The sequence below is a fragment of the Bacillus sp. mrc49 genome, assembly GCF_002803435.1.
Map to the genome: position 1 here is coordinate 1 of NZ_PHNG01000710.1, position 115,343 is coordinate 115,343.

The 115,343-nt window shown below is 40.7% G+C and carries 104 protein-coding genes, 2 pseudogenes and 1 riboswitch (1 of these 107 running past the window's edge); of the genes and pseudogenes, 21 read left to right on the forward strand and 85 right to left on the reverse strand.

The features are described 5' to 3' along the window. Positions 1-52 precede the first annotated feature (52 nt). The 21 genes from CVN76_RS19225 to CVN76_RS19325 all read right to left on the reverse strand — a co-directional run bounded on the left by CVN76_RS19225 (position 53) and on the right by CVN76_RS19325 (position 25,426). Positions 53-940, reverse strand: coding sequence for an NAD(P)-dependent oxidoreductase (locus CVN76_RS19225; protein ID WP_100532642.1), 888 nt, complete (start codon positions 938-940; stop codon positions 53-55). Positions 941-955: 15 nt separating this feature from the next. Continuing rightward, entirely contained in the window at positions 956-2,662 is a 1,707-nt protein-coding gene (locus CVN76_RS19230; RefSeq protein WP_100532643.1) for an acyl-CoA dehydrogenase family protein, read from the reverse strand. Between the two features lie 254 nt (positions 2,663-2,916). Further along, a riboswitch (cobalamin riboswitch) is annotated at positions 2,917-3,112 on the reverse strand. Between the two features lie 91 nt (positions 3,113-3,203). Continuing rightward, positions 3,204-5,066, reverse strand: coding sequence for a glycoside hydrolase family 2 protein (locus CVN76_RS19235; protein WP_100532644.1), 1,863 nt, complete (start codon positions 5,064-5,066; stop codon positions 3,204-3,206). A gap of 28 nt (positions 5,067-5,094) precedes the next feature. After that, positions 5,095-6,588, reverse strand: a complete 1,494-nt coding sequence (locus CVN76_RS19240; protein ID WP_157805714.1) for an MFS transporter — start codon at positions 6,586-6,588, stop codon at positions 5,095-5,097. Positions 6,589-6,947: 359 nt separating this feature from the next. Further along, on the reverse strand, positions 6,948-7,865 hold the full coding sequence (locus CVN76_RS19245; protein ID WP_100532646.1) for an ArsR/SmtB family transcription factor: 918 nt from the start codon (positions 7,863-7,865) through the stop codon (positions 6,948-6,950). 81 nt (positions 7,866-7,946) lie between these two features. Beyond that, entirely contained in the window at positions 7,947-8,129 is a 183-nt protein-coding gene (locus tag CVN76_RS19250) for a hypothetical protein (RefSeq protein WP_157805715.1), read from the reverse strand. A gap of 96 nt (positions 8,130-8,225) precedes the next feature. Beyond that, the gene (locus CVN76_RS19255) at positions 8,226-9,515 is read right to left on the reverse strand and encodes a histidine--tRNA ligase (RefSeq protein ID WP_100532648.1); all 1,290 of its coding nucleotides are present in this window, start codon (positions 9,513-9,515) and stop codon (positions 8,226-8,228) included. 635 nt (positions 9,516-10,150) lie between these two features. Further along, the gene (locus tag CVN76_RS19260; RefSeq protein ID WP_100532649.1) at positions 10,151-11,263 is read right to left on the reverse strand and encodes a D-alanyl-D-alanine carboxypeptidase family protein; all 1,113 of its coding nucleotides are present in this window, start codon (positions 11,261-11,263) and stop codon (positions 10,151-10,153) included. Between the two features lie 609 nt (positions 11,264-11,872). Then, positions 11,873-12,751 (reverse strand): aldose 1-epimerase family protein, encoded by an 879-nt coding sequence (locus tag CVN76_RS19265; protein WP_100532650.1) that lies wholly within the window; start codon positions 12,749-12,751, stop codon positions 11,873-11,875. Between the two features lie 249 nt (positions 12,752-13,000). Then, positions 13,001-13,723, reverse strand: coding sequence for a glucosamine-6-phosphate deaminase (locus CVN76_RS19270; RefSeq protein WP_100532651.1), 723 nt, complete (start codon positions 13,721-13,723; stop codon positions 13,001-13,003). Positions 13,724-13,776: 53 nt separating this feature from the next. Beyond that, the gene (locus tag CVN76_RS19275) at positions 13,777-15,117 is read right to left on the reverse strand and encodes a 6-phospho-beta-glucosidase (protein ID WP_100532652.1); all 1,341 of its coding nucleotides are present in this window, start codon (positions 15,115-15,117) and stop codon (positions 13,777-13,779) included. Continuing rightward, complete coding sequence (gene celB, locus CVN76_RS19280) at positions 15,114-16,463, reverse strand: PTS cellobiose transporter subunit IIC (RefSeq protein ID WP_100532653.1); 1,350 nt, start codon at positions 16,461-16,463, stop codon at positions 15,114-15,116. The genes CVN76_RS19275 and celB overlap by 4 nt, the downstream gene beginning before the upstream one ends. Before the next feature lie 27 nt (positions 16,464-16,490). Then, entirely contained in the window at positions 16,491-16,796 is a 306-nt protein-coding gene (locus CVN76_RS19285) for a PTS sugar transporter subunit IIB (protein WP_100532654.1), read from the reverse strand. Between the two features lie 25 nt (positions 16,797-16,821). After that, positions 16,822-17,115, reverse strand: a complete 294-nt coding sequence (locus tag CVN76_RS19290; protein ID WP_100532756.1) for a PTS lactose/cellobiose transporter subunit IIA — start codon at positions 17,113-17,115, stop codon at positions 16,822-16,824. A 359-nt stretch (positions 17,116-17,474) separates the two neighbouring features. After that, the gene (locus CVN76_RS19295) at positions 17,475-19,448 is read right to left on the reverse strand and encodes a BglG family transcription antiterminator (RefSeq protein WP_100532655.1); all 1,974 of its coding nucleotides are present in this window, start codon (positions 19,446-19,448) and stop codon (positions 17,475-17,477) included. Positions 19,449-19,646: 198 nt separating this feature from the next. Beyond that, positions 19,647-21,140: an aldehyde dehydrogenase family protein gene (locus CVN76_RS19300; RefSeq protein ID WP_100532656.1), complete on the reverse strand. Its 1,494-nt coding sequence runs from the start codon at positions 21,138-21,140 to the stop codon at positions 19,647-19,649. 41 nt (positions 21,141-21,181) lie between these two features. After that, positions 21,182-22,147 carry a PDR/VanB family oxidoreductase gene (locus tag CVN76_RS19305; protein WP_232732353.1) on the reverse strand — a complete coding sequence of 322 codons (966 nt, stop codon included), beginning with the start codon at positions 22,145-22,147 and terminating at the stop codon, positions 21,182-21,184. Positions 22,148-22,152: 5 nt separating this feature from the next. Beyond that, positions 22,153-22,674 carry a hypothetical protein gene (locus CVN76_RS19310; RefSeq protein ID WP_157805716.1) on the reverse strand — a complete coding sequence of 174 codons (522 nt, stop codon included), beginning with the start codon at positions 22,672-22,674 and terminating at the stop codon, positions 22,153-22,155. 31 nt (positions 22,675-22,705) lie between these two features. Next, the gene (locus CVN76_RS19315; protein ID WP_061144516.1) at positions 22,706-23,674 is read right to left on the reverse strand and encodes a heme-dependent oxidative N-demethylase family protein; all 969 of its coding nucleotides are present in this window, start codon (positions 23,672-23,674) and stop codon (positions 22,706-22,708) included. Between the two features lie 30 nt (positions 23,675-23,704). Next, positions 23,705-25,135, reverse strand: coding sequence for a purine-cytosine permease family protein (locus CVN76_RS19320; RefSeq protein WP_100532658.1), 1,431 nt, complete (start codon positions 25,133-25,135; stop codon positions 23,705-23,707). 87 nt (positions 25,136-25,222) lie between these two features. Then, positions 25,223-25,426, reverse strand: a complete 204-nt coding sequence (locus tag CVN76_RS19325; protein WP_100530075.1) for a hypothetical protein — start codon at positions 25,424-25,426, stop codon at positions 25,223-25,225. 193 nt (positions 25,427-25,619) lie between these two features. Between CVN76_RS19325 and CVN76_RS19330 the strand changes: the two genes are divergently transcribed. After that, the gene (locus CVN76_RS19330) at positions 25,620-27,452 is read left to right on the forward strand and encodes a sigma 54-interacting transcriptional regulator (protein ID WP_100532659.1); all 1,833 of its coding nucleotides are present in this window, start codon (positions 25,620-25,622) and stop codon (positions 27,450-27,452) included. 301 nt (positions 27,453-27,753) lie between these two features. On the opposite strand, the gene CVN76_RS19335 is transcribed toward CVN76_RS19330, so the two are convergent. Continuing rightward, the gene (locus CVN76_RS19335) at positions 27,754-28,203 is read right to left on the reverse strand and encodes a hypothetical protein (RefSeq protein ID WP_100532660.1); all 450 of its coding nucleotides are present in this window, start codon (positions 28,201-28,203) and stop codon (positions 27,754-27,756) included. 236 nt (positions 28,204-28,439) lie between these two features. On the opposite strand from CVN76_RS19335, the gene licT reads away from it, so the two are divergent. From licT to CVN76_RS19350, 3 genes are all read left to right on the forward strand, one after another. Further along, positions 28,440-29,282 carry a BglG family transcription antiterminator LicT gene (licT, locus tag CVN76_RS19340; protein WP_100532661.1) on the forward strand — a complete coding sequence of 281 codons (843 nt, stop codon included), beginning with the start codon at positions 28,440-28,442 and terminating at the stop codon, positions 29,280-29,282. A gap of 116 nt (positions 29,283-29,398) precedes the next feature. Further along, positions 29,399-31,264: a beta-glucoside-specific PTS transporter subunit IIABC gene (locus tag CVN76_RS19345; protein ID WP_100532662.1), complete on the forward strand. Its 1,866-nt coding sequence runs from the start codon at positions 29,399-29,401 to the stop codon at positions 31,262-31,264. 23 nt (positions 31,265-31,287) lie between these two features. Next, entirely contained in the window at positions 31,288-32,745 is a 1,458-nt protein-coding gene (locus CVN76_RS19350; RefSeq protein ID WP_100532663.1) for a glycoside hydrolase family 1 protein, read from the forward strand. A gap of 361 nt (positions 32,746-33,106) precedes the next feature. Here CVN76_RS19350 and CVN76_RS19355 read toward each other — a convergent pair whose 3' ends face one another. From CVN76_RS19355 to CVN76_RS19365, 3 genes are read right to left on the reverse strand one after another with little or no spacing between them, the layout of a single operon-like run. After that, positions 33,107-34,186, reverse strand: a complete 1,080-nt coding sequence (locus CVN76_RS19355; protein ID WP_100532664.1) for a Ger(x)C family spore germination protein — start codon at positions 34,184-34,186, stop codon at positions 33,107-33,109. Continuing rightward, positions 34,183-35,277 (reverse strand): GerAB/ArcD/ProY family transporter, encoded by a 1,095-nt coding sequence (locus tag CVN76_RS19360; RefSeq protein ID WP_100532665.1) that lies wholly within the window; start codon positions 35,275-35,277, stop codon positions 34,183-34,185. Before CVN76_RS19360 ends, CVN76_RS19355 begins: the two co-directional genes overlap by 4 nt. A 20-nt stretch (positions 35,278-35,297) precedes the next feature. Then, the gene (locus tag CVN76_RS19365; RefSeq protein ID WP_100532666.1) at positions 35,298-36,776 is read right to left on the reverse strand and encodes a spore germination protein; all 1,479 of its coding nucleotides are present in this window, start codon (positions 36,774-36,776) and stop codon (positions 35,298-35,300) included. A gap of 545 nt (positions 36,777-37,321) precedes the next feature. On the opposite strand from CVN76_RS19365, the gene CVN76_RS19370 reads away from it, so the two are divergent. Further along, positions 37,322-37,957 carry a DUF3885 domain-containing protein gene (locus tag CVN76_RS19370; RefSeq protein WP_232732354.1) on the forward strand — a complete coding sequence of 212 codons (636 nt, stop codon included), beginning with the start codon at positions 37,322-37,324 and terminating at the stop codon, positions 37,955-37,957. A gap of 40 nt (positions 37,958-37,997) precedes the next feature. Here CVN76_RS19370 and CVN76_RS19375 read toward each other — a convergent pair whose 3' ends face one another. From CVN76_RS19375 to CVN76_RS19415, 10 genes are all read right to left on the reverse strand, one after another. Further along, entirely contained in the window at positions 37,998-38,639 is a 642-nt protein-coding gene (locus CVN76_RS19375) for a DUF4272 domain-containing protein (RefSeq protein ID WP_100532667.1), read from the reverse strand. A 258-nt stretch (positions 38,640-38,897) separates the two neighbouring features. Next, positions 38,898-39,695 (reverse strand): fumarylacetoacetate hydrolase family protein, encoded by a 798-nt coding sequence (locus tag CVN76_RS19380; RefSeq protein WP_061142530.1) that lies wholly within the window; start codon positions 39,693-39,695, stop codon positions 38,898-38,900. Positions 39,696-39,848: 153 nt separating this feature from the next. Further along, the gene (locus CVN76_RS19385; protein WP_100532668.1) at positions 39,849-40,274 is read right to left on the reverse strand and encodes a cytidine deaminase; all 426 of its coding nucleotides are present in this window, start codon (positions 40,272-40,274) and stop codon (positions 39,849-39,851) included. Between the two features lie 81 nt (positions 40,275-40,355). Then, entirely contained in the window at positions 40,356-41,612 is a 1,257-nt protein-coding gene (locus CVN76_RS19390; RefSeq protein WP_100532669.1) for a glutathionylspermidine synthase family protein, read from the reverse strand. Positions 41,613-41,648: 36 nt separating this feature from the next. Beyond that, positions 41,649-41,957, reverse strand: coding sequence for a hypothetical protein (locus CVN76_RS19395; RefSeq protein ID WP_100532670.1), 309 nt, complete (start codon positions 41,955-41,957; stop codon positions 41,649-41,651). Positions 41,958-42,484: 527 nt separating this feature from the next. Continuing rightward, positions 42,485-43,537 (reverse strand): sensor histidine kinase, encoded by a 1,053-nt coding sequence (locus CVN76_RS19400; protein WP_100532671.1) that lies wholly within the window; start codon positions 43,535-43,537, stop codon positions 42,485-42,487. Next, positions 43,534-44,247, reverse strand: a complete 714-nt coding sequence (locus CVN76_RS19405) for a response regulator transcription factor (protein ID WP_100532672.1) — start codon at positions 44,245-44,247, stop codon at positions 43,534-43,536. The genes CVN76_RS19400 and CVN76_RS19405 overlap by 4 nt, the downstream gene beginning before the upstream one ends. A 197-nt stretch (positions 44,248-44,444) precedes the next feature. After that, positions 44,445-44,858 (reverse strand): hydroxyisourate hydrolase, encoded by a 414-nt coding sequence (gene uraH / locus CVN76_RS19410; protein ID WP_100532673.1) that lies wholly within the window; start codon positions 44,856-44,858, stop codon positions 44,445-44,447. Then, positions 44,767-44,973 carry a hypothetical protein gene (locus CVN76_RS31475; protein ID WP_198512600.1) on the reverse strand — a complete coding sequence of 69 codons (207 nt, stop codon included), beginning with the start codon at positions 44,971-44,973 and terminating at the stop codon, positions 44,767-44,769. The genes uraH and CVN76_RS31475 overlap by 92 nt, the downstream gene beginning before the upstream one ends. Positions 44,974-45,173: 200 nt before the next feature. Further along, positions 45,174-45,851, reverse strand: a complete 678-nt coding sequence (locus CVN76_RS19415) for a TetR/AcrR family transcriptional regulator (RefSeq protein ID WP_157805717.1) — start codon at positions 45,849-45,851, stop codon at positions 45,174-45,176. Between the two features lie 157 nt (positions 45,852-46,008). On the opposite strand from CVN76_RS19415, the gene CVN76_RS19420 reads away from it, so the two are divergent. The 3 genes from CVN76_RS19420 to CVN76_RS19430 all read left to right on the forward strand — a co-directional run bounded on the left by CVN76_RS19420 (position 46,009) and on the right by CVN76_RS19430 (position 48,631). Continuing rightward, a complete protein-coding gene (locus CVN76_RS19420; RefSeq protein WP_100532675.1) occupies positions 46,009-46,974 on the forward strand; it encodes an aldo/keto reductase in 966 nt (321 codons plus the stop codon). 60 nt (positions 46,975-47,034) lie between these two features. Then, entirely contained in the window at positions 47,035-47,484 is a 450-nt protein-coding gene (locus CVN76_RS19425; RefSeq protein WP_100532676.1) for a nuclear transport factor 2 family protein, read from the forward strand. Between the two features lie 694 nt (positions 47,485-48,178). Continuing rightward, complete coding sequence (locus CVN76_RS19430; protein WP_100532758.1) at positions 48,179-48,631, forward strand: helix-turn-helix domain-containing protein; 453 nt, start codon at positions 48,179-48,181, stop codon at positions 48,629-48,631. 154 nt (positions 48,632-48,785) lie between these two features. Here the strand turns inward: CVN76_RS19430 and CVN76_RS19435 are convergent, their stop codons facing one another. From CVN76_RS19435 to CVN76_RS19500, 14 genes and pseudogenes are all read right to left on the reverse strand, one after another. Beyond that, positions 48,786-49,838: a Ger(x)C family spore germination protein gene (locus CVN76_RS19435; RefSeq protein WP_157805718.1), complete on the reverse strand. Its 1,053-nt coding sequence runs from the start codon at positions 49,836-49,838 to the stop codon at positions 48,786-48,788. Next, positions 49,825-50,898 (reverse strand): GerAB/ArcD/ProY family transporter, encoded by a 1,074-nt coding sequence (locus CVN76_RS19440; RefSeq protein ID WP_100532678.1) that lies wholly within the window; start codon positions 50,896-50,898, stop codon positions 49,825-49,827. Before CVN76_RS19440 ends, CVN76_RS19435 begins: the two co-directional genes overlap by 14 nt. Continuing rightward, positions 50,895-52,214, reverse strand: coding sequence for a spore germination protein (locus CVN76_RS19445; protein ID WP_100532679.1), 1,320 nt, complete (start codon positions 52,212-52,214; stop codon positions 50,895-50,897). Before CVN76_RS19445 ends, CVN76_RS19440 begins: the two co-directional genes overlap by 4 nt. A 658-nt stretch (positions 52,215-52,872) precedes the next feature. Then, positions 52,873-53,055: a DUF4083 family protein gene (locus tag CVN76_RS19450; protein WP_232732356.1), complete on the reverse strand. Its 183-nt coding sequence runs from the start codon at positions 53,053-53,055 to the stop codon at positions 52,873-52,875. A gap of 125 nt (positions 53,056-53,180) precedes the next feature. Further along, positions 53,181-54,110 (reverse strand): nucleoside hydrolase, encoded by a 930-nt coding sequence (locus CVN76_RS19455; protein ID WP_100532680.1) that lies wholly within the window; start codon positions 54,108-54,110, stop codon positions 53,181-53,183. Positions 54,111-54,132: 22 nt separating this feature from the next. After that, positions 54,133-55,314 carry a NupC/NupG family nucleoside CNT transporter gene (locus CVN76_RS19460; protein WP_100532681.1) on the reverse strand — a complete coding sequence of 394 codons (1,182 nt, stop codon included), beginning with the start codon at positions 55,312-55,314 and terminating at the stop codon, positions 54,133-54,135. A gap of 113 nt (positions 55,315-55,427) precedes the next feature. Beyond that, the gene (locus CVN76_RS19465; protein WP_100532682.1) at positions 55,428-56,363 is read right to left on the reverse strand and encodes a pseudouridine-5'-phosphate glycosidase; all 936 of its coding nucleotides are present in this window, start codon (positions 56,361-56,363) and stop codon (positions 55,428-55,430) included. Beyond that, positions 56,347-57,348 carry a carbohydrate kinase family protein gene (locus CVN76_RS19470; protein ID WP_100532683.1) on the reverse strand — a complete coding sequence of 334 codons (1,002 nt, stop codon included), beginning with the start codon at positions 57,346-57,348 and terminating at the stop codon, positions 56,347-56,349. The genes CVN76_RS19465 and CVN76_RS19470 overlap by 17 nt, the downstream gene beginning before the upstream one ends. Before the next feature lie 67 nt (positions 57,349-57,415). Then, entirely contained in the window at positions 57,416-58,315 is a 900-nt protein-coding gene (locus tag CVN76_RS19475) for an EamA family transporter (RefSeq protein ID WP_100532760.1), read from the reverse strand. A gap of 251 nt (positions 58,316-58,566) precedes the next feature. After that, positions 58,567-59,670, reverse strand: coding sequence for a carbohydrate kinase (locus CVN76_RS19480; RefSeq protein WP_100532684.1), 1,104 nt, complete (start codon positions 59,668-59,670; stop codon positions 58,567-58,569). A gap of 394 nt (positions 59,671-60,064) precedes the next feature. Continuing rightward, on the reverse strand, positions 60,065-60,274 hold the full coding sequence (locus CVN76_RS19485) for a hypothetical protein (protein WP_061140222.1): 210 nt from the start codon (positions 60,272-60,274) through the stop codon (positions 60,065-60,067). Between the two features lie 416 nt (positions 60,275-60,690). After that, positions 60,691-61,245, reverse strand: coding sequence for a cysteine hydrolase family protein (locus CVN76_RS19490; protein WP_157805719.1), 555 nt, complete (start codon positions 61,243-61,245; stop codon positions 60,691-60,693). Between the two features lie 300 nt (positions 61,246-61,545). Then, positions 61,546-62,018: pseudogene (locus CVN76_RS32475) on the reverse strand (spore germination protein). Between the two features lie 118 nt (positions 62,019-62,136). After that, a complete protein-coding gene (locus CVN76_RS19500; protein WP_157805721.1) occupies positions 62,137-62,622 on the reverse strand; it encodes a peptidoglycan-binding domain-containing protein in 486 nt (161 codons plus the stop codon). A 236-nt stretch (positions 62,623-62,858) separates the two neighbouring features. Between CVN76_RS19500 and CVN76_RS19505 the strand changes: the two genes are divergently transcribed. Both CVN76_RS19505 and poxB read left to right on the forward strand, forming a co-directional pair. Further along, a complete protein-coding gene (locus CVN76_RS19505; RefSeq protein ID WP_232732358.1) occupies positions 62,859-64,070 on the forward strand; it encodes an L-lactate MFS transporter in 1,212 nt (403 codons plus the stop codon). A 59-nt stretch (positions 64,071-64,129) separates the two neighbouring features. Continuing rightward, positions 64,130-65,854, forward strand: coding sequence for a ubiquinone-dependent pyruvate dehydrogenase (gene poxB, locus CVN76_RS19510; protein ID WP_100532688.1), 1,725 nt, complete (start codon positions 64,130-64,132; stop codon positions 65,852-65,854). Positions 65,855-66,170: 316 nt separating this feature from the next. On the opposite strand, the gene CVN76_RS19515 is transcribed toward poxB, so the two are convergent. Then, entirely contained in the window at positions 66,171-66,716 is a 546-nt protein-coding gene (locus tag CVN76_RS19515; RefSeq protein WP_100532689.1) for a TetR/AcrR family transcriptional regulator, read from the reverse strand. Positions 66,717-67,049: 333 nt separating this feature from the next. On the opposite strand from CVN76_RS19515, the gene CVN76_RS31150 reads away from it, so the two are divergent. Further along, the gene (locus CVN76_RS31150; RefSeq protein ID WP_157805722.1) at positions 67,050-67,220 is read left to right on the forward strand and encodes a hypothetical protein; all 171 of its coding nucleotides are present in this window, start codon (positions 67,050-67,052) and stop codon (positions 67,218-67,220) included. On the opposite strand, the gene CVN76_RS19520 is transcribed toward CVN76_RS31150, so the two are convergent. Continuing rightward, a complete protein-coding gene (locus CVN76_RS19520; protein WP_100532690.1) occupies positions 67,191-67,583 on the reverse strand; it encodes a hypothetical protein in 393 nt (130 codons plus the stop codon). The genes CVN76_RS31150 and CVN76_RS19520 overlap by 30 nt on opposite strands. 497 nt (positions 67,584-68,080) lie before the next feature. Beyond that, positions 68,081-69,208 carry a 2-methylaconitate cis-trans isomerase PrpF family protein gene (locus CVN76_RS19525; protein ID WP_100532691.1) on the reverse strand — a complete coding sequence of 376 codons (1,128 nt, stop codon included), beginning with the start codon at positions 69,206-69,208 and terminating at the stop codon, positions 68,081-68,083. Between the two features lie 142 nt (positions 69,209-69,350). Between CVN76_RS19525 and CVN76_RS19530 the strand changes: the two genes are divergently transcribed. Further along, on the forward strand, positions 69,351-70,214 hold the full coding sequence (locus CVN76_RS19530; protein ID WP_100532692.1) for a LysR family transcriptional regulator: 864 nt from the start codon (positions 69,351-69,353) through the stop codon (positions 70,212-70,214). A 224-nt stretch (positions 70,215-70,438) separates the two neighbouring features. Beyond that, on the forward strand, positions 70,439-71,749 hold the full coding sequence (locus CVN76_RS19535) for a CitMHS family transporter (RefSeq protein ID WP_100532693.1): 1,311 nt from the start codon (positions 70,439-70,441) through the stop codon (positions 71,747-71,749). Positions 71,750-71,833: 84 nt separating this feature from the next. On the opposite strand, the gene yyaC is transcribed toward CVN76_RS19535, so the two are convergent. Both yyaC and CVN76_RS19545 read right to left on the reverse strand, forming a co-directional pair. Beyond that, complete coding sequence (yyaC, locus tag CVN76_RS19540; RefSeq protein WP_232732360.1) at positions 71,834-72,349, reverse strand: spore protease YyaC; 516 nt, start codon at positions 72,347-72,349, stop codon at positions 71,834-71,836. 69 nt (positions 72,350-72,418) lie between these two features. Beyond that, a complete protein-coding gene (locus CVN76_RS19545; RefSeq protein WP_100532694.1) occupies positions 72,419-73,546 on the reverse strand; it encodes an AbrB family transcriptional regulator in 1,128 nt (375 codons plus the stop codon). A gap of 152 nt (positions 73,547-73,698) precedes the next feature. Here CVN76_RS19545 and CVN76_RS19550 point away from each other — a divergent pair, with 152 nt between their 5' ends. After that, positions 73,699-74,571 (forward strand): LysR family transcriptional regulator, encoded by an 873-nt coding sequence (locus tag CVN76_RS19550; protein WP_100532695.1) that lies wholly within the window; start codon positions 73,699-73,701, stop codon positions 74,569-74,571. A 756-nt stretch (positions 74,572-75,327) separates the two neighbouring features. Next, positions 75,328-76,242: an iron-hydroxamate ABC transporter substrate-binding protein gene (locus CVN76_RS19555; RefSeq protein ID WP_100532696.1), complete on the forward strand. Its 915-nt coding sequence runs from the start codon at positions 75,328-75,330 to the stop codon at positions 76,240-76,242. Positions 76,243-76,295: 53 nt separating this feature from the next. Here CVN76_RS19555 and abc-f read toward each other — a convergent pair whose 3' ends face one another. The 6 genes from abc-f to CVN76_RS19590 form a co-directional block, all read right to left on the reverse strand. Next, positions 76,296-77,927, reverse strand: coding sequence for a ribosomal protection-like ABC-F family protein (gene abc-f / locus CVN76_RS19560; RefSeq protein WP_100532697.1), 1,632 nt, complete (start codon positions 77,925-77,927; stop codon positions 76,296-76,298). Between the two features lie 350 nt (positions 77,928-78,277). Beyond that, positions 78,278-79,543, reverse strand: a complete 1,266-nt coding sequence (locus tag CVN76_RS19565) for an MFS transporter (RefSeq protein WP_100532698.1) — start codon at positions 79,541-79,543, stop codon at positions 78,278-78,280. 3 nt (positions 79,544-79,546) lie between these two features. Continuing rightward, positions 79,547-80,149 carry a PadR family transcriptional regulator gene (locus tag CVN76_RS19570; protein ID WP_100532699.1) on the reverse strand — a complete coding sequence of 201 codons (603 nt, stop codon included), beginning with the start codon at positions 80,147-80,149 and terminating at the stop codon, positions 79,547-79,549. 249 nt (positions 80,150-80,398) lie between these two features. After that, on the reverse strand, positions 80,399-81,904 hold the full coding sequence (locus tag CVN76_RS19575; protein WP_061140203.1) for a malate:quinone oxidoreductase: 1,506 nt from the start codon (positions 81,902-81,904) through the stop codon (positions 80,399-80,401). A gap of 1,106 nt (positions 81,905-83,010) precedes the next feature. After that, positions 83,011-83,628, reverse strand: a complete 618-nt coding sequence (locus tag CVN76_RS19585) for an NUDIX hydrolase (protein WP_100532701.1) — start codon at positions 83,626-83,628, stop codon at positions 83,011-83,013. A gap of 64 nt (positions 83,629-83,692) precedes the next feature. Further along, positions 83,693-84,211, reverse strand: coding sequence for a histidine phosphatase family protein (locus CVN76_RS19590; protein ID WP_100532702.1), 519 nt, complete (start codon positions 84,209-84,211; stop codon positions 83,693-83,695). Positions 84,212-84,370: 159 nt separating this feature from the next. Here CVN76_RS19590 and CVN76_RS31480 point away from each other — a divergent pair, with 159 nt between their 5' ends. Next, on the forward strand, positions 84,371-84,595 hold the full coding sequence (locus CVN76_RS31480) for a hypothetical protein (protein WP_442857589.1): 225 nt from the start codon (positions 84,371-84,373) through the stop codon (positions 84,593-84,595). A 170-nt stretch (positions 84,596-84,765) separates the two neighbouring features. On the opposite strand, the gene CVN76_RS19600 is transcribed toward CVN76_RS31480, so the two are convergent. The 6 genes and pseudogenes from CVN76_RS19600 to CVN76_RS19625 all read right to left on the reverse strand — a co-directional run. Then, positions 84,766-85,194, reverse strand: a complete 429-nt coding sequence (locus CVN76_RS19600; protein WP_100532703.1) for a DoxX family protein — start codon at positions 85,192-85,194, stop codon at positions 84,766-84,768. Between the two features lie 73 nt (positions 85,195-85,267). Next, positions 85,268-86,122, reverse strand: coding sequence for a M56 family metallopeptidase (locus CVN76_RS19605; protein ID WP_100532704.1), 855 nt, complete (start codon positions 86,120-86,122; stop codon positions 85,268-85,270). Beyond that, positions 86,119-86,535 (reverse strand): BlaI/MecI/CopY family transcriptional regulator, encoded by a 417-nt coding sequence (locus CVN76_RS19610; RefSeq protein ID WP_100532705.1) that lies wholly within the window; start codon positions 86,533-86,535, stop codon positions 86,119-86,121. The genes CVN76_RS19605 and CVN76_RS19610 overlap by 4 nt, the downstream gene beginning before the upstream one ends. Positions 86,536-86,734: 199 nt before the next feature. Further along, positions 86,735-87,040 carry an NIPSNAP family protein gene (locus CVN76_RS19615; protein ID WP_100532706.1) on the reverse strand — a complete coding sequence of 102 codons (306 nt, stop codon included), beginning with the start codon at positions 87,038-87,040 and terminating at the stop codon, positions 86,735-86,737. 33 nt (positions 87,041-87,073) lie between these two features. Then, positions 87,074-87,604 carry a topology modulation protein gene (locus tag CVN76_RS19620; RefSeq protein ID WP_100532707.1) on the reverse strand — a complete coding sequence of 177 codons (531 nt, stop codon included), beginning with the start codon at positions 87,602-87,604 and terminating at the stop codon, positions 87,074-87,076. Between the two features lie 150 nt (positions 87,605-87,754). Next, positions 87,755-88,798: pseudogene (locus CVN76_RS19625) on the reverse strand (alkene reductase); the annotation flags it as partial. 257 nt (positions 88,799-89,055) lie between these two features. Between CVN76_RS19625 and CVN76_RS19630 the strand changes: the two are divergent. Next, a complete protein-coding gene (locus CVN76_RS19630; RefSeq protein ID WP_100532709.1) occupies positions 89,056-89,898 on the forward strand; it encodes an alpha/beta fold hydrolase in 843 nt (280 codons plus the stop codon). Positions 89,899-90,103: 205 nt separating this feature from the next. Here the strand turns inward: CVN76_RS19630 and CVN76_RS19635 are convergent, their stop codons facing one another. From CVN76_RS19635 to speB, 6 genes are all read right to left on the reverse strand, one after another. Next, entirely contained in the window at positions 90,104-91,549 is a 1,446-nt protein-coding gene (locus tag CVN76_RS19635) for an MDR family MFS transporter (RefSeq protein WP_100532710.1), read from the reverse strand. A gap of 58 nt (positions 91,550-91,607) precedes the next feature. Beyond that, the gene (locus CVN76_RS19640; RefSeq protein ID WP_100532711.1) at positions 91,608-92,180 is read right to left on the reverse strand and encodes a TetR/AcrR family transcriptional regulator; all 573 of its coding nucleotides are present in this window, start codon (positions 92,178-92,180) and stop codon (positions 91,608-91,610) included. 205 nt (positions 92,181-92,385) lie between these two features. Next, a complete protein-coding gene (locus CVN76_RS31865) occupies positions 92,386-92,478 on the reverse strand; it encodes a putative holin-like toxin (protein WP_220126990.1) in 93 nt (30 codons plus the stop codon). A 290-nt stretch (positions 92,479-92,768) separates the two neighbouring features. After that, positions 92,769-93,530, reverse strand: a complete 762-nt coding sequence (locus CVN76_RS19645) for a class II aldolase/adducin family protein (protein ID WP_100532712.1) — start codon at positions 93,528-93,530, stop codon at positions 92,769-92,771. Positions 93,531-93,566: 36 nt separating this feature from the next. Further along, on the reverse strand, positions 93,567-94,988 hold the full coding sequence (locus tag CVN76_RS19650) for a sodium:solute symporter (RefSeq protein WP_100532713.1): 1,422 nt from the start codon (positions 94,986-94,988) through the stop codon (positions 93,567-93,569). A gap of 58 nt (positions 94,989-95,046) precedes the next feature. After that, complete coding sequence (gene speB, locus CVN76_RS19655; protein ID WP_100532714.1) at positions 95,047-96,045, reverse strand: agmatinase; 999 nt, start codon at positions 96,043-96,045, stop codon at positions 95,047-95,049. Between the two features lie 227 nt (positions 96,046-96,272). On the opposite strand from speB, the gene CVN76_RS19660 reads away from it, so the two are divergent. Next, positions 96,273-97,676, forward strand: a complete 1,404-nt coding sequence (locus CVN76_RS19660; RefSeq protein WP_232732361.1) for a sigma-54 interaction domain-containing protein — start codon at positions 96,273-96,275, stop codon at positions 97,674-97,676. Positions 97,677-97,903: 227 nt separating this feature from the next. On the opposite strand, the gene CVN76_RS19665 is transcribed toward CVN76_RS19660, so the two are convergent. The 6 genes from CVN76_RS19665 to garR form a co-directional block, all read right to left on the reverse strand. Next, positions 97,904-98,224, reverse strand: coding sequence for an antibiotic biosynthesis monooxygenase family protein (locus CVN76_RS19665; RefSeq protein WP_100532715.1), 321 nt, complete (start codon positions 98,222-98,224; stop codon positions 97,904-97,906). A gap of 132 nt (positions 98,225-98,356) precedes the next feature. Next, positions 98,357-98,485 carry a hypothetical protein gene (locus CVN76_RS32145; RefSeq protein WP_257390695.1) on the reverse strand — a complete coding sequence of 43 codons (129 nt, stop codon included), beginning with the start codon at positions 98,483-98,485 and terminating at the stop codon, positions 98,357-98,359. A gap of 324 nt (positions 98,486-98,809) precedes the next feature. Continuing rightward, entirely contained in the window at positions 98,810-98,989 is a 180-nt protein-coding gene (locus CVN76_RS19670; protein ID WP_100532716.1) for an IDEAL domain-containing protein, read from the reverse strand. A 488-nt stretch (positions 98,990-99,477) separates the two neighbouring features. Beyond that, the gene (locus CVN76_RS19675; protein WP_100532717.1) at positions 99,478-100,797 is read right to left on the reverse strand and encodes a gluconate:H+ symporter; all 1,320 of its coding nucleotides are present in this window, start codon (positions 100,795-100,797) and stop codon (positions 99,478-99,480) included. A 119-nt stretch (positions 100,798-100,916) separates the two neighbouring features. Then, positions 100,917-102,356: a four-carbon acid sugar kinase family protein gene (locus CVN76_RS19680; protein WP_442857591.1), complete on the reverse strand. Its 1,440-nt coding sequence runs from the start codon at positions 102,354-102,356 to the stop codon at positions 100,917-100,919. Positions 102,357-102,363: 7 nt separating this feature from the next. Beyond that, positions 102,364-103,254 carry a 2-hydroxy-3-oxopropionate reductase gene (garR, locus tag CVN76_RS19685; protein ID WP_100532719.1) on the reverse strand — a complete coding sequence of 297 codons (891 nt, stop codon included), beginning with the start codon at positions 103,252-103,254 and terminating at the stop codon, positions 102,364-102,366. 268 nt (positions 103,255-103,522) lie between these two features. Here garR and CVN76_RS19690 point away from each other — a divergent pair, with 268 nt between their 5' ends. Continuing rightward, positions 103,523-104,146, forward strand: a complete 624-nt coding sequence (locus CVN76_RS19690) for a GntR family transcriptional regulator (protein WP_442857590.1) — start codon at positions 103,523-103,525, stop codon at positions 104,144-104,146. 298 nt (positions 104,147-104,444) lie between these two features. On the opposite strand, the gene CVN76_RS19695 is transcribed toward CVN76_RS19690, so the two are convergent. From CVN76_RS19695 to CVN76_RS19725, 7 genes are all read right to left on the reverse strand, one after another. Then, positions 104,445-105,551 (reverse strand): GerAB/ArcD/ProY family transporter, encoded by a 1,107-nt coding sequence (locus tag CVN76_RS19695; protein WP_100532721.1) that lies wholly within the window; start codon positions 105,549-105,551, stop codon positions 104,445-104,447. Positions 105,552-105,597: 46 nt separating this feature from the next. Further along, positions 105,598-105,819 carry a hypothetical protein gene (locus CVN76_RS19700; RefSeq protein WP_232732362.1) on the reverse strand — a complete coding sequence of 74 codons (222 nt, stop codon included), beginning with the start codon at positions 105,817-105,819 and terminating at the stop codon, positions 105,598-105,600. After that, the gene (locus tag CVN76_RS19705; protein ID WP_100532722.1) at positions 105,816-107,051 is read right to left on the reverse strand and encodes a Ger(x)C family spore germination protein; all 1,236 of its coding nucleotides are present in this window, start codon (positions 107,049-107,051) and stop codon (positions 105,816-105,818) included. The genes CVN76_RS19700 and CVN76_RS19705 overlap by 4 nt, the downstream gene beginning before the upstream one ends. Continuing rightward, a complete protein-coding gene (locus CVN76_RS19710; protein WP_100532723.1) occupies positions 107,048-108,640 on the reverse strand; it encodes a spore germination protein in 1,593 nt (530 codons plus the stop codon). Before CVN76_RS19710 ends, CVN76_RS19705 begins: the two co-directional genes overlap by 4 nt. A gap of 301 nt (positions 108,641-108,941) precedes the next feature. Beyond that, entirely contained in the window at positions 108,942-110,057 is a 1,116-nt protein-coding gene (locus tag CVN76_RS19715) for a Zn-dependent alcohol dehydrogenase (protein ID WP_100532724.1), read from the reverse strand. 27 nt (positions 110,058-110,084) lie between these two features. Next, complete coding sequence (locus tag CVN76_RS19720; RefSeq protein WP_100532725.1) at positions 110,085-111,605, reverse strand: aldehyde dehydrogenase family protein; 1,521 nt, start codon at positions 111,603-111,605, stop codon at positions 110,085-110,087. Between the two features lie 17 nt (positions 111,606-111,622). Then, complete coding sequence (locus CVN76_RS19725; RefSeq protein ID WP_232732364.1) at positions 111,623-112,984, reverse strand: lyase family protein; 1,362 nt, start codon at positions 112,982-112,984, stop codon at positions 111,623-111,625. Between the two features lie 202 nt (positions 112,985-113,186). Here CVN76_RS19725 and CVN76_RS19730 point away from each other — a divergent pair, with 202 nt between their 5' ends. Beyond that, positions 113,187-113,981 (forward strand): IclR family transcriptional regulator, encoded by a 795-nt coding sequence (locus CVN76_RS19730; protein WP_100532727.1) that lies wholly within the window; start codon positions 113,187-113,189, stop codon positions 113,979-113,981. A 435-nt stretch (positions 113,982-114,416) separates the two neighbouring features. Then, positions 114,417-115,343: the 5' portion of an MFS transporter gene (locus tag CVN76_RS19735; RefSeq protein ID WP_100532728.1), read on the forward strand. 429 nt of this gene lie beyond the right edge of the window; 927 of the gene's 1,356 nt are visible here — the first part of the coding sequence; it begins with the start codon at positions 114,417-114,419; its stop codon lies off the right edge, out of view.

The window sequence follows — 115,343 nt, forward strand, 5'->3', positions numbered from 1 at the left end:
TGTTCTTCATTCTTTTTATATTCGTTGTAATCATCTGCTCCCTCACCTCTCCTTAAAGAATCTTTGTCGTCTGCTCACTTATTTTTTTATAGAAGATGGACATGTCTTTATCACCATACCCGTTCTCCACTGCTTCTTCATACAGATCAAAAAGAATTTTGCTTAGCGGCAGTTCCACATCATTCTTTGCAGCAAGCCCAAGTGCGAACCCGAGATCTTTTCTTAGCAGCTCTAAAGCAAAACCGGGTTCGTAATTATCGTTTGCGATGAAGCTTTTGTAGTTCCGCTCGTAGATTCGGCTCTGGCCATAGCTTACGTTCAGCATCTCGAACAACCTTTCAAGATCAAGATTGCTATTCTTTGCAAGGTGAAGAGCTTCACTTACCCCTGCCGTATAAAATCCGATCAAGAGATTATTGATCAGCTTTGTATTCGTACCGCTGTCGATTCGATCATTCACATGAAAAATATTCTCGCCCATTACGTCAAATAAAGGCATGGCCCTATCGAAGACAGTCTTTGAACCGCCTACCATGAAGGTGAGCGTCCGGTTTACCGCCCCTATCACGCCGCCACTGACGGGTGCCGCGAGAAAATCAACATCCTTTTTCTTGGCAGCCTCTTCGATGCGGATATTCAATTCAGGGTCTACCGTACTTGTATCGATCAGCATAACAGCGGAATCGACGAGATAAACGAGTCCTTTTTCTCCTAGGAAAACTTCTTCCACTGCCTTAGAGGATGGAAGACTTGTAAAGATCACATCACATTGTTTCACCATAGTTTCAACCGATACGCCAATCGTTCCTCCTGATTGATGAAAGGACATTTCAGCTTCTTTGTTCAAATCCATTCCATACACAGTAAAATTAGAAAGTAGTAAACTTTGCGACATAGGCAGACCCATATTGCCCAATCCGATAAACCCGATTTTTTTCATTAGGCTTCACTCCGTTCACACATTATATTTTTCTTGATCAGCCATTCTTTCTGCAATTTCACGTTTTTGTATAAATAGATTCCTAAAGAGGGGAACAGCAAGGCTGCGAACTTCTTCCAACAATACTTTTCTGCCTGCTTCGCCCGACTCCGTTCCCGTTAAAATCAACACAGCCATCTCTTCAACTCTGCGATATCCTTCTTCACAGATAACGTTCGTCATATTATTTTTCAGCCGCTCTTTTTCCATCCCGTTCTTTTGTATCGCTTTTTCAGTGCGAATGACCGCAGATTCCATCACATGAATTTCCTTCACCATGTCTGCAAGCAAACGGGAATATTCTTGTTCCTGTTGAATGTTGATATTGGCATGTATCAATGCTTTCAAAGATTTGTGAAGAAGCATGTTAGAAATCTGGATGTATTGCCGGTTTCGGTTCGCCTCCTCATCAAATAGAGGGTTTAACCATGTGCCGCCGTTTTGAAATCCTTTTTTCATCAATAGTTTGGCAATGGTCAGACGGTTTATTTCATTCGTTCCTTCAAAAATCCGGCTAATCCGGGCATCCCGATATAATCGTTCCACTTCATACTCTTGCATGTAGCCATAACCGCCATGAATTTGTAAAGCCTCATCCACGATTCGATCAAGGATCTCGGAGCAATGAACCTTATTGATCGCACATTCGGCTGCATAGTTTGCCAGTTTTCCCAATTGTTCATCGAGAGGTTCGTCCGTTTCGAATACGTTGTCCAAGCTATCAGCCGTTCTGTAGGCCGCACTTTCCGCTCCATAAATCGCAATCGCCATATTCGCAATCTTTTCTTGTATCATCGAAAAACCTATGATCGTCCGGTTAAATTGTTTACGCTGTTTCGCGTAGTTAATGGCAAGCTCCAATGCTTGCTTGGATGCTCCGATGTTAGAAAAGGAAAGCTTCAATCGCGCCATGTTTAGAATATTCAATGCTACACGATGCCCTTGCCCGACTTTTCCCAAAACATTCTGCGCCGGTACACTGACATCTTCCAAAATTAAAGTCGCTGTCGAAGACCCTTTTATCCCCATTTTCTTCTCTTCTGGACCGACGGAAACCCCTTTGAACGTTCTGTCTACAATGAATGCAGTCATGCTGTTATTTGTTTTGGCGAAGACAACATATACATCGGCCACTTGTGCGTTCGTGATCCACTGTTTTTCACCATTTAATAGCCAGGCTGTCCCCTGCTCATTCAAGACCGCCGTCGTTTTAGCGTTAAGCGCGTCTGATCCCGCGTTATTTTCCGTTAAGGCATAAGCACCAATCCATTCTCCTGATGCAAGTTTTGGCAAGTATTTTTGCTTTTGCTCTTCTGTTCCGTAATAAACGTACGGGAGGGTCCCTACACCTGCATGTATATTAAAGGAGACGCTGAAAGAACCGCCAAATCCCATTTTCTCGGCCACAAGCCCTGAAAGCTTTTTATTCAGGGACAATCCGCCATACGACTCTGGAACCTCTACGCTGAGTAAGCCGAGCTCTCCCGCTTCTTGAAACAATTTTTTCACCTTGCCGTTATCATGCCGATCAATCGAATCCAGCAGGGGCATTACTTCGTTTTTGACAAAGAGCTCTGTAGTCTTTGATATGAGATGATCTTCCTCATTAAAATCCTCTGGTGTAAATCCTGCCGTGTCCAGTCCATGAGGAAATAAAGGTTCGTTACATTGAAGTTCACCCATTTCTTTCCTCCTCATTTCAACTCATCGCCCTCTTCTCTCGGGCAGGCTCCTAGTTTATTGTAAGCCCTTTCAATATTGCTCACATACACTACTTTTTCTGTACAGCTCCTGATAATGATCAAAATAAAAAAACAACTTCCAATAAAGAAGTTGTTAAGTTCGAATTGATACGTAAATAAACATGTTTTCCCATGACAAAATAAAAACATGCAGATCAATCGCTCGCACTTAACACCCCCTATCCTCGTAGGTATAGATGTGTGCTGAAACAGGCAGGTCTCCTGGCTTATGATCATCACTCCCCGAACCTTCCCATCTTCATGTTTCTGAAGACAGTGGTTTATCCGGATCGCTCCCAAATACAGTTGCGGGACAGCGTCGGGCTCTAACCGACTTCCCTATTATGTAGATGAAAAAATATCAATCTACACCTGTTTCTACACGTATGAAGTTTTCCAATCAAACATATCAAAAATTTAGTCAATTTACAAATAATTTCATTAATAGATTTATTTACCTTTTAATAACCAAAGCTTATAACCTAGTTGAAATCAACTGCAATTTTCTCCTCGGAACAGCTCCCTGCTTTGTTACTCCCTGCATTTTGAACAATTTGACTATGATACTGGTTGTTGATTTCTTTTATCTTGTTTAAGTCACACTTAGGCTGACGATCATAAGTCAGCAGTCCGTTGATTTCTTGCTCTACATCCGTAAGCTGTGTGTAGCAATATCCATGAATTGACCTTGATTGTTGGACAGCCGCCATAACCCTCGCATAATCGTTAATAAACTCATCTTCAGTCGAAGAGCTCGTATAGCCCCACCCCTCACTTTCACCAACCTTGTAGGCAATTCCGCCGAATTCCGTTAATAAAATGGGTTCACCTTGATGTTGATAACCTTTTGCATAAATAGACCACTTCGTCGACATCGAATCTAATAAATTGTCTTTTGTAGATAAGTCATCTACAAAACTTCGATACTTTTCAAACTCTATACTAGTCCCATGTTGATAATGGTGAACGGCACAAATATCAGTCTTAGTCATTTCCCATCCATCGTTAGAAATGACCAATCTCGTAGTATCTAACGAGTGAATCAAATAATACAATGCTAAGGAATGAGCTTGTTGTTGTTTATTTAAATGAATATGTGGCACTCCCCAGCTTTCGTTTATCGGAACCCAAGTAACAATTGAAGGGTGATTATAATCTCGTTCAACGATCTCGATCCATTCCTTTGTTATGCGGCTAGCTGCTTTTTCACTATACATTGGAGCGGCAGCACATTCCCCCCACACTAAATAGCCCATTTGATCAGCCCAATATAGAAACCGGGGGTCTTCAATTTTTTGATGCTTTCGACAGCCATTGAATCCCATCTCTTTTGCTAAGCGTATATCCTCTTTATAAGCTTCGTCGCTCGGCGCGGTCAACAATCCATCAGGCCAATATCCTTGGTCCAAAACAAGCTTTTGATAATACGGTTTATTATTTAAATAAACCATTCCACGTTCTGTATGAATTTTTCGCATCCCAAAATAACTCTCTACCCTATCTAGAGTTTCATTACTTTGCTCCAATTCCAACACGACATCGAATAAATTAGGAGATTCAGGCGACCAGGCCCACGTTTCATCATGAAAATGAAAGGAAGTTCTGAATATATGCTGCTGATACAGCTCAACAGCCCTTTGTGTATGTGATTCGACCAATTGGACAGAATCATTTGCAATCAATTCATCTTTGAAGTAAATCTTATACCGCAAAAATTGTCCTACCTTAAATTCCGAAACTTCCGCATTGATGATCACTGTTCCATTATCTAAGTCGGTTGTAAATCGTACCGTTTCGATATGTGATGGATTTACAGACTCAACCCAGACAGTTTGCCAGATGCCAGTGGAGTTTGTATACCATATTACTTCTGATTGTTGTTTCCAATACTGTTTACCTCTTGGTATGGTTTCGTCTGTTTGCGGGTCAAACACTCTAATGGTGATCATTTGCGCTTTTCCCTTATTAAGATAGGGAGTAATATCAAATGAAAAACTCGTATGCCCGCCTTCATGCCTTCCGACAAGCTTTCCATTGATAAAAACCGATGCTTCGTAATCCACTGCACCAAAGTGCAAAATATTTTTTTTGTTCCTCATTTCTTCCGGTAAAGAAAATTCCTTTTGGTACCAAACATATGGGTGGAAGCCAGTTTCTTCAATGCCACTTAATTTAGATTGGTAGACGAATGGTACTTGTATCGTTTTATTGGTTTCCAGATTTTTATTAAACCAATTTTCCATCAGCCCTTTGTTCTCATCATCAAATGCGAAAGCCCATTCACCATTTAAATTCACCCATGAGCTTCTTACAAACTGTGGTCTAGGATATTCATGACGTTTCATTTTACCTCTCCTTTTTAACCTATTGAATTTAGATTCCCTTTTTCTCTAATTGTGCTTGTATTTCCTCCATTTTTTTAATGTGATATAGCGCTTCTGATTGGTTATTTTCAGTTAGGGCATTCAAACGGGAATTTTTATGTTTTATGAATTTCACAACTTCCTTGAACTCATCTTCAGAAAATTTGATATAAAAGCTTACGAATAGTTTCAGGATATTACCAATTGCAGGTACAAGGATGCAAATAACAAATATCCAGTGGAGAGTACTATTTGACTGGCTCGTTACTGATGGTGTATATCCGATAACTGTTAATAAAAAGCCCGATAAGCCTAGTGCAAATGCGGTTTTTAACTTACCGGTAAATGTTTGGAAACTAAACACAAGTGCCTCTGTCCTGTTTCCTGTTTTATACTCACAATATTCGACACTTTCACCAATCATATTTGGAATAACGGAAGATGCCATTGTTCTAATAAAGCTTAATGCTACGAGTAAAATGATAACAAAGGTATGATTTTCGTATCCTAGGATAAATAAACTACAGCGTAAAATAGTGTCAAGAATTAATTGTGTTTGAAGTATCCATTTCTTTTTAAACCTTTTTGTTAGCATAGGATAAAATACCAAGAAGATAAATCCGAACATTGACCAAAATGCTACAGTTGCCTGGTTTTGTGCATCTCCTAGGTTCCAGACGAAGAAATAGGTTATTAACGCCGTTTGCAGATCCCAGAAAATATCAAGGAAGAAGATGATGCAAATCACAAATAAAGGCTTTGCACTTCTAACCGTTTGCACCATTTCTTTAAACGAAACTTTTTCAATATGCTTGCTTCGTCTCTCTTTCGTAAAGGAATAGCCAAAGATCATCATTGGAATAGTAGTGACAGACAAAAAAAGCATAGCCCATGGCAGTCCTTGCATAAACGCAGTATTATTGGCAACATCATACCCCAAAATATGATGGCCGATATATTTAGCCGAAATGGGTACGAGCAAGCCAGGTAATAAAAACCCTAAATTCACGCCTGCGTTTGCAACTGTTACAGCTTTGGACCTTTCTTGACCGTCATTACTCATTGCCGTAGATAAGGACCAGAATGGAACGTCACTTAAGGTATATAGAACTCCCCATAAAATATAGGTAATCGAGATTATTGCCAACAAAACTTGGCCATCAAGCGACCATGGAATGAATAGAATCATTGTGGATGCAACAACAGCAAGGGAGCCCCATTTCATCCAAAGACGAAACTTACCTTTAGGAGAATTCGTTTTATCAATTAAAGCTCCCATAAAAGGATCAATAACAGCATCCAATATCCTCGATACCAAAAATAATCCGCCAATGAATGAAGCGCTAACAAAAAGATAATCTGTATAAAAAATTGCAATGAATGTACCCACCATTGCATAATTTAATACTTGTCCGAACCCATAGAAAAAATAGGCAATATATTCTAATAAAGCGATCTTCTCAACGGACTCAACTTCTGTTTTTTTTTCTAACGCCATTTCCATGATTATTCCTCCTAGCCCAAAATATCCAGCTGGTCTATCCGTTACTTGATTAATCCAAAATCTCATTCCTATAAACCTAATGCATTACCTTATAGAAATCCCCCCTCCCAAAATACCCTATTAAAAACCAACGCCTTTCTGCTCAATTCCTCCAGATAAGTAAAGCGCTTCCACAATTAATTCATATTATTACATTTTATTTGTAACATAACAAGATATTTGTAATAAAAATATGCAAATAAAGTAAATTATTGTTGCTGGTGAAGGGGAATAAAAAAAACCATCACACTATAAAAACAGTGTGATGGTTTTTTTATATGTAGGTACGCATGCCGTTATGTAGTTTCACTCACCTATGATTAAAAGGATTTATGGCAAATTTTCATGATTATACCTTGATCATGGTTTCCGAATTTTTCTCCAAATAGATTAATTCCCCCTTTATTTTTTGCATCTTTTTTCACTCCCAATTTCAGTGAAATGTATGGTTGTTCATGAAGTCCCAACTCGTCGATCGTTATTGATGATATTTTTTCACCATCAATGAAACAACCTTCCCCATTGATTTTCCATATTTTCAAAACACCATATTGAGTATCTTGTTGTGGCCACCAACTGGGTGTCAATAGTCCCCTTTCTCCTCCAAAATCTCCAGGTGACGTCCAAAATCCGATTTCTACACCGTTTACCCAACAAGTGATATCTGAAGGCCAATCTGATTGATGACTGGGCGCCTCAGAGCATAATTCAACAGAAAAGCTCAACTCTCCTACTTTTGCGCTGTTAGGGATTCTATTTGGAAAATGATACTCAACGAATCCGGATCGAAACCATATTAGCTGGGCATTTCTTCGGTCTGGTTCGTAAAATGAGCGGGGATCATCATTTACATGAATCGTCCCCGTTTCACTTAATAACCCGCATGTGGGCTCAACTTCACAATGGACATACTCACCGACCCCAAGTTTGAAGATAATATGAGAATCATCTGTATCAGGCGTTTTTTCAACTAAATCTATGATAATTCGATCATACCGTTTATAACTTACTTTTTGGCTGCCTCTTCCTGGAATAATCTGAGTCGTGATGACTCCGGAATTTTCTAACTTTTTAACATTTACAGCTGTAGTTGAAAAAGGAATGTTCAACATATCGGATAAATCATTTATATTCTTAGGCCCTTCCGATAAGATGCGTATAATGGTCATACGGTGCTCATTCGATAATGCTTTACAAATATCCAATGCTTCTTCAAAAGTTACATGCAGAGTCCTCATACTTACCTCCAATTTCTACAAATAATGTTGTACTACTGATTCCTTTATCCCTCTAACATTATTGGAATGAAAGGGATATTTTCATGTAAAATCGTTAAATGCCATGTTTGTTGCTTCTCTATACTCAATGTTTAAGGTACGTATATCTATTCTATCTTGATTCATAGCTTGCTGTAAAAATTCATTTGCTAAATCTTTCACAACTTTTCTTTTCTTTAAACAATTCAATTTATCCTTAACAGCTTTATGTCCCGAACCTTCCATGCGCTTAATCAAACCTTTTTATAAAAAAAGCTGCCTAAAGACAGCTTCCTTCCCAATCTAACGTCCTCGTTTCTTTAATTAATGCCTCGTCCCTCATCAGCCTTCACTGAACGAAAAAGGCTCCATTCTTTCTTCACCAGAGAACATATCTTTAATTTTAATTTGATTATTTTTCACCTCGTTCTCTCCTATGATGATGACATTACGAAATTTCTCTTTATTTGCTTTATCTAAGGCTTTGCCGAGCCTTTTCTTTCCCATTTCATATTCCACCTTATAGCCTTTATCCCTTAGGTGCCTTGCGACTAATAATGCTTGCTTTTCGGTATTTATCGGGATCACATAAAAATCCACATCAGGATTTTCCACGATATTTTCCTTCGAAGATAGTAAGGCCGTATAAATAACATCCAGACCCAATGAAATCCCCACCGTTGAATAGCTTTCATTCGTGCCGATCAGTCCACCAATGGCATTGTCATACCTTCCGCCGCTGCCAATACTTGATTTAATGCTATTATCAGATAAAAATATCTCATAAATCGTACCAGTATATATCTCCAGCCCTCTTGCTAAAAATGGATTGAATGTACATTGCTCATCGACACCAAGGAATTCGAGATAAGATTCCAGCTCTTTTAATTCTGCTACTCCCTGCTTAATTTGTCCATTCCGTTCACTGAAAGGGTTGAAATAGCCCGAACTGGCATTATCCTCGGCGGTTATAAACCGAGTAATCGAATTGATGGTTGAAGGCAGCAGCGCTTGTTCCCTTAGCTCCACCGTAACTGCCTCCAATCCAACTTTTTCAAGTTTATCAAGTATCAATATCACTTTATTGATCTTTTCATCTGTTGTTCCAAAAACCTCAAGCATTCCAGCTAATAATTTTCGATTATTATATTGGATGCTTACCTTTAAACCAAGCTTGCGGAATGCATCCATTGCCATCATCATTAATTCCGCTTCAGCAACTTGAGATTCTATACCCACAATATCGACGTCACATTGTGTAAATTCACGAAGCCTTCCCGTTTTTATCGGTCCATCCCTGAAGACTTTACCTATCTCATATCTTTTAAAAGGTCTCCTTATGCTTGGATTCATTGCAACTACTTTTGCAAAAGGAATAGTGAGGTCGTATCGCAGTGCCAAATCTCTTTCTCCCCTGTCTGTTAAGGTATACATTTCCTCTAATATTTCGGCACCCCCGCCATACTTGGAAGCTAGCAATTCCGTGTAATTTAATATCGGTGTTTCCAATGGCTTACATCCGTATTGGATAAAAACGTCTTCTATTGTCCTTCTGATGCCTCTTCGTATCACTTCTGTATCCGGTAAATAATCTTGAGTGCCCTTTACGTTTTGATAATCCATTTTTCTCATCATTCATTCCTCCAATTTTTATTAAAATAAAAAAACCGCACTAGATTTAAGTTTTATAACTTAATCCATGCGGTTTAATGATAAATAGCCTTCCTATATGCCGATTTTTAAAAATCGAATAGCAAGACTACTTTATATAATGATGTAATTGTGACAAGGAAATGCTCTTCTTAACGGACTGCATATGGTTTCACCTCAAATTTCCATATAATGTATCATACTGTAAGGGATATATCAATTCTTTTTTACCTCGTTAGCATCGTTGCCGCTGTCGGATGTCATTATTGCAAATCCTATATCAATTTAAAGACTCGTCACATCAAGCCATATCCCACTATCCAGATGGAGCACTGGATGCTTATCTGGACTACAGGAGCACCTTGGATATGATTTTTCATTGTTTTTTCCCCTCATATAAATACTAAAATGAATTCCATGAAGAAAACCACCAATCTGACGAGTAAACCCTCAAATACTGGTGGAGTATGCCGAAACTCGTAACGGATAGCAAAAATTCGAACATATATGGATTGTTTTAGGTTGTGCTATATACAAAATAGCCTCATCAAGGTTTTGATGAGGCTATCTGGATAGATGTTTGTGCACTAGAAACATATGACTTTAAGACGTTCTTTTTAGTTTTGGACGGCTTTCGTAGAATAATATTCTTCAAGGGTAATTTCGCGGCTCATGATGGTTTGAGCAATTGGTTTGCCTACATAACGAAGGTGCCATGGTTCATATTTATAACCAGTAACCGATTCTTTGCCTTTAGGGTATCGGATTATGAAGCCATGATCCGCGGCATGCGCCTGCAGCCATTTTGCTTCTTTAGTACCGCCAAAGCAATCCTCCGCCGCGCATTTACCATTTCCTCCTGTCACATCAATGGCAAGGCCCGTTTCATGCTCACTTGTTCCAGGTAATGCACTGTACGTAATTGCTTTGGCATACCCATCCCTTTTTACATAATAATCAAACAGGGCAACTTGTGTAGCATGTGATCTGTAAGCAGATACACCGAGAAGACTTACCCCCTGCTTCTTGGATTCCGCAAATAATTCACTAATGGCAGCAGCTGCTTCACTGCGCATTTTTCTCTTTTCTGTCTTTTCTTTGAAAGTGAACGGTATCGTCGTATACACTAAGTCTTTAGGAACATAGTTTTCTGGTAACTTATTTTTTTTATTGACTAGCACTGGTATGCTTTCAGGCTTTGCAACAACCTGAATGGCGTCAGATGAAGGGTTTGATACCTTCACATATTTGCTGTTAACATAACCTGTTTGGTCTTTTATGCTAACCTTTAGCCATCCGTTTGCCTCTTTCCCCAAAACTTTTAGCTTTGTGCCCTGACTAACGGTGGTTATGATCTTATTGGAAGTAGATGGACCTGTTCGGACATTCAGGTTTGCACTTGCTGTATAAATTTTAGTTGCTGAAGAGTTTGATATTTTCACATATTGGCTGCTGACATAGCCTGTTTGACCTTTTAAGCTTACTTTTAGCCATCCGTTTGCCTCTTTTCCAATTACCGTTAGCTTTGTGCCTTGTTTTACGGTCGTTATGATTTTATTGGCAGTGGAAGGACCCGTTCGGACATTCAGGTTTGCACTTGCTGTATAGGTTACAGTGGCTGCTTTGGCTACACTTGGGGCTAACTCCTTAATAGTTGCCTGGTTAAAGCCGATTAAACCAACAAATAAAACAATGAAAGTAAGACATATTACTTTATTTAGTTTTGTCATATAGAACACCTCAACTTCAGGTTATATTTTTAAGCGAAAAATGTCACTGGTATATTGTACTATTTAATTTTGTTGGTTAATAAATACATTTTCCCGCATCATAGTCTGCCAACTAGATCATCAACCCTAAATATCATTCTATATAAGCGCTCTATCCTGCCCATCATTTCTGCCTTGTTATTTACACCCATTTTGGTATGTAATATTTATGGTTATGGTCCATCCGTTACTTTGATATTCTTCGAGATATCATGAAAAGTCATGGGATGGGATGCAGTTTATATGGTATAGAGTTCTGTCTACATTGTTCTTTACCACATCTTTGTTACAAGCCGCTTTCTATATGGTAGCCCAAGTGTGAGTCCACTCAGTTATATGCCAATATGGATTCTTGTTCCCTAACCTTTCTTTTTATGCCATAAGAAAAGGAGCTGATGATCAGCTCCCGAGATTGATATGGATCACTCTTTAGTTGAGAAGGTTATCCTTCTACCTTCTGATTTTCGCGCACGCCACCTTAGCATCCATTTGGATGTAGTGGAAATTGTTCCAATCCTAGCTTAATCCGCAATGAGCTAATGAATGAAATGATCATTTCATTCATTCGCTCTATTTAAACTTTATACCATACTCAGACTGGAAACTTTCTCCTGATCCAAGCCTATTCACGCCAAACTTCTCCTTCAAGTTCCCCGATGTATTATGCATGTCCGCAATGCCATACCACGGCTCAATGCAAACAAATGGTGCCATAGTACCATCTGACTCGACATGTTTTGACCAAATCCCAACAAAAGGAAAGTCATTGTGACTTACTTCCACGCCATGTCCCGATTTATTGGATGTGAGTGTCGTGAGATCAATATTGCTGTATACGAGCGCATCATTTGCAAATAGGGACCTTGTGAGCGGTATCGTTTCAGTATTGTTAACAGCAGCTTTTTCATGGATAAGAGAATCTTTTAACTCGTATTCAAGCGGATTCTTGTTCTTAGCTGAGGTCAACTTAAGACTGTAGTCATTAATCGTTTCATTTTCTAAGAGCGGAATCTTAAATGCCGGATGCGCTCCAATGGAAAAATACATTTCTTCCTTATTTTTATTCTCTATCTTCCAACGAACGCTAAGTGAATCCTCTTTAAGTGAATACTGAATAGTGGATTTGAATTCGTAAGGATAAACATCGATGAAACGTCCAGCAGACTCAAACACAAAAGACGCGCTATCTGATGTCAGCTTTTCGACCATGAACTCAACGTCTCGCAGAAAGCCATGCTGTGATATCTTGTAGGTCAGACCATCAAGTTGATACTGATCTTCCTTTAAACGTCCTACTATCGGAAATAGAACCGGAGACACGCGTCCCCAGTATGAGCTATCCCCTGTCCACATATAGTTCAGTTCATTTTTCTTATGCTTCACTTCACGTACTTCTGCACCGCTGCTTACTATTCCTACCTCTAACCAAGCATTTTCAATTACAATCATGTCTAATCCCTCTCATCTTTCTGGATTTCGTTCTATGTAATCCAATTTGACTGGAAAACGCCATCCTAATTATGACGGCGTTTCCTCTAACTATGGTGCATACATTCACAGAAAATGATGCACTTTTTAAATCCGCTGCTGTCGAAAGTTGGAGAAGTACTTCATTATCTACTATTATTGTATAAATTTATTCTTCCATATACAATTCTTCACCCCTTATTTTAGGCTTTGGCAGTATAACAGGGGGCATTAGAGGATTTCAGCAGCTTCTTCGTCAAGTAATAAAAAAGAATTTTCGTGTTTTTTTAGTATAGTTCCAGGTAATTCTGTTGTAACTGACTTTTCAATTAGCTTTTTTACTATCTCTCTCTTTTTACTGCCATTTACTTGGAGCATCACTAATTTAGCATCTAAAAATTGCCGGCAGCCTAATGTAATCCCTTTTGAGAGTTCTTTGGCTTCAGTGAAATACTTTTGACCTACTGCCTTCGTAGTATTATCAAGGTCTACAACATGGCTCGACAATTCGAACGATATGCCTGGCTCGTTCAAGGCAAGGTGTCCGTTCATGCCTAAGCCTAAAATACATACATTGATCGGACCATGCTCTTCTATATACTTATCTGTTTTTTTGCATTCTCCTTCTAAGTCTTCTGCTTTAGCATCGAAAAAGTGAATATTTTCCCGATTGATATTTAGAACATCAAAAAATTCTGAATATAGGTAATGCTGGCAACTTCCTTCGTCATGGCGATCCATACCTACCCATTCATCGAGCCCGACAAATTTGCAATTAGAAAAATCAACTCTTTTATGTTTTGCTTCCTGAACTAAATAGCGCAATGTTCCAGTTGGCGTACTTCCAGCGGCAATACACAATAATGCATCCGGTTTTTCGTTCACTGCTTTAATGATCATCTCTGCAGATTGCTTTGACATTTCACTATAATCTTTATATACACAAACTTCCATTATTAATTTCCTCCTAAAGAATAATCATAGTTTCTGAACGGTCATATGCTCACTTACGCTTTAGTTATTGATTCCCTTTGAAAGAATTGGGGTAGGAATTGTTTATGTGCTTCCAACATCTCATCCAATATTTGTTTGGCAACTGTATCCGATGGCACAAGTGGATTGATCGTCATTGCCAGAAGAGCTGTTTGATAGTTTCCGGTAATGGCCGCTTCACACGCTATTCTTTCGAATGATTTAATTTGTTGAACAAGTCCTCTTACTTGTATTGGTAGGTCACCTACTGTTAGTGGAACAGGGCCATGCTTCGTAATAACACAGTTTATCTCAACAGCAGAATCATCGGGAATGCTGGATAAGGCACCATTATTTCGGACATTTACCGTTTGGATGTCACGCTTATCCGTGTGAATGGAGTGAATCAGTTGGACAGCTGCCTCACTATAGTATGCACCTCCACGGCCCTCCAATTGTTTCGGTTTAACAGCTAAGCTCTCATCTTTATATAACTCGAAAAGCTCGCTTTCAAGTTTTCGGACCACTTCTGCGCGTGTCCCCTCATTTTTAGCATCGTCCAAAAGTTGTTGAAGCATTTTATCTGTTTGATAATAATATCGATGGTATCCACTTGGGACGACACCCAGTCTTTCGATGAAATCAGGTTCCCATGAAAGCGCAGCTATATTTTTCGGGGTTATCCCATCCTTTTCCCTCCCCCCCAGCATACTCATCACTTCTTTGGTTACTTCTTTACCATCGACATAAACATGAAGACCAAATACCATATGGTTCAGGCCTGCATATTCGACATAGACTCTTTCAGAATCAACCGCTAACATTTTGGCAAGACCTTTAGTTGTACCGATCGGTCCGTTACAAAGTCCGACTACCTTCTTGATGTTGCTGTATCGAAGAACGGCTTCCGTTACCATACCTGCAGGATTCGTGAAATTAATTAACCAGGCATCCGGACATAAACACTCCATTTCTTTACATATTTCTAAAATTACTGGAATTGTACGCATTCCTTTGAATAAGCCACCAGGACCATTTGTTTCTTGCCCGATCACACCATACTTTAATGGAATAGCCTCATCTTTCATGCGTGCGTCCAGCATCCCTACTCTCATTTGTGTCGTAACGAAATCCGCATCCTTTAACGCTTCTTTTCGATCTAATGTCAAATGGATTTCAATGGCTACACCCGCCTTTTCAACCATCCGTTTTGCCAAATTTCCGACAATTTCAAGCTTGGCTTTGCCTTCTTCTATATCTGCAAGCCAGATTTCGGTTACAGGCAATTCGTTATGTCGCTTAATAAATCCTTCAATTAATTCGGGCGTGTAGCTAGAACCTCCACCGATTGTTGCAATTTTGATTCCTTGTTTCATAAAGTCATCTCCACATCACGATTGATTTTTTCGTTCATATCGCTCTCTTCTCTATATTTTTGCTTATCCCAAATTCTAAAAAAAGGATAATATATGACTAAAGCTATTAAAATATTTACAATCTGCATAACGGCTCCTGAAATTTTACCACCTGTAGCTAAGTACCCGCTGATGATAGGAGGAGTGGTCCAAGGTAACGCAATGCCTACAGGTCGTGCAACCAACCCTGTCTTCATGGCAAAATACGTAACAATAACCAATATGATCGGTGTCATGAAAAATGGAATGAATAGATACGGGTTTAACACGATTGGTACACCAAAAATTACAGGCTCGCTTATATTGAATACACTTGCTGGTGCGGCAACCCTGCCCAATTCCTTCATTTGTTGACTTTTGCTTCTCCAAAGCATCAGCATGACAATAGAAAACAGTGCGCCGGTACCTCCTATACAAATAAATAACTCATAAAATTGCTGAGTGAAAATATTCGGAATTTCTTTACCTACCTGAAATGCAGCTCGGTTCTCATCCATATTCTTAAGCCATATCGGAGTAGTGAAAGCACTTAAAATCGCATCGCCATGCAGTCCAACAGACCATAAAACACCAATTACCGATACGATTACAAGCATCCCAAGCAAAGTTCCCCCGACATACTGCATAGGGATACCTATTATGATAGAAACGATATTATTCATGCTTTCAAAAGGAGTAACTTCAATTAATAATCTAAGTCCCCAGATTACTAAAATCGTTATCGTTCCAGGAATTAGTGCCGAAAATGACTTCCATACAGCAGGAGGAACACTATCAGGCATCTTGATAACAAAATCTTTTTCATAGAAGAAACGATAAATTTCTGTAGAAAGAATACTAATAACTATAGCAACAAATAATCCTTGGCTGCCCAACTGGGCTGTAGGAAGAACTCCTCCAACTTCCAAAGCCTTTTGTGACCCTTCTGGCGTAAACATAACATGCTGCGGTACAGTTAACGCAAAGCAGACCATCGAAAAGACTCCGGTCATTACTGCATCGATGGTTCCGTACTTTTCAGCCAAACGGTATGCTATGCCAAACGAGACCAATAATGCCATGATGTCGTAGGTAACGCTTACAGGATAGGTTAATTTTGTCTGCCAGTTGCTTCCAAACATGTTCTCCATAAATTCTGGATAACCCGAAATGGGCAAGTATGCGAGAATCAAGAAAAAAGATCCAATGATTAATAGTGGCATAGCCATAATCAGACCGTCTCTTACTGAAGAAAGATGACGTTGATTGGATATTTTGGAAGCGACAGGAGTGATTTTTTCATCCATGAAATTGTAAACATTCCTCATATAAAGAACTCCCCTCAATCTTTTTTATTAGGTTACTACTAACCTTTCAGCTTGTTTCAACACTTCTTCTCCGTTACACATGGCGTAATGCATTTGATTAATCAACTCTACTGGAATACCAACTTTTTCTCCTTTTGCTTTGAATTTGGTTAACATATAGCGGATTTGGGGACCAACTAAAACAACATCATATTTCTCGAATTCCTTCTCCGCCTTTTCTATATCCAAAGCTATGATTTCATAGTTCTTTCCCTGAGCTGCAGCAGCATTTTGCATTTTTTTTACGATGATACTGGTTGACATTCCAGCCGCACAAGATAATAAAATTTTCATTTCAAGTCACTCCAATTTTTAATTTTTATCTTTCTTTCATTTCTTTCAATTCCTTGTAAAGATAAATAAATTCTTCCGCTAAGTCTTTTACTGTGATGGCATTCATTAAATGATCTTGAGCATGAATCAGAATTAGAGAAATTACAGTATTATCCCCCCCTGCTTCGTTTTGTATGAGATTCGTTTGTATTCGATGAGCAAGGGTTAACTCTTCTTTCGCTTTTTGAAGACTGGCTTTTGCTTCTTCGATATCACCAGACTTTGCAAATTGGAGCGCTTCCATCGAATGACTTCGTGAGTTGCCACCATGCAGGATCATCTGAAAACTAATCGGTAAACTTTCTTCCACATTGACTCAACCTTTCTCTTTAACGGAACATTTCTTGTTCCAAACTTGTTCTTCCATGTATCTACCCTACCAAGAAAACGTTTTCATCCATACACAAAAAACTTCCGTTTTAATACGGAAGTTTCAGTTTGTAGACAAAAAGGGGACGTCTACATTTAAGAGATTAGAACTTTACGAGCCCACTATGTTGTACCTGGTTTTGGACCTTGCCATGTCCAATTGTCCATCTTCTTTACAATCAAGGCAACGAATATTTTAAGTGCGGTCCACCGCATACCATGCTTTTCTTTTGTATCTTTCGAACACACGCTCAATCATTTCTTTGCATTCTATTTTATGGTATGGATTTTGTTACTTTTGTCCTGACTGTATAAAAGTGTCGAAAATTCAGGCACAGTCCGGCAATTTGTTAATTTTCCAACAATATTTTTATCGTTGATCATGGTATAGAGAAACTCATATAAATCTTGTAAATCCATTTCATTATTTTTCTTTATATTAAAAAAACAGATTAACTGAACCATTTCATTTCCCCATTTGATCGGTTTTTTCAGTGTGCAAAAAGCTAAAAAGGTTTCATAACTAATATGTTTTAATGGGTGGGGGATCGCAATTAAATTACCATACGAAGTTGGTGAAGCCATCTCCCTTTCGATAACTAATTTCGTAATATCCGGGGACGCGAGTTGTTTAGTAATAATTGTTTGACACATGGACTCAATTACTTCTTCTGGGCTGCTGAGCTCCATCTGTAGAAAAATTAAATCTTCTTTAATAAACTGCGCTACTTCACAATGATTTTTCGTATGGATTGCTTTCAATTTATTTTTAATGGAAATTATATCTTGTTCAGATAATATTGGACTTACCTTTATAAATGGGATCGAAAGCGCAGCATCAATTTGGATAGTGCTAACTATTAGATCGATCTTTTTCAAATCCATTTGTGATAGGGCATAATAACTTTGAACGCCAATAATCGTTAATCGGTCCCCTAAATGTTTGTTTAGTCCATATTTCAATAACTGGGCGCTTCCAGTACCTGTAGAGCAAACCACTAAACATCGTATACGTGTGAAACTGGCGTTCATACGCTGGACGGCACCCTCTAAATGGATAGCAAGAAACCCTATTTCTTCGTCATTTATTTCAATTTTTAAACTATTATTAAGGGATTGGGCTGCTATTAGTGCCATCTCAAATGAGAAAGGGTATTTTTCTTTAATCTCTTTCAGTATCGGGTTTCGTATATTCAATCCATACTCTAAGCGGTTTAACATCACTTTTAAATGATTAAATAAACTAGTCCTTAATTCTGGATCTTGCCGAAAATCAAAATTCATTTCCAAAAAAATTGCATAAAGCATATCGTCTATCACTTTGTTTATTTCCCTAATAGAGGACGTATCATTTTTTAACTCATTAGGAATGATCTTCTTTCCTAGTAAAAGAAGACATAGATATATACGTTCCGGCTCAGGTATTGTCACATTGAAAATCGATTCTATTTCTTTTAATAAATCAATCACGATGGTACTTGCAAGGGCCAGGGGAATTTCCCTGCTCTTCAGTTCATCTTTTCTAATATAAAGACCCTTGTTAATCCGCTTAATAGCAACTAGAAAATGAATCAGTACATCTTCAAAATCTCTGTCTGAAATATGTATGTTTCTATTAGGAGCGGCATTTAACATTAGATTTTTTAAGTCCTTAATTTGTTTCTCCGTAAAAGATTCTTTAAGTAATGTCTGCTTTGCCATTAAAGAATGGTTTATGTCTCTAATGAAACAATATTCAGAAATACAGGAACGATAATTAAACTCATCTCCCTCAATCTTAAGTCCAAAATTTGACTTGCTTGGCAGGGTCAACTTGTACACAGCCAGCTTTTCCCTTACATCCTTCATTAGTTTTTGAATGGTTGATTTACTGACATACATTTCCTCAGCTAAATCCTCCTGCTTTACATAACCTTCGGCAAGAAGTAATCTCCTTAATAAAAAAAGAACTCTTTCTTCGGTATCACCCGGGACTTCCGTTTCCACTCCTTGCCTCTTTTGCTCTTCTTTGATAAACAGGTAGAACGTTTCAGGATCATTAATCTCCAACTTGTAACCGACGCTCCGAATAGAATGGATACATGCTCCATACTGTTTTACTATATCATTGAGCATCTTTATATCTTTCTGAATCGTTCTTGCTGAGACATTTGTTAACTTGGCAAGATAGTGACCAATGATTACATCGTCGTCCCGTTGCATTATGGATCTCAATATTTTGTATAACCTTGAATGCAAGTACATTACCTCCCTATCAATAAATTCCTGACTAAAATCTATTATAGTGATAAATAATCTTATATGACCTTAGAGGCCTAGTTTAACTTTTTTATATCTATATTGCGTAAAATGGAAAATAAAGCAATCTTCTGCTGGACAATCCAAAAAACCTAATCCGTAATTGGATTAGGTTTTTTACATGTTGTTTGCACCTTCTCTAGCTTAATTGGGGAACCAGCCAATCGGTTTTACATCGAGATTAATGTTGATTTGTTTAATTTCTTGGTATTCGTCTAAGCCGTATTTTCCTAAACTACGTCCAATCCCGCTCTGTTTGTAACCGCCCCATGGGGCCTCGACAAATGTTGGATGATAATCATTTACCCATGTAATGCCCGCTCGTATTTTCTTGATTACACGCAGTGCTTTTGCCCCGTCGTTAGAGAAGACGCCGCCTGCTAGCCCGTAGTCTGTATCATTTGCCAGTTTAATAGCTTCTTCTTCATCTTTAAACTTTTGGATGACAACAACTGGACCAAAGATTTCCTCTTGAACGATGCGCATGTCAGTTGTTACATTGGTGAAGACAGTCGGTGCAAGGAAGAATCCTTTGTCAAGACCGTCATCAACGAGCCGGTAACCTCCTGTTGCAAGTGTCGCACCTTCCTGTTTGCCTATTTCAATATAATTTAAAATACTCTTCATTTGTGCTTCGCTTACTATGGCCCCCATATGGCTTCCTTGTGCAAGACCAGGTCCAACTTTAATTTTACTTGCGCGTTCCACAAAACATTTTACATATTCAGCATACATGCTTTCTTCAACAAGAATGCGGCTACCTGACGAACATACTTGTCCTGCACCGAAGAAGATACCGAACAATCCGTAATCGACCGCTGTTTCTAAATCCGCATCCGCAAAAACGATGTTAGGTGATTTACCGCCAAGCTCAAGTGAAATTTTCTTTAAATTGCCTGCTGCCGCTTTCATGATCGAGCGGCCAACGTCTGTACTTCCTGTAAATGAAACCATGTCAACATCCTTGCTTTCGGCAATTGTTTGCCCTACGACAGTCCCGCGGCCCATCACCATATTGGCGACTCCTTTAGGGATGCCCGCTTCCTCTAAGATTTCAAACAGCTTCGTTGCTGTAACAGGTGTCACTTCTGCCGGTTTATACACTATCGTATTACCTGCCGCAAGGGCAGGTGCGATTTTCCATACACTCATTAGAAGAGGGAAGTTCCAAGGTACAATCAAACCAGCTACACCTACAGGCTCGCGAACGACCATCGCTTGTACGGGAGCGGGAACTTGGTATGTTTCCCCTTCTGGATGTTGAACCAAGCCGGCGTAGTAACGAAAACACGAAGCTGCATCGGCAATATCGAAAGCCGCCTCTGCTTTAAGTTTCCCGTTATCCATTGTTTCAAGAATCGTTAACTCTTCCGCACGTTCATCAATTTTATCTGCGATTTTATATAAATAGGAAGCACGCTCTTGTGCTGTAAGTCCTGACCAGACTCCGCTTTTGAATGTGTCTTTCGCAGCTGAGATGGCTAGTTCCGTTTCTTCCTTGGTCGCTCGCGGTGCCCTAGCGATGATTTCCTGTGTCGCAGGATTAATGACCGGAATTACTTCATTTGAAGATGAAGACTGCCACTCACCATTAATGTAATTTTTCAGTTCTAAAACTGCCGTTTCTATAATTGTCATGTTTTAGCCTCCGATTCATTTTTTTACCTTGTATTGATGTATTAAAGTTTTAAAGCAAGTCTGTCTCCCTTCGCCCGTGAGCAGCATGTCAGGATTGAGTTGCGTGATTGGCGGTTTTCTTCGCTAAGGAAGAAATCACGGTGGTCCACTTCTCCATCATCGACAGCTACCTCACAGCTTCCGCACCCGCCGACTTTACATGAATACGGTGCATCAATTCCTTCCCTTAAAAGGGCTTCAAGCAGTGTTTCTCCTTCATGAACCGAGATGGACCGATCGCTATCTGTAAGGTCAACAAAGAAAGGATCTTTGGGCCCATCATTTTTTGCGGCGAATAATTCGAGGTGAATCGCATGTTCGGGATACCCATATGAACTGGCTGCCTCACGATACTGTTGCACCATCTCGAGCGGTCCGCAAAAATAAACATGTGTGCCAATACGATGATCCATCATCGTCGCAGGTGTCATTCTGCTTTTCGCTTCTGCCTGCGAAAAATAAAAAGTGCATTGATCCGGATATTTAGCTTTCAACAGATCATAAAAAGCACATAATTCCGGTGTGCGTGCTGCATAATGGAGTTCAAAGGTTTGGCCTTCAGCAGCCATGTCTTCCATCATCGCCAAAAATGGGGTGATGCCTATTCCAGCTGCATAAAAAGCATGATGCTTCGCTCGAAAGCTGAGAGGAAAGTTGTTTTTAGGAAAGCTGACTTCCAGCCTAGTATCTTCCTTTACATAATCATGCCAGTATGCAGAGCCTCCGCGAGACGCCTCGTCACGACGGATCGAAATGGCATATTTTTTACGGTCTCTCGGATGGCTGATAATGGAGTATTCCCTCTCGAAAATCGTTTCTCCGGCCGGCATGAATGTAGTTACATGCGAACCTCCAGTAAAAGCAGGCAATGGGTTTCCATCAACCGGAATCAACTCGAACTGTTTCACGAGTGGAGTTTCTTGAATGATCCTATTTACTTTCATTTGAATATTTCCCACTAATCGCATGATGATCAACTCCCTGCTACTTTTTCTTTTTCGACTGGGATGAATGGGTAACCAATATAACCTTCCCGTACGATTGAATAAAAAGGACCGATTTCAAGACTGGCTTTACAATGGTTACATTCTGCAATCGCTGCTTCTTCTGAGACTTCCGACACTTCGAAGCATTTCATGCAATATACGTAGCGGCGTTTGGGCCCGATAATCATTGTCTGGATCTCATCTTCAGATAGACCCGCTTCTACCCCAAGCGAGAAGACCATAACAGCATTGTTCCACTCAGCCGCAATATAACATTGCGTCCCCATCTTCTGTGACAAGAAGAATCTCTTAACCTCCTCTTTATCTTCCACACTATTAATAGTAAGGTACTCGAAAGGCACTGTACCTAATATTTCAGAAGTGAAATTCTTCGCCTTTTCGTATCCGGCTTGATCCGTTATGACGACAAATTTTCTTCGTTCTTTCCGAGGAGTGAATTGATTTACGATCGTAACAGATTTATCAAATAATACTGGATTATTGTACAAGGCACTATCCTCCTTATTTTCTTTGTTCGCTTTACCGTTTTTCATCAATGCGTCTCAAATATTCGACCGATTGTGGAAGAAATGGAGCTATCCCTTTGTATTCAGCCATAGGTTCCGGAATATCCTGGAGCACGCTATATGTCAGATCAAACCACTCCTGGCGCAATGTTAAATCTTCAAGTGGCAGGAACTGGGTGTTCAATACGAATAGAATCGCGTTGCTTCGTGGCATGCGATAAAATTTTTGTTCTTCAACTCGTAAACGAACCAGCTTTCCTGCACTTTCGGGCGTTATCTCAGAACGCTGCGGTTCCCACACATCCATCGTTTCATAATTGACATCCCAACGGTCCGCCATCAGGTTCCAGTTAATCCGAGTCCATGGCTTTCCTGGCTCAATGGATAATAAAAACTTACGAACGCGCTCTGCTAGCTCATCGCCCTTTCGCGATACAAATGGGACAGGTGCATGAATCTCATCGAAAGACATCCCTTTATTCCAGTTGGCTGAAAAAAGGGCTGCATAAGAGACCTGCCCCACTTCCAAATAGAAGTTACTATCGCGATGAACCATTAAGACAAAATCATTGTGGAAATGACGGCCAATATAATCAAGCGGCTCATTTGGAAGCGTACTGGCATCACCAAACACGAATGATTCTGACTCTCCTAAGATGTGGTTCTTGAACGTCCAGCTGCCTTCATCTTTAATGACCTCGAAATGCTCCGGGTAGCGATCAGTTGCCATGTCGATAAGCATTTCAAGTACTTCCCATTGCATCTCTAATGTGTGGGGAAACGATTGAAACCTTATATGCGGCTGCTCTTGAAGAAGACGCCGCTTCGCTTCCACTTGGAGTCTGTATTCTGGTGTAACTTCAATACAGTTAATGTTTGAGAGTGTTTTCAAATCGTTTGAATAGCGATAGTTACCAGAAGTGAATGGAAACGGAAATGTATCTAAATCAGTGGTTTTGAAATCCAATCTTTGTGTGAACATTGAACAATCTCCTCTCGTTATCAAAATTCTTTATAGTACGTTTTTTTCTATTTGGTTTCCTTTTAATTCAACAGATGAGCGACCTCTATCAACTTCATAACGGAAAATGTATTTAGCTGAAACATAGTAAGTGCCTAACGCGACAAAGTATGTTGGAATGCCGGCTGCTGTATAAAGGAAAAAGTTACTTGATTCAAAAGTCAATGGATTATAAAGTGCCCAGTAAACAATCGTCCCAATAACCACCGTAAAAACGGAAGAGGGGTTAACTCCTTTCCAATAGGTGTAACAGCCTTGTGTGTCATACAGATCTCTTAAAGAAATGCGTTGGCGCTTAACGAAGAAGTAATCTGAAACGACAATGCCGCCAAGAACAGCCATAATAAAGGAAATGACAGCAATGAATGAACCAAATGCATCGTAAAACGTAGAGCTTAAAAGCAAGAAAATAGCTGGTACCGTTGTTCCCATTGCAATCATCCATGACTTTTTTGGGAATACCGTTTTAAAGCTGACAGCTTGTGAGTACATAAGGAAAATGGCTGCACCAACATTCCCTACCGAAAGCAGAATCAAGCCAACGAAACCTCCCCAGCTACCTGCAATTGAAAACATCCAGTCGGAAGAATTAAGCGACCCGGCAACTAATGCAGCAAGTGCCCCAACTAAAGCAGCGATACAGACGATAATTCCATAGCTATAGAAGCCCGCTTTGAATGCCCCCCCTTCCGTTTTGGATAAACGGCTGTATTGGCCAAGGTATGGAAGCCATGAGAAGCCGAGTCCGATGTTTAATTCCAGGGCGGTCGCGAACGAACGTGAAGTCGTTTCAAACGGTTCGGAAGGAAGTATAGTAGCAACATTCGTGAATCCCTGTCCGAACAAGACTATTGCGAGAAGGCCAAACATGAGAACCAAAAAAGCAGGAACGGCTACTGTCGTATATTTCTGAATAGCTATCGGTCCCCTCACTGTTACCAGAAATGCACAGATAAAGAGTACTATCGCGAAAAACGGCGCTCCCGTTGTTTGGCTTGAGAAAAAGCCAGGCATCCTTATCCAATTAGCAGCCTCTGCCAAAGCCTGGCCAGACATAAAAAGCGCAATCGAAATATAGCCGAGAGTTAAAATAAGAAAAACAAAGAAAAAAATATTGGATCCTAGATAGCCTAGTGAACTTCGAAACCCGACAAAGGTGTCTATGCCGTAACGCGCAAAATACAAGGTAATGGGAACGATCAACAACATTGGGAAGGCATTACCGAATAAAATCGCTGCCAGTGAGTGCTTTAAATCAAGCATTGTACCTGTATATCCCCCAGTTAACAGCCCAAAAGATGAGAGACCAATAACAACCTGAACTAAAATTAAATCCCTAAGGTTAAAAATCCGGTCACTTTTACTTGCCGGTAAAAAGCCAAAGGCCACATCCTTCGAAATGGAGGAATTCTCTTTACTCACACGCTTCTCTCCCAACTATAGATATATTGATTGAATGGAATGGAATTACGGCTGTTAATGTAATAGACAATGTAAAAGTACACTACCTTAAACAAGTACATAGACTAAATAGACAATGATTAATAGCATGAAAAAAATAGAACCGGTCGCATCCCTCCATTTCATTTTGTCGACTTTCACAGCATCTTCCTGCTCATACGCATCGATCCGTTCATTCAAATCTGAATATAGACTTTTGATGAAGGGATCTTCTGACTGGATATTCTGTTGAAACTGATTCACTTTATTCAAAATTGCTTCTCCCCCCTTTGCCTTCTCTTGTTTATTCCCTCACTTTTCTTAAATGCAATAACCATGCCAACTAGAAAGTGCCATTATTAAAGCGTTTTCAATAGGAATAATATTCATTTTTGAAACTATTGAACAGTTGTGAAATTTCTGTCATATTGAATCTAGGAGTTTAATGAAAGGCAGGTAGACATTAATGGATTACTTCACCTCTGCACTCTTGTCTATTTATGATCAGCTTATCGTGACAGATAAAAAAGGCATCATACTGAAATCGAACGGAACGAGAAATTCCTTATTCCATACAATTAAATCTGCTAGTGCAGGCGGTTCTATCAAGGATGTCGAACAAGATCTATTTTCTACGAGCTTGGCAGAAGAGGTTATGGCCAAACATGAAAAAAAAACGTTCATGCAATCCTCATGGCAAGGGCTTGAGATGCTGGTGACGGCATACCCGATTGAATCAGGAGAATGGGTTTGGGCCTACAAAGAAATTAACGACTCTTATCCAGATAATTCAGGAAATCAATCCGGGCCATTCGCAGAATCGAAAAAACCATCTTTTCCATTTGTGATCCGAAGTAATTCCATGCTTGATGTTCTTCATAAAATGCAAATGGTTTGTGATGTTAGCGCAACAGTCCTTTTATTAGGCGAATCCGGTGTAGGAAAGGAAATGGCTGCCAGGGCCATACATAACATGGGTAAAAGAAGCGAAGGACAGTTCATACCAGTCAATTGCGGCGCTATCCCGGAAAACTTGATTGAAAGCGAACTGTTTGGCTACGTAGAAGGGGCTTTTACCAGTGCAAGAAAAGGCGGAGCCATGGGGAAATTTACACTTGCTCATAAGGGGATCTTATTCTTGGATGAAGTGGGAGAATTACCGCTTAACGTACAGGTCAAACTGCTTCGGGTTCTTCAAGAACGCATTGTCACACCAATTGGCAGTTCCACCTCCCACCCTGTTGACATTCAAGTGATTGCAGCGACCAATAAATCACTTGAAAAAATGGTGAAGAAAGGGGAATTCAGAGAAGACTTATATTATCGCCTTCATGTCGTGCCGATCCACCTTCCGCCGCTTAGAGATCGTGTAGATGAGATCCCCTATCTGGTTCAATTTTTCTTACAAAAGTACAATACACTGTACAATCGAATGATAGCTTTCACCCCGGATGCAATCGACATGCTATGTATCCATCAATGGCCAGGTAACGTACGTGAACTTGAAAATATCGTAGAAAGGCTTACAATTACGAGCAGAACTCCTGAAGTGGATGTTGCGATGATTAAAGAGGTCCTTCCTATTAAAGAGCCCAAACGGACTTCAACACCTGTTATCGATTTTCTAATGCCATTGCAAGAAGCAGTAGACCTTGTGGAGGAACAACTGATTAACATGGCAATGGAACAATACAAATCATTGAAATTAGCAGCGAAGGTATTGGAAGTTAGCCAGCCCACTATGAGTAGAAAATATAAAAAAATCCGTGATAAAATCGAAGAGGCACGACTATCACCAGTAAATAAACGGACCATCTTAGAAGAGCAAATAAATAAACGGCTCCGCTCCATTGCCGTTGTGACTGCAGCAATCATTCCCGCTGAGGAGGTTATTCGCCTACAACAAAACAACAACCTCTCAAATTCCTACTCTCAAAAATTGAAACAAAAGCTTACCTTGATCCAAGAAAAAGAAGGCGTAATTGAATGGGTTTTTATATTTAGCATGACGGATGATGGACGTCTGATTCACCTCGTTGCAGACAAAGGCTTTGTAATTGAGCCGATGGAAGAATATATCGGTCCGCCAGAAATGATGAACATTGCTTACCAGGCGTTTAATGGTAAAGCAGGTGTTACCCCCATATACGAAGACATGTACGGTGAGTGGAAAACAAGCCTAGCACCCATTATTGATGATGACGGCAATATCGTTGCCATTGTCGGATGTGATTATAGCAAATCTTATATTAATTCGGAAATGCAACGTCTCAGTAAGCAACTCAAAATCCTAATTTAAGTTTACATTGCAGGAACTGACCGGGATTGTTCAAACTGGCTGGATGCTATCTGATTAAATGAAAAAAGCTATTACAGGAGCGCCTTAAGAATAAGCTTTTGTAATTAGCTTTTGTATTAATCGCACATATACGTTATGCCTACAATAAAGAAAGAAAAAACCATATGGCGATATACATTCGTTATCTAAATTCCATGAGCAAAGCACCAATCTCTAGTAAATAAAACGCGAATTTCACGAGTATAAGCACGAAAATCACGTAGTCATGCACCTTTTTGTGTTGTAGTATTCATAACACAGCCTAGTTTTTTAAATAGATGACACTGTCACTTCTTTCCACTAGGAAATTCAAATCATCCTTAATATCAAGCATATTCTTAGTCTCAAAAGATATCCCATATCCATTATTTTCAGAATAGCCGTATAAATAGCAGACTACTTTTCCATCTTTCAGAAATACAATTTGATTCATGCCTTCATTTACAGTTTCGCTGATGTTCTCCCATTTATAACCGACCGTTTCATATATCTCTGTTTTCCGGGTATATGGAGTGAAGTCATATACGGCATCCCATTCGAATGGTGTAACATCCGGCAAATGTATTGTTTCAACGGCATGTCCAATTGCTAACACTTCTTCTCTTAGCAACTTTTCGTTTACTTCCCATTTATCCTTCTTTAATAGATTTATTAAGATAGCCATGCATATTATACCGAAAGCAACGATCACTACATTCTTATTAATTTTCATATTTATACCTCACCTTGATCAGTAACATTCCATATATCTGGATTGGCAATTTAGCAACATTCTATTGCAAAAGTAACCGCTATCATATATAATAAAATTATAATATTCTCAGAGGATTGTTACTGTTCGGCAGGCAAAACCTGGATCAATTCAAGTTATGGCAGGGAAAGCTGTCTGTAATTTGTATTGATCCAGGTTTTTTCATTTCAAAATTATTGAAGGAAATGTGATAATTTATGAAAATTAAAAAAATATTTAATAATAATGTCGCTTTAACAGAAGATTCAAATCAAACTGAGATGGTTGTCATGGGGAGAGGTCTCGCCTTCCAGAAAAAAAATGGCGACGAAATCGATCCAGTAAATATCGAGAAAACCTTTATTACCCCTTCTAAAGCCTTCGCTGACAAATTATCTGATTTGCTCGATGAAATTCCATATGAAATGATGGAGCTCTCAAAAGATATTATCGAGATGGCAAATGGGGACCTGCAGACAGAGTTGAATGACTCACTTTATTTAACCTTATCCGATCATATTCACTTTGCTGTCACAAGAACAAAGAACGGGTTTCCTATAAAGAATGCGATTATGTGGGAAGTGCAAAAGTTCTATAAAGCCGAGTACCGTGCTGCCCTTAAAGCATTGAATATGATAAAAGCGGAAACAGGAGTAAGCATGCCTGAGGATGAAGCAGCATCCATTGCCTTGCATCTTTTCAATGCACGGCAAGATGGCTCTGGTATGGAAGAGACAATGGCGATGACGAATATCGTCAATGATGTGACCAATATCGTTAAATATCATTATGGTTTTAATTTTAATGAAGAATCGATGAATTACAGCCGGTTCATCACCCATCTCCGTTATTTCGCATATAGGATTCTGCGCGGTGAGTTAAATGACGACAATAATGATGGTTTATATCAGCAAGTGAAGCTGCAATACCCTCAAGCCGACCAATGTACGAAGAAAGTGCAGGCTTATTTGAAAAAGCAATATGAAATGGAAATGACCACCGATGAGTTAGCCTATTTTATCATTCATATCCAGCGGGTTTCAAATCGGGAAAAAAAATAATGAATTCCTATAGGATTGTTACTGTTCGGCAGGCAAAACCTGGGAAGAATACGAAGTAGATTTCAATCTATTTGTATTCTTTTCAGGTTTTTTATTTTATCAAAGGAGAGGAAACAATGGATAATAAACAGTTAGGCAATCGAATCGTCCAGTTGGTGGGCGGCGAAGAAAATATCAATTCCCTCGTACATTGTGCCACACGATTAAGGTTCAAGCTGAATGATCGCAAAAAAGCTGACAAAGAAGCATTGAGCACAATCCCTGATGTTCTAACCGTAGTCGAAAAAGGCGGTCAATTTCAGGTGGTTATTGGCAATAAAGTAGGGAAAGTGTATACAGAGATCATGAATAACCATCCTATTCATAATCAAGATTCTTCCAATGAAAATGAAAGCAATGAAAAAGTGGGCATCATGTCAAAAATCTTTGAATATATTTCCGGGACATTTTCTCCATTGGTGCCCGCACTGGTAGGAGCGGGCATGATCAAAGCGCTGCTTGCAATCCTGGATATTTTGAATCTAATTGATATAAATGGAACAACCTATTCCGTATTGAATGCTGCATCAAGCGGTCTCTTTTATTTCTTGCCAATCTTCGTAGCCATTTCCGCCGCTAAGAAATTGAATGCAAACCCGTTCGTTGGCGGCGCCATCGGGGCAGGCTTACTCGATCCCAATTTCACGGCCATGCTAAAAGCCGACGGGCAAGTAAGTTTCATGAATATTCCGCTGATCGTGACGGATTATTCATCAACCGTTTTTCCTTTGTTAATTGCGATGGCTGTTTATGCTCCTTTAGAACGCTTCGTTAAAAAACGCACACCGGATACGATTCAATTGTTCTTTGTTCCAATGGTGGGTATTTTGGTCATGGTTCCATTAACGGCCTTAGTGTTCGGACCGTTTGCACAATACATTAGCTTGGCGATCGGGGCTGCCGTTACTTACTTGGTAGCTAAATCAGCAATCTTGACCGGTATCATCATTGCCTGCATTTGGCCAATACTGGTCATCCTAGGTGTGCATTGGGGCGTCGTACCGATCATGATCGATAATTTCTCACGTGGCGGAGATATAATTGGACCCATTACAGCTGCCTCTACATTTGCGCAGATGGGGATCGCCTTTGGTATCTTTTTACGCGCTAGGAAAAATAAAGAATTACGTTCCCTTTCAATTGCGGGTACGTTATCTGGATTGTTCGCAGGGGTAACGGAACCGATTCTTTACGGGATAGTATTAAGATATAAAAAGTTAATACCATTATTATTGATAGCCGGTTCGATTGGCGGCGCCATCGTCGCAACATTCAATGTAAGGTTATTTGGATTTGCTTTCAATAGTCTTCTGACCATCCCGGCCTATTCACCTACAATCGGCTATATTAGTGGAATCGGCGCCGCATTCCTATCTGCAGCCGTTCTAGCGTTCCTTTTTGGTACAGAAGGAAAGAAAAAGAATGCTGACGTTAAAGCTGGAAAAGCGCCAAAAGACACTGCCTCTCAATCAGAAGCTGGCTCGAACAAAACCTATGAATTATCTGCACCATTAAAAGGTGAGATGATACCTTTGGAAAACGTGGATGATGCCGTATTTTCAAGCGGGGCAATGGGTAATGGTGTGGCAATAGAACCAGCTGAGGGGATGGTTTCAGCACCATTCGATGGAAAGGTAGTGACGCTATTCCCAACAAAACATGCAATTGGCTTAATCAGTGATGATGGGGTTGAAGTATTGATCCATATCGGACTTGATACAGTTCAATTGGGCGGCAAACACTTTGACGCACATGTTGAAGCTGGTTCAGTCGTTAATAAAGGAGACAAACTGGTAACCTTCGATATTAAAGGTATTAAAGAGGCTGGCTATCAAGCTACAACACCCGTGATCATCACTAACACGGCAGAGTATTTAGATGTTGTACCAACAAAATCAGGACCCGTTACTTTAGAAGATACAATATTAACTATTGTAAAATAATCAAACTAAAAGGAGATTTCACTATGACACAATTCGAAGCAAAATTCCCAAAAAACTTTTATTGGGGCGGCGCAACTGCCGCCAACCAAATTGAAGGCGGATTTGATGAAGGTGGTAAAGGATTATCCGCGGCCGACTTTGTTGAGTATATTCCTAAAGATCAAAGAACGAAGGATAATGCAATGGAAATCACCTCTGAACAAATTCGAAAAGCACTAAGTGGTGAATCGACGGCACGTTATCCAAAACGTGAGGGCATTGATTTCTATCACCGCTATAAAGAAGATATCGCTTTACTTGCTGAGATGGGCTTTACGGCATTCCGGCTTTCCATTCATTGGGCAAGGATTTTCCCTAATGGCTACGATGAAGTGCCAAATGAAGCAGGCTTACAATTTTATGACAACGTATTTGCGGAATTAAAGAAATATAATATTGAGCCAATCGTTACATTATCACATTATGAAACACCTTATGGTTTGACGGATAAATATAATGGCTGGGTTGGTCGTGAGGTAATCAATCATTTTGTACATTATGCAGAAACGGTTTTCACACGTTATAAAGATATGGTGAAATATTGGATTTCATTTAACGAAATCAATATGATCACCATCAGCCCTTTTACCGGCGGAGGCGTCATATCAGATAAGGAAGCAAACTCCATGCAGGCAAGATATCAAGGTTTGCATCACCAATTTGTCGCAAGTGCACTGGCCACCAAAAAATTACATGAAATCATCCCTGATGGAAAAATGGGGTGCATGCTGGCAAGGATGAGCCATTATCCAAACACACCCAATCCTGCAGATGTCATAAAAGCGCAAAAGGATAATCAGGAAAATCTATTCTTTACAGATGTCCATGTTCGTGGTGAGTATCCTAAATATATGGATCGTTTCTTCATTGAAAATAATATTGAGATCATCAAAGGAACTGGGGATGACGAGATCCTTAAGCAGCATCCAGTGGATTACATCACCATTAGTTATTACATGTCCATGTTATCCTCCGCTTCCCCAGAAGGAGAGCGAACAGAAGGAAACTTAATGAACTCATTAAAAAACCCGTATTTAGAAGCATCTGAATGGGGATGGCAAATTGATCCGATCGGGCTGCGTGTCGTATTGAATGAGATGTATGATCGCTATCAAGTGCCTATCTTCATGGTTGAAAATGGATTGGGTGCCTATGATAAGGTCGAAGAAGACGGTTCGATCCATGATCACTATCGGATTGATTACTTAAGGAAACATATAGAGCAAATGAAAGAAGCTGTCGGTGATGGAGTTGAATTGATGGGGTACCTGGCCTGGGGACCTATCGACTTAGTTTCCATGTCAACAAGTGAGATGTCGAAACGGTACGGCTTCATTTATGTCGATAAAGATGACGAAGGCAATGGAAGTTTGGAAAGAAGCCGTAAAGATTCTTTCTACTGGTATAAAAAAACGATAGAAAGTAATGGTGAAGCACTATAAATTGAATGTCGATCGTGTGCCGCTCCCCTTCCCTACCGATCCCTTAGCGGGAGCTCGCTGCGCGAGGTAAACAATAAAGGAATATAGGCCAAGGTGTTAGACGCTTGTGGAAGAACAAGCGTTTAACACCTTTTTTCTTTTGATCACATGATGTACAGTGATACAACTTACCTGCTTCTTCAATATTGTTGCCAACGAACATGGCATGTCTCAAAGTCATGGCTTCTAGAAAAGAACAGCTTCTAACGATTGGTGAAGGCTCATACATAAAAAAACAAGCGCTATCAACGATTAAGTTGGAAATAGCTTGCTTGTTTTAGTTTGGTTGTACCTTTGATATTGAATCTTCTTTTTGACTTCACTATTTATTCGAAATGCCGGTGTTTGTTATACGGATCTTCATATGAAATTTAACCGGAACCGTCGGGTATCGTTCGTCCCAGGATTTTTTATCGAAGTTCCGAAAATGGCTCCGCGCCTTTTCTGTGATACCAAGCGGATCAACCTCCAGCTCTTGAAATTTATTCATCATCTTGGCTGCTCTTACCGTCGTTCCTTTACTCCATGCCTGCTCCATTTCCTTCAATGTGCCCTTCCCTACCGATATGCTTGGCGCATCCTTAACCTCTCCTAAAAACGAGACATGAACGTCGACCCGGGGATCATCTTGACTGCCGGACACTTTATACTTCACTTTCGAGCGGATATTTTGAATGGCTATGTATTTTTTGTTCTTCAGGCTGAATTGATCCGTACCTGTTTTGGTCTTTTCGTAGAGAAGTTTAAATAAATAACTTTCTTTATCGGACATCGCACCAACGTAGTGGTCATTCTTAAAAAGTGCTAGACCTTTAAATCGAATATGGTCATGTTTTTTTTCAATAATGGGCAGAAAGGGATCTTGGACAAAGCCGTTATACTGATCCAGGAAGACATGAACCGTCGGTTTCGGGATCATGTCTTTCAAATTTCTCTCCATGAAATCGGAAAGATATTCTGCAGATGTCGGTGAATTAGGATACTTAAAGGTCAACAGATCCTCTACACTCCCGTCGACTACCGCCATGTACACATCTCTGCCTATATCAGTAGATCTCCCGAGCGGATCGGTAAGCTCCGCTACTCCGTGTTTTGCCAGTTCTTTACTAATTAAAAAATTTTGCAATCGCCCCGTGACGAGCTTTCGTTGGGACTCCAGCTGCTGCTTTTGCAAGATGTCCAGAAAGGTATGGCCTACCGCCGTAAAAAATGCATCGAGCGGCTGAACATCTATGCCGGCAGGATAGAATGGAGCGGCGGCCGTTCCCTTCATCCGGTGCTCGTCCACATAGTCATAACCAATGGCAGACACATGCTGGATATCTTCAAGTATCTTCGTTTCAATTGAATTATAGAGCAGCAGGATGAGCGTAAAAATGCACCAAAAAAGGTATTTTTTCATGACGTTCTCCTCGATTTGCCTTTAATCACTTGATAAAAAAAGATAAACGGAATATACGCATACATGACGTAAAGACTCACCAACCCCATTACAGAATTTAGCTGATCGATCTGCTCGCGGGTTTTCAAAAAAGTAGCCGCCACAGCTGTCATGAAGAGAATGGCGATAAGACTATGTTTTTGCTTCAAGCTAAACAGCTGCTTCAAACCTCTAGTGCCTGCCCAAATATACAAACAAACACTATTCACGACGCTAAACAGCCAGAAAGAAAGCCCTAGGAACTCAAACCTTTCAAGGAAAGGAAAATCAGCGATTTGCCAAATGGTTAATGTAGGCCAAATCGACTCAAGTAATTGATTCTTGGAAAAGTACATAAGGGAAACAATCATTATGACTAAATAGCTGATTGTACTAAAAGCCGTTCCATAATGCCCCCATTTTTGCGATCGTGGAGCATCTTTTATAAAAGTATAAAAGAAAAAAATCGTTTCAAAGCCGGTCAAGCTATAGGTCATCGTTTTGGAGGCGGATAACAACTCTGCCGCGGAATGATCGAAAATAGGAAAAAGATGAGATATTTGCATATGCCGTAAAGGGAAACCTAACATAATAAAAAAAATAGGCGTAGTAAATATGAAACTAAGGAAACAAATTCCAACAATGATTCGAAAGCCCCCTATGACATAGACATACACGAGCATTGAGAGAATCAAGGCCATATACCATGTTTCCAATTGCGGGAAAATCCAAACTTGAATCAATTCGGTATAACTGCGAACGACGGAGATGGCCAAAGTCAGCAAATAAACGATCAAAGCCAAACTAAGCATCCCGCCAAGCCATTTTCCAAACAATTCCTTGTGGATGACAGTAATATCGTTCGTTCCTTTATTTAAGATTTGATATATCATCCACAAGACAACGTGTATCGAGATACCGGCGATAAAAACAGCGATCCATGCATCATTTCCCACAACTTTAACAATTTCCCGTTGAAAACTGAAAACCCCCAGACCAAATTGCGCAGCGACGATAAGATAAAAAACAAAAAACGGAGAGACTTTCCCGTTCTCGGACGGTAAGGGCAGCATACAGCACCTCCAAAGGTAAATTAGTCGTCGTCAATATCCCAATCTTTTTTTTGTGAAGCCTCCTGCTGAAATCTCTGACGATCTTGCGCCCTTATTTGCAGAGGACGGAGTGCTTGCTTGCTGAATGGCAGCCGGATGATCGAGTCCTTGAAGTCCTCCACGCGTAATGGATAGATGGGCTCAAGGAATGGGCGGCCGAGAGAAGTTAGCTTTAATAAATGAGAAATAAGCAAAGCAAAGCAGACGGCGACTCCGACAAGGCCCAGCAGATGAGCAAACAAGATAAATGGAAAGCGAATGAGGCGGATCACGCTGCTGACCTGGTAGATAGGTGTAGTGAAGGAAGCAAGCGCACCCGTAGCCACGACAATAAGCAGTACATTGCTCGTCAAGCCTGCTTGGACAGCCGCTGTTCCGAGCACTATACCGCCGACAATACCGATTGTTTGGCCAATCTTTGTCGGCAGCCGCGCGCCAGCTTCCCGCAAAAGCTCAATCGCCAATTCAAGAAGGATCGCTTCCAAAAAAGGCGGAAAAGGAATGGTTCCCCGTGATGTTATCAGCAAGCTCAGTACATCACGGGGGATCATTTCATAATGATAAGTTAATATGGCTACATAAGATGATGTGGCTAAAATGGAGAACAGAACCGCAAAAATCCTGAGCAGCCGGAAAGCGGAAGCGACATTCCAAATGGAAAGGTAATCCTCAAATGCCGTGAAATAAGTAATGAGTGAAACGGGACCAGATATCGCAGTGGGCGACCCATCCGAAAAAATGCCAACCTTCCCTTCTGCGAGTACGGCCGCAAGCCGATCTGGCCTCTCTGTATCAATTAACTGCGGGAAGGGCGAGTTTTTATTATCAGCAATCATTTGGCTAAGAAACGAAGTATCGGCGATTTCATCATATTCGATTCCATTAATCCGCTGGATGATCGTTTTCACATTTTCCGGGTCGGCGATACCTTTCACATAGACGACTGCGACCCGGGTTTTCGATAGCTTTCCGACCACCAGTTCCTTTACCTGCAGTTCGGGAATAGGCAAGCGTTTACGAACAAGATTTAAATTCGTATCAATTGATTCCACAAAAGCTTCCTTCGGTCCGGCAACCGTATATTCCGTTTCCGGGGTTGTTACTTGCCGCTTTTCAACGGAAGGCACCGGAACCACTAGGCAGTCCGGGTTCCCTTCTTTTATGTAAAAAATCAAACTTCCGGTCATTAATTTATTTTGTATATCGGTAATATTGTCTGTTATAGAAACATCCTCGATTGGCAATATTGCTTTTATTTCCTCCAAAGTAGAAGGACTCTTTGCTTTAAAGCAAGCAAGGACATCATGATGGATAATTTCAGGTTTCACCAACGTTTTAAAATAGGCAATGAAAAAGGGCGAGTCATGAAGCCTAAAAGTAAGAAAGTCTGCCGACTCTTCACATGCTTGTAAAAGCTTGGCAAGCTCGCTTTTTTGAAAAGCTGAATCAGTTTTCAGCATTCGAAATTCAACCTCTCTTTGTTATTGCCACATTAGGGGAACGGTTAATTCAATAATTTTAATATGGGTATAGCAGACACGCCTTATACACTATTGCCTATTTTTTTCATTAGGCTTGTGACAACGACATATCTTTAAACGAAAAAAAACTGGAGACTCTCCTCCAGTTTTTTTTTCATTTTAATCGCTGTTATGATTTTCAATGGTATAAAAGCATCACTGCCCATTTCTTTTGAATGGTGCCAGGTCCAAGCTTGCCCTACCTTTATTGTTATTCTTTATAGCAGACTTTAATAAAAAATGCTTACATGAGTAATCGTTGCAGATGATTCGTTAGCTCGACATGTACAAATAGGCATACAAGGAAAAACACTTTATATATGGCCTTGCCATCATAAAAATTCCATGGAAGTTCCCACCTATATAAACCGACTAATCATACCATGGTTGCCTAATGTGGACATTTCAGAAAAACGGTGAACGAAATACACTCACACAGTATAATACAGAATAGGAACAAGAAAGAAAAATAAAGAGGTGTAAACATGTTATTAAACGACTTTATGAGGGAAAATTTCCCGAACTTAGAATTGAGCCCCCCCTTGTTTTATAATTGGAAAGTCGGTATCCGTTTTGAATTGGGTGTGGACTATGATAGTGATGATGCTCATGAAAATAGCCCCTATATACAAGGAGTATATAAAAGGGCCATCACTTTATTTAAGTCTTTGCACACTATTGACGATGATATTTTTATCGTTGCTGACGCAGACGATTTTGCAGATGGTTATAAACATAGAACAAGAGTTTTTTCTCGTTATCTGAAAGATAAATCGTTCTTATATCGGTTGAACCTTACAACAATTCCATATCATTTTCCTGAAGATGAAGATGAAGAAATATATAAAACATATCGATTCACCTTAAAATGTAAAACGTCTGACTTCAGGTACATTTCGATGATAAAAGCAATCTGCAATCAGGATATGGGTATAAAACCCAGTATTTTCAATAGAATCTATTTTATAAATATTAGCAGGAAAACTATATTTTACATATATGATGACAGAGGTTGTGATTTATTGGCGACCACGCCCGAAACTGTAAGAGATGTTTATCAAAAATACAACGATTGGTTATTGGATTACGACAGAATTGCTATAGACGAGATATTCAAGTAAGGGATTACCTTTACATCACGAAGTCTCGGAAGGAATAATTTTATGTACTTGTACTTACATCGTCCCATTCTTCCTCCATATAATTCACTAGCCAATTAAGAGTGTAATGTCTTTCATAGACTACACCTGCCTCTAGCGATGATGGGGTTACCAAATCATTTAATTGTGCCTCTCTGACAGCCCAATATGCCCTGTAGGTAAAATCAAGAATATCCAATATTTCACCGACGGGCTTTATAGCGGATTTTTCCAGCAGCTCTTGTTTCGTACTAAGTAGAACGGTTTCAAAAACAAAGTCAGCATCACACGTACCGGCTGGTGCATCCAGATCGGAGATTAGATTTACGGACCAAAGTAGAAGCCATATGCATTCGAGTTTCCAAGAGTACTGAATCCGCTCATTCTCAATGATAGGGTTTGTTGATAAAAACTTTTTCTCCTCTTTTGTGAATAACCCATTGGCATGATACTTCTCAATGAAATCTTCAATTTTTTCTGGCGGAGCTTCCATAGCTTTCGCTGCAACTATCGATAATGGAATGATTCGGTTTATTATCTCTTCTTTCGTTCTAAGAGAAACTGCAGCTTCATCTACAATTACGGGTAGATGTTTATTTATCGGCACCCTTAGGTATTTCAAAATTTTTTCAGAATCTTTTTTCCTTTTTTTCGAGCTCTTCATTCCGCACCTCGAAAATTGTAAAATTATCCATTAACTATACCAAAAGAACTACTTTCTCTCAACTGCTCGGCCCGTTAATGCCGCCACCCACCCCCTCGGTTCCTTCCTCTTTTCCCATAAAAAGAGCTGCCTTAAAGGCAGCTCTGACTTCGACACATAGGAATAGCTATCTTCATGCAAATCAAGACAATGCCCACTATATTGTTTATATAGATTGGCCCATCTATTGAAGAAGGAAGAATGCTAGGCTAGTATCACCTATTGAACATTATTACTCAATTGACCGATATTCTCGACTTCCACAACGATTTCATCCCCAGATTGGACTGGGCAGCTGCCGGATGGTGAGCCTGTTGCCAAAATGTCACCTGGCTCCAGTGTCATTACTTGTGAAAGCCAGCTGATTAGATACGGAATGCTCAGAGACATTTCATTCGTATTGCCGTCTTGGACAACACGGCCGTTTAGAGTGGTCACGATCCGTAAGTTGGTCGGATCCACACCCGTTACGATGCACGGCCCCAAAGGCCCGAACGTATCAAATCCTTTACCCCGCGTAAACTGTGGATCTTTTTTTGTTAGGTCTCTTGCTGTGACATCATTGAAAATCGTGCAGCCAAACACATAATCAAGCGCATCTTCTTCTTTTATGTTTTTTCCGCGCTTCCCAATGATCAAGGCCACTTCGCCTTCAAGTTCCACTTGGTTGGTTAATTCGGCTGGAGGAAGCACAATCGTTTCCTTGTCTGCTATAAGTGAAGATAATGGCTTTAAGAATAGAAATGGTTCAACAAGGTTTGCCTCTCCCCCTGTTTCCTTTGCATGGCCTGCATATGTCCACCCGAAATTGACCACTTTGGAAGGTTTTACAGGTTCCAGAATTTTAACATCGCTATATTTCACCTTAACCCCGTCATACTTAATTTCCTTGTTGACTAGTTCGGCGAAACTGCTCGACAATTGTAATATTGAATCATCCTCAACAATTCCGTAATGTATATTGCCTTCTTGATTTTGATAACGTACTATTTTTTGTGTTTTTTGTAAGACTTGCATTATGAATGAACTCCTTTGATGATAAGATGTACTTACTTCCGTTAATAAAAAATCCGGCTATGCTATACTATATTAACATACCTGTTCTTTCAGGTGAAAAAAAGAAATGTCATCGCAACTCCATCTTCAAATAAAGTGGGAAATCATTTTTGGTCATGATTCCCGACTGTATTTAAGTGGAATCAGTTCACCAATTTTCGTTTTCTGTAACTTCCCTTCCATTTCCAAAACAATAAAACAATCTGGTGAATAATCGGAAATTAATTCCCTGCACATCCCGCACGGACTTACTACTTTTAACTTTCTATTCTTTTCATCGGAATAGGGATGTCTTACTGCAACAATCGTATCAAAGTATTTTTCTCCGTTCGAAATTGCCTTTCCAATCGCGATAGCTTCAGCACATACTGAAACCCGCCCGATATATGCTTCCATATGTACCGCTGAAACAATATCCCCCGACTTTGTTTTTAATGCTGCTCCCACATGATGTCTATCATCTTCATAGAGGGTTGTAATTACTTTTTTAGCTTCATCTATTAATGCAAAATCACTTTCTGTTAAAGGATACGTTTTCATTTCTGTTCCTTCACTCTCCTTTTATGTTTATCGCGTCATAGTGGGCGTATAGACTCTTTTTCAGTGAAAACATGAAACTATTTACCACTTCTCAATGGCCACTGGACAAAACATGGAAAGATTGCCGGTTATTTTTTCACCTACACGAAGGAACAAGCCACTAGCTTCTCCTCCAATTAAGAAGGAACCTACAAGCATTTTGCCGCTATATTCTCCGTCCCAAGTATTCACCGTTTTATTGGGCATCTCTACATATTGTTGATAAACCTTTTGCCATTCTGCGTAATAATCTTCTTCATCTTTTTCGACTAACTTGGAAAAGCTGTCAAAAATCTCTACACTTCCGCCTTCGCGCCCGTAAATTGGCTTTGCTACATACGCTTCATTCTCAAAAGGAAAATCACCTTTTAAATAAGTGGGCAAAAAATGACGACGGATGCTTTCTCTTTCTTCATAGCTGAAAATCCCGCTATCATCCCGCAGAGACCATATCAATGCTAAAACCGCTTTAGACTGCATAAGGAAGGCGCCGGGCGGATTTATTAATATTACCTTACCATCAGCAATATGTTGTAAAAAAGAGAGACCAATTTCCCTTCCGGCAGAATCTTTATCATCAACTAAGTATTCAAGCGGATACAGTCGATACAAGAAGTTAATCCTATCCCCTTCTTGGTCGAACAGCCCCTCATCCGAAACGATGATATCTTCAATAGCTATGAATTTAGTGTTATGTAATCCGCTATTAGTTAAATTGAATAGCACAGTTTCGCGGTCTTCATCGTGCCAGCCGTAAGAAGTAAAATGAACGGTATCATCATTTGATAGATTATATTGTTTGCTGATTATTGCCCACGTTCTTTTGATGTTTTCCTCAAGTTTATTCGGAGATACAAATCCATATTCCTCACATATGATTTGATTAACGATGGATGATTCTATGTATCCTGTCGGTGTATCACAATTCACTTCAACCAGCTGGATTTCATCTTCATTAACAATGAAATCCATTCTTGTAAAGTAGCTAAAAAAATCACTGGGAACATTGGCAGCATCCCAGGTATGGACAGGCAAACCTAGTTGGGACTTCCAGACGTTACTTTCTTGAGAGCCGTCCAGCAGTTTGTGATACATTTTATTGTATACATTCCCTATTTTATTGGTAACACGATTAATCCTGTCTATTTCCCGTTGAGAATATGTATGTATATCATATGACATATATTGGTGCCAATCTTCATCTTCTTCTACACTGCCCCAGGTAAAGCCCTTTTTGACCATTTTATCGTTAAGTTCAATCCATTTTAACAGATAGTGTGCTTCATCCTTTTTTTCCATATCGTTCTCTCCTTAGATGCATTTTGAAATGGCGATTTAACTGCTTGCCCCACCTTTTCCGCTTCCAATACCGGTGGAACCTTTACTCGATCCACTGACGGCATCATTTTTCGTTGTCTTGGAACCAGTTACCGGAGGAACCACTGTATGATTGCTTGAATTTGTATTGGTATGGGTGCTAGATCCCGAGCCCGAACCTGAGCTTGATTCATCTTGTTCTTCGTCTTCCTTGTATTTTTCAGCATTTTTATTAACAGAAGGAGCAGATCCGCAACCTGCCAAAACAGAGCTGGTTAGCCCTAAAGTCGCTATCAATGAGGTTAATTTTTGCTTATTCATTTTCATTTAACATTCACCATATTTTCAGTTGTATTTTTTTGAGTATCGGCGATGCCTAAGTTAGCTATCCAAAGGTTCTCTATATTCTACGGTTGAAAAGCCCTAATAGTTTCATAATATTTCCTTATTGAAACAACTCTGTCCCTTTCGTTCCAAAAGAAAAAACTGCCTAGAAGGCAGCTCAAGTACTACTCCGGTTTCTTATGTAAAAAAATGGAGTCCCACAGCCAAAGGACAACAGCAGTAGAAAGGCTTAATTTATAGTACTGTTTCATTTTTACTATATCATGGCAGCGTTAATGAGAAAATAGTGTACAACAATAAGTAAAGTAAGTTAAATTTCCTTGGATACTTATTGAGAATAACCTGTAAGGACACAGCAAATGGCACCACGTATAAATCTTGATCAATACTTATCTCGCCTCTTTATGACATGATCTATCTTCAAGATGTAAAACCTTTCTTTTGGAAACGTAAAGAAACAAGATGGCATGTATTTGCTAGGCAAAAACAAAAGCACGGTAAGCGTTGGACTACTTTAAGGGCCTTTGGCCAGTTCTTGTAAGAGTGAACCAAAATGTGCAGCCTGCCTTGTCGTTCCGTTCGACTCCTATTTCACCATCATGCAGCTCGATAATGGACTTGGCTATTGCCAGCCCTAGTCCGGATCCACCTGTTTCTCTATTTCTGGATTTCTCTACACGATATAATCGTTCGAAAACATAAGGCATATCTTCTTCTGGTATCCCCTCGCCTTCATCCGTTACGGATATTTTTATATATCCGTTCTTATACCTTCGTCCTATGATTTTTATGGTACCATTCATTGGGGAGTATCGAATTGCATTTTCCAATAAATTGATGACAGCTTGTTTCATTTTTGATGGGGATATTAAAACCGGTTCCAATTGTTCTGGTAAGTCCACTTCTATATTGAGCTTCTTTTCTTCAATTTGAAACAACTGATTTTGGAGTGTCTCAACGATCAGCTGATCTATATGGTATGGTTGTTTCTCAAGAGTGATCCCATCTGCATCAAGCTGAGACAGTTGAAAGAGTTCGTCTATTAAGTCGCTAAGCCGTTGGGTTTCAAGTCCTAGTGTCCTTAAATATTGCTTGAAGGTTTCTTTGTCTTCTACGACACCATCTTCAAGCGCTTCGGAAAAGGCCTTGATGGACGCGATCGGTGTTCGTAGGTCGTGTGATATATTTGCAACCAATTGCTTTCTAGATGCTTCGGATTTAGATAGATTTTCAAAACTTTTTAGTAATTGCTCATTCATATCATTAAAATTCGAGGCCATAGTGTTTAACTCAATAATTTTACTTTCGCTTATCCTGCAATTAAAGTCCCCTTCCCGAATTTTCTTGGCACCGGCTGATATATCCTGAATGGATTTTAAAATGGGTTTAGTCAGGTACAAATGTACTAGGATGGATATAACTGTAGCAATTAACGTAATGATGACTAACAAATTAAAAATCGTCGGGGGCAGTACCATTTCAACATAACTGAAGATCAAGAAAATCACAATTACCCCAATGCTTGCGATGTTAGCTAAAAGGAGCTGGGTTCTTATTTTCATTCTTCATCCCCGCTTTCAAACTTGTAACCCACTCCCCAAACCGTCTTAAGCATTTGAGGGTTGGATGGATCACTCTCCAGTTTCTCACGCAATCGCCTCATATGGACAGTCACCGTTGTTGTATCTCCCTCAAACTCCATATTCCAAACTTTATCCAATAGTTGGGAGCGCGAGAAAACTTGCTTTGGATGGTTAATCAAGAGCCAGAGGATGTCAAACTCCTTCATGGTCAATTCAACTGGATTTTGACTGAGATAAACCGTTCTTGTCACTTCATTAACCTCTAGCTCCCCGTATTGGACAAGTTTTACTTTCTCTTCCCTATTTTCCATGAGTAACGGATTCCTTCCCAGCAGCCGGAAGATCGACTTAACCCGCAATACGAGTTCCCTCGGGCTAAACGGTTTGGTGACATAGTCTTCTGCTCCATTTGTCAGCCCCATCAGCCTTTCCTGCTCTTCCCCTCTTGCCGTTAACATGATGATCGGAACATCATCCACCTCACGTATTTCCTGGCACACTTCCCATCCAGTTTTATAAGGCATCATTAAATCCAGAATAACCAAATCTGGCTTTTGTTTTTTCCATTTGGCAATGGCCTCCTCGCCATCACTCGCTTCAATGGTGAGGTAGCCCTCCCTTTGTAAATACCTTTTGCAAACATCTCTTATGCTGCTTTCATCATCTACAATCAAAATCTTTTTTGTCATTATTTCACCTGTCCCTATTAAAAATAATCCTCATGCAATTTTGCGCATGGGGGATATATTGAACGTTCAAACAAAAATGTTTGCAGCGAGCGCTGCGAAATCCTCAAAAAACTATAGACAAACTCGATTCAGATCGAGCATGTCTATAGTTCGAGGGATACCTTATGTATCTTCTCCCATACAACTTGTAAACTAGCTTAGCTTCCGTGATATGTGCTGTAGCCTCCAGGTGCGGCTACAATTGGTACATGGTAATGTTGTTTAGAATCAGTCACTTTAAAACGAAGTGGAACTTCGTCCAGGAATTCATCTGCACCCTTTGTGCCTTGTTTATCAAAGTAATCGCCTATAAAGAAATGGATTTCATACGTACCTTCTTTCATTTCCTTTGGTGTAAGCAGTGAACCAACGCGCCCCTCTTTATCCGTTTTTGCCGTGTGTAAGTATTTCATCTTTCCCTCTTCATTCACTCGATATACTTTAACTTTTACATTTGGTGCAGGTTTCCCTTTTACTTCGTCAAGTACGTGTGTAGAAAGCCCCCCCCATTGGTTTTGCTGGAGTTGTCGTTTTCTTCGTATCTTTGACCGGACTTTCGTTACTTGCTGCATGTGCTACCTGATCATTCCCTTGATTCTGTTGTACCTGCTCTAATTGACCAAATCCCAGAAATCCTGCACAGGATAGGACAGCGGCACCCGCTATACTTGCTACGTATTTTTTCATTCATAATTCCTCCTTATTCTGTCAATAGGTATACAATACCTCCCATATGTTATGAAACTCTAACGAAAATATTAATTTTTCCTTAACTGCCCACTTATTTTGCGACCACTTTCAAAAATATTCTTTTGAAAATGAGAAAAAGGCTGCCGCAGCAACCTCCCTTATAAAAACTCTTATATTTTTGTAAAAGTATACTTGCCCTAAAATAAGTCCCGCGTTAGCTTCTTTGATATATAGTCGAGCTGATTTACCATATGGTTATCGTCAACTTGCTCTGCATGGTCAGCTTTAAAGAGCTGAAGCTTCTTCAGCCTATAATAATCCAATAATAATTGATGAAGTGTCAGACCGTTCAGCATTAGGAATTTAGCATCTATCATGGATCGGACCAATACATCATCTTGTAGAAAGATAAGCTTTTCATTAACTGTATTGAATATGCCTTTTTCTTTTCCCTCTTCATAAAAGACCGTCATTTTTTCTTCTCTTCTTTGCATCGCATCCCGCAGTTGATCGTGTAAATATGGATACATGATTTGAAGCTCATTCAAAAATACATCCGAGATATAGGCGGCAAGTAAAATCGATTGTTCGAATAATTGTTGAAAACCCTTTGTAAACGATTCGACCGTATTATTTGATTCGACAACAAGTTCATTTAAATAGTCAACGAAACTATTGACAGACCCTTGGATAACATCTTCTTTGGAAGTGAAATATTTGTACATGGTCGCTTTACTTACATCCATGTATTTCGCCATATCATCCATACGAATGGATTGGAAGCCATTCTTCCTTATAATGGGGATGATTTTAGTGAGTAATCTTGTTCTCATGTCATTTTGAGAACTTTGATTTTGTTCGTTGTTCGCAGTCAAGTCGTTCTCCTCCTTCACTTTCTTCATTATTACATAAAAAACTAGGGAAATAAACACAGTGAACGAAGTAAACTATTTTAACCATTTTAGTTTACTTGGTTCGTCGTTGGTGTTATTCTATTTTTGATATAACAAACGAAAGGGAGCTGCTAATGATATGAGAACACGAAAATTAGGAAATAGTGATTTACAAGTGTCAGCTATGGGCCTTGGGTTGATGGGGATGTCTGGAACATATGGTGCCACAAATGACAAAGAATCCACTCGGACCATCCACCGTGCGCTAGAGTTAGGTGTGGCATTGTTAGATACAGCCGATATTTATGGAAATGGACATAATGAAGTGCTTCTTGGAAAAGCATTAAAAGGACGGCGGGAACAAGCCATTATTGCTTCCAAGTTTGGTTTCTTACCTGACTACAGCGTGAGCGGGCACCCGGATTATGTAAAAAAATCAATAGACGAGAGTCTTCGTCGATTGGATGTAGACTACATTGACCTTTATTATCAGCATCGCGTAGACCCTAATGTCCCGATTGAAGAAACAGTAGGAGCGATATCCGATTTAATAACGGCCGGTAAAGTTCGTTATCTTGGTTTATCGGAAGCCGGTGCTGAAACGATTAAACGCGCTCATGCCATTCACCCAATTTCCGCTTTACAAACCGAATACTCCCTTTGGAGCCGGGATATTGAAGATGAAATCTTGCCGGTTGTTAAAGAATTAGGTATTACCCATGTGGCATACAGTCCACTAAGCCGTGGGATTATCTCTGGGGAATTACGTAAGTTTGAAGATCTTGCTGAAGACGATATTCGCAGATGGTTACCACGTTACCAAGGAGACAACTTCCAAAAGAATCTGGATGTTCTGGAAGAAATAAAAAAAATCGCAGAGGAGAAAAATGTTACACCCTCTCAATTAGCTCTAGCATGGACAATGGCAAACGATGCCTTGCCGATTCCTGGAACAAAACGCATCAGCTATTTAGAAGAAAATGCAGCTGCCGTTCATATTACCTTGACAGCTGAAGATTTGGAGCGTATCGAGGCAGTGAGTCCAAAGGATTTGGTACATGGAGAGCGGATGCAAAGCGAGCAAATGAAACAGACTAATTTATGAAACGGAAATGATTTATCCACGAATATAAAAAATCATGAGGTGTCAGGGAGGATAAGCAGAATGAGACAAGAACGATCTTTAGAAGAAAGAATTCAATATCTTGAGGATATTGAAAGCATAAAGAAGCTACAAGCCACATATGGACATTATGTAGATAAAGGCTGGAATGGCAAGGAAGTGGATTTTGAAAGCCTTCCTGCTCTTTTTACTGAAGACGCCACTTGGAAATGTGCAGCTATGGGTGTCGATTCTAAAGGAGTCAATAATATTATCGACATGTTGAAAGAAGCGACTGCCGACGGTGAACTTGGCATGCATAGCTTCACTAACCCGATCATTAACATTAAGGGAGATCAAGCGACCGGAAAATACTTGTTATGGGTTGGTGTAAAAGGTAACGGTGTAACAAACCTCGTTTATCAAAGTGAGGATGTTGAATACCTACGCACAGATGAAGGATGGAAAATTACCGCTATCAATCTTCATTTTGCTCAATTATTGAATTCATAACTCAAATGATGTTAACTCTTAACCAAGATAAGCCCTCCTGCAGATTGACTGGAATGCAGGAGGGCTTGTTCATTTACGTGAACCGTAATGCTTTGCACCGCTAGGTTAGCCAAGCCAGACAACGTAACACCATGCCCCAGATATAAACTGTTCCAAGGAAGGTCTAATTTCACTTTCTCACAGTTGACCTCTAGCTCCCGTTACCTGCACCATGAAGAAACCCACCAATCAACTCATCGTCTTCCATATCAGATAGAGAACAAGCCATGCAAAAAGGAGAAGCATTATTTACATTTGCCAATAAAACCGGATAATGACATTTTTTTCACTCAATTTTCAAAGGAATACTATACACTAAAATATGATCTTAATTGAACCAACCAGGCCTTGAGCTGTATCTGACAAAGCGCTCATTTTTATATTTTCAATATGTGGATCTGAAAGAACCTTACCGTTTTTGAGGAGTTAATCATGACCCATGATAATAGCTAATAATTTTTGAACATACTGTAGAAAACGGCGTCCATATCTCCTCGATTCAAGCATTAAGCGATTTCCAAAAACCAAAAAAACCTTGATAAATCAGGGTTTACCCTGGTGTAACCCAAAGGTTGCACGGCAATGCGCCCAATACTCGCTTTACTTTAAAGGTGCCAACTCACCATACTAGGATATGAAAGGAAAGGAATTATTCATGATACTTAGCGAACGATTGAAACAAGAACGGGAAAAGCGGAATTGGTCACAGAATGATCTTGCAGAGAAGATTCATGTGAGTCGGCAATCTGTGTCGAAATGGGAAACAGGAAAAAATTATCCGAGCATCGAAGTAATCATTCATTTAAGTGATTTATTTCATATTACAATTGATGAATTATTAAGGAGTGACGAGGAATTGAAAGAAAAAATAATACGGGATAGTAAGCAATTGGCATTTCCAAAGAGGAAGGTATTCTTTGATAGTGTGTTTTTACTTGGATCATTTTTGTTAGTATCCAAACTCATCATTTTGGGCCTTAACAAATTTGCTGGCACAGACATTACGTTTTTAGAAGGTATGCCAGCTGTGTCGAATTTCCTGCCATTGGCGCTGATGCTTATCGGTGGTATCGGCTCCGATCATTTGAAAGATAAATATGTCCCCTGAATAGAGAGCTGTCTCAAAGTCTCTTTTTGTACAAAAGCTGAAAGACGGGCGGATACATGAATTGATTTCCCCCTTCGTAAACGGGCGGCTGAGGACCTTGAAGTTACCCTAGGTCGCCTTACTCGAAGACTCGGAATTGCAATCCGAACGGATTTTACTCCATATTGACTTCGACCTTGAAATTCACCTTCAGTTCGGGAAAATATTCATCCCTCCAGTTTTTTAGTTCATTATAAGAAATCAACTGTTGAAATTCCTGCCCAAAGCCAAATATATCGGTATGGCTTTCCTGCATTCTCTTAAGTACTTGGAAAAACCGCTTTTCAATAACTCTTTCAAGTTCTTCAATGATTTTTTCATTTGTGACTCCATCATTTCTCTCTAAAACGTTTATTTTTATATTCAAGTTGCTAGCCAATGATGGTTTATTATTTTTCAACGATGGAGTCAGTCGAATTGAACTGTTTGAAACCATAATACTGGCAAAACCTAGGCTCTCTATTTTCCCTTTTTCATTTTTGTTTTGCAGCACACGAATTAATTGGATTTCTTCCGGTTTGAATCTATCCATTAATTCGCCTTTTTTCAAGATATCTGAGCCTTCGAAGATTAATACTGTATTCTTTCCTGAACGGATGACAGGAACGGCGATATCTTTAGTGGAAGAAAACAGGCTCCGATACACTTCCCAAACTGGGGTACTAAAGATCTCTGGAGCCCAGTCAGCCCCTTTATTAAAAAAGTCATAGATGGAAGAAGCATGGACACCCAATTTATCGTTAATGCTAGATAATACATCCTCGACATTTTCATCTGTAATGGCTATTAACGACCTGGACGGAATCTCTTCTGAGCCCATTAAAAATTTTACAATGGCCGTTAATTCCTTTTGATTATGCGCCAAGTTGTTTTGAACGACAATCAATCTTATTTGTGTGTAATCAACGGCATTTTCCGAGTTTGTCCTGATTTTCCCAAGTGCACTTGTAATCGATTCGCCTTTCCCTGTTACGACCTTCGATACTTGGCTTTCATTTTTGAGTACAGGTATTTGTAATGTCACTTTATACTGTCCGCCCTGTTCCTTGGAAATGCCCAAGACTAACGGAATGGTGCGCTTATTAATATCTTTGATATCCCAACATCCGCTGAGAATGATGATCGTCATACATACGATAGAAAGTTTAAATAGTCTATTTTTCTTCATGCCCCCTAACACCTCTATTCGACCAGGATCCATAGATAAATATGGTTATTGGAATGATGATCATGAAAAAAGCTTGAGCACCTGAGCTCCACAAAAAATATTTTTCCAGCAAATATTTGTTTGGAACAACTAACGCGAAAATAAATGCGATGAAAGAACAAGCAATAATCCAATATGAAGAATGCCATTTGAATATTTTTTCCATGATGGTTCCTATCATCCAAAATAAAACTGAATTCGTCAGTATCACTAATCCGACCAGCAACACACCGAAGAATATGGCTTGTCGATTGAATGAAAACCAGCTAATGTCTATTGAGTCCATTGCTTCCAGGAAAGGATTTTTCAGCGTAACGACCGTATCTTGTCCGAAAATGAATAACGGGATATACACGACTGATAGGAATAATAGCGTTACAATCACCCATGCTCCAAAAAGTTGACGAAATATCAATTTTGTTTTGGAAGTCATGAACCCCAAAAACAAAAATGAGGAAAATCCTAATAGATAAAAAAATTTAATATCCACCAAGAACTTGGGTGGAAGATTCAAACCAGGCGTCACATTATGTATATTAAAATTTATTACAGAAGAAAAAATATTCAAAACCACCAAAGGGATAACAAACAGGAAAATGAAAATGGCGGAACGCAAAATTGTTCCTAAACCTTTTAAAGCTGTATATATCGAAATGAAAAATAGCAGCATCAATATTGCCCAATAAGGGGTTCGAGGCAAAAAAATCGAAATGATGACTTCCGTGTGGATGCGAATGTTGAGGGAAGCTAGCGCAATCAAGTTGATCACAAACGGAGTAAGGAAAACAATTGCCGCCCACCTTCCCATGTTCAAATAAATATCAATGACATTATGTGTCGGAAAGTAATTTAACCCTTTAATGTAGACCCAAATCAACATCAATTGCAGAAGAGCTTGGCAGATGATGACTTCCCAATGAGCTGTTTTCGTTAACATATATATGAGATTAGGATATACAACATAGCCAAAACTTAAATGTATGATAATGAAAACTGCTGCGATTTGTATCCGTTGCGTCACTTTGTCGCTCCTTCTTTTTTAATACGGAACGTCATATAAGGAATGTCGTCCGATGTTAGACTAGCCAAGTATATTATCGTGAAAATAAAACCCGTACATACCCCTAAAATGCCGAAAAGTGATGCCAATATCAAAATCGGATATTTCAGCAAGCGAATGTACAAAGAATTCTGCATGCCGATGACCGACGAACTTGCAATCACGACAGCCGTGATCACAATCACCAACAAGTTACTGACTAATTTGGCCTCCACCATCGCTTGTCCCAGTATGATGCCTCCAACCATTGTAATGGCCGGTCCGACGCTTTTGGGAAGTCTTACAATCGCTTCTAGTATCAAATCAACCAACACGACCATGGCGATCGTTTCCAGAAAGGCCGTTAACGGAATGCCCTCCCTGCTCTTAGCGACAAACAACGCAAGATCCAACTTAAATACCTCCGGATTCACTGACACCAAAGCAACATATAACGCAGGGAGGATCAGCGTGGCCACAAGCCCTATCACTCTAAAAACCCGAAGCATAAATGAAAGGATCGAAGGGAAATTGCGATCATTTATACTAACTAACATATCCCAAAGGAGGTTAGGAAAAACAAGCGCAAACGGACAATTATCCAAAAAAAGCACGATTTTGTTCTCTTTTAATGAATGTATGGCCGAAATCGGCAATTCGGTGGCGAAAAGATGACTGACAGGACTCAACCTGCGTTTACCAAATTGCAAATTAAGGTCATCAATTGTATCAATATCTGATTTGATCCCTTTTAACTGCTGGTCGACCTTGTCAATAAGGGCATTTGGGGTCCTGCCTTTAATATAGAGCATGGATAACTTTCGTTTTTCCAGCTCTCCGACTTCATAGGAACAATGGCATAGACTTGCAGTGGTAAGCCTTTTTCTGATCATCCCGACGTTCGTATTGATATCATCTCCAAAGGCATCCGTAGATGATTGAATCGGACTTTCATTTTTAGGCTCGGAAACGCTGCTCCTCAAATTTTGAACGATGGGATTAACGACGGCATTTTGTTTGCCGTCTTCTGAAACGATCACTAAATTGCCTTCTAAAATCCCTTTAATCAGCTGTTTTGTTTCAACGTTCACCAGGTCATTAAGATTTATGAACAAAGCTTTTACTGACGTGTTCGAATCTGCCATTTGTTGAACATATAATTTCGACTTCGTTAAATCGACCAGCGTTTTGAACCCTATTAGAAAGATTTTTGTTTGATCTACTAGTTCTTCTTCAATGAAAAAATCGCCTTGATTGGAAAACGTGGTCTCAATTTCTTTTACTATTTTATTCCTCATTAAATTGCCCCTTAACCACTAGTAATAGATAGATTATTTGCAATAAAGACCGTTTTTATTCGATACATACCGACTGACTCAAAGGCAGTCATCCTCTGTTTATTACAAATCTCATGCATCTAAACTGTTTTAGTTCGATAAAAAAAAGCTGCCTTAATGGCAGCTTTCAGACGTAAAACAAATAGAATTTGTCTACATTTCCGTATGGGTTTGTTCCATTTGAACCTTGATGAAGCTCTGTACACTGTTCGTTCCTTTATCCTTTGGGTGTAAACGAAGATAGCGTTTCCCTCGCTTATCCAGGGGCGGTCCGTGAGCCTCGTCGATGCTATTGTGCCTGCAGTGTCTCACGAAGACGCGCATTTCCCGATATTGCCTTGCATAATAAAACCGTCTTAAAGACAGCTCCGCGCTTCAGCCTACTTACTGTTAGTTGATTACATCGAATTCTATCGTTTAAAGTGAGGAAATCAGCCTCTAAGGTCCAGTTTTCTTAAATCTCGTCGATATTGCTTCCCGGGCGGATAACAACAAAAAAGCCGCCCATTAGCAGCCCTGAACTTTACCACTAATCGTATGCCTGCTTAACAAAAACAAGCAAAGCATCATTTGGTCACCTACTATGCAAAAAGGCGGACGCCGAAGCGATCCCTGTTAGTCATTCTTTCTTATCCTTTTCAAGTAATTCAATTATTCTATCGAGTTTTTGTTCCATATTGCCGGACTTGCTTGGTTGTTTAGCGGGACGTGCTCGAACAAAGTAATAAACAGCGAAAAATATTCCTACTATGACAATAATGATAAAAAATTGATAAATCATGTCGCCAGAATTAATAAACAAGAAATCACTCCTTTACATAATCAGATGATTATACCACAATTTTCAATTTTTTAACTCCGCAGGAAAAGGCGATCCTTCCAAATGGAAGGATCGCCTCTGTTAATTCGTTATTCTCATGTGAATTCTTAGAATTTCTTCAACGCTTCAATCATGAAACTCCAAAAGCCTTCGACGTCCAGTTCCAATCCATACTTGGCATTTACTTTTTTTCCCGTAACCCCATGCAAATCAATTAAAGTCGTACCTGCCGTAAACTCTCCTTTCGTTTCCACTGTTATATTCACTTCTTTCATTTTGAACAATTCTGGTGCAACACAGTAGGCGACAGTTAATACATCGTGTACCGGTGCCCCTGCAAAGTTGAACATTTCTTTGTATGTCGAGGCGAAGAATACTAATAATTCTCCAACTATTTTGGCCACATGATTATCAATTTTTTGCACTTGATCGATGACTTCTTTTGTAGCCAGAGCTTGATGAGTGATATCCAGTCCCATGACCGCTATTGGAATGCCGCTATCAAATACTTTTTTTGCCGCTTCCGGATCTGCCCAAATATTAAATTCTGCAGTTGGCGTCCAGTTCCCAAACGTTCCGCCGCCCATAAGGACAATCTCCTCTATATTGCCCTTGATCTCTGGCGCTTTTAATAAAGCCAAAGCAATATTTGTCAAAGGTCCTGTCGGAAGAATCGTAACAGGTTCTTTTGACTCTTTTACAAGGCGTATGATCGTATCGCAGCCATGTTCATCACTCCAGCTTCGAGAAGGTTCAGGCAGCTCCGGACCATCAAGACCTGAATCACCATGAATACCAGGTGCCGTTTCTCGTAAGCGAATCAACGGTTCACTTGCCCCTTTTGACACCGCAACACCGGATAAAGATACTAAATCACAGATTTTCAACGCATTTATTGTCGTTTTTTCAATTTCCGCATTCCCGGAAACCGTCGTGATTGCCAAAATCTCCAGCGATGGTTGTGAAGCGGCCAAAATAAGTGAAATCGCGTCATCATGCCCTGGATCACAATCCAAAATGATCTTTTTCGTTTGCATCATACCCTCTCCTTTATAGGAATTACATGACAATCCCCATGATCGTCCCGGAAATTACGGAAGCTAATGTAGCACCCAGCAAAAGTTTCAAAGCGAATCTGGAAACATGATTGCCCTGTTTTTCACTAATGGACTTGATTGAACCTGAAACAATGCCTACCGTTCCAAAATTCGCGAAGCTAACCAAATAAACCGATACAATGGCAATCGTTTTATCAGAAAGGTTTTTTGATATTTCACCAAAATTCAGCATCGCAACGAATTCGTTGGTAACAAGCTTTGTAGCCATTATTCCGCCTGCCTTTACAGCTTCTGGCCACGGAATGCCCATTAAAAAAGCGATTGGTGCAAACAGATATCCGATAACCGTTTGGAAGGAAAAATGAAAAACACTTAGAAAGATTACATTGATCAATTCCATCAAGGCAATGAATCCCAATAACATCGCCGCAACCGTGATAACGATTTTAAAGCCATCCATTACACTATCCCCAACCATCTGGAAGAAGGGGACTCTTTGATTCTCTTCCAATTGAATCAGATCCTCATTATTGTCCAAGTCATATGGATTGATGATATTAGCAATGATAAGAGCACTGAAAATATTCAAGACAACAGCGGTAACAACATACTTCGGTTCCAGCATCGTCATATATGCTCCAACCATCGCCATACTTACCGCACTCATTGCCGAGGTACAGATCGTATATAGCCTTTTTGAAGATAAATGTGGAATTTGTTTAATAATTGTAAGAAATACTTCTGGCTGACCAAGGACAGCTGTAGATACCGCAAAATAACTTTCCAGTTTCCCCATTCCTGTTATTTTACTTAATATCAAACCTAAATATTTGATTAGGAATGGCAATATTTTTATATAATTCAATATTCCAATTAACACCGACATGAACACCAAGGGTAATAGAGCTACAAAGAAAAACGTTGTTGCCCCTTTATTTACCATCCCGCCAAATACAAACTGGATTCCGGAATCTGCGACCGCCATTAATTTTTCAAAAAATTGGCCTACGCTGGTAATTGCAATCAGGCCAATGCTAGTATTCATCATCGTGTACACTAAAAGGATTTGCACGGCCAACATGATCAGAATTCGTTTATATTTTATTTTCTTCCGGTTATTACTGAATAAAAAAGCGATGATAAAAACAAACAGGATCCCTGTTAGCAAGAATATAAAATCCATTCGACCATCCCCCTAGAGTGTTAACGCTTTCAACGTTATTAAAAAAAACTTCTATAAGTCTAGTTGTCTAGTATAACAACACGGTGAGCTTATAGAAGTGGTGTTGGTGATGCTTACACTCTCAGTTTATTATCACTTAGTTTCTCATTGAAACTTACTGCTATTTGGGTTCCCACTTTAGCATTATGCTTTACTAATTCGATATTGGCTTCAAGGCTTTTACCGCCTGTTAATTCTTTGATTTTCCCAAGTAAGAATGGCGTACTATCTTTACCGATGATATGGTTTTCTTCCGCTTCCCGGATTGCTTGAGTGATGATACCATTGATGTAATCCTGATCCATCGCATATTGTTCCGGAATTGGATTAGTAATGACTGCCCCGCCCTTTAGGCTTAATTCCCATTTGGTTTTTAATGTTTCAGCAATGACATCTATTGAATCCGTATAGAAGTTTAATTTATGCTCACTTTCCCTAGTGTAAAACGCTGGAAGGCATTCCGTTTCATACCCTATTACGGGAACCCCTTTTGTTTCAAGGTATTCAAGAGTAAGGGCCAAGTCCAGAATCGATTTAGCTCCTGCGCATATTACAGCTACATCGGTTTGAGCCAATTCCTCGAGGTCGGCTGATATATCCATAGTCGTTTCCGCTCCTTTATGAACACCGCCAATACCGCCTGTTACAAAAACTTTGATGTCCGCTAACTCCGCGCAGATCATCGTTGTAGCAACAGTTGTTGCCCCTAGTTTTTTGGTAGCGATAATTTGCGCCAAATCACGTCTTGATACCTTGGCCACATTTGGGCTTTTCCCAAAAATCTCTAGTTCTTCATCTGTTAATCCGATTTTGATTTTTCCGTCAATGATGGCTATTGTTGCTGGAACCGCACCGTTATCACGAACAATTTGTTCAACTTCACGAGCCATTTTGACGTTTTGAGGATAAGGCATACCATGAGAAATGATGGTGGATTCTAAAGCAACTACCGCTTTGCCTGACGCTTTTGCTTCTTGCACCTCTGAAGACAGTTCAATATATTTTTTCATTTGTAAATTCCTCCATATCCAATTTAAATTGAGTTTGTGACAATTCTTGCCTAACTGTATATTTTGACATGATCGTTTTATGAGCATTGACCAAGCCCGATTTGATGACAGATTCAAAATCCTTCTTTTGTAACCAAGAATAAATGACACCTGAACAAAATGAATCTCCTGCACCTGTGACATCCGCCACTATGGGCGTTTCAACAGATGGGAAATGCTGTATATAACCTTTGGCACCTCCAGTCATGACCCCTTTTGATCCGTTGGTCACAATAACATTTCTTACTCCTAACCTCAGCCACGATTTAACCGAATTTTCCCAATCGTTCCTATCGTTGATTTTGACATTCAAATATGTTTCCGTTTCATCTTTATTGACAATCAGCCAACTCACTGCGTGCATCTTTTTAGGAAGCCCACTCATTTTTTGAGATGAAACAGGGATAATGACTAAGGGAATATGATGTTTAGCGGTGAACAATCCAAGATATTCTATTGTTTCACTTGGACAATTCAAGTCCACCACAATACATTTGGCCGTAAGGAGAATATCGATATTTTTCAAAAGCAATGCGGGTGTAATATAATCAAAAACCTTCATATCGGCCAGGGCTAAAGATAAATCGCCGTTTTTGTCAATAACGGCCGTGTAGGAGCCCGTTGATATGTCGTCAATTTTAATGACATGATCCAAATTCATAAAAGGCGAGGATGATTGATAAATATCGAACCAATCAGCATCATTTCCTCGTGCTGAAAGCAATATAACTTCTTCCCCTAAACGTCCTAAGTTTTCAGCAATGTTTCTGGCAACTCCCCCAACCGTTCTAGAAGATCCTATGACAGGATTGGAGGTTTTTTTAACAATTTCATTTTTGGTATATAATTTTTTATCAATATTCGCTCCCCCTATACAAATAATGGGGGACTTTTGTTTTCCCGCATTAAAAGCAATAGTCAAAATCAACACCCCCTTTTTAAACATTTGTTTCTTTGTTAAACATATGTTTAGTATACGCTTACATTTTAACTTGTCAATAAATTTTAAAAATTTAGTTAAATGCTTTTTCCTTATTTTTATTTCCCAGCATGCGCTTTCCACTTAAAGTCGATAAAAAAATGCCCAAAATTATGATTAATACTCCAAACATTTGCAACAATGTCACCATTTCATTTAACAAAATTACCGAGACCATCATTGCGACTGGCAGCTCAACTGCACTCAATATTGATGATTTACTTAATCCTATTTTCGGAATGGATATGCTGAACAGATAAACTGGTAGAATCATTCCAAATAAACCTAATGCCAGACCGTATATCCAGAGACCGTCACTAAATAGAGTGCCATCCCAGACTATTTGTGGAGTTTGGAAGACAGCTGTCGTTATGAAAGCAAAGAAAGAAACCAAGACTAATCGATTTGATGTTGCCATGCTTGGATTTGCTTTGCCATTAAAAAATAAAAATAGAGAATAGCAAACGGCTGCTCCCAGCCCCCATAGCCAACCTTGAAAAGGTACCTTCTTTAAGTCGACATCCATTAGGCCAGCTGCTGGAATGGTTCCGACAAATAATAATAGTATGGAGATGTATTCAGCTCGCCCAGGAAATTGTCGTTTTGCAATACAAGAAATCAGCATGCCGATCCATGTAAACTGAAATAAAAGAACAACAGCTAAAGATGCAGGCAAATAATTCAAGGAAAGACCATACGAAATATTGGTCATCCCTGTCAAGATTCCCACGGGGATCATATTTTTGATTCCACTGATTTTCAACTTTTTTCTTTGAACGGCAAATATACAAACTGCTAGCATAAAGCCCATGACAAATTGGCTTGTAACTGCTTCCGAGGCTGAAAAACCATCAAGCATAGATAGTTTTATGATTGTTGAAACTACACCGTAGCTGCATGCCCCAATAACCACAAACAAAGGATAAAAGTACATTTTACTCATTGGATCTTTCTCCTTTCATATCTCACTACCGAATATAGATAGGTAATAATGAGTTTTAAAACAAAAGTTTATCACAAAGACAAATGTTTAGTAAATGCAGAATAATTTAAATTCACACAAAAAAACCGGAAATTTTCTTGAAAAAAGAAATTTTCCGGTTTTTTTATATTTTGTTCTAAATATACACGTAAATCCCTCTGCTTATTGGTTTCATGGAACTAAAGCCAAAGTTATCCTTGCCATCAATCCATATCATCCTTGTAGCCATCTTCAGCAAGTTCGTAAAGGAGCTCATCCGTAATATCTGCATTGGTGTTCCATGTTTGCAAGGTAATTGAGGAAGCTGCCATGCCAAATCGTAAAGATCGTTCGAAGGATTCATTTTGATTCATGCCGAATAATATGCCTCCTATCAATGCTTCATCGACTCCATTGTTACATTGAAAATTATCTTGTAGTGGAAGCAGATGCTCTTGCCTTCCATCATTAGCTGCCCAAAAAATCCCCTGCCTGTCCAAGGTGATGATGACCTGTCTGACTCCTCTTTGAATGATTTGCTCGGCTGCTTTCTTACAATCTTCAATCGTAACGACTTCCATATTGGACATTATCGATATTTCACCACGATTGGCAATCAATAAATCTATGCCATGTAAATTAGTTGGCATTCTCGATGCCTTAGGCGCTGAAACGGGATTAATCCATAAGTTCAATTTTTCTTTTTCACATCTTTTGATAAGATAAGTCAAGGTTTCTTCCGGAAGGTTGGAATCTGCAAATATTATATTGGAAGAGGCAAGATGCGACCAACGTGCTTCAATGAACTCAATGTTAAACTGGTCATAGATTTGCATATCAGCCACCGCTAAAATCATTTCACCAGAATCATCAAGAATGGATGTATATGTACCTGTCTTTTCCATATTCAATGCTAAGCATTGACTAACATCCACTCCGTATCTTTTTGTTTCTTCCATTAACCATTTTCCTTCTTGGTCATCCCCGATCAAAGTAATCAATGATACTTGGCATCCTAACCTTCCGAGGTTCTCTGATACATTTCTGGAAATACCGCCACAGGACTGTCTAACCGCTGCCGGGTTGGACGTACCATACTGAATGGGCTTCAATGTTTGTGACATACGATCTATATTGGCGCCACCAATGCAAGTAATTCGTGACTCTTCCCGCACGATATAGGCTCGCCCTATTATTTCTCCCTTTTTCGTCAGAGTTGAAATATATCCAGCCACTGCTGATCTTGATAGTCCAAGTTTTACTGATAATTCTTGTTGTGATATAAAAGGATTCTCTCTGATTAATGCCAAAATATACTGATCCTTCACCTTATTTCCCTTCCTTCTCTAACATCTGTTGTATGAGTATTTGTGAGTTTATGTACATTTAATGCTTGCCCCATCCTTCAATACTTATATTTTATAAAATATTTGTGTTAATGTGAAATTGAAGCAGTCCTTCTCCTGATTTTATATACTCCATTACAAGAATAGAGTCCGTTGACTTGCTTCATTCCGATCTTATTTATCCAGTCTTCAAAACAAGCATCACTGTATCGATTTCACCAAAGTCTTCATGATGCGCATCATTGCCCTTCACAAATTTTCACTAACGCACATTGTTATATCAGAATAGGAGCAACAAATTTGATCCCTTCCTCCTAATAAAAAAAGTGCCAATTTCTTTTCAATAGAAACCGGCACTCCGTATATCCGCTACATGTTACCGAGCCGCTTTAGGCGGTTGGCATACGTCACATTTACGTTGGTTATTATTTTTGAATTTCTTGAATGTTTTTTCAAAGTTACTGCCGCAGGTACATTTAAATAGTAACTTTTGCGAAAAACCGTGATATTCCGTCGTTAGCAACTTACTTTCCGAATTGCCCTCAACGAATTCTTTAATTTTGCCAATGGTCCATTGTTTGTTCACTCTCTTACACCTCCAGTTTTTGTATCGCTAAGCGGAGGCTTTTTCTTGGCATCCGTTCAATTATAATCATCCTAAGTTAACTATTATAACATGAATTGATAGGCATTTAATAGCTTGAACTATGTTATGAACTGTACTCGAACACGCCTCGAAAGGTTGTTTTTTCTTCGTGGTCATTACATCATAACGGCTACCCACTTCAGGCAATCGCCCAAAGGAGCCTCGCACACCCGCTTCATAAAAAATATTGACCAAGCGGTGACAGTGAAACAATTAGTTCGTAAAATGGAAGATTCCATGGATCGCCTTCATTCATGAAAGAAAATAACATGCTCTTTTTATTGGAATCAAAAAAGGAATCGGAATTTTTCAATTCCCATCCCGTTTTTTCTATAAACTGAGCGATTAGCAATCGCTTATTGAGGGTGGATTTCACTTTCGATCCAATCAAGTTCTGTTGTTTTTTTCAAACATATCTTTGCATTTGGACTCCAAAAGTTCTTTAACGTTTCATGGACATGTTCAATGATGCGGGGAGCTGAGAGGTGATTTGCATCATTCGTTGTGTGGGCATCACCGATAAGGGTGACATCATAGCCTAAATCAAAGGCTCCCCTACATGTGGAATCAACACAGTATTCCGTCTGTGCCCCACAAATGTAGAGCTCCGTTACACCTAGCTTGTCGAGTGTTTGTTGTAATGGGGTGTGGCTAAACGAATTCGGCACGCTTTTAAAGATGGTCACCTCTTGAAGGAGTGGCTTCTCAAGACTCGGGTGAAACTGCCACCCAGGTTCGCCTTTTTTCAATGGACCTTCTGGCGACTCGTGTTGAATATAGATAATCGGTATTTGCAGTCCTCTTGCAGATTGTATTAAATGGTTGATGTTGTCAAGTACCTTATCGCGTTTATAGCCTTCTTCCACGACGGCCGTTTGCATATCAATGATCATTAATGCTTTCTTTTCCACCCGTAAGCACCTCCGTTTTTCACTCGTTTCAATCATATCAAAACTCTGACTTTTTATACACATGAACAAAAATATATTGATTTTCATGTATATCCAGCAAAGGGCGTAAAATTTTGGTTCGAAAGCAATCCTTCAACGTATTGTTTCCCTCCTCATTATTTATAATTTTATTGGTGTGGCTTCACTTTTTCGAGTTGAGGAGCGGAACTTGGGAAACCGAAGATTATAAGAGGACAAAAAACACGAAAAGATGAGCCAGGAAATGTATCTACCGGTTCATCTTTTTTATGTTTTCCAGTCTCATCTTGACAAAACTTGTACCTGAATAATGATGATAAATCTTAGGATACTAAATGCTGCTGCGAGTCCTGAATTGCCAAACAGGGTTCCGATGATGAGACCTACGAGATGGATCAAGTTTGCTGTAATGGCTGTTTCACCAATTAAGATAGGTCCAATCAGTGCAATCAAGATCACCAGGTTCTTAGGTATCCTGTTACAAGCATCTATAACGACACGAAATAAAATAATGAGTATGATGACTTCCCATATTGTTGGTAAAAAGGCAAAAAACGTATGATTCTGATGGAAAACCTTCCATAATTGATCGTATAATCATCCGGTGCTTGTAAAAAATCCGTGAACATCGACGGAAAGATCATTACTTGTGGATTACCATCTACCATCAATATTTCACGTCCATCCAATATACCGGAAGCTATTACATCAGGTCGTTCTGAATTCAAGGTTAAAGGAAAGAGTGTTTGTTTCAGTTATTGTGATCGACTAAAGATTGTCCAACTAACATGCCCCGTTAGTTGCATAAAGAAAAAACGTGCCTAAGCGGTCACGTTTTTCGTATGAAGGAAATACCTTTACTTCTATATTATTTTAATTGGCATACAAGCGGTATTGATCGCTTAAAGTATCTCCATTACCGTAAATATAGGCTTTAGATCCGGATGTGTAGGAGGAATCATCGTACTGCCATTTGATTCTGAGCCCCATGTTTCCACCTGCTCCATAGGTGTTCTTGCCGTTTTTCTTAATATAATGCGAAAAGCTGTCCCACGTCCTGGGACCAACCACACCATCCACTTTCAGGTTGTTTTCTTTTTGATATTTCCTTACACCCGCTTCAGTTTTCGGTCCGAATATTCCATCGACGTCAACAACCGCTGAATCGGTATAAAATCCCATTACATTCAGGATATACTGCATATTTCTGACTTCCACCCCAAGGGTGTCCTTACGCAAAATAGAATTTTTATCCCAGCTATCAGGATGGTGAAATCCTCCGGCGGATGCGAAAGCGGTGGAAAAAGTTATCCCTAGGGCCATTGTCAATACTACCAAGCTGGTGAGTAATTTCTTCAAAAAACCATCTCCCTCTTTTTTATGCATCATAACCACCTTAACTATTTCCCCTCAACCCTTATATTCCCCTTCCGACCAATGTCCTGTTTTGATAAGAATGCCAAATATCCCCTGAAGGAACGATGGGTTCATATATCCTAAAGCTTCTTTCCCCCCCTTTACACGGTTCCTCGATAATTACGAATAGTACTACAATCATGATGGTCATAATAAAAGCAATCTAGAAGCATACCCAAATGGTATCAATGAAAGGAGGAAAAAATATTCCTAGAGTTAATAAAGGATCGATTGTTTTTGGTACGATCATCATTCAAATAGGTTTGGGCACGATTTACACGTGGAGCTTATTCAATCAGCCCTTGGCAGACAAATTCGGCTGGAAACTGAGTTCAGTCGCCATCACCTTTTCCATAACGAGCTTCGCTTTGGCAGTTGCGACGCTCTTTGCAGGGAGATTGCAGGAAAAATGGGGCCTCCGTTGGCTGATCGCTTTAGCCGGAATCGTGCTTGGAGCTGGATTGATCGCAAGTTCATTCGTTTCAAAATTAATGGTTTTATACATCACCGCAGGGGTGGTTGTCGGATTCGCGGATGGCCTGGCCTACATTACCACTTTGTCCAATCTTATAAAATGGTTTCCGGACCGCAAGGGGCTGATTTCAGGAATTTCCGTTTCCGCTTACGGAATGGGGAGCCTGCTATTCAAATTCATCAACACATGGTTAATAAATAATGTCGGTCCTTCACAAACATTTATGTACTGGGGAATCATTGTGATGGCCATGGTGCTTATTGGATCGCGTTTTATACGGGAGGCACCGGAAGCCGCTGGTGATGCGTCCGCTCTTACAGACTCGAACAATTATACAGTCAAGGAAATGATGAGGACAAAAGAGGTATACCTATTGTTCGTCATGTTTTTTACCGCTTGCATGAGCGGGCTTTACTTAATCAGCATCGCCAAGGATGCAGGTGTCCAATTGGCTGGATTGGATGCGGTCACTGCCGCGAATGCCGTAGCCATGATTGCCATCTTCAACACGATCGGGCGTCTGATCCTGGGAGCCCTTTCGGATAAAATCAGCCGGATGAAGGTGATTGCCTTCAGCTTCCTCGTCACCGCTGCAGCAGTTCTTGTATTGACCCTGGGGAATATTAGCTTCGGTCTCTTTTTTACGTGTGTGGCGGGGATCGCCTTTTGCTTTGGAGGTAATATTACCGTCTTTCCCGCAATCGTTGGTGATTTTTTTGGTTTAAAAAACCACAGCAAAAATTATAGTATCGTCTATCAAGGCTTCGGCCTCGGTGCCCTTTCCGGATCGTTCATTGCTGCCATCATCAACGGATTCAGGCCGACGTTCATGATCATAGCCGTATTATGTGTCGTGTCCTTCATCATTGCTCTAAGAGTGAAGCCCCCAAAAGCTCGCAGGGGAAATCCTTTATAACCATTGCATCTCCCAATTAGGAAGCATCTATTATCACCATGACATCTAGGAGGAAAAGAATGAAGCAAACAATCGCAGACCTATTAATTGACTCATTATTGCAAGCAGGTGTGAAAAGGATTTATGGAATTGTTGGAGACTCCTTGAATGCTGTCCTTGATTCCATCAGACGCTCTGGCAAGATCGAGTGGATTGGGGTCCGTCACGAAGAAGTCGCAGCATTTGCCGCAGGCTCGGATTCCCTGTTGAGCGGCAGCATCGCCGTTTGCGCAGGCAGCAGCGGCCCTGGGAACCTTCATCTTATCAATGGCTTGTATGATTGCCATCGCAGCCGGATTCCCGTTTTGGCTATCGCGGCCCATATTCCGAGCAATGAAATTGGCGGCGAGTATTTCCAGCAGACCCACCCTGAACAGCTTTTTAAGGAATGCAGCCACTTCAGTGAACTGGTGTCGAAACCTGAGCATATGCCTCGTATGGTCACAATCGCGATGCAGCATGCGGTTTCAAGGAAAGGTGTAGCCGTTTTGGTTCTCCCGGGTGATGTAGCTGCAATGCCTGACAGTGAAGCCGTCCCTGAGAAGGTCGTACATGTGACGGAACCCGTTGTCCGCCCATCCGATGCCGAATTGCAAAGGCTGGCGGAATATTTAAATCAGGGCAAGCGAATTACATTATTATGCGGTGCAGGCTGTGAAGGCGCCCACCCCCAGCTGATGGAACTCTGTGACCGGTTGAAGTCACCGATGGTCATCGCCCTACGTGGGAAGGAGCATCTTGAATATGATAATCCTTACTCTGTAGGTCTTACAGGTTTGATTGGCTACTCATCAGGATATCACGCCATGATGGATTGTGATGTATTGCTGATGCTCGGAACCGACTTCCCATACCGACAATTCTTCCCCAAGAAAGCCCAAATCCTTCAGGTTGACCTCAGGGCTGAGCACCTTGGGCGGCGGGCAAATTTAACATTGGGCCTATGCGGTGATGTCAAGAATACGATTGAAGCATTGCTTCCCTATCTAACAGAAAAGCATGGCCAGCGACACTTGAATAAATTTGTGGATCATTATAAAAATGTCCGCGAAGGGCTTGATGAACTAGCGGTAGGCAAACCAGGCCATACACCCATCCACCCTCAATATTTAACGAAAATGGTCAGTGACCTTGCCAGCGAGGATGCGATCTTCACCTGTGACGTAGGGACACCTACCTTGTGGGCAGCCAGGTACCTTGAAATGAATGGGAAAAGGAGATTATTGGGATCCTTCAATCACGGTTCGATGGCAAATGCCTTGCCGCAAGCAATCGGGGCGCAGTGCATCGATTCAGGCAGGCAGGTCATTGCCCTTTCTGGCGATGGGGGCCTGTCCATGTTAATGGGAGATATGCTGACCCTGCGACAGCATAATCTGCCCGTAAAGATCATCGTATTCAACAACAGTGCGCTTAGCTTTGTCGAATTGGAGATGAAGGCAGCAGGCTATTTGGAAACCGGTACAGAGCTTAAAAACCCGAACCTGGCAGCCGTTGCCGAAGCAATGGGAATCATGGGGATACGTGTAGAAGATCCAGCAGACCTCCAGGATTCACTGAAGCGGGCTTTTGAACATGATGGACCAGTATTATTGGATGTACTTGTGAATCGCCAGGAAATATCCCTTCCGCCAAGAATAGAATTTGACCAAGCACATGGTTTTACATTATGGATGGTCAAAGCAGTGCTCAATGGTGATGGCAATAAATTAATCGAACTTGCCAAAACAAATCTCCTGCGCTAGTCAGGTGATTTAAAAAGGGATCCGCTTTGGATCCCTTTTCATTCTATAGCTTCCTAACAGAGTGAGCCCTCCCCAGATCGAGGCTTATTGGATATATTAGAAACGCATTGGGTAAAGCGAGCAGTAAAGTGCCTGATCAACATATCTGGTTGTCCAGGCATTAGAACTGCAAAGTATGTCTTGCCGTGACAATCTAGGATTCGAATGTCTTCATATCGGACTTTCCATGTTTTTTGATTCCAGATTGGCCAACAGCGTTTGAATTTGCGCTTACAATACTCCCCACTCAATCCGGACCCATTCATAATGGAGACAATTATAGGTTCCTGTCCAATAAAAGTCCCAATTGTTCTGCGACGACTTGAGGCGGATCAGGTATATCATTCGTGAAATATGATTCGACTACGCCTACTACAGCCGATCCAAAGAACCTAAGAACGACTTCTTTGCTTAATCCTTGATTTTCCCCTTCGTTTATATTCACATCACCGCTTAATTCCTCCATGACAAATTCCAGGAACTGACTCCGAAAAGCGGAAGCCCCCTTGCTCTTTAACATCGTCGAAAAGAATAAAAAATTCCTTTCAAAGTATTCGAACCAAATCAGATTCGCATTTATGAAATCCATTTCCGATGCTGATCGGCACAGTTTTCTTAGTTCGTTAATATGTTCTTCAATGAGCTTATCCAGTAAATCAAACTTATCGAGATAATGATGATATATTGTCCTTCGGCCTACATTTGCCCTGTCGGATATATCTTGTATCGTAATCTGGTCGAAATTTTTTTCAGACATCAGTTCGATGAAAGCTTTTTTAATCGCTTGTTGGGATTTGAGTATTCTTCTATCCACCGTGGACATTGAAGTCACCAAACTTTCTTTAAATTAGGCTCTTTTATTGCTTTTAAAACGAAGCAATTCCAGATTGATTGAAGCAGATTGCGAAACTCCTGCGGGAGCAGCTGGACAAGTGAGACTGAACAGGTGTTCACGCCGAGGAAGCTCACCGCCGCCCTCTGTAAAGCTGTCGATTGGAGGCGAAATGCTTCGACACTTCACATTATACACAAATGCGCAATATCGCATCAATATGTATTTCTTTATGTACAAAGCACCATCAGCCAGAGAATGCATGAATTAGATGATTTTTTTCGAAGTAAAATGTAATATATTGGTTGAAAAGGAGAGGAATTCATGAGCAAAAAAGAAGAGGAAAAAAACAGCCTAAAAAGACCTTCACTGGATAGAACAGGTCTTAGATCCTTTAGTGGAAATCCCGAAGACTTTGAATTATCTTTTTATGGAATATTCATGGCTTGCATCCCCATCTTCATTTTAGGCGGTATCGTTTGGTACAATTGGTAACGTTCTTTTACAATGGCTTTTTAATTGTGTTTTGGCTTCTTCCACGATCGTTGTAATTAATGCACCCTTTGTTAAACTTTCAATATTATCACCATATTGAAGGTCATGAATTTTTTCACTAATATCATACCAGACTGATAAACTTTCATTAAGGAAATGTTTACGGACGACGGTATACATCTCATAAGCGATTTCAAGAACATCTCCTTCACCATTTGAAATTTTCGTTAATAATATCTCCATATAATCATTTGTACAATCTTCGGGTAAAGGTTCCTGCAAACCTAATTCTCTTATAGATCTTGAAAAATAATCTTCAACTTCAAAAATACTGTCTGGTTCACAAAAAGAAGCTAAAATCATTCATGACTGTGATGAAAAATCATTCTCCAGCATGTGTACAGCCCATTTGACGTAGTCGATCGATTGTACTCTACCTTCAAATTTTTAAAATATAAAATGTTTGTGTCCACTTGAACCCTCCTTTCTAATGCTTCCCTATGGTCAGTAACTACTGTCATTTAAGTCACCAACCAAGCTGATCATTCCTTATCTTCGGCGTTGCCGAAAAAATACAGCCCACTTAAAACCGATCCACACAGTACCCATCCTATACCTGAAGCTGTACCGAAACGTTTTTCAGAGGGTGTATGAATCGGTAGATAACGGGAATGATCAGCTGATTATCATGCATAAATCCATGTTTGGTTAGTGGTCATAAAATTTGGCGTAGCGAAATTGGAGAAGCTAGTGATGACACCAGCGGGTACGGATTGATTAGAACCTGCGAGCATAACACATCGATGGACACTCGATGCGTCGTCTTAGCAAGTGTGTTTTGGGTTTATTGAGTTAACTATTCATGCCAATTGGTGAATAAGTTCGTAATTCCTTTTCGTGTACACGTATCCTTCTAAGATGATCCTCGCTGTGCGTACAACTTTTATGGCGCGGATATGTCCTGCCAGGAAGTCAACCTTGGTTTCCATTATACCTGCCGGGTGGGCCAATCGGAGAATTTCGTGTCTAATATTCACCATTTCAGATAAGATCGTTTCCTGTAAGTACGCTCCGGCAGTTGTACAGATAGCCCCTGTAATGGCAAGCGCTTGATGAGGCTTTTGCATGGACATCATCCTGATCACCAAATCCATGTCTTCCGCTTTCCTTTCCGTTCCTGTTACATCTATATAATCCATTGGAGGGGCAATGATGGTCATTTTGGGCACAGCAGGAGATTTAATCGTTGCAGTTTTCCTATCGGAAAATTGACACATTTCAGCTGCAATGGCGCGGATTTCTTCCAGTTCATTTAGTTTTTCCTGTGAAAAGTCCGCAGGCAATTCGCTTCCGACCAAGCCGATATCATGAGCTCTGACAAAAACGAGGGGATTTGCGACGTCAATAATCGAAACAGGGATCAACCTGTCTTTAGTTTTGATCATGTCGATTGGGTTTCCTGTAGGGAAAATCTTCCCGGTTACAGCCCCTTCTGCACGATTAAAAGAAAGGTATACAGGTGACCCCGTCCCAGGAACGCCTGGAATGGAGCAGGCTCCCTCTGTTTTCACTTGTCCATTTTCAACTTCCACTTCTGCTGTAATCAATTTTTGTGTATTTTTATTAAAAATCCTAACCGTTGTAACAGGTTCGATTGCCGGAACTAATCCTTGCTCAATGGCGTATGGTCCTACCCCGGATGATATATTCCCACAATTCCCTTTAAAATCCACCATCTGATTATCTATGCTTATCTGGGCGAATGTGTACTCCACATCATGATCCAATGAATCTGACTTCTTGATGATCGCTGCTTTACTAGTCAATGAATTAGCTCCACCAAGACCATCAATCTGTCTATGGTCGGGACTGCCCATTACATCCAGTAAAAACGCTTCCCACTGTGACGGATCGGAAGGCATATGTTCATAATTGAAAAAAACCCCTTTACTTGTACCGCCACGCATCAATACTACTGGTATTTTCATTACATTAACCACCTTTATAATAGTATTCCAGCACTACCAGTTCCTTTGAAAGTATAGTATGATAAATTGAATTATAAGTAAAATACATATTTTTTTTAAAAAAACAAAAAAAAATCTTATAATCAACAAAGAGGTGTATAGTATGGACGAAAAAGATTGGACAGCGATAAGGGTGCTTTATGAAGAAAAAAGCATCACTCGTGCAGCAGAGCGTTTATATATTTCTCAGCCTGCATTAACATACCGACTTAAAAACTTGGAGAAAGAGTTTGGAACTAGTATTTTCTTTAAAATCAAGGGTGGTATCGAGTTCACTTCTGAAGGGATACATTTAGCTGGTTACGCAGAGGAAATGGTCAAAAAACTGCAGCAAACCAAAGATTATATGTTGAATATGCAAAATGAGGTAAGAGGCACGTTACGGCTGGGGGTTTCCAGCAATTTCGCCCAATATAAGCTTCCAAAATTATTGAAAAGTTTTTCTACCCAATTCCCTCATGTCCAATTTAATGTCAATACAGGATGGAGTACGGAAATTATGCACCTTCTTGATTCTTCGAGTGTCCAATTGGGCATTTTACGGGGGAATTATGAATGGTATGGGATTAAAACGTTGCTGCATAAAGAAAGACTTTGCTTAATTTCTAAAAAACAGGTGGATTTGGATAATCTGCCGGAACTTCCGTTCATCAATTACAAAACTGATAGTTCGCTAAAAAACTTAATTAACGGCTGGTGGCACGACAGGTTCTCGGAACCTCCGCTAGTTACCATGGAGACAGATCGGCAGGAAACGTGCAAAGAGATGGTTAAAAACGATCTTGGCGTTTCCATATTGCCGGAAATATGCATGCAGCCAGCCGATAACTTGCATACGTACGGATTATCCTACAAAAATGGAGAACCTGTATTAAGGAATACGTGGTTAATGTATAACCAAGAAGCATTAAAGCTATCTTCCGTTAAAAACTTCATTGATTTTTTAAATAAAAACGCCACTCTCTGAACATATGGCACAATGAAAATGGTTCCCCCATTTTCATTGTGCTTTTTATTTTTTGATATTGGATTATAAGTTTTTTTTTATAAAAACATTAAAAATCATGTATTTTACTTATTTTAAATTTTGTAATATTCTAAAAAAAGAATGAGGGTTGGAAACTATAAGACTGGTTTAATTTTTGTAGCTGATTCATTTTGTAAGCGATTTCTTTATAGGAGGGGAATATCATACTTACTTTTCTTGGTGTTTCAATGGTCGTCATCTTCACTTACTTAATTATGTCCAAACGTTTGTCTCCGGTTACAGCCTTGACGATTGTCCCAATCATTTTTGCCCTCATTGGCGGTTTTGGTTCCAAACTTGGGGATATGATGCTTGAAGGGTTAAAAGTTGTTGCTCCTTCAGCTGCCTTGCTATTGTTCGCCATCTTGTTTTTCGGAATCCTTATTGACGCAGGCCTATTCGATCCGCTTATCAAATGGATGTTGAAAATCGTGAAGGGAGATCCAGTGAAGATAGCAATAGGAACTGCCGTGATAGCCATGACCGTTGCTTTGGACGGTGATGGAACCACGACGCATATGATTACGGTTTCTGCCATGCTGCCGCTTTACTTGAGGCTTGGCATGAATCCCCTTATTCTTGCTACGATATCCATGCTTTCCGTAAGTATCATGAGTGGGATGACGCCTTGGGGAGGCCCTGCCACAAGAGCGATAGCCTCTTTAGGTTTACATGCAAATGAGTTCTTCATTCCGATCATCCCAACCATGCTGGCCGGAATGGCTGCCATTCTTTTTACTGCCTATGTACTTGGAAAACAGGAACGTAAGAAGCTTGGCATCGTTCAAATCCATTACGCTCCAGGAATGAAAGTAGCTCTTGATGAGGCAGCGGTCGCTTCCGTCATGCATGATGATGTAAAGCGGCCAAAATTAATCTGGATCAACCTTATCTTAACGCTTGCGGTCATGGTCGTCCTGGTAATGGGATTAATACCGGTACCCGTTTTGTTCCTGATCGGGTTTGTGATTGCTTCAATGATCAATTATCCGAATCTAGAGCAACAAAGGGAACGGGTCATGGCCCATGCTGGGAACGCCATAACGGTAGTAACATTGGTCTTTGCCGCGGGGATTTTCACGGGGATTTTTTCAGGCACTAAAATGGTTAACGCGATCGCAAATTCACTAGTCGCCATCATTCCAGATTCTTTGGGCTCATTTTTCCCTTTGGTCGTTGCCTTGACCAGCATGCCATTTACATTCGTCTTATCCAATGATGCTTATTACTTTGGGGTTCTCCCCATCCTTGCTGAAGCAGGTGCTGCGTACGGAGTGAACCCGTTGGAAGTTGCCCGGGCTTCGGTACTGGGCCAGCCGATACATTTTTTAAGTCCGCTCGTTGCTTCGACTCTTCTAATAGTAGGTATGGTGAAAACAGATATCGGTGAACTGCAGCGGTTTGCATTTAAATGGGCCCTTATTTGTTCATTAATCCTCATCATTGTTGCTATTTTGACGGGAGCTATCACATAATCATCCAATTTCCCAGGAAAACGGGACTGCCGCATAACCCATTTGAAAAGGTTCATGCGACAGCCCCGTCTACATTATAGGATCCTAATTAGATGCTTGAATGATTATTTTCACGATTCTTTTCGCCAAATTCATGACCGTGTATAGTCGGGTATCATTTAAAAATTGCATCGTTGGCAACGGATCGATATAATTGACCATCCCCACGATATGATAATCCCCCACTTCCGGCAAAACCTTTTTCAAGGCTTTTCCAGGTACAAGCGGTCCCGCGTTCAGGAAAACATCCCCCACTTGGTTTTGCTCGCCTAAACAGGCATCCACACTAATAATAAGTGGCTTTTTAAACTGTTTATTGATTTCTTTTAATGTTTCCTCCAAATTAAATGCATGTACAGGTTTTTCCAAAGTGCCATAAACACGATACGGCACTTGTTGTTCTTTAAGCATCGTTCCCACTAATGGGCCTAAAGAATCCCCTATGGAACGGTCGGAACCTATGCAGAGAAAGATGATATTCTCGTATGGATAACCGGAATTCCGGATTATCTCTTTCATATTTAAAGCCAATCTATCTAAATTTCCATTGTGAAGTTCCACAGACCTCTGCTCCTTTTTATCGTGATTCTCTATAATTATACGGATAAATGAAAGCAAATGTATGCAGAATTAAGCAGATGTTTGGGAGTATATATTTTTTGCCTGACCCCAATGATTCAATAGCCGGAAGAATGGCGGCAATATAATGCAGACGATTATAATTCGGAGTACTTGCACAGCGATGATGAATGTAGAATCTGCATCCATCAGGATCGATGTGGTTGTCATTTCAGCAATGCCGCCAGGAGCGAATGCAAGAACAGTGGTAATAAGAGCGATCCCCGTTACTTTTGAAACGATAAAAGCACACATGATCATCGAAAAAATAAGACCTATCGTACTTAATAAAGCCACGATTATCGTCCGCTTCAACCCTATGAACATGTCTCTTTGGAATCGTCCGCCAATACTGGATGCAATGAACACTTGTGATACGATCATCACTGCATGCGGCCACCATGAAACGATATCATACCCCATATAAAATGACGCCGATGATTGAAAAATGGCTACTCCGACCATGCTCCCGATTAACCATGGAGCTGGAAATTTAAGATACTTGGCCAATTGATGCCCGCTGCTTGCAGCCACTATTAATAGCATTGTCCAAAGCATCTTTCCCATTTCAAAAGTTGCGGCAGTCTGGGAGGGATAGATGACCTGAACGGCATGACTGCCTGGCCATGAAGAGACAATGAGCGGAATAATGAGGATAACCAAGAAAACACGCATGGTTTGAATGATGCTGACGACGGCAGTATTTGCCCCTACTTCTTCCGCAATTCCTGGCATGGCGGACAATCCGCCTGGAGCCGTTCCAAAAAAACTAGTCAGCATATCCGTTTTGCTATATTTCCATAGAATAAAACCAGAAAGTAAAGAAAAAATGATAGATATAAGAAGCATGAGGATAATGGTCTTCCAATGCTCCCTGAAAATATGTAAAAACGACAAATTTATTTTCTGGCCAAGTTCAATTCCTAAAATGCACTGCCCTATTAACAGCCAATATTTAGGAACTCCCTTTTTATTTTCAGCTTGATTCAGTAATGATGGCCTTAAAAATGATAATAAGGCTGCCGCCAGAAATGTACCAATCATCCAGCCAATGGAGAGGCCGGTCAAAGAGAGCAAAAATCCCCCCATGCTACTTAAGGCTATAAACCAAGCATTTAAAACAAAAGTGTTCCATTTCATATAAACAGCCTTCTTTCATCCCTAATAAAGATTACCCCGCTAAATCCAATTCATATTACAAATATAGTATAATCGTAGAAATAAATATAATATTGAATTATTATATTTAACCATAAAAAAAAGTTATTTCTAATTCATTGGGGGTGAATTTTATGGATGAAAGGGACTGGATCGTTCTCCAAACTCTTTACAATGAGAAAAATATAACAAACGCAGCTAGAGTATTATATCTTTCACAGCCTGCTTTAACGAATCGATTGAAAGCGATGGAAAAGCATTTTGGAGTTCGGATCGTCAACAGAGGCCGCCGCGGCATTCAATTTACGCCGCAGGGAGAGTATTTGGCAAAAAGCGCTCAGGAAATGTTATGGCATATCCAAAGGATAAAAGAAACGGTTTTGAATATGGAGGATCAGGTTTCGGGAGTATTGAGATTAGGCGTTTCGACTTTCTTTACGGATTATAAACTCCCAGGGCTATTAAAACTTTTTAAAGCTCAGTATCCTGATATCGAATTCAAGGTAACAACAGGATTGAGCAGCCGAATTACCCACTTGATGCATAATCAAGAAGTTCATATCGCCTTTGTAAAAGGAGATCACAGATGGAATGACCAAAAGAAATTGCTCTTTGAAGAAAGTATTTGCATCGCTTCTAAAGAAGCAATTGATATCCGCCTCCTTCCCACCTTGCCAAGAATCGATTATCAGACTGACCCATTACTAAAGAACGATGTTGATAATTGGTGGGCAGAAAACTATTCCCAACCTCCGCTAGTCAGCATCAAAGTCGACAAAGCTGATACATGCAAAAAAATGGTTGCGAATGGGCTAGGTTACGCAATCATGCCTACCATGATATTGAATGATCTGGATGATATCCACAAAATTGACATCAAAACAAAAAATGGGGAAAAGATCATCCGTAAGACCTGGATGTATTACCATGAACAATCTTTGGAGTTGAATATTGTAAAAGCGTTCGTTGAATTCATAGACGGGATTGACTTGCAAACCATTTCATAATCCATATTGCAAAATATCGACCATAAAAATATCCGACGTGGTACAGGCCACTTTTCTATTAATGACGGGAAAGACAATTTCGCTATAAACGGGAAAGATGGCAAGACAAACTGCACTGCCTCATCGCTTTCCTTACATCCCTTAATCGTTCTATGTAGGGTCGATGGCCAAGATCTTTGATGGAGCAGACATCACTTGGTTCATTGGCTTAGCTGCTATATCCAATTTCTCATTTTGAAAGAAATTGAATGCAGCTTTACTTGACCGTACAAAAGATCGGCACCATGAATTCCTTAAAAGAAAACAAAATTAAAAATGCCAAGTAATCTATAAAGGATTTTTTTAAAAAATAGAGAATGAACAAATGATCAATAGAGTAACAAGGAATACTTTATTACACTATGTCTTTTTAATGAAGACACGCTCTTCATAAAATAAGAACTGCCCCAGCAAGTCCATCATTGAAGAAAGCAGCACCTGTTAGTAACTTTCATTTTTTCGTAAGATGGACTAGCTGAAGGTACACTCCTTTCTAGGTTAATAGCTAATCCAAGCAATAACCTGCCCTTCATGAAGCTACGGATGAACCTGCTTAAGAGCCCTTACTTCAAATAGTTTAGCAATCTAATAATTGTTATTGACAATGATTATCATTCCTATTAATATTTGAAGTAGTCTTTGAAAATGACTATCATTATTATTTACAATTATCTGTATGTTTTTACCTATACTAAAATCAGCAAGGAGAAAATCAATATGAAAAAGCTTTTCATCCCATTCTTACTGTTGTTCGTACTTATTCTCAGCGCTTGTGGGAACAACGAGAAAGCGAACGAAAGTAAAGAAGACAAGTCTAAAGCGGAAACGGTTACATATCAATCAGAGACAGGCCCTGTCAAGATTCCTGCAAATCCAAAAAGAATAATCGCTCTTTCCAATGGACCTAATGTTCTAGCTTTAGATGGAAATATCGTCGGGATTGATCAATGGACGAATATGAACCCCCTTTTTAAAGATAAGCTAAAGGGAGTCGAAGTCGTATCAGAGGATAACCTGGAGAAGATCATTGAACTTGAACCAGACCTTATCATAGCTGGATCGGAAATGAAAAACATCAAAAAACTTAATGAAATTGCCCCTACTGTCGTATTCACGTGGGGAAAATTGGATTATTTATCACAGCAAGTCGAAATCGGAAAACTCTTAAACAAAGAAAAGGAAGCCAAAGATTGGGTTAATGATTTCAAAGAGCGTGCAAATTCTGCCGGAGAAAAGATACGTGCAAAAATCGGTGAAGATGCAACCGTTTCTGTCATTGAAAACGATGCTAAGGAATTCTATGTGTTTGGAAATAATTTTGCACGCGGAACGGAAATATTGTATCAAGCAATGAATTTGAAAATGCCTGAAAAAGTAAAAGAAAAAGCACTTAAACCAGGCGTTTATACACTATCATCCGAGGTGCTTCCTGAGTATACCGGAGATTATATCATTTTCAGTAAAAACCCTGATGTTGAAAATTCATTTGTGGGCACCGAAACATGGAAAAACATACCTGCAGTCAAAAACGGTCATATCTTTGAAATCAATAGTAAAGCATCGACCTACAGTGATCCGATCACTTTAGACCACCTGCTAGAGTTTTTCGAAAAATCTTTTCTTAACAGCTAATATGCAAAGAAGGAATTCTTATTAAAAGAATTCCTTCTTTATTTTTGTTTTCGTTACGAAAGCTCTTTTATTTGTTTCGTAAGCTCTTTGAACCGGAGGTCAAGTTCGGCATAGTCTTTTTTGTTTGGTGTCATGAAGCTTAGCTTCCCTAAAACTTCCTGCCTTTCCGTTTCAAGCTGCAGGCGCTTTTCTTCCTTATTATCTTGTTGCGGCGCCACTTCATTCAATTGTTTGTGCATTTCATTATTTTCAATGATGATTTTTGAAGTTGTGGTTTTTTCCAGGAAATAGCGATCATGCGATACGACCAATAATGTACCATTGTATTGTGCTAACGTTTCTTCAAGCTGTTCACGTGAAGCTAAGTCAAGATGATTCGTTGGTTCATCCAAGATAAGGACATCCTTCTCTTCCAGAATATATTTCATTAGCTTACACTTCACACGTTCCCCCATGCTCATATTCATAATGGGCTCTGTCCATTGAGAAGCCATGAATCCTAAATGCTTCATTAAATTTTGAACGTGTCCCCTCTCTTCAAATGTTTCTTTATGAAATAATTGTTCAGGTGTTTGAGCAAGCGGCAAGTCGAAAACCTCTTGTGTTAAATAACCAATGTTTGCTGATGGTGAGATCCATATGTCCCCTGCTGCCTTTTCCTGCCCAACGATCAATTTCAAAAAAGTCGTTTTCCCGCTGCCATTCGCGCCAGAAATCGAAACCTTATCTCCATGCTGGATCGTAAAGTTGGAGTCTTTAAAAAGAGTTCGCCCGTCAAATGATTTCGTTAAACTTTTCACTTCCAAAAAGCGTTTTCCCACTTTTTTATTTGCAGTCATTGAGAAGCGAACGGTATATTCTGATTCAAGGGGTTCGATTTTAATCTTTTCGAGTTCTTTTTCAAGCCGTTTTTGTTTCGACTTTACTTGTGCATCCATCCGCTTGGCCTTTACACGATAGAATTCTTTGGGGAATTCTTTTTTTGTCGATTGTGCGTGCGCTTTTTTAGACCAATTTGTGAGCTCATTCATTTGCCCTTCAATGCGTTCAACCATTTTTTGCTGTTTGTCATATTCTCGTTGCTGTGTTTGCCTTTTCTGTTCACGGAATTTCATATAACTGGAATAATTACCTTTGTGACTGATGAGCGTTTTATTTTCGATGGACCAGATTTTTGTTGCAACAGCATCCAAAAAATAACGATCATGTGATACAAGAATAACCGTACCTTTTAAAGCTTTTAACTGTTTTGTGAGGAGATCTAAGCTCTGTTCATCAAGATGATTTGTCGGTTCATCCAATAATAATAGGTCTGCATCTTGTGCGAATCCTCTTGCAAGTCGCGCTTTCAATTTTTCTCCGCCGCTTAACGTTGGGAAGTCAACATTTGGAACATGCCACTTTTCCAATAATTCCCCTTCCTTAGGAATGACGGCGTCAAAGGAATGCGACTCGGTTTCTTGTTCAACCATGGTGACTTTAAGATCGTTCACGATTTGTTTAATTTGGCCTTCAGTCGGTGAATCGTCATTGTTCAGCAACCGCAGCAACGTGGTTTTTCCAGCACCGTTTTTTCCGATGATGCCAATGATATCACCTTGCTGCACCGTCACATTCACCTTTTCAAAAATCGTATGATCCTTTATTTCAAAACATATATTTTGTAATTGCATTAATTCTTTCATTCGAATCCACCCTTTTTGTAGGGAGAATAAAAAAATCCTCCCAATTATTTTGGAAGGATTAGTCTCATTTACCGCACTGAAATAAGCTATCTCGCTTTACAGCTCTAAATAGCTCAAGAGATGATGGAAAAATGGGCAGACTAATCCTATATTATTATCATTCGAAATATAACATTTCAAAATCTAAAAATAAGATTAGTTATCCATCGTCCACCCATCATCCCTTTCCATTTATAGTTAATTAGATTTTAACACTTATGAACAAATATCGCAATGAACCAATGACAGGGAATTCGCCTTTTTTATGAATTGGCGGGAACTCCCAAACTGATGCAACATAAAAAAACGTTTTAAGCCTGGAATCGTTCTTCGCGAATTTCTTTTTGATCGCTGATTCTTCTCACGATAAAGATGAGGACAAAAGCTCCCAATAAGCAGGTTGCCCCTCCTGCTCCCATCAAGACAAAAGAAACTCCGAGCCACTTGGCGAGAAGTGATCCCAAAGCAGGGGCAATAAGCATGGAGAAGGTTTGTACTGAGGTGGACGCAGCTGAGACTCTTCCCATCATTTGCTTAGGTGTCTCCGATTGTAAAATAAACCCATAGGGGACAGACTCACCTGAACCCATGAAACCAAGGAAGAATGCGCCAATCACCCAGGCTAAAACGGGAAGCTGTACAATTTCCATACCGCCAAGGCCCATTATGATGATTAATGATCCGCTAAAAAGAAATGCAATTGACATCAAATGAATCGGTTTTCTTTTCCAATGAGTCCAGCTGCCCATTAATAAAGAGCCTGCCACACTTCCTAAACCTACAGCACTGATCAGCAATCCAAAATTCCCTTTCGTGAAACCTAGATTTTGCGCAATAAATACAAACAGTCCGTCGTACAGGAAAATGATAAAAAATGCTACAGAGGAGAGGATAACTGAGCTTTTTAATATTGGGGTATGTGAAATGTGCTTAATGCCCTCCAATAGTTCTTTCCAATAATGTCCGTCATCCCTTTTTTTATTTTCAGCAAGATGTTCTTTTTCATCCATGTTGGGAAGAGTTAATAAAAACAAAATGGCGATGAAAAAACCTGCAGCTTCAAATAAAAATGGGCTTTTTGTTCCAAACAACAATATGAGGCCTCCCCCTAATGCAGGACCAATGATTTTCATCGAATTAACGGAAAGCTGGCTAAGTGTTACCGCCTCAGGAAGAAAGTCGTCAGGTACCGTAAACCTAATCACACTTTGTCTCGCAGGATCGTAAATGGCCGATACCGTTCCTTTCAAAAATACAAATATTAAAAGTATAGAAAGGTTAGGGGCAAGAAACATCCCTCCGACAAACATGATTCTTAAAAACAAACAAATGATCATCATTTGCTTTTTGGGTAGGCGATCGACAAATACACTTGCAAAGGGACCTATGATGACCCAAGGAAGCCCCAATGTAATGATCACAGCGGCGATGGCTGTTTCATCCAGCCCCCAATGATAAGCAACAATAACTTGTAAAGCAATAAAATCAAGCCAGTTACCCAGATCGGAAAATAGCTGAGCTCCAAACAATGATCGAAATGGACGAAATTTTAAAGGCTCAAATACCCCAGCTTTCATATGTTATTTCCCCTTTTCGCTTTGGCCTCTTCGTCTTGCTAGCAGTTTTTCAGTGTTTCCATTTGGATCCTGACCTTTTGGAAGTTGATTATTTTCCAATGCATGTATGGATTCTTCTATCCACTTCAACTCAGCCTCAAGCCGTAATTCAGCATAGCGAATGGACAACATGCCAACATCACTGATGTAAGAAATACCATTAGTGGGCCAAGCTTTTACAAATCCAAGCAATTCTTCGGTCTTCTCTTTTCTTTTTAGGAGATGACTGATTAATATTGAGCTTTCCATATCTTCATGCCAAGTGGACATCTTCATTAACAATTCATCTCTTATAACGGGATAGGCAGGAGGGAGCTGCAGCCAGTTTTCAAACTCCTGCCACCCTTTTGCGGTAAGTTCATAAAGTTTCTTTTTTCGTCCTCCTTCTTCTTGTTCAATGGGATGAACAAGCCCTTCTTCTTCTAATTTCTTTAATTTCGGATAAATACTTCCATAACTCATTCCCCAGTATAGGCCGGCAGCTTTATGCTCAAATTCTGCTTTAATATTGTATCCTGTGCTGGGCCAAAAGCTTAATACAGCAAGAATTGATTGTTCAATTGACAACTCAACCCATCCTTTCCACATATAACCACAATATATCAATATGATATGTCTATTTAGAGAGATAATCAACCGTATAATAAAATATTTCAACCAATTCGCTTGTATATCCCTGCCCGGTTTACTCAAGTCACTTCATCATCCATGTAAGGCTTTTACTAATAATCAACTATTTCTGGAAATGACGTTAATGCAAAAAAAGAACCTTCAATCCACTAACGATTGAAGGTTCCGTTTTTTGATTACCAAAAATTAACTATAAGCTAATTCTTTTTTTTTGCTTAGTCCAAGCGCCTCGGCTGTTGAAGAATGAACTTCATTCAGAAGCTCTGGATTATCCATAAGTGACATTCCATAAGAAGGAATCATTTCTTTTAATTTTGGCTCCCACTCTTCGATATGTTGCGGGAAGCATTTTTTGAATACCTCAAGCATGACGTGCACGGCAGTGGAAGCACCTGGAGAAGCTCCCAATAATGCTGCAATCGAGCCATCAGCGGCGCTAACGACCTCCGTACCGAATTGAAGCGTCCCTTTGCCGCCTTCAGCAGTGTCTTTGATGACCTGCACACGTTGTCCAGCGACCACTAAATCCCAATCCTCGCTTTTGGCATTCGGAATGAATTCTTTTAACTCTTCCATGCGCTGTTCTTTCGATAACATGACTTGCTGGATCAGGTATTTTGTCAATGACATTTCTTTTGCGCCTGCTGCCAGCATGGTTAAAAGATTATTTGGTTTAACCGATGTGACTAAATCGAGCATTGAACCTGTTTTTAGGAACTTCGGAGAGAAGCCGGCAAATGGTCCAAATAGCAACGATTTTTTATTATCGATAAAGCGTGTATCCAGATGCGGAACAGACATTGGCGGAGCACCGACCTTGGCTTTTCCGTAAACTTTTGCATTATGCTGTGCAACAACTTCTGGATTGTTGCACACCATGAAAATGCCGCTTACCGGGAATCCGCCGATGTGTTTTCCTTCAGGAATGCCGGATTTTTGCAGTAAATGCAGGCTTCCGCCCCCGCCGCCGATAAAGACGAACTTGGCCGTATGGTGTTCGACGTTGCCGTTATCGACATTACGCACTTTTAATTCCCATGAGCCATCGTCAGTCCGTTTCATATTATCCACACTATGTTTATATTTAATATCGACGTTTTTCGTCTTTAAGTGATCGAACAGCATATTCGTCAATGCGCCAAAGTTGACATCCGTTCCAGTGTCGATCTTCGTAGCCGCTATCGCTTCTTTCGATTGACGATCTTGCATGATAAGCGGAATCCATTCCATCAGCTTTGCTGGGTCATCGGAAAATTCCATTCCTTTGAACAATGGATTGTTTGATAATGCTTCAAAACGTTTCTTTAAGAACGTTATATCTTTATCTCCTTGTACCATACTCATATGTGGCAATGGCATGATAAAGTCCTCTGGATTTTTTATCAGCTTCCTGTTAACAAGATAAGACCAAAACTGGGTTGAAAGCTGAAATTGTTCATTGATTTTAATGGCTTTGCTAATATCTATAGATCCGTCCGGTCTTTCAGTTGTGTAGTTTAGCTCACACAGGGCTGCATGCCCCGTTCCCGCATTGTTCCACTCGTTAGAGCTTTCCTCTCCTGCGCTTTCAAGCTTCTCAAACACTTTGATATCCCATGCCGGTACTAATTCTTTCAGAAGTGTCCCCAAAGTGGCACTCATGATTCCGGCGCCAATTAAGATGACGTCTGTTTTAGTTTCTCTGTTGCTCATTTTAACCTTCCTCACTCCCTATTTTTGCAGAAAGGATGTAGGCGCTCCTGCATAGGCGTCACACCAAGTCAAGGCGTGACTTAGTCACACACCTTTTCTGTCTCAATTATACCCCTATAATAGTGTAATACAATTGTTAATAGAATAAAATAACTACTATTATTATATTGCTAAAATTTAGTTTGATGAGGTAATGCTTTTATGCAAGAAAAAACTGCCTTACACATTGCCGCACTCCCTAAAACTCAAGCGCCGCCAGTTCGTGAAAGCTCTTATTGAAATGCATTTTCTTTCATTCGGTTTCCTTACCTATATATATATTACCATTATGCACCAATTTCAAACTTTCATGATGTAACCGATCTAGCCAAATCCTGATACATATCAGTTGCTCTTTGAGTTTCCTTCGCTTGATTTGTACCCGTTACGCGAGCTTTCTTTGAATCAACATAAGTGTTCGATTCATAAATCCATGAATCTGATTACTATTATAACATTTTTATTTAAGAAAACGGATACAATCGCACATTCAAAAGGCCACCATCTGGCGGCCCTTTATTATTACTAGCACAGCAAACCATTTTCCAATCCTTTTGTGACATCATATCCAATGTGCTTTGAAAATAAAATATCCAGGGATAAACTGTCGTTTCATATCCCTCCAAAAATTCAAATTTCATTTCTTGTTAAATCATGACGGAACATATTGGAGCCTTTTTTATAAGCCCTGCCTGGATCTTCATCATCAAATGCGCTCATGTATAGTAGCCAATTTTCTGCTGTCTCACCCTGTCAATCATGATTCTACTATCATTTTCAGGGGAGAGATTTACGTCAGAAGGTATTGATTAACAATATTTTTTCCAGTTTAAGCTCGAACGTTCGAACAATGCTGTTTTGCAAGGTCCAAGCAACGTTCCACCGCCGTTGGCGACATATCGATCCTCTCAACGGCATGCCCCTTTTTTGGATAGTAAAAAGTATTTCTTCCTTCTCCGCCGCTATTTTAGGTTTCGTTATAGCCACTCTCGACACGTTTTCCTATTAACCCTTGATACCCAATTACGCCAAAATGATTCCTTTCTTAAAAACAAATACAATGCGGTTTAGTCAAAGTAGACGGGTCGATATGGTTTCCTTACACTCTTAAAAGCCATCTCGATTTGTGCTTGTGTATTCCGCTCTATGGACAATACCGGCAGTGCATTTTCAGCAAAAAAACCGACTGCGCTTGTTTCCACACCTTCCCGTGGCTGACCGCCAATCACTTCACATTGAATGAATATTTTATAAACGTGATAAGAAGAGGGCGGATGCGGATGGCACTTCTTATCAAGTACCCCCAGCAGCCTAACGGCTTTTACATCAAATCCTGATTCTTCTTTCACTTCCTTAACTGCGACTTCACCCGGAGTATACCCGATATCAGCCCAACCACCCGGCAATGCCCAGCGATCATCGGTTTTTTCCCTTACCATTAATATTTTTTTATCCTTGAAGACCGCAGCCCTGATGTCCACTTTTGGAGTTGCATAACCCGTTTCGTTTGCGAACAGATCCTTTATTACGGCCATATCCAATTCCGTCTGCTGCGCTAATATTTCAATGCTTATATTTCTTAATGCTTCGAATCTCTCCAAATCATAAACATCTTTTGAATACGCTAATCCCGCCTGGGCAATCGATTGAAGCTGTTTCGCCCATTCAAGCCATTTCGGTTCCATCCGTCATCACCACCGATTATTAATCAATCACTAAAGGTACCCCCATGCATCTCAATTGGTACCATTAATCCAGATGACTGGTACTGTTTATAAACCTTATAAGCTTATATGGATGTTCCGTATATTCAAGAAGATGTATGCCTGTATTATTGGAAACGAACCAAATATCATTCATATCGTTTGGTACTTGCAGAAACCTTGCAATCAAGTTTGTTATCATTCCTCCGTGGGAAATGACAGCAATCCTTTTATAGTTTGCACTGTTCTCTTTAATAACGGATAAGACACGTTGAGCCCGCATTGTGAAATCAACTTCACTCTCCGCCTCTTGCCTTTCTCTTAAATCGTCCAAAAATGACACCGGACATTTAATGGTATCGGATAACATTTCTGCAGTCTCACTAGCACGAAGCAAGGTACTTGACCATACGAAATCGGGTGGAAACTCAACAGATACGCGTCTGCACATTTTTTTCACTTGTTCCATTCCATTGGAGGTTAAGGGTAAATCTGTCGTTCCTTGATAATCTTCTTCAAGGAAATCGTCTTCTGACTCACCATGTCTAATTAATAATAGCTGCAAGCTTACACCTCATTTTTTGTTTAATCCGTCCCTTTTAATCATTCGATTTACCATCAATAAAACCTGCATAAAAATAAAATTGCAATTCACTAAAACATCAGGAATGCAGGTGAATAGGACAACCTCTCTTTGTCATACCTTTTAGAAAAAGAGTAGGATGTGACATTGCTGGATATGGGGAAGGATAGTCAAATCGTCTTTTATGTAATAACTGGCTCAACAATAAAAAGGTTTTTCCTACTGGACCTGATTGTTGGGACCGGAATTTATTTCACAGTCAAGTTCATTTCATCCAGCGTATTGATCGCGAGCATTGGCAGTTTCATCGGAACGGAAGGAATCAAGAAGGCGCCGAAATATCTTAAAAAAATGCAATGGAATTGATATTTTTTGCTCCCATAAAAAAAAGGTGTGCAGATGATCATCATCCTCTTTGGATGATGATCATCTGCACAACTCCTGCTTCTCTATATACACTCCACGTTCTCTTCCCCAAATGCTCGATCAGCAAGACTGGCTTCAAACATAGGTCATAGTGTTGCTATGGCCTATCTTTAACTAGCAATGGGTTTAGAATCTTGTCCTTTTTTATAGGTAGGTAATTTAGAGTCCAATGACATGAATCGGCTTCCATTCAAGACTAAGTGAAGGGCAATCATCATGAGGACAAGGTCCATTTCGAATCCCGCCCCTTCCTCATTCCCCATAAAACCTGCCGGAAGTTTCACATAAATAATTGCACCCGCCATGATGAAAACAAGGAGAACAGAGATTACTCTTGTGCCAAGCCCCGCAATTAAAGCTAAGCCTCCAGCCAATTCGATTGTTGCAACTGCATAAGCCATAAATCCCGGAATGCCGATACTTTGAAACCATCCGGAGATGTTATCCAATCCGCCTTGGAATTTGGACAAACCATGCATAAAAAACGTAACACCAAGCATCACCCTTAATAAAAACGTACCGATTTCTTGTTTATTCATGAGACATCCCTCCTTTATTTCATTCACACTACGAAGTGTAGTGTAATAATCCAAAAAAATCAAGTGAAAGTCATCAGACAATCACTATCGTCATACCCAACAGTATAAGCAAAACATATATAGATACAAAAACCGTGGTGAAATCAGCCCTCAATGGAATGGCTTCATGCGGATCGACTAGTTGCATGAGCCGATAATTGACTGCTTCATTGGAAAAGTGCACACGGACAGGAGCGGTATTATCAGCGCAGCAATATTTGATTAACTTCAACAATGCTGCACTTATGCTTAATTCTGTCCCCATTTTATTTATCGCATGCTCATCAGCTAATAATTCACTCATTATTTTATAATTCTTATAACACCATTTTGTCAGTGGGACGAACCATAGTGCTTGAGAAATCAACTGCAGGATAAAGATTACTAATGGGTGATAATATTTTTGGTGAAAGGATTCGTGTTCCACCACCGCTTCTAGCTCGTCAACGTCCAATAACTCCAATAAACCGGTACTGAAAACAATGAACGGATGCCTGAATCCAACCGTAAAGGCAAGAGGTTCATCAGCGTTCACCACTAAGATTTTGTTGTTGACGTGTTTGAATTTCTCATTCATCGACGTTGTCTTTTCATCGTTTTTGGCGGAGGATAGCTTTTGTATAAGCTTCCTCGATAAGAAAAACTGCTCTGCAATTTTGAATATCGTGTTCAAAACACTGTGGGCGATTACAATATTGAGCAAGGTGATGACAGCAAAATAGTATACTGTCCCTTCCTTGAATAGACTAAAGCAAAATTTAAAGAAGTTTGCTTTAATATTCACCCCAAAAAGGATTTGCACCAAAAACGCGCCCATTTGGCTCCAAACTGCACAGGCGATTAAAAGGCTCAGGCTTACGACGAAGTAAGACTTTTTCTTCCACATCATAATTTACCCTTTTTTAAAGATTGAATCTTCCGTTCCAATTTTTCAATTAGACTTGGATCGGCGTCTTCCATGGCATCAAGCATATGGCTTATGACCGCCCCTCCAAATTCATCAAGTAAATTTTCGGTCAGCTTCTTTGACTGCTCTTCTAAAAACTCTTCCTTTGACTGCACAGGATGAAATAATGAAAGCCTTCCTTCAGACCTCTTTTCAAGAACGCCTTTTTCAACCAGCCGGTTCATGACTGTCATCACAGTATTGAAATTGAGGGGCTTGTCTTTCTCCAAGCACTGCTGGACCGCTTTAATACTATGCTCATTCTTCTGCCATAAACATTCCATTATACTCGCTTCCAATGGTCCGAAAAAACGATTCAGGCCAACTTCATCATATTTAAAATTTTTAATATCCATCTTTTACCCTCCACTACAAATTGTAGTGGAAAAATTTGATAGAATCAAGTTTCACTTGTAAGATTTTTTGGAACGGCTTCCAAACCAGATTTCGAATGAGCTATCCAACTTGAACGAATATATAAAGATCGAACGATAAATCAGCAAAAAAAGGCTGCGGCGGCAGCCCCCGTTATTGAAGTGAAAACTTATTCATGGCTCATTCGAATACAGGACGCATGAAGCTTCTTTCATAGCTAATGATGCACTTCGTTTCCTCTGCGTATTTATATGCCGCTTGACACTCTGCATCCAAGCCCATTTTTACCCGGTATTCTTCATAGGCCGCTAGACTCGGAAAAGTGAATAATGCATAAGCAATATTATTGGCACCCTCATGCGGAAGGAAATAACCTTGATGTGAACCGCCTAGTTTATTCACCAAGCGGATCCACATCTTACCGTACTCTTCGAACTCAGTTGCTTTGTATGGGTCGATCACGTATTTCAGATAGCATGTAACCAATGTCCATTCCTCCTTTCTATACCTATTTCCCTATCATGTTTGCTCATTCCTTCCATTCAAAAAATATCCTTCAATTTTTTGCTTGCTGTCCAAGATGACGATGACCTTGTCAGGCTCATTCCTTCGAATCTCAGCAAATCTGTTTTTCATGCTTTTCTTGCGAGAATGGTAGGTTGTAATGATGAATTTAAGGAACGGCCAGTCCAGTTTTTCTTCACACCCTTCACACATATCAGGTCTTGTTTTTCCACTATTGATCAAGCGGCGCTTTAAAACACGATACAGGCACACGTGTAGGGGGAGTTCTAAATAAAAAATCGTGTCGGCATGCTTCAAGCGTAAATCGATGGAATGACTATAATTGCCTTCCATGATCCACTGATCTTGAGTCAATACTTCCTGCTGGGCAGCTAAAAAATCCTCTAGCGGAGCCTCGACCCAATCAGGTCTCCAGTAAAATGTATCCAAATGATGGACATCAATATCCAACATGTCCCCAAGCCTTCTTGCAAAAGTGGATTTACCGACACCCGCGGATACACCCATTACCATGATCCGTTCCATTGCCTGCCTCCCTTGCATGTTGAAATCATTAGCGGGATAAGCAATATTGCTTACCCTTCAGTCACATCAGAAAAGGCGATTCCCCTGAAATGGAGAATCGCAAATGGAAAGGGGCACTTATGAAACGCCTGCTCCGTTCCTATTTCTCTATTAGACCAATTGAGCTAAATGTTGCTTTGCTTCGTACTCAACAAGTTCTTCATCCTGCTTGATTTTTGTCAGGTAATCTGGGTTGGCGATGAGCGGACGGCCTATTGCAGCAACATCGATGATTCCTCTTTCCAAAGCGGCTTCCGCTGTTTTAGGATCAAATCCACCGACACCCACTATCACTCCATCCCAGTGTCTGCGCACCAATTCATGCAAAGTCGCTCCTTTGGCAATCGGTTTGGTAAATTCCATCGTGGACGGATGAATCATTTTGACTCCCGTTTCTTTAAATGCTTCAATAAATATTTTTATCGCTTTCTCTGGATCTTCCCACATATATGTTGGCTGATCGATTTTAAAAGCGGAAAAACGGATAAGGGTCCGGTCCGCTCCTACCTCATCGATGACTGCATTTAGCACTTCCTTCATGAAAGTCAGGCGCTCTTTTAAATCACCGCCATACCGGTCGGTTCTTTTATTGGACGTGTCGGAATTGAACTGGTCGATTAAATAACCATGCGCACCATGGATCTCAACGCCGTCAAAGCCAGCTTCGATTGCATTTCTTGCCGCTTGTTTGTATTGGTTCACAACTTGTGCTATATCGGTTTCAGTCATTTCCTCAGGTACATCGAATGGCTTTCCGAATCGTGAAACTTTTCCTTCGGCAGCGATGGGCGATGGGGCCTGCGGAGGAAGCCCTCCAGCAATTTCATGGTGGCTTGCACGGCCGACATGCCAAATTTGCGCAATGATCGTTCCGCCTTCAGCGTGAACAGCTTCCGTCACCTTTTTCCATCCATCGATTTGTTCTTGCGTATACAGCCCGGGAACACCAGGATTTCCCTTTGCCCTTGGTGATATCACTACACCTTCTGTAATGATGAGCCCGATGCCATCTTGGGCGCGCTTTCTGTAATATTCTACGATTAGGTCATTCACAACACCCGTTTCGTTTTCGGCAAACGACCGTGTCATCGGAGCCATCGCTGTTCTTGTTCTTAAATTCCAAGCACCAATCGTTACAGGCTCAAAAATTTTAGTCAGTAATTGATTCATTTAAATTCCTCCTGTTAAGCGCTTTGTTTTTAATACTAGCTGCTGCAAGTACCTTTCATTGTGTAAGATTATCGGAAAAGGGCTTAATATTCAAATAATTCACTCTAGTTTCCGCACATTTGATAAAATATGGGAGTAAGGACCACTGAAATACATTTATTCCGTCATAAGCAAGAGATGTTTGTCATCGTTGATATTGTCCAATTCACCTGAAATCTTAAATTTCATAAGGAGGGAATTAAATGTGGAAGCGTCGAATGATTAAAACCGCACGCGGTAAGTTCGAGGTATTTGTTCAAGGCGAAGGTGAACCAGTTTGCATCACTCATTTATATAGCGAATTCAATGATCTTGGTTACTATTTTGCTGATGCATTTGTAGATGATTTCGAAGTGTATCTTGTGAATTTGAAGGGGGCAGGATGCTCTACCAAACCGGCGATGGACACAGAGATGAGCATGAAAGAATCAGTAAGGGATTTAGAAGCAATTAGGGAAGAATTGGATTTGGAGCAATGGGGGTTTGCTGGGCATTCAACTGGGGGCATGCTCGGTTTGGTCTATGCAACCTGCTTTCCTGATTCCCTCTCCAAGGTAATGGTCGGAGGAGCGACCGCTACAAACAAATATATGGAGCATGAAGGAAGTATGTACAGCCCAAGCAGTCCGCTTAATGAGAGGTGGAAAGAGATATTCTCTATTTTAGCATCTTCCGAACAAACGATCGATAAAAAAAGAGCTGCCAGAAGAGAATGGACGGACATGTCACTATACAATAAAGGGAACCGAGAACGATATTTCCAAAACCCTTCCAGCGGAAAGATAGTTCAAAGGAGGTTAGATTACTTTTCCTTTAATGACTTGCCTCATTTTGATATACAAGACGAACTAACTGAGGTTGGAATTCCTGCTATCGTTTATTGTGGCCGGCATGATGCACAATGCCCTCCCATTTTTTCGGAAGACATGGATGCCCGATTGAAGAATTCGAAACTTTATATTTTTGAAGAAAGCAACCACTTCCCTTATCTCGAAGAAAATGATAGGTTTATCACCATGATATCAGACTTTAGGAGAATGAAATGATTCAAAGGCCCAGATTATTTTGAGTCCATAACGCGGGAGCTCACTTATCAGGGATCTCCCCCTGGACCTTGTTTCCGCGGGAGTCCCGCATTGCAGAAAGGGCAGATCATTTACCATGGCTAAGGCCATTTAACAAAAAAAGATGCCGCCTGCAAAATACAGACAGCATCTCCTTCAAGTGGCCTAGCTTTTCTATGAAACATCCTTAGATTCGTGCTTGTTCTTCTTCGCGTGCCGTTTTGATAAAGAACGAAAGTATCAAACCGGCGATGGCAAGGGCAAGACCGAAAATGAAGGCATCCTGAACTCCTGCCGTCAAAGAACCGCTAATGGCTGAAGGATCCAGTGGATCTTTCACATTGGCGATATAGTTTTTTTGGGAGGCTGACATGATGGTAATGGCAACCGTCGTACCAATGGCGCCCGATACTTGCTGCAACGTATTCATGAGTGCCGTGCCGTCGGGATATAGATTTTTCGGCAGTTGATTCAGCCCGTTAGTCTGGGCAGGCATCATGACCATCGAAACACCAATCATGAGGAAGGTATGCATGGCGACTACCCAGATGATGGACGTTTCAGTCGTTACGTTCGTCAAGGTCCATAACATGGCTATCATGATAATGAAGCCTGGAATCACTAAGCCTCTTGGGCCGAACTTATCAAAAATCCGGCCTGTTATCGGTGACATGATACCATTAAGCACACCACCCGGTAAAAGGACAAGCCCGGCGGAAAATGCAGCTAACGCCAGCCCGGTTTGCAGGTATAGCGGTAAAAGGATCATCGAAGACATGATGATCATGAATGTAATGAATACGGTCATTACCCCTAATGTGAACATGGGATACTTAAACACCCGCAAGTCGATCATCGGTTTATCCATGTTGAATTGTCTTACGGCAAACAAGAATAAGGCTATAAGACCTACAATGAGCGAGGAAAGAACGATAACATCCCTCCAGCCTTGATCTCCTACAATACTAAAACCATAAACGATCCCCCCAAAACCGATTGTCGATAAGATTATCGAAGGAACATCGATTTTCGGCTTGGTGATGGTGGAAACGTTTTGCATAAACTTGAGACCAAAGAGCAATGCTATCACAAAAAACGGTAAAGATACCCAGAATATATAGTTCCATTTCAAATTTTCGATGATCAAGCCTGAAACCGTCGGGCCGATGGCTGGTGCAAACATGATTACTAGCCCCATCAATCCCATCGTTGCTCCCCGTTTATGAATTGGGAATATCACCAAAATGGTATTGAACATGAGCGGCAATAAAAGGCCGGTCCCGATAGCCTGAATGACACGTGCGAGCATCAAGATGCCGAAGCCAGGTGCTAACGCTGCAATGAGCGTCCCGATGATGGAAAACAACATGGCTGCAATGAATAGCTGCCGTGTACTGAACCATTGAATCAAGAGCCCGGAAACCGGAACCAATATCCCCAAGGTCAATAAGTAACCCGTTGTCAGCCATTGCACGGTGGAAGGGCTGATGGTGAACTCCTGTATTAAGTCCCCGAGCGCCATATTCAAGGCGGTCTCACTGAATAACCCGATGAATCCTGCAATTAAAAAAGATATTAAAATAGGGGTCGTCCTTATGGCGGGACCCTGCTGCTGTGTTGCATTTGTGGACATAAAATGAATTCCTCCGTTTGCTGACAGTATTACCTAAGCTGATTATTTTTCTTATGACTTATTTAGTTACCAACAATAATGGGATTTGTTCAGCTATCGCTTTTAGCGGTTCCCCATTTTTCGCCGTTAAAGAAAGAAGGATGCCACCTTCAATTAAGGCATTAATGACGATACTCAATTCCTTTGATCGTTTCTCACTGTAGTTCGCCTCAAGTAATTTCTGCACATAAATGGCTTGCCAATCCGCCATCGCCTCTTGGCAGGCTGTTCTTATCGGCTCGCTTGTCGTAAATGTTTCCGCCGCTATCGTCCCGATCGGCAGTCCCAGTAGATTTTCCGTTTCGCCAAAAAGTCCAGATAAATGAAGGATATGGGCCTGGATCGCTTTAATCGGGTCTTCAAACTCCCCAAATCCACGTTCAATTTCTTCTATGACGATTTCTTTTGTATGATTAACCGCTGCAATCGCCAATTGCTCCTTGCCTTTCGGGAAATAATGATAAAGAGAACCTTTAGGAATCCCACTTTCCTCTATGATGTCTTTAAGTCCAACACCATAATATCCGCGTATTCGAAAAAGTCGTGAAGCAACCTCAATAAGAATGTCTTTTGAGTTTCTTTTGCCTTCCATAGCTGGATCACTCCTAAAAAAATTATATCAACCGGTCTATAGGACTATACGGATATATCACCGTTTTGTCAAAGCTGAAAGCTTGAGAAACGCTTGGAATGGCGACAAAAAAAGAACACCTCATATTGGTGTCCTCTTTACATTTAAGTGAATGAACGAAATATCGGCACAGCCCTCTGTCCTACATGAACTTTTTCCAATGACGTCAAGGATTCTTGTCATGATTTTTAAAATCAAGAATAGCAATTACAAACATGCCAAAGCTAAGCATCAGGGAAATAACTTCGAAAGTACCCATTCATACATCGCCTCCTTACATCAAGCTTTTCCTGATCGGAGATTGTCCTATACAAGAAAAACATGAAGCGGCGGCCATTACACAAAATATTTTTTAATAAACGCTGCACCTATCCAAGTTATTACAAGGGATAGGCGTTTTGCCGAAAATGAGATGGATTTAGTTTTGTATCTACCATGTTGATTAATGGATCAAGCTTTAAAAGCGAAGGAGCGCCATTCTTCTCATGAAAAACCTCCCCAGAACCCTTTTTGCCATTGATTATCTATTAATCATCCATCCCAACTGGATCATTCCAATAAGTCCGGCTGCTCTTTTCTGATCTTATCCCAAAGGGGCTGAAAACTAAGCCACCCCTCGTATTCCGTCCCCGTTTGTTCTGCTGTCAATCTTGCATACTCCTCTTCAATGAAAATGGGCTTTCCTGCCGCTTCGGCCATGATCTGAGCTTGACATGATCGTTCCATCGTTATGAACCACCAAGCGGCTGAATCTACAGATTGACCAACCGTTAACAGCCCATGGTTGCGAAGGATGACCGCTTTATATTGTCCTAGCGCCTGAGCGATCCGTTTTCCTTCTTCAGTTGCATAGACTACACCGGTAAAATCATCGAATAACGCATGATCTCTATAAAATTGGCAGGAATCTTGGGTGATCGGGTCCAGCAATCTCCCTAGTGATGACCAAGTCTTTCCATAGACGGAATGAGCATGTGCCGCTGCAATCGCGTCCGGCCTTGCTTTATGAATTTCCGAATGAATCGCGAAAGCTGCGCCATTCACAGTATGTTCCCCCTCCACAATATCCCCTTTATGATTCACCAAGATAAGATCTGAAACGGAAATTTGGCTAAAGTGCATCCCAAACGGATTGACCCAAAAATGGTCAGTATATTTCGGATCGCGTACCGTGATATGTCCTGCTATCCCTTCATCGAAGCCAAACTTTGAAAAAAGGCGGAAGGAAGCTGCCAGCCGTTCCTTCCGGTGATGGCGCTCTTCCTCCAGTGTGTTGAATGAAGCCGGTTGCAGGGTAATCGTCTTTGTCATTTTCCTTCCTCCCCATCATTTTTTAAAGGCCGTCCATCAATTGGCAATATCTATGTCTTTCCCCTTTATATCACCTTTAGGTAAGGTTTCATTTTTGGGACTTAGCAACGTAAGGGCAGTGATGACGACCAAACTGGCAGCAAGTCCATATAAGATCGGTCCAGTCGAAGAAGGCCCGGTTATGACCAATCCGACGATGATAACGATCATGCTGGCCAAAATGGAGTAGAATGCAGCATTAGCCGTGACCCTCTTCCAAAAGAAGCCAAGAATGATCGGAAAGAACACGGCACCCGATAAGATTGCGTAGGCTACATCCAATGCCACTAAAATATCTTGAATCCAAATTGAAACGATGATGGCCATAACACCAATCGTTAACGTGGTGATTCGAGATGTTTTTAAAAATTGACGTTCGCTCATTCCTGGACCGATATATTTTTTTATGAGGTCATTGACGACCAAAGTCGATGAAGCGAGCAATGTTCCCGATGCCGTGGACATCAGGGCGGAAACCACACTCGCAATGACCACTCCCAATAGCCCGGCAGGCAATGTTTCCATCGCAATGCTTGTAAACGCAGTTTGCGGGTCGCCTAAATCAGGAAGGATAATAAAAGCGCACATTCCAATGATACTTATTGCAATGGCATAAAGAATGCTGTATATCCCAGCCCCGACCGTTCCGCTGCGGGAGATGGCCTTCGTTCGAGCCGTAAAAAGACGCTGCCAAATATCTTGTCCCACTACTACTCCTAACGTAAATAATAAAAAATATTGAAAGATCGTCGCGCCGCCGATGTTTCCTAATTCAAAATGTGCTGCCGGGAGATTCTCTTGTAGTGAGCCCCACCCTCCTGCCTTGGAAATGCTCATCGGAAGCATGATAAGGAAGATACCGATTGTCATGATGACGAATTGGATCACATCCGTCATGGTAACCGACCACATTCCGCCTAATATTGTATAAAATAGAACGATCCCGCCTCCGACAATCATGGAAACCGTCAAATTCCAGCCCGCCAAAACGTGTAATATCGTCCCCATCCCGATCACTTGGGTGACGGTCAGCATGAAGGTATAGATGACCGAGACCAAGGCGCTGAGCAAGCGTGTTTGAGAATTGTAACGCTTCTCAAGCATTTCACTGATTGTCAGCACTTTTAAATCAAAAATCTTATTCGTTAAAAACAGCCCGATGGCAATAATGCCGAGCCCGATCATCACGACCAGCCAAATGCCGGATATCCCAAACTGATATCCTAATTTTGCCGTTCCTAAAGTAGAAGCTCCTCCTAATATCACAGCCGCTAAACAGGATAAATACATGAAATGACCTAGATTACGCCCTGCTACAATGAATTCATCCGCCGTTTTTGCTCGTTTGGATCCGATTACCCCTACAATGATTAAAACAGAAAAATATAGAATCATGATTGAAATATCCAAAATATCCATGTATACATCTCCTTTTGGGGTGGGTTTATTTTAGATCGCCTGGTTCCTCCCGTTTGAATTAGTTGTTCAGCTGCTTCTCCAAATTTTGGATCATCCCCATTTTATCTCTCTTCCCTTTTTTCGCTAGTGCGATAAGCGTGATGAATTCATAGACAATGTTGGCCGCTGCTGCTGCGGTGACTTGTCCGTGATCGTACGAGGGTAAAACCTCTACAAGATCGAAGCCTACGAATTCTATATCCGTCAAGCCCCTGACAAACGCCAATGCATCATCAATGCTTGCCCCTGAAACTTCAGGCGTCCCTGTGCCAGGTGCATATACCGGATCTAAAAAATCAATATCAAATGATAAAAAGACCGGACCATCCGCCACACGCTCATGGATGATCTCCAGCATCTTTTCGACGCCGTTCCGTTTATAATCGTTTGTTGTATATACGGCCAAGCCCAAGTCGCGGGCATCCTGCAAATCCTCCGGACCGTACAAACCTCCCCTCATGCCAATTTGAAGGGAGCGGGATACATCGATGAGACCTTCTTCTATCGCGCGGCGAAAAACGGTTCCGTGATTATACTTTTGTTCGAAATAACTATCCCACGTATCGGAGTGGGCATCGAATTGCAGCAAGGCAACGGGTCCATGTTTTTTTACGATTGCACGCAGCTCCCCTAGCGTAATGGAATGGTCGCCTCCCAGTGATATCGGAACGATTCCTTTTTCAATGACTGGCGTAAGCTCATCTTCTATTTTTTTATATGTTTCAGATATATAGCCAGGAACAACGGGAATGTCCCCATAATCGATTCCTGATATATAATCAAAAATATTAATAGCCTGTTCTGGATTATACGGACGTAATAGAATGGAAAAATCGCGAATGGCTCCTGGCCCGAATCTCGCCCCCGTCCTAAATGATTGGCCGGAATCAAATGGAATTCCCATAATGACAAAGTCCATATGTTCATCCACCTGCTCAACGAATGGAAGCCGCATAAACGTACGAACTCCACAAAAACGGGGTGATTGGAAAGAGTCTTTCGGTTGATATTTCATCATGTAACATCCTCCTAAGTTTTCTGCTATTTTTTTCATCTTACCTTTACTTAAGCAAGATTCGCGCCAACTTTTCAGGAGCCTTTCATGGGCGTTTTTACACTTTCTTTTGGATCTGTTGATTAAAAGATTAATCAACACCGCTTTTTTTGATTTAAGTTTTGATTATTCAGACTTTTTGATTTATATTTTAATTAATCAAAATTCGGATACTAAAGGGAGTCGATACCATGAATGACGAAATGCTGGAGGAAGAATTACAAAAGATCATTGAAACCTCGAATAATAATATCCTCATCACCGATCAAGATGGAATCATTTTATATTCCAACCCAAAGTTGTGGGAGATTTACGGCATGAAAAGTGACTCTTATATCGGAACCTCCGTTCATCAATTAGAAAAAGAGGGCTTGCTCACACCTTCCATCAACGCGCTTGTATTAAAGGAAAAAAAGGCGAAACGGATCATGCAGCAAACAAAAACGGGTCATGTCGTCATGTCGACAGGCTATCCTATATTCAATAAGGAAGGCAGCCTCGCAAGGGTGATCAGCTATGGTCAGGATCAAACCGAGATCCTTCAATTGCAGGATCAATTTGAGCACTTGCAACGTAAAGTTAAAGGCTATCAGACGGAAGTCGAGGATTTAAGGGAAAAGGAACTCGATCACCATGATATGATCGCGAGGAGTAACGAAACGAAGCATATAGTAAAAACGCTTCATAATGTTGCGAAGACCGATGCCACGATTCTCTTATTGGGACCTTCAGGAGTAGGGAAAAGTACATTCGCCCGTGCAATTCATGAGCAAAGTAACCGCAAGCAAGAGCCTTTCATTGAAGTCAATTGCAGCACGATACCTGATAGTTTGTTTGAATCGGAGATATTCGGCTATGAACCGGGAGCTTTTACAGGGGCAAGCAAGCAGGGGAGCCAGGGCCTGATTGAACAAGCTGACAGCGGAACCCTTTTCTTGGATGAAATCGGTGAACTTCCGCTTGCCATGCAAGCTAAATTACTGAAAGTGTTACAGGAAAAAAAGTTAAAGCGTCTTGGAGGGAAAAAGGAAAATCATATTAACTTCCGCCTTGTTGCCGCGACAAATCAAGATTTAAAGAGGATGGTAAATGAAGGCAGGTTCAGGCTCGATTTGTTTTATCGATTGAATGTGATTCCCATCCAGATACCGGCATTGCATGAACGTAAAGAGGATATCCCTCTTTTAATACAGCATTACTTAGGGAAAACCAATGCTAAATACCACAAATCCAAAAAAATACACCCATCGACATATGAAGTGCTGACTCATTACGATTGGCCCGGAAATATACGTGAACTGGAAAATCTAATCGAACGACTGATCCTGACCATTGAGGAAACCAATATCTTTCCGGAACATTTGCCTCAATCCATCACAGGTCAAATCGAACAGCCAGAAGATTCCTCATTGCTGGAAATGGATCAGAAATGGGAAGAGAAATTCGATTTAAAGAGGACATTGGAAAAGGTTGAAATCCAACTGCTAGCTAAAGCATTGAAGCAATGTAAAACCACTTATGAACTGGCAGATCACTTGGGCATCAGTCAGCCAACAGTCATCTATAAATTAAAGAAATACAAAAAATATTTTTAATGCAAAGAACCCACCATGGTTTCCAGCATCAAGGCGAAGTCATATACTTAAAACTGATCTGAATGAACAAAAAAGGGCGCCCATAAATGGGAGCCTGAATTTTAGTGAAGGTAGTGCTATTGTATGTAAAAGGCTGCCATTCCGCTTCCAATAGTTAAAAAACACTTTTACATTCCGTTCTTTGGCCAGTTAAGATGGCATTCACATTAAAAGGGCAGGCAAAGAAATCATTTCACTGCCTTTTTAACTGCTTTCACTTCGTATAATGCCCCTTCCGAACTGACGATATATTCAGGTTTAGGCTTTCCGAGATTGGCCTTGTGGCCCGCGATATGGACTTCACTCTTTTCCCACTGCTTCCAGTGCTCTTCCGATTCCCAATTGATCATGATGATTACCTCTTCATCGCCTCGTCTTACCTTTTTCACCAATACGCTTAAATCAATGAACCCCTCCTGTTTTTCTATGACCCCTTCCGCACCGAATCGTTTCACCACTTGGTCGGAATTACCTTCTTTAACCACTGTTTTTCTCATTTGAACGAACAATATGAACAACTCCAATCGATATACGTATATGGTTTCATTTTAGACGATAACGATTCTCATTGTCAATTATCGTGAAACAAAACAAAAATGAATCAGAAAGCCATACAGCACTTTCTGATTCACTTCATTGACTTATTTTTTATCTTTAAGACTTTTGGGAACATAGTCATTCAGTTTGTTAAATAAAGAAGTAATGTAGGAGTTGAGTTCAAACCGATCTTCCTGAACAAATTCAGCTAACGACACTCCATTCTTTTTCATTTCTTCTCCCCCTTTTAGGTTTCAAACTTTTTCATGAACACTTTACCCACGGCTACCCGTTCATGCAGGCATTGTCACCCTTTAAAGAAGCGACGGCTGGTTACCAGGAATTTTCCGTTTTCATGAATTAGTATGACAAGCATACAAGAAAGCGCTTTCAATGTAAAATGTGATAATTCTATAGATTGCTATTTCCTTAGACTGATTTAATCTAATTAAGTTTCGCTTTCATTATGCATATATTAACAAGCTTCACTGATTTCCATGCACGGCAGCTTTTCTATCATATTATAACTACTTGTCTTTTTCCCAGTGTGCGAAATTTCATGAAATGCTCTTCAGTAGTTCAGTTAAACGGATGAACTCATCTTTATCCCGATTCTTCAATGAGTCATCGATCGCTTTATCGATTTGCGCTTTCCTGTAATCGCTTAAGGCCTTTTTTAATACCATTTCAGCCATCTCTTCAGGCTCCAGTGATGTTCCAGGCAATTGCTTCTCCATTCGAAACCAACTCCTTAACCTTTTTTCTATTATACTAAGTAACTTGGAGATTATTAATATTTATTTCAATGTTATCCTTTCTTCTTTTTTTATTTCCTTATCCACCATGATTCCCACATTGCCACTCTTCTATACATTAAGAATACTAAAAGATTTTATTGCCGTTGCTTTGCGACACGCAATTGTCCCAGTGATCTTTGATTTCGTATTTTATCCATACTTTTTTAATCAATGATATTCAGGAGCAGGTTAAAAGGTTAAGTAAAACATGATGTCTTTTTGAAAAAGCAGAAATATTTCAACGAATTTGGATCATTCGTTTTTTTACTTATATTCATTGACTGACGATTTTGTTCATGAATGTGCTTACATTTATTGATGATAAATTTTTTTCCATATCCTCCTTCAAGCCAGCATGATTCGTGGACAATAGAAGTGGAAAACCCCTATCCAGTCCATATTGTTACAGACAGGATAGGGGTTTTTCATTATATGAACAAATTGATGATGAGTACACCGGCAAGTCCCACCAGTGAAATGATGGTGACCATCACGGACCATGTTTTAATGGTCTTTCCAATTGATAGATTAAAATATTCCTTGTAAATCCAAAAACCTGCATCATTTACATGGGAGAATGTTATGCTTCCTGCACCTGCAGCCAAAACCATAAGTTCTGGACTTACCCCTGTGGCCGCAACAAGAGGTGCCGCAATTCCGGCTGCCGTCATGCCGGCCACTGTAGCAGACCCAATGGCCACCCTTAGGATAGCCGCTATCAGCCAAGTAAGGATCAATGGTGAAAGCGTTGATTCGGCCATGATGCCAGCAATATATTGATCGATATGACTGTCTATCAATACTTGTTTGAACGCCCCGCCACCAGCTATGATTAATAGAATCATTGCAATTCCGCTGACGGACTCGGAAAAGGATTTCATGATTTCATTCATTTTCTTCCCTCGATTAAGACCAAAGGTGAAAATGGCAATAATGACAGAAATCAAAAGCGCCACAGCCGGATTGCCTATGAAATCAACAACCGGCATGAGCGAGGATTTAGGCATGAAAATTTCTACAGCTACTTTGACCGTTATCAATATCACTGGCATGAGCGAGGTAAGAAGACTTGTTGCAAACCGTGGCATTTCTTCCTCTTTAAACTCCTTAGGATTAAATAACTCTTTTGGAATGTCCGCTTCCAAGTCTTCTTTCTTAAACAACTTCGTGAATAATGGCCCGCCAATGATTATGGCTGGGATCGCGATGATGACCCCATATATTAAGGTCTTGCCCAAATTTGCATCAAACACACTGGCAACTGCCGTTGGCCCTGGATGTGGAGGAACAAATCCATGCATCGTGATAAGGGCGGCTATGACGGGCATGCCGATATACAATACTGGTACTCCTGCTGCAATAGCAATCGTAAATACCAATGGAATCAAAACGACGACTCCCGTTTCAAAGAAAAGGGCGATCCCTACGACGGAAGCCGTTAGAACAGCGGCTAGTTGTACTCGCTTTTTGCCAAATGCTTTGATTAGTGTCATTGCAATTCGTTGGGCCCCGCCTGAATCAGTCATCAACTTACCGAGTATGGCCCCAAACACGATGATTATCGTGAGATTTCCAAGCGTTCCACCCAAACCAGTTTGGATGGATTCAATTGCAGCAATTGGTGTCATTCCTTCCAAGATCCCTACTACCAAGGAAACGATAAGCAAGGATATGAAAGCGTTTAATTTCAAAGCAATCATTAATATTAGCAATAGGGCAACCCCTATACATATAGAAAGTATCGGCATTTTCATCCACCTTTTCTTTTAATGTGGGCTTGGCTTGAAATCTCAGTCCAGTAACTTTTCTGCCTCATCCAATTGTATTCGCTTACACCTGGCCCCGAAGCGGCAAAATGCCGCTCCGATCATTGATGCATCAGTTCTGCCACTTCTTTTAAGGTTGCTTTTGATCCAACATTCCCAGGGAAAATCACATAAGCCATTCCCGGAAACTTGCTTTCGCCTCCAGTCAACCATACTGGAATTCCAGGCTTTACCTGACCAGCTACCGTCGCCCGCTTAACGCCAAGACCGTTCGTCCCTATATCACTTGACGTGATGCCGCCTTTGGCAATAATAAAGCTTGGACGTACTTCAAGCTGTTTGACTATGCTTGTCACTGCATCGGATATCTTCACGGATAGTTTCAATTCTTCTTCTTTTTTGTTTTCCCCAAGGTCGAGGCGCTCCCGCTTCGTATATACGGTGACCGTTTTTCCTTTACGTATGAGTTCCTCGCTCGCTTCAATGACCCGTTGGATTTCCGCCTCAAACTTATTTGGATGCAGGACGAGGTGGACATCAAATTCAATGAACTCGATGAAATCACAGGTTCGAAGAGCTTCAAACTGCTCCGTTGTTTTTTTTACATGTGAGCCAATCATGATTAGACCGCCGTGACCGGAATCTTCTTTCGTTAGCTCTTCTTTCGTTAGCAGGGGTTTATCATCTATCCCTCCGATGATTTTTGTTAAAGCCGCTGCACTCCGGAACAAGAAATGTTTGCCTGCCTTTATAGCTCGGATCAAAGCAATCACAACCACTTTTGCATCAACATATTCAACCGCATTAACAATGACTTTATTGAAATCTTCAACTGCCATTAGCTGACTGACCAATCCATCAAAATCAAGATCGCGGATACTTTCTAGAGACAGGTATACAGCATCCTCCGCTTTAAATGTCCCGTTCGACTTTTCTTCTGCCCATTCACCAAGATGTGATGCTTTGAAACCGAATGTCCGATCCTTCGCGAATTCGGTATCACCAGCCGGCACTAACGCATCTTCATCCTGCACGTAATGAACGTTATTGATCGTGAAACGGCCGCCTTCTTTAAAAAAGGGCATGATGACCTCTCCATTAAACGGCATGTCTGAATGTGCTTCAAGCATATTTTTCAATACGTCCGTTTCAAGAGGATAATGACCACGAAGCGTAGAATCCCCGCGACTGATGATGATGAATTCTTTGTTCTGCTTCTCCGCTGTTTCCTGGATGACCTTTGCTATTTCCTTATGTGCCCGTTCGGTTTCAGCTGCTGTAAACCCCCTTGAATTGGTCAAAACGAAAAACATCGAATTCTTCTCGGCGAATCCCGATTCAATACTTTCAGCTGACCAATCCGTATAAACGGATATACCGTGAACCGTTTGAACACCTGTTGGATCATCATCCAGGACGATGATTTTTTTATTGAAATCCAGCAGTTCGTCAGCGAGCAGTTCATTAACAGCCCGTTCATCGGGAACTGCCGGCAGGCTGGCAAATGTAGCTTTTGCGTTTAGATTGCTTGAATGATTGATAGTCAATTTACACCCTCCTAACTTCGACGTTTGCCAGTTTTTCATAATACTGCACGATGCCTCCGTGATCATCCCCGGCTTTTCCATCCACTTTAAGTGCATGGAAGATTTCCAGCAGCTGGCTAGACAGCGGTAGGGGAACCCCGATTTCATGTGCTGTTTCCATTACATTCGTGATGTCCTTTAAATTAATATCGATCCTTCCTCCAGCTACGAAGTTTCTGTCCAAGATTAGAGGCACTTTTGCATCAAGTACAGCGCTTCCAGCGAGACCGCCACGAATGGCCTGATACATTTTTTCCACATCAATTCCCGCTTTTGCTGCAAGAACAAGTGCTTCGGACATCGCCGCAATGTTTAAGTTGACAATAACTTGATTTGCCAGCTTCGCCGTGACACCGCTGCCATTCTTGCCTACCAACGTAACATCCGTACCTACGGAATGGAGAATATCAATAACTGATTCGAATACGCTTTCTTTTCCTCCAACCATAATGGCCAATGTCCCATCAATCGCTTTCGGCTCACCGCCGCTAACCGGAGCATCCATCATGTCAACACCCTGTTTAGCCGCTTCATTTGCAATTTCGACCGATATGACCGGTGAGATGGAGCTCATATCTATGATTACCGTCCCCTTTGCAGCCGTTTTCAAAATTCCATGCTCGCCAAGCACGACTTGTTTCACATGCTGTGAAGCAGGAAGCATCGTGATGATGACGTCACATGTTTCACCCATTTCCATTGGTGTTCCTGCTTTCGCACCTGCCTTAACAAGTTCTTCTACTGTTTGTATATTAAGATCATTAACCGTTACTTCATAACCTGCTTTTAGTAAGTTGGATGACATTGGTTTTCCCATGATGCCTAATCCAATAAATCCAATTTTTTTACCCAATTCCATTTCCTCCTTATTCACTTTCGTTTAGCTGGTATTGTTACCGCTCCCCAATTAACCTGTACTGCTATGAAAGGACCTTTTTCAAGTGCATGTCCTAAATTTGATTTATAAAGCGTTTTCACAACTTCACTTTAGATTGTACACACTTTTTAATATTTTGTATACAATTTTTAATTTAATGTATACAAAAATTACACTTTTAAATAATCATGCTTATACTTATACTTTAAGATAAGAATAAATCATGATTCGGGAGACGATTGAATTGGTAAAAAAGGAAAACGGTCATGCCTATGTACAAGCTTATGAATATATAAGAGACCGGATTTTGAACGGAGAATTGGAACGCGGTACGAAGCTGGTCGAAGAAAGACTGGCAGAAGAAATTGGCATTAGCCGGACGCCGGTGCGTGAATCCATTCGTAAGCTGGAACAGGAAGGGCTCATTAAGCAAAAACGTGTCGTGAATCCCAGTGATATGGACCTTCGTCACATATTTCAAGTGCGTATATTACTGGAAGGATTCGCAGCGCGCCATTGTGCCAGTTACATGACCGAAGAAGCTCTTGTGAAATTGAAAGAGTGTGTGGATATTGGCAGCACCGGGACTCCGGAAGAAGTCATGTCAGTGAACAATCAATTTCATGAGATTATTATAGGAGCTACTAACAATCCGATGATGATCGATATAATTGACAGGATGCGGTCCATTATCTATTTGTTCCGGAAAACGGTTGTCTACCATAAACGCCCGTTTTTGATTGAGGAACACCAAGAAATCTACCAGGCCATCCTACTTCATAACGGAGACGCAGCAGAGCAGTTAATGAAAGAGCATTTGCAGAATGATTTGGAATTTTGTTTAAATCGAATGGAGCAGAAGCAATAAAGTTCACTGATGCGCAACGGATAGTCAATCTATCTAAAAAACGCCTGCGTACTGATACGCAGGCGTTTCAAAATGTAGACACACTCGATTTTCATTGAGTGTGTCTACATTTTTTTTGCTTGTACAATTTGTCCATCGATTGTAACGAAAGGCACGCTTGGGGGTTTCGTATACCCGCTCCATTCAGCTTGGTTTACCTTATAGATAGAACCCTTTTTACCCGTGCGATTTAGCCGGTACTGGTTAATATTCACTTTCGTGTAGGACCTCCATCGTTTCAAGAGTCCATTCCTGAAAGTTAGCTTGTATTGCTTTTCTTACTTTTTTTATTTTTGTTGCCGATGATAGCTATCAGTAATAATAGCAGCGGTATGAGCGTTTGAATCAACGTTCCATAAAATGGGAATGCATTGACATTATAACGCTCCAAGTCCATTGAGTTGGATATGGACCAGAAGCCCGTAATCACAATGAGTATCCCCAATGGCCAGACAATGGGCCGATAATCGGAAATGTTCAGCCACTGAGCGGTACCTAGGGCCGTAGCATAAAAAAACACGGATATTTTCACGAATGCACCGACAACCCAAATGGCCATGATGAACGACTCCATATGCTCGAAAAAATCAGCGAAGCTAATGTACCTAGCCACGTTCATCAATGGGTATACCTTGGACGGTGTGGTTGCTCCAAGAACGAAAAGGACAATAAGGTTTACGATCACTAATGTGGCCATTACTGCAAAAACGGTCATCATGCCATATCTCATCCCTTTTTTCTTATCCACTAAAAAGGGGAGGAGAAAAGAGATAAGGAAAAATTCAGTATACCAGCCGCCTGGGACAATCGAACCTTTGAGAGGAGGCATCACCCCTTTTGCCAGCACAGGGAAAATATTTTTAAACTCAAGATCTGGGAACACCAAAATGAACAAGATTATTTGAGGTATCAAGAATACAGGTATAAATAATAGAGCGGCCCTCCCCAAACCTTCTAAACCGCCATGCACGACAAAGGCACAAAGCAGGACCATCGAGGCCATGACCACGATGATCGGTGTATTGATCAAGAAGGAGTCCACTACAAATTCTGCGTACTCCCTGACGATAAGTCCCGTAACTTGAATATAGAATGACAGAAATAAAAAGCCGACGATTTTCCCGATCCACCGTCCAACGATTTGCTCGCTGTATTGGATAATCGTTTGTCCAGGATAAAGCTTGTGCAGCTTTACGGCAAGATATACAGTCAAATATCCCAAGAAGGATGCAAATATCGGAGAAATCCAAAAATCGGTATTCGCAAATTTTGCCGTTACGCTCGGGATACCTAGTATGGCCGTTGCAACAATGGTTGGATACAACATGAAAGCCATTTGAAGAGAAGATATTTTACCTTTTTCCATGGGTCTCTCCTTTCCTTTCAGGAAATCAAATCCAACATCCCAGCCTTTACCTTTCCATGAACTCTCCAAGCGGCCTGAACATAGCTTCGATCCAAGAAGTCGGCCCAGCCATTTCCTGAAGGTTGAACATGGAAAGGAGCAAGCCGATAAGTAACAGTGAAATTAATGCAAGCTTATCTTTAACAGGTTTTTGTTTCATTCTGGGCCATTCATATAAAGTGATCAGTATAATAATGAAAGCTGTACTTAAAAAAGCCGCCCATTTCACCTATCCTTCACCTCACTCTCTACTAATCCAGCCGGTTTGTTAATATAACCCTGTCTGCGGATATGGGCAGTAACATCGACTTCCACTTCCATTTCTTTAAAAATTTCTTTCCAGTTACTTTCAGCTTCACTAAATTGCTTTGGGTATTTCCGATAAAATTCTTTCGCTAACCCTATGACGTCATCGCCATTATGCTGGAGGTGCAGAAAAGCTATCCTGATCCGCTTTTCAATATCTTTCTGATAAGCGCTTTCAACGATATTCAGTGATTCTGGAACGGAAAGGTTTAGTTTTGTCCCATTTTGAATTACCGTTCCTTCTGTATTGATCTTCACGGATGCCTTCCAATTGCCGTTTACTATTTGCGGAATGACGCTTACCTGGGCAGATATCGGATTAATGGATATCAGCCCTTTTATGCCTTCAGGGCTTAAAGTCACTGTATATGATTCCATTTCATCCTTTAACCACAATAAGCCCATTGTGTCCTTATCGGTCATCGTCCCAGTCATTTTATCTTTTTTAAACAAAGCTGTACCAAAGATATATGGAATGCCTTGTAATTTCGCTTCCCCTTTCGCTGGCGGTAAAATTTTTATGAAAGGGAGGGCAACCGCTTGAGATTTGCTTGTTAACATCTCATCCAGCTTATGCAGTGTGACACGCAAGCCCAAATGTAAATCCGATAATTCCTTGATCACTTCTCCCGAATAGTTTTCCAAAGGCGGCATCGATTCCAAGATGGACTTCCCTCTCCCTTTGCTGACAAACACATTCGCTCTTTCACGCGGCTGAGGATGGCGCAGTAAAAAATCCAGTTGCTCCTGAATTCCTTCCTTCGCCAACCGTTCCCCGAATACAAAAACTTTACAATGTCCCCAGAATACCTTTCTGGGTATCTTACCTTGAAGCTTGGACAAGGCTTCCGACAGATTGGATCCTACATCAGATTTCACCAAGGTAGTTGCCCCGCCACCGCCTTGACTTGGTCCGCCTTCTCCCCCTCCGCTACTTATGGATTTAGGGATGAAAACCTGGATTGACAACTCAATGGAATCATCATCCTTTTTATCAATGGAGGCGGCAGTGACAATCGCCAAATCATTGATTTCGACTCGATCCCAACAGCCGGTCATCAAAGGGATCGCCATCAGGAAGAGAAGAATGATACTTATGGATTTACTTCTATTCACTTTCTCTCTTACCGTAATTCGTCCCCTCTCCTTTTTCACTTTTCTTCACTTCCCCTGTTAGGTTTTGGTCCCTGTTCAGGAGACTGGCGGTAAGAATTGGCTTCGCCCGTTAGTCGCGGTCGTGAATCCATCATCCACCAAGGAGCCCTCCACAGCACGTCTTTCAGCTCCCGGCTTTTCATCGGGGCTAGCGGGGATAAGTAAGGAACCCCGAAAGAACGGAGATTGCATAAATGAATGGCAATGGCAATGACGCCCATCATGATGCCAAGCAGCCCTAACGTTCCTGCAAGCAGCATCATTGGAAACCGCAGCATCCTGATGGCGATTCCGGCAATATAGCGCGGCATCATGAAAGAAGAGATTCCCGTAATGGCCACGACAATGACCATTGGTGCCGATACCAACCCCGCTTGAACGGAAGCTTGTCCGATGACAAGAGCTCCAACGATACTTACAGCTGACCCTATCTGCTTTGGCAAACGGACACCTGCCTCCCTTAATGCCTCAAACGTTATTTCCATAATGAGCGCTTCCACTATGGCAGGAAACGGAACCGCTTCCCTTGATGCTGCCATGCTTAGCAATAATGCTGTCGGCACCGCTTCTGCATGGAAAGTCAGGATAGCGACGTACAGGGACGGCAGTAAAAGAGATAAAACCATGAACACATAGCGCAGCCATCTAATGATAGTTCCTACCATGAATCGTTGATAATAATCCTCCTGGGATTGAATCAATGAAAAGAAGGATACCGGGGCAATCAGCGTGAACGGAGTCCCATCGACAAGAATGAGGGCACGGCCCTCCAACAGGGATGAACTGGCGACATCCGGACGTTCTGTCGACATGATTTGCGGAAAAGGGGAAAATGGATTGTCCTCAATCATTTCCTCGATGTACCCGCTCTCTAAGATGCCATCTATCTTGATTCGTTCCAAACGAGCTGTAATTTCAGTGATCAAGGATTGATCCACCAATCCATCGACATAAGCAATCGCGACTATCGTTTTGGTGTAATCGCCTATTTTCATGGACTGTATTTTAAGTGCAGGGCTTTTTATGATCCTTCTTAGCTGTGACGTATTGATGCCGAGCGATTCATTGAACCCCTCCCGCGAACCCCTGATTCCTCCTTCCGCGACGGGTTCCTCAATTGCCCTCTTTTCCCATTTGGACAATCCTATAGAAAATCCGTAACCTTCGCCATCATATAAAAGGAGCGGATTTCCAGTCGAAATCGATTCAATGCAATCCGCTAGCGTATTCACTCTTTTCAATTTGGAAACGGGCATTTTATGTTCAAGGAATTCATGTAATGGCTGTGAAGCAACCGTGGTTTCCTGCATGAGCGGGAAAAGTACATTTTCTTCAATTCCCCCAATATCCGAAAGTCCCTCAATGTAGATAAGCATGGCCTGTGTCTTACCGAAAAGTAGGAACTGGCGGAACATGACATCCGAACAGTTATCATAAATGGAGCGAAATGTCTCCACGTTTCGGCTGAAATTCGCATCTAACTGATCCGCCGGCTTCGAATCTTGGTCAGGTTGTCGTATATCCGGTTTTTTTTGTTTTCTTTTATCCAATAATTTGCCCACATTACGAATCAAGCTGGTTACCCCCATTTTTTGCAGGTCGCTCAAACTCCTTTTTTCTATGTTTCTTCACAAAAGGGTATTTTATACAAAATATCCTGGAACTCACATACACAAATGGACCTATGTTAAAGATATGAAGGTCACCACTGAGGAGATGATTATCGCTAAGCGAATGAATGAGGATTATCGGATGGAAAGAAAGGTCAAAAATCCTTGGAATGGTACGTACGTATAATAAAGAGGTAAAGCCCTGGTCGCTTTACCTCTTGTCGTTCTTATTTGACAATAGCCTCGGTTCTCGTCCAAACAGAGCCCGTCACAGTTATGTTCAATCGTTAAACTCGATCACTGCTCGTCCGACATTGACACAACTGCAGTCATGAAAAGAATCGAAAGCTTGATTGATATTTTCCAATTTGATGCGGTCTAACACAAGCTCGTCCAATTTGAACTTTCCATCTAAGTACATTTGTGCAATCATGGGGAAATCACGGAATGGCTGCGTATCTCCATAGAAACTACCTTTTAGAACTTTACCGACTCTATGAAAGCCCCCAGCAGGAAGATTCAATGTTTTGTCAGGGTTGAATGCTCCGACCACCACGACCGTACCACCTTTTCTAGTACCCTTCCATGCACTTTCGGTCGCTGCCGTATGTCCAGAACAATCAATGGCAAAATGAACTCCTAAACCTCTTGTCAGTTCTTTCAGTGCAGCTTCCACATCCACATCAGCTGAATTGATCGTATGCGTTGCACCAAACTGTTTGGCAATTTCCAGATTGGCAGGTTTTACATCACAGGCGATGATCTTCGAGGCCCCCGCTATATGCGCTCCTTGAATCGCATTCACTCCTACTCCGCCAATACCGAAGACTGCCACAGTGGAGCCCGGTGTCACTCCTGCTGCATTCACAGCAGCTCCATATCCTGTCGCCACTCCGCACCCGATTAAGGAAGCTTGGGCCAAGGGCATTTCATCCGGCAGCCTTACACATGCCATTTCGGGAACAACCGCAAATTCGGAAAATGTTGATAATAAAGAGTTGTGGTATACTTTCTTACCATCTTGACTAAGCCTTGACGTTCCATCAAGCAGGGTGCCATCAAACATTGGACCGAATGCAGACTCACATAAATGGACATCCCCTGTTACACAAAACTCACACTTCCCGCAATAAGGAACCCAGCTTAATGCTACTTTATCACCGGGTTTGACACTTGTTACATTTGTGCCGATTGCTTCAACGATTCCTGCCCCTTCATGTCCAAGAATAGTCGGTGTTGGAGTAGTTGAATCATATAAAGCGTTCAAATCACTATGGCAAACACCCGTTGCTTTTATTTTCACCAGAACTTCATTCGATTTTGGTTCACTAAGATCTACTTGTTGAATGGCTAACGGCTTACCCACTTCTGTCATGATTGCTGCTTTTATTTTCATTATCCATTTCCCTCTTTTATGTGAATTTCAATACGCGAACCAAATTGCTTTTGTTTTTGTGAATGCTTGCAATGAATGAATGGCATATTCTTTGCCCCATCCGCTTTGCTTTAATCCGCCAAATGGGCTGGAGAAGTCGTAGCAACCGTATTTATTAACGAAAACCATACCCGCTTCAAGCTGATTGGCCACCCGATGGGCACGTGAAGCATCACCTGTCCAGAGCCCTGCACCAAGACCATAAATTGTATCATTTGCCTTCTCGATGACTTCTTCTTCGGTGTCGAATGGGATGATGCAAAGGACGGGTCCGAAAATCTCTTCCTGGGCTATTTTCATTTTATTGTCAACATCTGCAAAAATGGTCGGTTGAACGAAACACCCTTTTGCATTTGTTCCGGTGATATCTCTTTCTCCACCAGCAACGATTCTTGCTCCTTGCTCCTTGCCGCTTTCAATGTAATGTAAAATGGATTCCATATGCTGTTCGGACACTTGTGCACCTTGATCGCTTGCCGGATCGAATGGGTCGCCGCATTTATAATTTTCAGCGTATCCGGCAATTTTCTCTACTACCTCATCGTAAATGTCACGTTGGGCAAACAAACGAGTCGGTGCAGAACACTTTTCGCCTTTGTGTGTGAATAAACCATAAAAAGACCGTTCGATCGCTGCATCCAAATTCGGGAAGTCATCAAAAATGATATTGGGTGATTTGCCGCCAAGTTCCAGCGTTACTGGTTTTAAATTACTATCCGCTGAATCATGGATTAATTTTTTTCCGATAGTTGTGCTCCCTGTGAAGGAGAGCTTATCAATATCCATATGACGACTAATATAGGAACCAACTTCTCCATCACCAAGGACTAGGTTAATGACCCCCTTAGGCAATACTCCTGCTTCATCAATGATTTCAAACAATCGAATGGCTGAATATGAGGTTTTATCCGCTGGCTTTAAAATAACCGTATTCCCCATTGATAAGGCAGGGGAGAGCTTTAAGACAGCCATTTGAATGGGAAAGTTAAAAGGCACGATTTGGCCGCAAACACCGATTGGATCCCTTGTGGTAACACTCAAGAAATTACCTTCCACAGGATTGTTTTCACCATAATATTTATCTGTCCATCCCGCGTAATATTCAAATAGATCAGCCGCTTCCTGCACATCATCGTTATAAGCCTCTGTATATAATTTCCCGTTATCAAGTGCCTCCAATGTTGCAAGCTCAGCATGGTGCTCATGAATGAGTTCGCTGATTTTCCGCAACGCTTTTGCCCTATCCTTCCTGCTCATATCTTTCCATATGCCTTGACCCAGTGCTGTTCTTGCTGCTTGGATGGCTGTATCGACGTCCTGTGCCTCAGCACGCTGAAACGCTCCTAAAATTTCTCCATTGGCTGGATTAATCGATTCAATCACACCATTACCTGAACTATCTATCCATTTTCCATTGATATAAAGTTTTTTCATTGTTTTCAGCCATGCCTTTGCCCACTCTAGTTTTGGCTGTTCAATCCCTTCAAACTGCTTGGTTGCTTGCATCATGGATCTTACCTCCAGTATTATAGTAAGTTTTTTATAAACTCTCGATCTTCCTCGCCCAGTAATTTAGATACGGCTGAATATCCCAATCGCTCCCTTAATTCCGTTATGACCGGTATGAATGTATTCGCCAGTTCCCGGCATCTTTCTTCATTAGATGCCATGCCGTTAAGACATAACCTCGTAAATGATTCAGCTGAATTTGCCAGCATGTATAAACCATTCAAGATATTGATCCCAGCCATGCCTTCAAAAACATTCAAGTCAAGTTCACCATGCTCCAGTGCGGCTTGAACAACCCGGTCACACCCAAGGACTTGAAAACAGCTTTGTATCATCGTCTCAGGAATGACTGGATTTACTTTACCTGGAAAAAATGAAGAACCGGCCTGAACAGATGGCAGGATGATTTCTGAAAATCCTGCTTCCGGTCCGGATGAAAGCAGTCTTAAATCTTTGGCAACCTTTATAAGAGAGGTTGCCATTAAACTTAATTGCGTTGACATATGAGCTAAATCATCGATGTTTTGCGCTGCATCGAATAGATTGTCACGTATGGTGACATTCTTATCCGTAACATCACGCAATTTCCCAATGACGGCTTCTTTATATTCTTTCGAGGCCCCGACTCCATTTCCAATAACAGTAGCGCCAAGATTAACGGTAAGTAATGATACGACCGATCCTTCTAGTGAATCTTGCCTTCTTTTGAGTACGGATGCATATCCACTGAAAACATCCCCTAGCCGGACACGCAACGCATCCTGTAAGCAAGTCCGCGAGATAGTGGTAATACCCATGAACTGTTGTGATTTTTTTCTCATCATATCGTTCATTTTCGTTAATTCGCGATCCAATCGTTCATAGCAGCTTACGATTGCCAATCGAATGGCTGTATGGCAAACATCAGATGTCGACTGGGAAGCGTTTACATGGTCAATGGGGTGAATGGGGGATTGGGTGCCTATAGTTCCCGTTAATGTTTCATTAGCTAGATTAGCCAACACTTCATTAACATTCATATTCGTGCCAATCCCGCCGCCGCCATGCAAAACATCTACTATAAATTGGTCATGATGTTTTCCTTGGATTAGTTGATCACAAGCATTTACAATGGCGTTTCCAATTGAAGGCGCTAACTTGCCAGCTTCCAGATTGGCCAATGCGGCAGCTTTCTTTACCATCGCCAATGACACAATATACTCCGGATAATCTTTTAATAATTGGCCTGAGAATGAAAGGTTTTGCGCGGTTCTCCATGTTTGGATGCCGTATAAAGCTTTAATGGGAATATCTGCTTCACCGAAGTTATCTCTCTCTGTCCGTATTTCCAATTCATTCCGACTGATTGAAATCCCTCCTACACGTCTTTTTCCATGCACTGTAATCCTGATAGCCTCTATTCTATTAGGACTACAAACGACGTTATTGTTCATATTACGAACATTAAGTTCACATAAAGAACTTAACGCTATTATATGGCCAGGATATATATCAGTCAATGACAAATGTGAATAATTCTGATTTTTTCGATAAAACCAAAATCATTAGCACTCCATTATTCGCTTACGCTATAATGAAAATATGGAAAATAATAATCAGAAAACCATAAAACAAACCAATAACAAAGAAAGTTCTTCTGTACAGGCTGTTGAACGTGCTTTATTGCTTTTGAAATTCATCGGGGAAAGTCCTTCACCCATTTCTGTCGGTGATTTGGCCAAGCAAGCAGGCCTGAACCGGACCACTGCCTGGCGCTTAATTGGAACGCTTGAAAACCAGGGCTTTGTAGAAAAAGACCCCGTTTCGAAAGGGTATCAGCTCGGATATGCCCTTTATCGCATGACATCTCAACATAATGCATATGGGTCACTGATAAGAAGAGCTAGAAGAACGCTCGAAGAATTGAAAGAAGAAGTCGGGGAAACCGTTTTACTGAGTGTTCCAAAGCATGATGGAACTCTCACGATCGATCAAATAGATACGGACCATAGCGTCAGGCTGGTAGATTACACCCATACAATGTCGCCGTTACACTGCACATCCAATGGAAAAATTTTATTGAGCATGCTACCTGAAAAGGAGTTGAACGTTTTTTTAGAGCAGGACCTTAGACCTTTTTCCAAATATACGATTACTGACAAAGAAGAACTGCGGAAAGAACTTGAAAAGATCCAGATTCATAAAGTCGGGACATCGATTGGTGAACTAGATGAAAATGAAAATGCAATATCAGCTCCCATCTTTGACAGAATGAAGAATTTAGTCGCTTTTATCACGCTAGGAGGACCGAGTTTTCGCCTTACTGAAAAAGATTTATTGCGTTTAAGCGATCGTATGCTAGAAGCTGCAACAAAAATCGAGGGGCAGTTGGAATAGGGCAATAAAGGAACAATTGAATTCTCAGCAAAAAAAGCGATGCTCCTGTAAACGGCAGCATCGTTTTTTTTTGCTTTTCCAATCCATGGCGGCAAATTACCTCCTTTATTTTTGCTTGCCTGTTAATTAAATGAAACTATTACGAATCGGGGCTCTATCTTTATTCTCACGCAAATTGAATTGGAATGGGTGTGTGTGAATACTGCGGGGAATACGGTGGGCATTGTTTAAGATTAATTAAAAATATTTTGACAAAAAGATAAATACACAATTATAATTCTATTGTATTCATATAACGGACTCCTAGTTCACATTACGAACAAAACTTATTCTCCCCAATGAAAACGCTTCCCTCTATAAGCGGCTTCATCCACACCATTTTTTAATCTACAAGTAACCGTCGAGGTATAGCAGTATCAATCAGGAGGAGACTCAATGGAAAATAGGAATGGAGCACTTAATTATAATGGCAGTGATCATACAATTAAACTGGACGATGCACCGTTAAACAAATTCCATATTAAAATTGCCGGCCTTACATTCGGAGCGCATTTCACAGATGGATATATTTTAGGCATTATTGCCTTTGCCCTCTCCCTGCTGACACCGCAAATGGCTTTAACACCATTTTGGATTGGGTTGATCGGTAGTTCTGCTTTGATTGGTCTTTTTCTAGGCAGTTTGGTTTTAGGATGGATATCTGACCATATCGGGAGGCAAAGGATATTTGTCTTTAGTTTTATCGTCATTACCGCGGCATCCACTTTACAGTTTTTCGCAGACAGTCCTACAGAGCTTGTCATATACCGAATTCTCCTAGGAATTGGTCTGGGGGGGGATTATAGCGTAGGACACACGATGTTGGCTGAATTTTCACCTCGTAAACATAGAGGTGTGTTATTAGGATCGTTCAGTGTAGTCTGGACTATCGGCTACGTGGTAGCTAACCTGATTGGCATTCTTGCCGTTGATTCCGCTCCAGACGCTTGGAGGTGGATGCTTGCTTCATCAGCGATTCCTGCCGTCATCATCCTGATTTTGCGAATGGGTACACCTGAGTCACCTAGATGGCTGATTAGTAAAGGCCGGGTCACAGAAGCCCGGGATATCGTCAAGAAACATGTCGGCCCCAATATAGTGCTAGATGATGAAAAACCTGTACAAGCGAATAGCAGTTTCTCCACTTTATTCCGCAAAGATGTAAGAAAACGAACTGCTTTCAATTGTATATTTTTCGTTTGTCTCGTTATCCCTTACTTCGCCATTTATACATTCTTACCAAGCATTCTTGATGCAATTGGACTAAGTGAAGGATTTGGAACCGATTTTCTATTAAATGGACTGCTGATTGTAGGTGCGATT

What these genes read in the sequence shown, in the direction of transcription:
- CVN76_RS31475 (WP_198512600.1), bottom strand. Translation starts at nt 44,973, where the DNA reads ATGAAAAAATACGTAGCAAGTATAGCGGGTGCCGCTGTCCTATCCTGT.
- CVN76_RS19455 (WP_100532680.1), bottom strand. Translation starts at nt 54,110, where the DNA reads ATGCAAACGAAAAAGATCATTTTGGATTGTGATCCAGGGCATGATGAC.
- CVN76_RS19575 (WP_061140203.1), bottom strand. Translation starts at nt 81,904, where the DNA reads ATGAGCAACAGAGAAACTAAAACAGACGTCATCTTAATTGGCGCCGGA.
- CVN76_RS19270 (WP_100532651.1), bottom strand. Translation starts at nt 13,723, where the DNA reads ATGGAAGTTTGTGTATATAAAGATTATAGTGAAATGTCAAAGCAATCT.
- CVN76_RS19400 (WP_100532671.1), bottom strand. Translation starts at nt 43,537, where the DNA reads ATGAAAATAAGAACCCAGCTCCTTTTAGCTAACATCGCAAGCATTGGG.
- CVN76_RS19230 (WP_100532643.1), bottom strand. Translation starts at nt 2,662, where the DNA reads ATGGGTGAACTTCAATGTAACGAACCTTTATTTCCTCATGGACTGGAC.
- speB (WP_100532714.1), bottom strand. Translation starts at nt 96,045, where the DNA reads ATGATGAAATATCAACCGAAAGACTCTTTCCAATCACCCCGTTTTTGT.
- CVN76_RS19715 (WP_100532724.1), bottom strand. Translation starts at nt 110,057, where the DNA reads ATGAAAATAAAAGCAGCAATCATGACAGAAGTGGGTAAGCCGTTAGCC.
- CVN76_RS19365 (WP_100532666.1), bottom strand. Translation starts at nt 36,776, where the DNA reads ATGCTGAAAACTGATTCAGCTTTTCAAAAAAGCGAGCTTGCCAAGCTT.
- poxB (WP_100532688.1), top strand. Translation starts at nt 64,130, where the DNA reads ATGAAGCAAACAATCGCAGACCTATTAATTGACTCATTATTGCAAGCA.
- CVN76_RS19285 (WP_100532654.1), bottom strand. Translation starts at nt 16,796, where the DNA reads ATGAAAATTTTATTATCTTGTGCGGCTGGAATGTCAACCAGTATCATC.
- CVN76_RS19555 (WP_100532696.1), top strand. Translation starts at nt 75,328, where the DNA reads ATGAAAAAGCTTTTCATCCCATTCTTACTGTTGTTCGTACTTATTCTC.
- CVN76_RS19300 (WP_100532656.1), bottom strand. Translation starts at nt 21,140, where the DNA reads ATGACAATTATAGAAACGGCAGTTTTAGAACTGAAAAATTACATTAAT.
- CVN76_RS19630 (WP_100532709.1), top strand. Translation starts at nt 89,056, where the DNA reads ATGTGGAAGCGTCGAATGATTAAAACCGCACGCGGTAAGTTCGAGGTA.
- CVN76_RS19445 (WP_100532679.1), bottom strand. Translation starts at nt 52,214, where the DNA reads ATGAGGAATAAAATAGTAAAAGAAATTGAGACCACGTTTTCCAATCAA.
- CVN76_RS19465 (WP_100532682.1), bottom strand. Translation starts at nt 56,363, where the DNA reads ATGAAAAAATATATTGAACTGTCTTCAGAGGTGCAAGAAGCAAAAGCG.
- CVN76_RS19505 (WP_232732358.1), top strand. Translation starts at nt 62,859, where the DNA reads ATGGTATCAATGAAAGGAGGAAAAAATATTCCTAGAGTTAATAAAGGA.
- CVN76_RS19420 (WP_100532675.1), top strand. Translation starts at nt 46,009, where the DNA reads ATGAGAACACGAAAATTAGGAAATAGTGATTTACAAGTGTCAGCTATG.
- CVN76_RS19315 (WP_061144516.1), bottom strand. Translation starts at nt 23,674, where the DNA reads ATGTTCACACAAAGATTGGATTTCAAAACCACTGATTTAGATACATTT.
- CVN76_RS19605 (WP_100532704.1), bottom strand. Translation starts at nt 86,122, where the DNA reads ATGATGTGGAAGAAAAAGTCTTACTTCGTCGTAAGCCTGAGCCTTTTA.
- CVN76_RS19640 (WP_100532711.1), bottom strand. Translation starts at nt 92,180, where the DNA reads ATGGAAGGCAAAAGAAACTCAAAAGACATTCTTATTGAGGTTGCTTCA.
- CVN76_RS19430 (WP_100532758.1), top strand. Translation starts at nt 48,179, where the DNA reads ATGATACTTAGCGAACGATTGAAACAAGAACGGGAAAAGCGGAATTGG.
- CVN76_RS19525 (WP_100532691.1), bottom strand. Translation starts at nt 69,208, where the DNA reads ATGAAAATACCAGTAGTATTGATGCGTGGCGGTACAAGTAAAGGGGTT.
- CVN76_RS19360 (WP_100532665.1), bottom strand. Translation starts at nt 35,277, where the DNA reads ATGCTGCCCTTACCGTCCGAGAACGGGAAAGTCTCTCCGTTTTTTGTT.
- CVN76_RS19730 (WP_100532727.1), top strand. Translation starts at nt 113,187, where the DNA reads ATGGAAAATAATAATCAGAAAACCATAAAACAAACCAATAACAAAGAA.
- CVN76_RS19710 (WP_100532723.1), bottom strand. Translation starts at nt 108,640, where the DNA reads ATGGGGGTAACCAGCTTGATTCGTAATGTGGGCAAATTATTGGATAAA.
- CVN76_RS19225 (WP_100532642.1), bottom strand. Translation starts at nt 940, where the DNA reads ATGAAAAAAATCGGGTTTATCGGATTGGGCAATATGGGTCTGCCTATG.
- CVN76_RS19370 (WP_232732354.1), top strand. Translation starts at nt 37,322, where the DNA reads ATGTTATTAAACGACTTTATGAGGGAAAATTTCCCGAACTTAGAATTG.
- CVN76_RS19335 (WP_100532660.1), bottom strand. Translation starts at nt 28,203, where the DNA reads ATGAAAATTAATAAGAATGTAGTGATCGTTGCTTTCGGTATAATATGC.
- celB (WP_100532653.1), bottom strand. Translation starts at nt 16,463, where the DNA reads ATGAGGAATGTTTACAATTTCATGGATGAAAAAATCACTCCTGTCGCT.
- CVN76_RS19670 (WP_100532716.1), bottom strand. Translation starts at nt 98,989, where the DNA reads ATGGAGAAGCAATTGCCTGGAACATCACTGGAGCCTGAAGAGATGGCT.
- CVN76_RS19380 (WP_061142530.1), bottom strand. Translation starts at nt 39,695, where the DNA reads ATGCAAGTCTTACAAAAAACACAAAAAATAGTACGTTATCAAAATCAA.
- CVN76_RS19305 (WP_232732353.1), bottom strand. Translation starts at nt 22,147, where the DNA reads ATGCGATTAGTGGGAAATATTCAAATGAAAGTAAATAGGATCATTCAA.
- CVN76_RS19255 (WP_100532648.1), bottom strand. Translation starts at nt 9,515, where the DNA reads ATGAGAAAAATGGATTATCAAAACGTAAAGGGCACTCAAGATTATTTA.
- CVN76_RS19635 (WP_100532710.1), bottom strand. Translation starts at nt 91,549, where the DNA reads ATGTCCACAAATGCAACACAGCAGCAGGGTCCCGCCATAAGGACGACC.
- CVN76_RS19470 (WP_100532683.1), bottom strand. Translation starts at nt 57,348, where the DNA reads ATGTTTAAAAAGGGGGTGTTGATTTTGACTATTGCTTTTAATGCGGGA.
- CVN76_RS19405 (WP_100532672.1), bottom strand. Translation starts at nt 44,247, where the DNA reads ATGACAAAAAAGATTTTGATTGTAGATGATGAAAGCAGCATAAGAGAT.
- CVN76_RS19610 (WP_100532705.1), bottom strand. Translation starts at nt 86,535, where the DNA reads ATGGATATTAAAAATTTTAAATATGATGAAGTTGGCCTGAATCGTTTT.
- CVN76_RS19645 (WP_100532712.1), bottom strand. Translation starts at nt 93,530, where the DNA reads ATGACAAAGACGATTACCCTGCAACCGGCTTCATTCAACACACTGGAG.
- CVN76_RS31865 (WP_220126990.1), bottom strand. Translation starts at nt 92,478, where the DNA reads ATGGGTACTTTCGAAGTTATTTCCCTGATGCTTAGCTTTGGCATGTTT.
- CVN76_RS19390 (WP_100532669.1), bottom strand. Translation starts at nt 41,612, where the DNA reads ATGGAAAAAAAGGATGAAGCACACTATCTGTTAAAATGGATTGAACTT.
- CVN76_RS19235 (WP_100532644.1), bottom strand. Translation starts at nt 5,066, where the DNA reads ATGAAACGTCATGAATATCCTAGACCACAGTTTGTAAGAAGCTCATGG.
- CVN76_RS19395 (WP_100532670.1), bottom strand. Translation starts at nt 41,957, where the DNA reads ATGAAAATGAATAAGCAAAAATTAACCTCATTGATAGCGACTTTAGGG.
- CVN76_RS19620 (WP_100532707.1), bottom strand. Translation starts at nt 87,604, where the DNA reads ATGGAACGGATCATGGTAATGGGTGTATCCGCGGGTGTCGGTAAATCC.
- CVN76_RS19375 (WP_100532667.1), bottom strand. Translation starts at nt 38,639, where the DNA reads ATGAAGAGCTCGAAAAAAAGGAAAAAAGATTCTGAAAAAATTTTGAAA.
- CVN76_RS19355 (WP_100532664.1), bottom strand. Translation starts at nt 34,186, where the DNA reads ATGAAAAAATACCTTTTTTGGTGCATTTTTACGCTCATCCTGCTGCTC.
- CVN76_RS19545 (WP_100532694.1), bottom strand. Translation starts at nt 73,546, where the DNA reads ATGAAATGGAACACTTTTGTTTTAAATGCTTGGTTTATAGCCTTAAGT.
- CVN76_RS19330 (WP_100532659.1), top strand. Translation starts at nt 25,620, where the DNA reads ATGGATTACTTCACCTCTGCACTCTTGTCTATTTATGATCAGCTTATC.
- CVN76_RS19260 (WP_100532649.1), bottom strand. Translation starts at nt 11,263, where the DNA reads ATGACAAAACTAAATAAAGTAATATGTCTTACTTTCATTGTTTTATTT.
- CVN76_RS19295 (WP_100532655.1), bottom strand. Translation starts at nt 19,448, where the DNA reads ATGTACTTGCATTCAAGGTTATACAAAATATTGAGATCCATAATGCAA.
- CVN76_RS19650 (WP_100532713.1), bottom strand. Translation starts at nt 94,988, where the DNA reads ATGGATATTTTGGATATTTCAATCATGATTCTATATTTTTCTGTTTTA.
- CVN76_RS19245 (WP_100532646.1), bottom strand. Translation starts at nt 7,865, where the DNA reads ATGAGGACTCTGCATGTAACTTTTGAAGAAGCATTGGATATTTGTAAA.
- CVN76_RS19475 (WP_100532760.1), bottom strand. Translation starts at nt 58,315, where the DNA reads ATGTACTTTTATCCTTTGTTTGTGGTTATTGGGGCATGCAGCTACGGT.
- CVN76_RS19425 (WP_100532676.1), top strand. Translation starts at nt 47,035, where the DNA reads ATGAGACAAGAACGATCTTTAGAAGAAAGAATTCAATATCTTGAGGAT.
- CVN76_RS19345 (WP_100532662.1), top strand. Translation starts at nt 29,399, where the DNA reads ATGGATAATAAACAGTTAGGCAATCGAATCGTCCAGTTGGTGGGCGGC.
- CVN76_RS19720 (WP_100532725.1), bottom strand. Translation starts at nt 111,605, where the DNA reads ATGATGCAAGCAACCAAGCAGTTTGAAGGGATTGAACAGCCAAAACTA.
- CVN76_RS19240 (WP_157805714.1), bottom strand. Translation starts at nt 6,588, where the DNA reads ATGGAAATGGCGTTAGAAAAAAAAACAGAAGTTGAGTCCGTTGAGAAG.
- CVN76_RS19585 (WP_100532701.1), bottom strand. Translation starts at nt 83,628, where the DNA reads ATGGAACCGAAATGGCTTGAATGGGCGAAACAGCTTCAATCGATTGCC.
- CVN76_RS19550 (WP_100532695.1), top strand. Translation starts at nt 73,699, where the DNA reads ATGGATGAAAGGGACTGGATCGTTCTCCAAACTCTTTACAATGAGAAA.
- CVN76_RS19385 (WP_100532668.1), bottom strand. Translation starts at nt 40,274, where the DNA reads ATGAAAACGTATCCTTTAACAGAAAGTGATTTTGCATTAATAGATGAA.
- CVN76_RS19530 (WP_100532692.1), top strand. Translation starts at nt 69,351, where the DNA reads ATGGACGAAAAAGATTGGACAGCGATAAGGGTGCTTTATGAAGAAAAA.
- licT (WP_100532661.1), top strand. Translation starts at nt 28,440, where the DNA reads ATGAAAATTAAAAAAATATTTAATAATAATGTCGCTTTAACAGAAGAT.
- uraH (WP_100532673.1), bottom strand. Translation starts at nt 44,858, where the DNA reads ATGCAGCAAGTAACGAAAGTCCGGTCAAAGATACGAAGAAAACGACAA.
- CVN76_RS19515 (WP_100532689.1), bottom strand. Translation starts at nt 66,716, where the DNA reads ATGTCCACGGTGGATAGAAGAATACTCAAATCCCAACAAGCGATTAAA.
- CVN76_RS19520 (WP_100532690.1), bottom strand. Translation starts at nt 67,583, where the DNA reads ATGATTTTAGCTTCTTTTTGTGAACCAGACAGTATTTTTGAAGTTGAA.
- CVN76_RS19565 (WP_100532698.1), bottom strand. Translation starts at nt 79,543, where the DNA reads ATGAAAGCTGGGGTATTTGAGCCTTTAAAATTTCGTCCATTTCGATCA.
- CVN76_RS19695 (WP_100532721.1), bottom strand. Translation starts at nt 105,551, where the DNA reads ATGGAAAAAGGTAAAATATCTTCTCTTCAAATGGCTTTCATGTTGTAT.
- CVN76_RS19600 (WP_100532703.1), bottom strand. Translation starts at nt 85,194, where the DNA reads ATGAATAAACAAGAAATCGGTACGTTTTTATTAAGGGTGATGCTTGGT.
- CVN76_RS32145 (WP_257390695.1), bottom strand. Translation starts at nt 98,485, where the DNA reads ATGAAAAAGAATGGAGTGTCGTTAGCTGAATTTGTTCAGGAAGATCGG.
- CVN76_RS19435 (WP_157805718.1), bottom strand. Translation starts at nt 49,838, where the DNA reads ATGAAGAAAAATAGACTATTTAAACTTTCTATCGTATGTATGACGATC.
- CVN76_RS19460 (WP_100532681.1), bottom strand. Translation starts at nt 55,314, where the DNA reads ATGGATTTTATATTCTTGCTAACAGGGATCCTGTTTGTTTTTATCATC.
- CVN76_RS19265 (WP_100532650.1), bottom strand. Translation starts at nt 12,751, where the DNA reads ATGATTGTAATTGAAAATGCTTGGTTAGAGGTAGGAATAGTAAGCAGC.
- CVN76_RS31150 (WP_157805722.1), top strand. Translation starts at nt 67,050, where the DNA reads ATGAGCAAAAAAGAAGAGGAAAAAAACAGCCTAAAAAGACCTTCACTG.
- CVN76_RS19660 (WP_232732361.1), top strand. Translation starts at nt 96,273, where the DNA reads ATGAATGACGAAATGCTGGAGGAAGAATTACAAAAGATCATTGAAACC.
- CVN76_RS19290 (WP_100532756.1), bottom strand. Translation starts at nt 17,115, where the DNA reads ATGATCCTGCATGGTGGCAACTCACGAAGTCATTCGATGGAAGCGCTC.
- CVN76_RS19350 (WP_100532663.1), top strand. Translation starts at nt 31,288, where the DNA reads ATGACACAATTCGAAGCAAAATTCCCAAAAAACTTTTATTGGGGCGGC.
- CVN76_RS19275 (WP_100532652.1), bottom strand. Translation starts at nt 15,117, where the DNA reads ATGAAACAAGGAATCAAAATTGCAACAATCGGTGGAGGTTCTAGCTAC.
- CVN76_RS19675 (WP_100532717.1), bottom strand. Translation starts at nt 100,797, where the DNA reads ATGCCGATACTTTCTATATGTATAGGGGTTGCCCTATTGCTAATATTA.
- abc-f (WP_100532697.1), bottom strand. Translation starts at nt 77,927, where the DNA reads ATGAAAGAATTAATGCAATTACAAAATATATGTTTTGAAATAAAGGAT.
- CVN76_RS19250 (WP_157805715.1), bottom strand. Translation starts at nt 8,129, where the DNA reads ATGGAAGGTTCGGGACATAAAGCTGTTAAGGATAAATTGAATTGTTTA.